This window comes from Plantibacter sp. Leaf1, assembly GCF_001421315.1.
Taxonomy (GTDB): domain Bacteria; phylum Actinomycetota; class Actinomycetes; order Actinomycetales; family Microbacteriaceae; genus Plantibacter.
In genome coordinates, this window is record NZ_LMJX01000002.1 from 1,569,344 (window position 1) to 1,652,834 (window position 83,491).

At 70.5% G+C, this 83,491-nt stretch carries 77 protein-coding genes and 1 pseudogene; 38 read left to right on the plus strand and 40 right to left on the minus strand.

The annotated features are described in order from the left end of the window. The 3 genes from ASE44_RS18680 to ASE44_RS09590 form a co-directional block, all read right to left on the minus strand. The coding region (locus ASE44_RS18680; protein WP_200921039.1) for a hypothetical protein at positions 1 to 210 on the minus strand (210 nt) is incomplete at its 3' end. Then, positions 210 to 758, minus strand: coding sequence for an orotate phosphoribosyltransferase (gene pyrE / locus ASE44_RS09585; RefSeq protein ID WP_056008912.1), 549 nt, complete (start codon positions 756 to 758; stop codon positions 210 to 212). The genes ASE44_RS18680 and pyrE, both read right to left, overlap by 1 nt. A 161-nt stretch (positions 759 to 919) precedes the next feature. Further along, positions 920 to 2,476 (minus strand): amino acid permease, encoded by a 1,557-nt coding sequence (locus ASE44_RS09590; protein WP_056781021.1) that lies wholly within the window; start codon positions 2,474 to 2,476, stop codon positions 920 to 922. A gap of 238 nt (positions 2,477 to 2,714) precedes the next feature. Here ASE44_RS09590 and ASE44_RS09595 point away from each other — a divergent pair, with 238 nt between their 5' ends. The 5 genes from ASE44_RS09595 to ASE44_RS09615 all read left to right on the plus strand — a co-directional run bounded on the left by ASE44_RS09595 (position 2,715) and on the right by ASE44_RS09615 (position 7,992). Continuing rightward, positions 2,715 to 4,082 carry a glutamine synthetase family protein gene (locus tag ASE44_RS09595; protein ID WP_056008918.1) on the plus strand — a complete coding sequence of 456 codons (1,368 nt, stop codon included), beginning with the start codon at positions 2,715 to 2,717 and terminating at the stop codon, positions 4,080 to 4,082. Further along, positions 4,069 to 4,917 carry a gamma-glutamyl-gamma-aminobutyrate hydrolase family protein gene (locus ASE44_RS09600; protein WP_082455928.1) on the plus strand — a complete coding sequence of 283 codons (849 nt, stop codon included), beginning with the start codon at positions 4,069 to 4,071 and terminating at the stop codon, positions 4,915 to 4,917. The genes ASE44_RS09595 and ASE44_RS09600 overlap by 14 nt, the downstream gene beginning before the upstream one ends. After that, the gene (locus tag ASE44_RS09605; RefSeq protein ID WP_056008924.1) at positions 4,914 to 6,269 is read left to right on the plus strand and encodes an aldehyde dehydrogenase; all 1,356 of its coding nucleotides are present in this window, start codon (positions 4,914 to 4,916) and stop codon (positions 6,267 to 6,269) included. The genes ASE44_RS09600 and ASE44_RS09605 overlap by 4 nt, the downstream gene beginning before the upstream one ends. A gap of 117 nt (positions 6,270 to 6,386) precedes the next feature. Continuing rightward, complete coding sequence (locus ASE44_RS09610) at positions 6,387 to 7,175, plus strand: 3-oxoacyl-ACP reductase (protein WP_200921041.1); 789 nt, start codon at positions 6,387 to 6,389, stop codon at positions 7,173 to 7,175. 52 nt (positions 7,176 to 7,227) lie between these two features. Continuing rightward, positions 7,228 to 7,992, plus strand: a complete 765-nt coding sequence (locus ASE44_RS09615; protein WP_056008928.1) for a FadR/GntR family transcriptional regulator — start codon at positions 7,228 to 7,230, stop codon at positions 7,990 to 7,992. 83 nt (positions 7,993 to 8,075) lie between these two features. On the opposite strand, the gene ASE44_RS19045 is transcribed toward ASE44_RS09615, so the two are convergent. Then, complete coding sequence (locus ASE44_RS19045; RefSeq protein ID WP_255353622.1) at positions 8,076 to 8,198, minus strand: hypothetical protein; 123 nt, start codon at positions 8,196 to 8,198, stop codon at positions 8,076 to 8,078. Between the two features lie 71 nt (positions 8,199 to 8,269). Between ASE44_RS19045 and ASE44_RS09620 the strand changes: the two genes are divergently transcribed. After that, the gene (locus tag ASE44_RS09620; protein ID WP_056779253.1) at positions 8,270 to 9,220 is read left to right on the plus strand and encodes a LysR family transcriptional regulator; all 951 of its coding nucleotides are present in this window, start codon (positions 8,270 to 8,272) and stop codon (positions 9,218 to 9,220) included. A 15-nt stretch (positions 9,221 to 9,235) separates the two neighbouring features. On the opposite strand, the gene ASE44_RS09625 is transcribed toward ASE44_RS09620, so the two are convergent. Beyond that, positions 9,236 to 9,934: a DedA family protein gene (locus tag ASE44_RS09625; RefSeq protein ID WP_082455929.1), complete on the minus strand. Its 699-nt coding sequence runs from the start codon at positions 9,932 to 9,934 to the stop codon at positions 9,236 to 9,238. Positions 9,935 to 10,105: 171 nt separating this feature from the next. Between ASE44_RS09625 and ASE44_RS09630 the strand changes: the two genes are divergently transcribed. Further along, positions 10,106 to 10,981 carry an exodeoxyribonuclease III gene (locus tag ASE44_RS09630; RefSeq protein ID WP_056779255.1) on the plus strand — a complete coding sequence of 292 codons (876 nt, stop codon included), beginning with the start codon at positions 10,106 to 10,108 and terminating at the stop codon, positions 10,979 to 10,981. Between the two features lie 34 nt (positions 10,982 to 11,015). Here ASE44_RS09630 and ASE44_RS09635 read toward each other — a convergent pair whose 3' ends face one another. The 3 genes from ASE44_RS09635 to ASE44_RS09645 all read right to left on the minus strand — a co-directional run bounded on the left by ASE44_RS09635 (position 11,016) and on the right by ASE44_RS09645 (position 15,435). Next, positions 11,016 to 12,599, minus strand: coding sequence for a DUF4832 domain-containing protein (locus ASE44_RS09635; RefSeq protein ID WP_157579843.1), 1,584 nt, complete (start codon positions 12,597 to 12,599; stop codon positions 11,016 to 11,018). Between the two features lie 160 nt (positions 12,600 to 12,759). Continuing rightward, entirely contained in the window at positions 12,760 to 14,352 is a 1,593-nt protein-coding gene (locus ASE44_RS09640; protein WP_056008937.1) for an amino acid permease, read from the minus strand. Between the two features lie 162 nt (positions 14,353 to 14,514). Beyond that, positions 14,515 to 15,435: an AEC family transporter gene (locus ASE44_RS09645; RefSeq protein ID WP_056779259.1), complete on the minus strand. Its 921-nt coding sequence runs from the start codon at positions 15,433 to 15,435 to the stop codon at positions 14,515 to 14,517. A gap of 162 nt (positions 15,436 to 15,597) precedes the next feature. Here ASE44_RS09645 and ASE44_RS09650 point away from each other — a divergent pair, with 162 nt between their 5' ends. Then, on the plus strand, positions 15,598 to 16,695 hold the full coding sequence (locus ASE44_RS09650; protein WP_235522582.1) for a Glu/Leu/Phe/Val dehydrogenase family protein: 1,098 nt from the start codon (positions 15,598 to 15,600) through the stop codon (positions 16,693 to 16,695). Positions 16,696 to 16,776: 81 nt separating this feature from the next. Here ASE44_RS09650 and ASE44_RS09655 read toward each other — a convergent pair whose 3' ends face one another. Next, positions 16,777 to 17,790, minus strand: coding sequence for an NADP-dependent oxidoreductase (locus ASE44_RS09655; protein ID WP_056008942.1), 1,014 nt, complete (start codon positions 17,788 to 17,790; stop codon positions 16,777 to 16,779). 103 nt (positions 17,791 to 17,893) lie between these two features. Further along, complete coding sequence (locus tag ASE44_RS09660) at positions 17,894 to 18,280, minus strand: DUF1304 domain-containing protein (protein WP_056779262.1); 387 nt, start codon at positions 18,278 to 18,280, stop codon at positions 17,894 to 17,896. Positions 18,281 to 18,418: 138 nt separating this feature from the next. Here ASE44_RS09660 and ASE44_RS09665 point away from each other — a divergent pair, with 138 nt between their 5' ends. From ASE44_RS09665 to ASE44_RS09685, 5 genes are all read left to right on the plus strand, one after another. Further along, positions 18,419 to 19,000 carry a TetR/AcrR family transcriptional regulator gene (locus ASE44_RS09665; RefSeq protein ID WP_056008947.1) on the plus strand — a complete coding sequence of 194 codons (582 nt, stop codon included), beginning with the start codon at positions 18,419 to 18,421 and terminating at the stop codon, positions 18,998 to 19,000. Positions 19,001 to 19,130: 130 nt separating this feature from the next. Next, positions 19,131 to 20,048 carry an ABC transporter ATP-binding protein gene (locus tag ASE44_RS09670; RefSeq protein ID WP_082455931.1) on the plus strand — a complete coding sequence of 306 codons (918 nt, stop codon included), beginning with the start codon at positions 19,131 to 19,133 and terminating at the stop codon, positions 20,046 to 20,048. Positions 20,049 to 20,108: 60 nt separating this feature from the next. Then, a complete protein-coding gene (locus ASE44_RS09675) occupies positions 20,109 to 21,170 on the plus strand; it encodes an aliphatic sulfonate ABC transporter substrate-binding protein (protein ID WP_200921043.1) in 1,062 nt (353 codons plus the stop codon). 3 nt (positions 21,171 to 21,173) lie between these two features. Next, positions 21,174 to 22,019 (plus strand): ABC transporter permease, encoded by an 846-nt coding sequence (locus tag ASE44_RS09680; protein ID WP_056008951.1) that lies wholly within the window; start codon positions 21,174 to 21,176, stop codon positions 22,017 to 22,019. 155 nt (positions 22,020 to 22,174) lie between these two features. Beyond that, positions 22,175 to 23,608: a DUF6421 family protein gene (locus ASE44_RS09685; protein WP_056914189.1), complete on the plus strand. Its 1,434-nt coding sequence runs from the start codon at positions 22,175 to 22,177 to the stop codon at positions 23,606 to 23,608. A gap of 58 nt (positions 23,609 to 23,666) precedes the next feature. Here ASE44_RS09685 and ASE44_RS09690 read toward each other — a convergent pair whose 3' ends face one another. Together ASE44_RS09690 and ASE44_RS09695 are read right to left on the minus strand one after the other, a co-directional pair. Then, positions 23,667 to 24,434, minus strand: coding sequence for a hypothetical protein (locus ASE44_RS09690; protein ID WP_157579845.1), 768 nt, complete (start codon positions 24,432 to 24,434; stop codon positions 23,667 to 23,669). Then, positions 24,431 to 25,075, minus strand: coding sequence for a SatD family protein (locus tag ASE44_RS09695; RefSeq protein WP_056779266.1), 645 nt, complete (start codon positions 25,073 to 25,075; stop codon positions 24,431 to 24,433). Before ASE44_RS09695 ends, ASE44_RS09690 begins: the two co-directional genes overlap by 4 nt. Before the next feature lie 163 nt (positions 25,076 to 25,238). Between ASE44_RS09695 and ASE44_RS09700 the strand changes: the two genes are divergently transcribed. The 9 genes from ASE44_RS09700 to ASE44_RS09740 all read left to right on the plus strand — a co-directional run bounded on the left by ASE44_RS09700 (position 25,239) and on the right by ASE44_RS09740 (position 34,301). After that, a complete protein-coding gene (locus tag ASE44_RS09700) occupies positions 25,239 to 26,639 on the plus strand; it encodes a sensor histidine kinase (protein WP_082455932.1) in 1,401 nt (466 codons plus the stop codon). Next, entirely contained in the window at positions 26,636 to 27,346 is a 711-nt protein-coding gene (locus ASE44_RS09705; protein ID WP_056008962.1) for a response regulator transcription factor, read from the plus strand. The genes ASE44_RS09700 and ASE44_RS09705 overlap by 4 nt, the downstream gene beginning before the upstream one ends. Before the next feature lie 63 nt (positions 27,347 to 27,409). Beyond that, positions 27,410 to 28,414 (plus strand): aldo/keto reductase family protein, encoded by a 1,005-nt coding sequence (locus ASE44_RS09710; RefSeq protein ID WP_056008965.1) that lies wholly within the window; start codon positions 27,410 to 27,412, stop codon positions 28,412 to 28,414. A 177-nt stretch (positions 28,415 to 28,591) separates the two neighbouring features. After that, positions 28,592 to 29,476: an ABC transporter ATP-binding protein gene (locus tag ASE44_RS09715; protein ID WP_056008968.1), complete on the plus strand. Its 885-nt coding sequence runs from the start codon at positions 28,592 to 28,594 to the stop codon at positions 29,474 to 29,476. Positions 29,477 to 29,583: 107 nt separating this feature from the next. Continuing rightward, complete coding sequence (locus ASE44_RS09720) at positions 29,584 to 30,627, plus strand: ABC transporter permease (protein WP_082456069.1); 1,044 nt, start codon at positions 29,584 to 29,586, stop codon at positions 30,625 to 30,627. Next, a complete protein-coding gene (locus ASE44_RS09725; protein ID WP_056779269.1) occupies positions 30,624 to 31,067 on the plus strand; it encodes a hypothetical protein in 444 nt (147 codons plus the stop codon). Before ASE44_RS09720 ends, ASE44_RS09725 begins: the two co-directional genes overlap by 4 nt. Positions 31,068 to 31,213: 146 nt before the next feature. Continuing rightward, complete coding sequence (locus ASE44_RS09730; RefSeq protein WP_056779272.1) at positions 31,214 to 32,302, plus strand: low specificity L-threonine aldolase; 1,089 nt, start codon at positions 31,214 to 31,216, stop codon at positions 32,300 to 32,302. A gap of 87 nt (positions 32,303 to 32,389) precedes the next feature. Continuing rightward, positions 32,390 to 33,835: a threonine synthase gene (gene thrC / locus ASE44_RS09735; protein WP_056779276.1), complete on the plus strand. Its 1,446-nt coding sequence runs from the start codon at positions 32,390 to 32,392 to the stop codon at positions 33,833 to 33,835. 121 nt (positions 33,836 to 33,956) lie between these two features. Further along, positions 33,957 to 34,301 carry a hypothetical protein gene (locus ASE44_RS09740; protein ID WP_056779278.1) on the plus strand — a complete coding sequence of 115 codons (345 nt, stop codon included), beginning with the start codon at positions 33,957 to 33,959 and terminating at the stop codon, positions 34,299 to 34,301. A gap of 111 nt (positions 34,302 to 34,412) precedes the next feature. Here the strand turns inward: ASE44_RS09740 and ASE44_RS09745 are convergent, their stop codons facing one another. Continuing rightward, on the minus strand, positions 34,413 to 35,369 hold the full coding sequence (locus ASE44_RS09745; RefSeq protein WP_056779280.1) for an NADP-dependent oxidoreductase: 957 nt from the start codon (positions 35,367 to 35,369) through the stop codon (positions 34,413 to 34,415). 173 nt (positions 35,370 to 35,542) lie between these two features. Between ASE44_RS09745 and acs the strand changes: the two genes are divergently transcribed. After that, positions 35,543 to 37,639 carry an acetate--CoA ligase gene (gene acs, locus ASE44_RS09755; RefSeq protein ID WP_056008981.1) on the plus strand — a complete coding sequence of 699 codons (2,097 nt, stop codon included), beginning with the start codon at positions 35,543 to 35,545 and terminating at the stop codon, positions 37,637 to 37,639. A gap of 79 nt (positions 37,640 to 37,718) precedes the next feature. Continuing rightward, a complete protein-coding gene (locus ASE44_RS09760) occupies positions 37,719 to 38,300 on the plus strand; it encodes a nitroreductase family protein (RefSeq protein ID WP_056779287.1) in 582 nt (193 codons plus the stop codon). Positions 38,301 to 38,426: 126 nt separating this feature from the next. Here ASE44_RS09760 and ASE44_RS09765 read toward each other — a convergent pair whose 3' ends face one another. The 5 genes from ASE44_RS09765 to ASE44_RS09785 all read right to left on the minus strand — a co-directional run bounded on the left by ASE44_RS09765 (position 38,427) and on the right by ASE44_RS09785 (position 44,411). After that, complete coding sequence (locus ASE44_RS09765) at positions 38,427 to 39,080, minus strand: DUF1345 domain-containing protein (protein WP_235522583.1); 654 nt, start codon at positions 39,078 to 39,080, stop codon at positions 38,427 to 38,429. A 60-nt stretch (positions 39,081 to 39,140) separates the two neighbouring features. Next, complete coding sequence (locus ASE44_RS09770; protein WP_056008991.1) at positions 39,141 to 39,560, minus strand: hypothetical protein; 420 nt, start codon at positions 39,558 to 39,560, stop codon at positions 39,141 to 39,143. A gap of 93 nt (positions 39,561 to 39,653) precedes the next feature. Beyond that, complete coding sequence (locus ASE44_RS09775) at positions 39,654 to 40,631, minus strand: PrsW family glutamic-type intramembrane protease (protein ID WP_056779293.1); 978 nt, start codon at positions 40,629 to 40,631, stop codon at positions 39,654 to 39,656. Positions 40,632 to 40,744: 113 nt separating this feature from the next. Next, positions 40,745 to 42,907, minus strand: a complete 2,163-nt coding sequence (locus tag ASE44_RS09780) for an ATP-dependent Clp protease ATP-binding subunit (protein WP_082455933.1) — start codon at positions 42,905 to 42,907, stop codon at positions 40,745 to 40,747. A 100-nt stretch (positions 42,908 to 43,007) separates the two neighbouring features. Next, complete coding sequence (locus ASE44_RS09785) at positions 43,008 to 44,411, minus strand: Fic family protein (protein ID WP_056779297.1); 1,404 nt, start codon at positions 44,409 to 44,411, stop codon at positions 43,008 to 43,010. Positions 44,412 to 44,530: 119 nt separating this feature from the next. Between ASE44_RS09785 and ASE44_RS09790 the strand changes: the two genes are divergently transcribed. The 4 genes from ASE44_RS09790 to ASE44_RS09805 are packed head-to-tail and all read left to right on the plus strand — an operon-like array spanning position 44,531 to position 48,401. Further along, on the plus strand, positions 44,531 to 45,481 hold the full coding sequence (locus ASE44_RS09790; protein WP_082455934.1) for a siderophore-interacting protein: 951 nt from the start codon (positions 44,531 to 44,533) through the stop codon (positions 45,479 to 45,481). A gap of 4 nt (positions 45,482 to 45,485) precedes the next feature. Continuing rightward, positions 45,486 to 46,556, plus strand: coding sequence for an iron chelate uptake ABC transporter family permease subunit (locus ASE44_RS09795; RefSeq protein WP_082455935.1), 1,071 nt, complete (start codon positions 45,486 to 45,488; stop codon positions 46,554 to 46,556). After that, positions 46,553 to 47,596 carry an iron chelate uptake ABC transporter family permease subunit gene (locus tag ASE44_RS09800; RefSeq protein ID WP_056779298.1) on the plus strand — a complete coding sequence of 348 codons (1,044 nt, stop codon included), beginning with the start codon at positions 46,553 to 46,555 and terminating at the stop codon, positions 47,594 to 47,596. Before ASE44_RS09795 ends, ASE44_RS09800 begins: the two co-directional genes overlap by 4 nt. Before the next feature lies 1 nt (position 47,597). After that, positions 47,598 to 48,401, plus strand: coding sequence for an ABC transporter ATP-binding protein (locus ASE44_RS09805; RefSeq protein WP_056779299.1), 804 nt, complete (start codon positions 47,598 to 47,600; stop codon positions 48,399 to 48,401). Between the two features lie 226 nt (positions 48,402 to 48,627). On the opposite strand, the gene ASE44_RS09810 is transcribed toward ASE44_RS09805, so the two are convergent. Then, the gene (locus ASE44_RS09810; RefSeq protein WP_056779301.1) at positions 48,628 to 49,467 is read right to left on the minus strand and encodes a hypothetical protein; all 840 of its coding nucleotides are present in this window, start codon (positions 49,465 to 49,467) and stop codon (positions 48,628 to 48,630) included. After that, positions 49,458 to 50,027, minus strand: a complete 570-nt coding sequence (locus ASE44_RS09815) for a hypothetical protein (protein ID WP_157579851.1) — start codon at positions 50,025 to 50,027, stop codon at positions 49,458 to 49,460. The genes ASE44_RS09810 and ASE44_RS09815 overlap by 10 nt, the downstream gene beginning before the upstream one ends. A gap of 290 nt (positions 50,028 to 50,317) precedes the next feature. On the opposite strand from ASE44_RS09815, the gene ASE44_RS09820 reads away from it, so the two are divergent. After that, positions 50,318 to 51,319, plus strand: coding sequence for an iron-siderophore ABC transporter substrate-binding protein (locus ASE44_RS09820; protein WP_162235746.1), 1,002 nt, complete (start codon positions 50,318 to 50,320; stop codon positions 51,317 to 51,319). Between the two features lie 118 nt (positions 51,320 to 51,437). On the opposite strand, the gene ASE44_RS09825 is transcribed toward ASE44_RS09820, so the two are convergent. Beyond that, the gene (locus ASE44_RS09825) at positions 51,438 to 53,177 is read right to left on the minus strand and encodes a hypothetical protein (protein ID WP_056779308.1); all 1,740 of its coding nucleotides are present in this window, start codon (positions 53,175 to 53,177) and stop codon (positions 51,438 to 51,440) included. Then, the gene (locus ASE44_RS09830; protein ID WP_056009017.1) at positions 53,174 to 53,842 is read right to left on the minus strand and encodes an ABC transporter ATP-binding protein; all 669 of its coding nucleotides are present in this window, start codon (positions 53,840 to 53,842) and stop codon (positions 53,174 to 53,176) included. The genes ASE44_RS09825 and ASE44_RS09830 overlap by 4 nt, the downstream gene beginning before the upstream one ends. A gap of 105 nt (positions 53,843 to 53,947) precedes the next feature. Between ASE44_RS09830 and ASE44_RS09835 the strand changes: the two genes are divergently transcribed. Next, positions 53,948 to 56,200, plus strand: a complete 2,253-nt coding sequence (locus tag ASE44_RS09835) for a beta-glucosidase (RefSeq protein WP_056781041.1) — start codon at positions 53,948 to 53,950, stop codon at positions 56,198 to 56,200. Positions 56,201 to 56,219: 19 nt separating this feature from the next. On the opposite strand, the gene ASE44_RS09840 is transcribed toward ASE44_RS09835, so the two are convergent. The 6 genes from ASE44_RS09840 to ASE44_RS09865 form a co-directional block, all read right to left on the minus strand. After that, entirely contained in the window at positions 56,220 to 57,686 is a 1,467-nt protein-coding gene (locus ASE44_RS09840; protein ID WP_056779311.1) for a glycosyltransferase, read from the minus strand. Positions 57,687 to 57,695: 9 nt separating this feature from the next. Then, a complete protein-coding gene (locus ASE44_RS09845; RefSeq protein WP_056781044.1) occupies positions 57,696 to 58,901 on the minus strand; it encodes a glycosyltransferase in 1,206 nt (401 codons plus the stop codon). Between the two features lie 36 nt (positions 58,902 to 58,937). Further along, the gene (locus ASE44_RS09850) at positions 58,938 to 59,504 is read right to left on the minus strand and encodes a DUF2017 family protein (protein WP_056779315.1); all 567 of its coding nucleotides are present in this window, start codon (positions 59,502 to 59,504) and stop codon (positions 58,938 to 58,940) included. Then, on the minus strand, positions 59,501 to 59,785 hold the full coding sequence (gene clpS / locus ASE44_RS18685) for an ATP-dependent Clp protease adapter ClpS (protein ID WP_056779320.1): 285 nt from the start codon (positions 59,783 to 59,785) through the stop codon (positions 59,501 to 59,503). Before clpS ends, ASE44_RS09850 begins: the two co-directional genes overlap by 4 nt. A 52-nt stretch (positions 59,786 to 59,837) precedes the next feature. Further along, positions 59,838 to 61,637, minus strand: coding sequence for a cell wall metabolism sensor histidine kinase WalK (locus ASE44_RS09860; protein WP_056009031.1), 1,800 nt, complete (start codon positions 61,635 to 61,637; stop codon positions 59,838 to 59,840). A gap of 104 nt (positions 61,638 to 61,741) precedes the next feature. Further along, positions 61,742 to 62,659 (minus strand): DUF817 domain-containing protein, encoded by a 918-nt coding sequence (locus tag ASE44_RS09865; protein ID WP_082455937.1) that lies wholly within the window; start codon positions 62,657 to 62,659, stop codon positions 61,742 to 61,744. 90 nt (positions 62,660 to 62,749) lie between these two features. Here ASE44_RS09865 and ASE44_RS09870 point away from each other — a divergent pair, with 90 nt between their 5' ends. Then, the gene (locus ASE44_RS09870; protein WP_056779321.1) at positions 62,750 to 64,219 is read left to right on the plus strand and encodes a hypothetical protein; all 1,470 of its coding nucleotides are present in this window, start codon (positions 62,750 to 62,752) and stop codon (positions 64,217 to 64,219) included. Between the two features lie 16 nt (positions 64,220 to 64,235). Here the strand turns inward: ASE44_RS09870 and ASE44_RS09875 are convergent, their stop codons facing one another. The 7 genes from ASE44_RS09875 to ASE44_RS09905 all read right to left on the minus strand — a co-directional run bounded on the left by ASE44_RS09875 (position 64,236) and on the right by ASE44_RS09905 (position 73,080). Then, positions 64,236 to 65,438, minus strand: a complete 1,203-nt coding sequence (locus tag ASE44_RS09875; protein ID WP_056779324.1) for a methyltransferase — start codon at positions 65,436 to 65,438, stop codon at positions 64,236 to 64,238. Positions 65,439 to 65,469: 31 nt separating this feature from the next. Further along, a complete protein-coding gene (locus ASE44_RS09880; protein ID WP_056779326.1) occupies positions 65,470 to 66,132 on the minus strand; it encodes a hypothetical protein in 663 nt (220 codons plus the stop codon). 47 nt (positions 66,133 to 66,179) lie between these two features. Next, positions 66,180 to 66,596, minus strand: coding sequence for a heat shock protein transcriptional repressor HspR (locus ASE44_RS09885; protein WP_056009042.1), 417 nt, complete (start codon positions 66,594 to 66,596; stop codon positions 66,180 to 66,182). A gap of 24 nt (positions 66,597 to 66,620) precedes the next feature. Next, positions 66,621 to 67,622 (minus strand): DnaJ C-terminal domain-containing protein, encoded by a 1,002-nt coding sequence (locus ASE44_RS09890; protein WP_056779329.1) that lies wholly within the window; start codon positions 67,620 to 67,622, stop codon positions 66,621 to 66,623. A 2-nt stretch (positions 67,623 to 67,624) separates the two neighbouring features. Beyond that, positions 67,625 to 68,299 carry a nucleotide exchange factor GrpE gene (locus ASE44_RS09895; RefSeq protein WP_056779333.1) on the minus strand — a complete coding sequence of 225 codons (675 nt, stop codon included), beginning with the start codon at positions 68,297 to 68,299 and terminating at the stop codon, positions 67,625 to 67,627. A 2-nt stretch (positions 68,300 to 68,301) separates the two neighbouring features. After that, positions 68,302 to 70,164: a molecular chaperone DnaK gene (dnaK, locus tag ASE44_RS09900; protein ID WP_056009052.1), complete on the minus strand. Its 1,863-nt coding sequence runs from the start codon at positions 70,162 to 70,164 to the stop codon at positions 68,302 to 68,304. Positions 70,165 to 70,497: 333 nt separating this feature from the next. Beyond that, positions 70,498 to 73,080 (minus strand): ATP-dependent Clp protease ATP-binding subunit, encoded by a 2,583-nt coding sequence (locus tag ASE44_RS09905; RefSeq protein WP_056779336.1) that lies wholly within the window; start codon positions 73,078 to 73,080, stop codon positions 70,498 to 70,500. 159 nt (positions 73,081 to 73,239) lie between these two features. On the opposite strand from ASE44_RS09905, the gene ASE44_RS09910 reads away from it, so the two are divergent. The 4 genes from ASE44_RS09910 to ASE44_RS09925 all read left to right on the plus strand — a co-directional run bounded on the left by ASE44_RS09910 (position 73,240) and on the right by ASE44_RS09925 (position 76,874). Beyond that, positions 73,240 to 74,706, plus strand: coding sequence for an MFS transporter (locus ASE44_RS09910; RefSeq protein ID WP_082455938.1), 1,467 nt, complete (start codon positions 73,240 to 73,242; stop codon positions 74,704 to 74,706). Positions 74,707 to 74,770: 64 nt separating this feature from the next. Continuing rightward, positions 74,771 to 75,343 carry a hypothetical protein gene (locus ASE44_RS09915; protein WP_056779339.1) on the plus strand — a complete coding sequence of 191 codons (573 nt, stop codon included), beginning with the start codon at positions 74,771 to 74,773 and terminating at the stop codon, positions 75,341 to 75,343. A 26-nt stretch (positions 75,344 to 75,369) separates the two neighbouring features. After that, on the plus strand, positions 75,370 to 76,467 hold the full coding sequence (locus ASE44_RS09920) for a serine hydrolase (protein WP_082455939.1): 1,098 nt from the start codon (positions 75,370 to 75,372) through the stop codon (positions 76,465 to 76,467). Then, entirely contained in the window at positions 76,464 to 76,874 is a 411-nt protein-coding gene (locus ASE44_RS09925) for a hypothetical protein (RefSeq protein ID WP_056779342.1), read from the plus strand. Before ASE44_RS09920 ends, ASE44_RS09925 begins: the two co-directional genes overlap by 4 nt. An 18-nt stretch (positions 76,875 to 76,892) precedes the next feature. On the opposite strand, the gene ASE44_RS09930 is transcribed toward ASE44_RS09925, so the two are convergent. Genes ASE44_RS09930 through ASE44_RS09945 form a run of 4 tightly spaced genes read right to left on the minus strand, consistent with a single transcriptional unit; the run spans position 76,893 to position 80,433 of the window. Then, positions 76,893 to 77,309 carry an RbsD/FucU family protein gene (locus ASE44_RS09930; RefSeq protein WP_056779345.1) on the minus strand — a complete coding sequence of 139 codons (417 nt, stop codon included), beginning with the start codon at positions 77,307 to 77,309 and terminating at the stop codon, positions 76,893 to 76,895. A 49-nt stretch (positions 77,310 to 77,358) separates the two neighbouring features. Then, positions 77,359 to 78,198: an amidohydrolase gene (locus ASE44_RS09935; protein WP_056779348.1), complete on the minus strand. Its 840-nt coding sequence runs from the start codon at positions 78,196 to 78,198 to the stop codon at positions 77,359 to 77,361. Beyond that, entirely contained in the window at positions 78,198 to 79,151 is a 954-nt protein-coding gene (locus tag ASE44_RS09940) for an aldo/keto reductase (RefSeq protein WP_056779350.1), read from the minus strand. The genes ASE44_RS09935 and ASE44_RS09940 overlap by 1 nt, the downstream gene beginning before the upstream one ends. Further along, entirely contained in the window at positions 79,144 to 80,433 is a 1,290-nt protein-coding gene (locus ASE44_RS09945; RefSeq protein WP_056009071.1) for an L-fuconate dehydratase, read from the minus strand. Before ASE44_RS09945 ends, ASE44_RS09940 begins: the two co-directional genes overlap by 8 nt. Positions 80,434 to 80,615: 182 nt before the next feature. Here ASE44_RS09945 and ASE44_RS09950 point away from each other — a divergent pair, with 182 nt between their 5' ends. Together ASE44_RS09950 and ASE44_RS09955 are read left to right on the plus strand one after the other, a co-directional pair. After that, positions 80,616 to 81,527 (plus strand): fumarylacetoacetate hydrolase family protein, encoded by a 912-nt coding sequence (locus tag ASE44_RS09950; RefSeq protein WP_082455940.1) that lies wholly within the window; start codon positions 80,616 to 80,618, stop codon positions 81,525 to 81,527. After that, positions 81,524 to 82,294 carry an SDR family NAD(P)-dependent oxidoreductase gene (locus ASE44_RS09955; RefSeq protein ID WP_056779352.1) on the plus strand — a complete coding sequence of 257 codons (771 nt, stop codon included), beginning with the start codon at positions 81,524 to 81,526 and terminating at the stop codon, positions 82,292 to 82,294. Before ASE44_RS09950 ends, ASE44_RS09955 begins: the two co-directional genes overlap by 4 nt. A 149-nt stretch (positions 82,295 to 82,443) precedes the next feature. On the opposite strand, the gene ASE44_RS09960 is transcribed toward ASE44_RS09955, so the two are convergent. Beyond that, entirely contained in the window at positions 82,444 to 83,109 is a 666-nt protein-coding gene (locus ASE44_RS09960; protein WP_235522584.1) for a MarR family winged helix-turn-helix transcriptional regulator, read from the minus strand. A 53-nt stretch (positions 83,110 to 83,162) separates the two neighbouring features. Here ASE44_RS09960 and ASE44_RS18690 point away from each other — a divergent pair. Continuing rightward, a pseudogene (locus tag ASE44_RS18690) lies at positions 83,163 to 83,491 on the plus strand (hypothetical protein); the annotation flags it as partial.

Consider the following 83,491-nt stretch of genomic DNA (forward strand, 5'->3'; position numbering starts at 1 on the left):
GGCCGACTCGGCCGGTGCGGGCGCTTCGGCCGGCACGGCGGCGGGGTCGGCGACAACGGGGGGCGCGGACGGCCGATCGTCCTCGTCGTCCGGCTGGGTCTCGATCGCCTCCATGTCGTCGGCGTCGAGCTGCGACAGGAGCCAGTCGGTTCCGTCCGCCGAATCGTCCGGCAGGCCGGAGCCGCCGCGATCGGTCCCGTCGCCGGACATCAGGCGAGTCCCAGGTCTTCCAGGCCGATGGCGGCCAGGTACTGGTAGCCGGCGGCCTCGATGATCTCGCGGGCGCCGGTGGCGCGGTCGACGACGACGGCCACCGCGACGACCTCGGCACCGATCTTCTCGAGCGCCTCGGCGGCCTTGAGCGGCGAGCCGCCCGTGGTCGAGGTGTCCTCGAGGACGATCACGCGCTTGCCCTGGAGGTCCGGGCCCTCGACCTGCTTGCCGCGGCCGTGGTCCTTGGGCTCCTTACGGACGACGAACGCGTCGTACGTCAGGCCGCGTGCAGCGCCCTGGTGCAGGATCGCGGCGGCGACGGGGTCGGCTCCCATGGTGAGTCCGCCGACCGCGAAGACGTCGGGGACGTCGGCGATGAGGTCGATCATGACCTGGCCGATGAGCGGCGCGACGCGGTGGTCGAGGCTCACCTTGCGGAGGTCGACGTAGTACGTCGCTTTCTTGCCGCTCGTCAGGGTGAAGTCACCGTGGAACACGGCTTCCGCCGAGATGTGGTCAATGAGCTGAGCTCGTGCGTCCGTCACGCCGACGAGTCTACAAGCTGTGACCCCCCTCGCCGCAGTCGCCCGGATGGGGGCATTCGATGTCCTCGACGCAGGAGAGCCCCGGCGTGTCGGGCTCGACTCGCCGGGGCTCGGTGCGGCCACCCCGCCACCGTCCTGCGATGGTGAGGCGGAGCCGGGGGTCAACGCGCCGGGCCGGACCCCGGCTGCTCAGGTGCATCGGTCGCGAGGAGTCCGGCCTCGGTCGCGCCACCGTAGCCCTCGGTCTCCGGGTCGCCGTGCAGACCACCGGAGACCGCGTACTCCTCCTCCGGCGACATGACGAGGCGGTGGCGCCCCCAGACCGCGAAGGCGACCAGCATCACGACGTAGACCACGACGATGGCGATGATCGCTGGCAGGAACGTCGGGTTGAGGAGGAAGCCGACGAAGATGAGCGCGGCGATGACGGCCGCGATGACCGCGCCGGGCACGCCCCACGGGCTGAGGTAGGGGCGCTTCGCGTTCGGGAACTTCCGCCGGAGCAGCAGGAACGCGATCATCTGCATGAGGTACGCCAGCACGGCGCCCCAGACGGCGATGTTGAGCACGATCGCCCCGGCCACACCGCCCGACCCACCGGCCGCTTCCACGATGAGGAGCGCCACGAACCCGATGAGGGCACCGGCCACGAGCGCGACCCACGGGGTCTGGCGCTTCCCCGTCAGGGAGAGGAAGCGCGGGTAGTACCCGGCGCGGGACAGCGAGTACATGTTGCGCCCGTAGGCGAACATGATGCCCTGCAGCGACGCGAGTAGGCCGATCAGCGCGAACAGCGCAAGCACGGCGGCGGCACCGTCACCGACGATGGCCCGGAAGCCGTCGAGCAACGGTTCGCCCGCGGTCCCCGTCGCCTCGGCGCCGATCACGCCGGTGTTGAGGAACAGGACGAGGAGACCCGTGACGATGAGCGTGCCCCGAGCCCAGAAGCCCGCCTTCGGGATGTCGCGCGCCGGGTTGTGGGACTCCTCCGCAGCGAGCGGCAGCTCCTCGATGCCGAGGAAGAACCACATGGCGAACGGCAGGGCGAAGAGGATCGGGAGCACGCCGTGCGGCAGGAACTCCGTCTGCCCGGGGTCGGGGGCGATGTCGAACAGGTTCGCCCATGCGAACTGTCCGGAGAAGACCGCCATCGCCGAGAAGACGAGGAGGATGCCGATGGAGATGATCGAGACGACGATCGCGAAGCGGAAGGAGATGCTCGCGCCGGCGGAGTTCAACGCGATGAAGGCGATGTAGAGGATCGCCCACCAGACCGGTGACGGCATCGAGAAGCCCAGGAGTTCGCTCGTGATGGCGTCGGCGTAGGAGGCCGAGAAGTACACGATGACCGCGGTCGTCGCGACGTACTCGATCGTCTCGGCGAGTCCGGTGACGAAGCCGCCGAGCGGACCCATCGCCGCTCTCGCGAAGGAGTACGCGCCGCCCGTGTGGGGCATGGCCGCCGCCATCTCCCCGATGGAGAAGATCATGCCGTAGTACATCGCCACGAGGATGATGAAGGCGATGAGCATGCCGCCGAACCCGGCGAAGTCGATGCCGAAGTTCCAGCCGGAGAAGTCGCCGGAGATGACCGCCGCGACGGCGAGGCCCCAGAGCCCCCACACGCCGGCGGATCGTTTCAAGCTGCGTTTCTCGAAGTAGCCCTCACCGGCCGCGGTGTAGGTCACCCCGGAGATCTTGCGCGTTTCGTTGGCCATCGACAGGTCCTGTTCGCTCGGGTTGCGCGCTCGTCGGGCCCGCACAACGTCCTCAGATCGGTTGGCCCGACTATAGGACCTGCAATGGTCGCATGTACATACCTTTGTGACAGATTCAGTCCGCAGAACTCCTTCGCGTCCCGGGGATGCTGTGATGTAATGGTCGAGTTCGCGACCTTTCAGTTCTCCGCCGCTGCAGAACCACCGACGGCGGGTCCCCGACCCACGAGGAGCTCCCATGCACCCACGTTCAGGAAACCTGACGCTCGAGGAGCTCACGACCGCGGTCGCGGCGAAGGAGATCGACACCGTCATCCTCGCCTTCACCGACATGCAGGGGCGGCTCGTCGGCAAGCGCGTCTCGGCACGGCTCTTCGTCGAGGACGTCGCCGAACACGGCGCCGAGTGCTGCAACTACCTCCTCGCCGTCGACGTGGAGATGAACACCGTCGACGGCTACGCGATGTCGAGCTGGGAGCGCGGCTACGGCGACATGGCGATGATCCCCGACTTCTCGACCCTCCGTCACGTGCCCTGGCTCCCGGGTACGGCCCTCGTCACCGCCGATCTGCAGTGGCTCGACGACGCCCCCGTGGTCGCCTCCCCCAGGCAGATCCTCATCGCCCAGCTCGAACGGCTCGCCGAACGCGGACTCGTCCCCTTCGTCGGCACGGAGCTCGAGTTCCTCGTGTTCGACGACACCTTCCGCGAGGCCTGGGCGAAGGACTACACGAAGCTGACCCCGGCGACCGACTACAACATCGACTACGCGATCCTCGCCTCCACCCGCATGGAGCCCCTGCTCCGCGACATCCGCAACGCGATGGACGGCGCGGGGATGTACTGCGAGGGCGTCAAGGGCGAGTGCAACCTCGGCCAGCAGGAGATCGCGTTCCGGTACGACCACGCCCTGGTCACCTGCGACAACCACTCCATCTACAAGAACGGCGCGAAGGAGATCGCGGACGCGCACGGCAAGAGCCTCACGTTCATGGCGAAGTTCGACGAGCGCGAGGGCAACAGCTGCCACATCCACATCAGTCTCCGCGGCGAGGACGGCTCGGCGGTCTTCGCGGACCCCGACGCCCCCGACGGCATGTCGAAGCTGTTCCGGCACTTCCTCGCCGGGCAGATCGCCGCCATGCGCGAACTGACGATGTTCTTCGCGCCCAACATCAACTCCTACAAGCGCTACGTCGACGGCAGCTTCGCCCCCACCGCGGTGGCCTGGGGTCACGACAACCGCACGTGCTCGTTGCGCGTCGTCGGCCGAGGCCTCGGGATGCGCGTCGAGAACCGGGTGCCGGGCGGTGACGTCAACCAGTACCTCGCGGTCGCCGCGCTCATCGCGGCCGGACTGCACGGGATCGAGAACGAACTGGAACTCGAGGAGGCGACGACCGGCAACGCCTACACGGGCGGCGCCCCACGCGTGCCGACGTCGTTGCGGGAGGCGGCGGAGCTGTTCTCCCAGTCGACGATCGCCCGCGAGGCCTTCGGTGACGAGGTCGTCGACCACTACCTCAACTTCGCGAAGGTGGAGCTCGCCGCCTTCGACGCGGCGGTGACGGACTGGGAACGGGTGCGCGGCTTTGAGCGCCTCTGACCAGGACGGCCCCGAGGTGACCGCGGCGGCTTCGGAGGCGCCGGTCTCCAGTGCTCCGCTCATCGGCGTCACCACCTACCTGGAGCAGGCGCAGACCGGCGTGTGGGACGTGCCCGCCTCCTTCCTCCCCAAGGTCTACCTCGACGCGGTGACCGACGCCGGCGGGATCGTCGTCCTCCTCCCGCCCCAACCCGTGAACCGCGCGGTCGCGGCCTCCGTGCTCTCCCGCCTCGACGGGCTGATCGTCTCCGGCGGCGCCGACGTCGACCCCGGTCTGTACGGGCAGGCCGCCCATCCGCGCACCGGTCGACCCCGCACGGATCGGGATGCCTGGGAGGAGGCCCTGCTCACCGCGGCGATCGACGCCGAGCTGCCGTTTCTCGGCATCTGTCGCGGTGCGCAGCTTCTCAACGTCGCCCTCGGTGGAACGCTCATCCAGCACCTGCCCGACGTCGTCGGCGACGACTCCTTCCAGCCCGGCGAAGGCGTCTTCGGACCGAAGACCGTGGCGATCGACGCCGACTCGCGACTCGCCGCCCTGCTCCGCCAGGACGACGACGAGCTCGACGTGCACGTGTACCACCACCAGTCCATCGACCGCGTGGCCGACGGACTCGTCGTGACCGCCCGCACCGAGGAGGGCGTGATCGAGGCCGTCGAGCTGCCGGACGTGCCGTTCGGCCTCGCGGTGCAGTGGCACCCCGAGGAGGAGACCGCCGACCGACGCCTCTTCGCCGGCCTCGTCGACGCCGCCCGACGACACCGCGACGGCACCGACCGCACCCCCAGCACCACCGGCACCACCGGCACCACCGACAGGAGCACCGCCCAGTGAGTCACACGATCCTGAACCCCGCGAACGAGCACGTCGTCACGACCGTCGAGCACCTCGACGTCGCCGAGACCGACGCCGCAATCACCCGCGCGGCCGTCGCCCAGCGCGCATGGGCCGCGCTCGCACCGGTCGACCGGGCGCAGGCCCTCCGCCGGTTCGCCGACGCGGTCGACGCCGACCGCGAGCACCTCGCGAGCCTGGAGGTCGTCAACTCCGGGCACCCGATCACGCAGGCACGGTGGGAAGCCGGTCACGTGCGCGACGTGCTCGAGTACTATTCCGGATCCCCCGAGCGGCTCTTCGGCCAGCAGATCCCCGTCGCGGGCGGGATCGACCTGACCTTCCACGAACCGCTCGGTGTCGTCGGCATCATCACCCCGTGGAACTTCCCCATGACGATCGCCGCCTGGGGCTTCGCACCCGCGCTGGCGGCGGGGAACGCCGTCGTCCTGAAGCCGGCGGAGTGGACCCCTCTCACGAGCATCCGTCTCGGCGAGCTCGCGCTCGAATCCGGGCTCCCCGAGGGCCTGTTCCAGGTGCTCCCCGGCCGCGGATCGGTCGTCGGCGAACGGTTCGTCACGAACGAGACCGTGCGGAAGGTGGTGTTCACCGGCTCGACGGCCGTCGGCAAGCGGATCATGGCGGGCGCCTCCGAGCAGGTGAAGCGGGTCACCCTCGAGCTCGGCGGCAAGAGCGCGAACATCGTGTTCGCCGACGCCGACCTCGAACGAGCAGCGGCGACCGCCCCGTACGGGGTGTTCGAGAACGCCGGCCAGGACTGCTGCGCCCGCAGCCGCATCCTCGTCCAACGGAGCGTCTACGAACGCTTCATGGAGCTGCTCGAACCGGCCGTGCAGGGCGTCGTCGTCGGGGACCCGAACGACCCCGCGACGGAGATGGGCCCGCTCGTCTCGGCGCCGCACCTCGCGTCCGTCCGTTCCTACGTGCCCGACGACGCACCCGTCGCGTTCACGGGAAGCGCTCCGGACGGACCCGGGTACTGGTTCGCACCGACCGTGCTCACGCCCGAGCGCGGTGATCGAACCGTCCGGGAGGAGATCTTCGGGCCGGTCGTCACGGTGCTGCCCTTCGAGGACGAGGCCGACGCGCTCACCCTCGCCAACGACACGGAGTACGGGCTGTCGGGATCGATCTGGACGCGCGACGTCGGACGCGCCCTCCGCGCGGCCCGCGCCGTCGAAGCGGGCAACCTGTCCGTCAACTCGCATTCCTCCGTGCGCTACTCCACCCCGTTCGGCGGGTTCAAGCAGTCCGGCCTCGGGCGGGAGCTCGGACCGGACGCGCCGCTCGCCTTCACCGAGACGAAGAACGTCTTCATCGCCACCGACTGACCCGCACCACCCCGTCCCCCGAGCACCACCCGCTCCCTGAGCACCACCCCCCGGTCCCTGAGCACCAACCCCGGTCCCTGAGCCTGTCGAAGGGCGGGCAGACAGAAAGAGCACCACATGACCATCACCCCCATCGACCTCACGCAGCGGCTCGCCGGGAAGGTCGCCGTCATCACGGGCGGCGCGAGCGGCATCGGCCTCGCCACCGCCAAGCGCTTCGCCGCGGAGGGCGCGGTCGTCGTCATCGGCGACCTCGACCCCACCAGCGGACAGGCGGCCGCCGAGCTCGTCGGCGGGCTCTTCGTCCAGGTCGACGTGACCGACCAGGCGCAGGTCGACCACCTCTTCGACACCGCCGCCGACACCTACGGCTCCGTCGACATCGCCTTCAACAACGCGGGCATCTCGCCGCCGGACGACGACTCCATCGAGACGACCGAGCTGCCGGCCTGGGAACGGGTGCAGGACGTCAACCTGAAGTCGGTCTACCTCTGCTCCCGCGCGGCGATCCGCCACATGGTGCGGCAGGGTAAGGGGTCGATCATCAACACGGCCTCGTTCGTCGCCGTGCTGGGCTCGGCGACCTCGCAGATCTCGTACACCGCCTCCAAGGGTGGCGTCCTCGCGATGAGCCGCGAGCTCGGCGTCCAGTTCGCCAGGCAGGGCATCCGGGTGAACGCGCTCTGCCCCGGCCCCGTGAACACTGCGCTGCTGCAGGAGCTCTTCGCGAAGGACCCGGTCCGCGCGCAACGGCGCCTGGTCCACATCCCGATCGGCCGGTTCGCGGAGCCCGAGGAGCTCGCCGCCTCCGTCGCCTTCCTCGCGAGCGACGACTCCTCCTTCATCACCGGCTCGACCTTCCTCGTCGACGGCGGCATCTCCTCGGCCTACGTCACCCCGGAATGAGCTGACGAGGTGCCCGGGCGGGGCGGCGACTCGCGGGAAATAGACTGATCCGATGAGCGAGACGCGCAAGGGGGACGACGGCACCGAGGTGCTGAGCGCGGAACTCCTCCTGCGCCCGGGCCGGGCCGGCAACGCGTTCGAGGAGACCGTGCAGCGGCTCCTGCAGTCGATCCGCCTCGGGCTCATCGAACCCGGTGGGCGCCTGCCCGCCGAACGCGACCTCGCCGCCATGCAGGGGGTCAGTCGCGACACCGTCCGGGACGCGATCGCCGCGCTCACCGAGGCGGGCTACCTCACCTCGCGCCGTGGACGCTACGGCGGCACCTTCGTCATGGACGAGCTGCCCGACGACGACCCCGTCGGCGGGCGCGGAACCGACGAGGGTGCACGCGTCGCAGTCTCGGCCGCCCGGATCGAGGACACCCTCGTCCTCCGCAGCATCCTCGAGGTCGGCGCCGCCCGCGAGGCGGCGCAGTGCAAGCTCTCGGGGGTCGACCGCGAGCGACTCTGGCAGGCGCTCGGCGAGTGCCGCGACGCCGCCCCGGCCGACTACCGCCGCCACGACTCCCGGCTGCACCTGCTCATCGCCGAGCTCGTCGGTGCACCGAGCCTGCTGCCGCTCGTGGCCGAGTCACGCATGCGCGTCAACGAACTGCTCAACGGGATCCCGCTGTTGGCCGTCAACATCGCCCACTCCGACGAGCAGCACGAGCGCATCGTCAAGGCGATCCTGCGCGGACATCCCGACGAGGCCGCTCAGGCCATGGCCGAGCACGTCGCCGGGTCCGAAGCACTGCTCCGCGGCTTCCTCGCCTGACCGGAGGGCGGACATGGAACGACCTCCCGGCGACGGATCGCGAGGAGGTCGGATGCGCCGGACGTGCCGGCGGGTGCGAGGTCTCAGATGGACTTCGGGTAGGTGCGGGCCGGGATGGCACGGTAGCCGTCGCGCTTGACGACGACGACGGAACCGACGGCTGCACTGGCAGCGAGGAGGGCGATGATGCCGAGGTAGATGGTCATGCTTCTATGAAACGCCCGTTCGTGATGAAGGACAAGCTCACAATACTGCCGATACTCGGTAGCCTCGCTACATGGACGTGCGCCGACTCGATCTCCTCCGTGAACTTGCCGACCGCGGCACCGTGCACGCGGTCGCCGCGGCGACCCACCGGACGCCGTCGGCGGTCTCCCAGCAGCTCAAGGTGCTCGAGCGCGAGGCCGGCCTCCCCCTCACCGAGCGCCGCGGCCGCGGCCTCGTCCTGACCGATGCCGGCCGGGCGCTCGCCGCGAGTGCCACGGATGTCGCCGTCGCGATCGAGCGCGCGACGAGCGTGTGGGACGAATACCGCAACCACCCGACCGGCACGGTCACGCTCGCGACGTTCCCGACCTTCGGGCAGATGGTGGTCCCGGCGGCGCTCCGCGCGCTCGAAGCCGTCCCCGGCCTGCGCGTCGAGGTGAGCGACCGCGACCCGGACCTGGAGGACTTCCCCGACCTCGCCGCCGACTTCGACATCGTCATCGCGCAGGCGATCAGCGGTGAGCGCACCTGGGTGCGACGCGGCCTCCGGATCACGCAGCTGCTCGCCGAGCCACTGGACGTCGTCCTGCCGGTCGGGCACCGGCTCAGCGGCCAGACGGTGCTCACGCCGGCGGACCTCGCGGACGAGTCCTGGATCGGCGTCCCGGTCGGCTATCCGCTCGACCGCCTGCTCCGCAGCATCGAGGCGGAGTCGGGTGCGGAGCTGCGCGTCGTGCAGCGGGTGAGCGACAACCGCATCGCGGAGGCGATGGTGGCGGCTGGACTCGGCATCGGGCTCCTCCCGCGGTTCACGGCGAGTGGTCCGGAGCGGGGCATCGTCCTCCGGCCGCTCGCCGGGCTCGACGCGACCCGGCGGATCGTCGCGCTGTCCCGCCCGGACCGCGCCGAGCGGCTCGCCGTGCGGACGGTCCTCGAGGCGATCCGCACCGAGGCGCGCTCCGTCGCCGCCTCGCACACCGCACCGGAGCCCGAGGAGCTCACCACCCCGCGCTGGGTGTGACCGTCCGCGCTGTCCTCAGTCGTCGGACGACGTTGCGGCGCTCCGCTCCCGGCGGTAGCGCTTCACGCCCTTCCAGATCGTGAAGCCGAGGGCGATGACGACACCGGCGATGACGACCTTCTGCAGGATGCCCGCGTACTCCTCGACGATGTGCCACTGCTCTCCGAGGAAGAACCCGGCGAGCACGAAGATGGTGTTCCAGATGCCACTGCCGGCCAGGGTCAGGAGGGCGAAGCGCAGGACCGGCATCCGTTCGACGCCCGCGGGGATGGAGATGAGGCTCCGGAAGATCGGCAGCATGCGCCCGAAGAACACCGCCTTCGAGCCGTGCTTCTGGAACCAGGCCTCCACCCGGTCGACGTCCTCGACGTGGACGAGGGGGACGCGTGCGACGAGCCGACGCATGCGGTCACGCCCGAGGACGGCGCCGATCGCGTAGAGGGCGAGCGCTCCGACCACCGAGCCCGCGGTCGTCCAGACGAGGACTTCGACGAGGCCGAGTTTGCCCTGGCTGGCGGCGAATCCGGCGAGCGGCAGGATGATCTCGCTCGGCAGCGGGGGGAACAGGTTCTCGAGCGCGATCGCGAGCGCGGCGCCCGGACCGCCGAGGGTCTCCATGAGTCCGACCGCCCATTCGGCGACGCCTCCGAGGGCGCTGTCGCCTCCGGTCGAGGCGGTGGACAGGCTGATCGTGGCGGCGGTGGACGTCGTCATCCCACCGACGCTACGCGACACCTGGTCGCTATCCCTGGGAACCTCCGCTCAATCGCCCACCCGTCGGTTCCACCGGACCGGCCCCTTCTCAGGACCTCGCCGGCGTGGCAGAGCCTGCCGCGAGCGACACGCCAAGGGTCTCCTGAGAAAGGAAACCGATAGCGTTGGGGCATGCGCATCGCCACCTGGAACGTCAACTCGATCCGTACCCGCGTCGGCCGCGTGGTCGACTGGCTCGTCCGCGAGGACGTCGACGTCCTCGCGATGCAGGAGCTCAAGTGCAAGCCCGAGCAGTTCCCGATGGAGGCCTTCACCAAGGCCGGCTACCAGGTGGAGCTGCACGGACTCAGCCAGTGGAACGGCGTCGGCATCGCCAGCCGCCTCCCGATGGAGGACGTGCAGATCGGGTTCCCCGACATGCCCGGCTTCGGCAAGCCACCGGCGAGCCTCGCCCTCGACGGCCCCGGCTTCGACGCCGACGGACTCCCACTCGAAGCCCGCGCGATCGGGGCCACCGTCGACGGCGTCCGCCTCTGGAGTCTGTACGTCCCGAACGGGCGCGCGGTCGGCGATCCCCACTACGACTACAAGCTGCGCTGGCTCGCCGCCCTCGAGGCCGACACCCGCACCTGGCTCGCCGAGAACCCCGAGCTGCCCCTGGCCCTCATGGGCGACTGGAACGTCGCACCGCTCGACTCCGACGTCGGCGACCCGAGCTTCGGGCCGGGCTCCACACACATCTCCGCACCCGAACGGGCCGCCCTCGCCGCCTTCGTCGACGCCGGCCTGCAGGACACCGTTCGGCCGTTCGTCCCCGAGGGGTACACCTTCTGGGACTACAAGCAGCTCCGGTTCCCGCGCAACGAGGGTCTCCGGATCGACTTCATCTACGGCTCGCAGGCCTTCGCAGACCACGTCGTCGAAGCGTCGATCCACCGCAACGAGCGCAAGGGCGACAGCCCGAGCGACCACGTGCCCGTCGTCGTCGACCTCGACTTCTCGCTCACCGACGAGGAGAACGACAACGCACCGATGATCTTCGGCTGAGCCACCCTCGGCTGAGCGACCGCGACCCGACGGGTCAGTCGACCATGACCCGGCGACGCCGGGTGAGGATCAGCGCCAACGCCCCGAGGCCGACCACGCCGGCGCCGAACACCGCCGGCAGCGCCGCGGCGACACCGGTGTCGGGCAACCGGGGCGCAGCACCCGCGGCCGGCTCGGCCATGACGACGCCGTCCGCGACCGTGACCTGACGCTGCAGGCTGTTCAGCCCCGTCGCCGGATCCCAGGTGCCGACGTTCGCCGTCTGCACCGCGTACCGGGAGTCTGCCGCGACCGTCTCGTGCGTGGCCGGGAGGGCGAGGGCGGTGTCGTACCGGCCGGCCGGCACGTCGGCGAGCGACGCCTGCAGCGTCACCGTCTCGCCGGCGGCCCAGGTGCGGGCATCAGAACCGAAGGGCACCTGCACGGTGCGCTCGGCGTTCGACAGGACGAGGTACGCGGGACGGCTGTTGTAGGGCGCGGCCCAACCGTCGTTGCGGATCGTGAGCGACAGGGTGCCCTCGGCGACCGAACTCCCCGTCATGACGAACCGGTACCCGAGGCGCTTCGCGGTCGTGTCGAGGTTCTCCTGGCCCCACGACTGCAGGACGTCCTGCAGGTAGTCCCAGTTGAGGTAACTGAAGTTGTACCGCTCCATCTCCGCCGAGGCGGTCTCCCACTCGGAGCGCGGCGGGTTCACGTTGCAGGTCTCGCCGCCGACGGGCACCCAGTCGCTCTCCTGGGCGAGGTAGTCCTGGTCGAGGGTCAGCGGGTCGGAGAGGTAGGTGCCCCAGTCGTCGGGCGCGGCGAGGAAGCAGTCGTTGTGGTGACCGATGCGCGCGATGGCGCTGCCGTCGAACGCCTGCGCCTCGGTGATCGCCCCCTCGGTGCCGCTCGGGACCCCCAGGATGTTCTGTTTCATGCTCATCGTCCGCACCTGGATGGACCGGTCGGCCGGAACCGCCTCGAGCAGTGCGTCGACGACGGCACGCCGCTTCGCCCAGTCCTCGGCCGTGAGGACGCCCGGGTTCGCCGGATCGGCCGCGAAGTGGTCGGTGTAGTAGCCCTCACCCCAGAGCCCGACGAAGCCGGCCTGGACGACGGAGATGACGTCGGCGTTGTCCTGGAAGATCGGCGTCAGCTGCTCGATGTGCCCGAGCACGATGTCGAGCGGTGCGTCACCGTAGGGCGGCGTGTAGGGCCAGTCCCCGCCGGCCAGGTAGGCGAAGCGCGGGATGATCGAGATGCCCGCCTCGCGGGCGGCGTCGAAGTCCGCCTGGACGAGCGCGAGCCAGGCCGGGTCGAGCGTCGGCTCGGCGACGAACCGCTCCAGGTAGAACACGCGGACGAGCTCGGTGATGCCCTCCTCGCGGTAGGCGGCGAGCGTCGGGACGTCGAGCGGCGTGTAGCCCGGGCCGCCCGCCGTCCCCTCCGGGTAGTAGTGGGTGTTGTTCGTGTGGTCGAAGCCGCGCTCCGGGTTCGCGATGATCGCGTCACTCGGCTCGTAGACGACGGTGTCGGCGGGTGTCGGGGCGGGTGCCTGCGCCGCTGCACTCAGCGGGGTGGCCACGGCGAGCCCGCAGGCGGCGAGGACGGCGAGGAGACGGAGACGACGGTTCACAGGAACTCCAACGGGATCCGGTGGTGCACGGAAGAGGTTGCCCACATCCTGCAGAACCGGATCCCGTCGTGCAAGGGAATGCTCGGAACCGGCTCCAAGTGATCACTATCGCTTAGCGATTCACCTCGGATCGCCGACCGACCCTCGCTCGTGCGTGCCCCTAGGAGCGTGGTGCGCCACCGCGCTTCCGCTTGTTGGCGTCGATCGCAGGCCGCTCGGCGACCACGGGCCAGGTGCCCGTGTGCCCCTCCCGGGCCTTCGCCGCCGCCAGGATCCTCGGCTTCGCGGCGAACCACCCGACGATGAGCATCGGGATGAGGATGATGAGGGAGGCGAGCACCCACCGCCCGGTCTCCGAGAAGCCCATCGTGACGAGGACGAACGCCAGGAAGGCCAACGTCAGGTAGGACGTGAACGGCGCGCCGAACAAGCGGAACGACGGCCGCTCGACCTTGCCCTGCTTCGCCCACCGCTGCAACTGGATCTGGCAGAGGATGATCGTCGCCCAGCCGCCGATGATGCCGATGGCCGAGATCTCGAGCACGATCTCGAACGCCTTCGACGGGTACAGGGCGTTCAGGAGGACGCCGAGCAGCGTGAGCGCCGCCGTCAGCAGGATGCCGCCGAACGGTACGCCGTTCTTGCTCATCTTCCCGGTGAACGCGGGCGCCGAACCGTTGACGGCCATCGAGCGGAGGATACGACCGGTGGAGTAGAGACCGGCGTTGAGGCTCGACAGGGCCGCCGTGAGGACGACGAAGTTCATGACCGAGGCCGAGATCGCGCCGGCCTGCTCGGAACCGATGTGCGAGAAGAAGGTGACGAACGGGCTCTCACCGGCCTGGTAGGCGGTGTACGGCAGGAGGAGCGACAGCAGCAGGACGGATCCGACGTAGAAGATCGCGATGCGGAAGATGACCGTGTTGACGGCCTTCGGCATGATCTTCTTCGGCTCGGCCGTCTCGCCCGCGGCGGTCCCGACGAGCTCGATCGCGGCGTACGCGAACACGACCCCGGAGATCGCGATCATCGGCGCGAACGCCCCGACGGGGAAGAGCCCGCCGTTGTCGCCGATCACCGAGAACCCGACGGCACCGATGTCGGTGCGACCGCCGAAGACGATGAAGCAGACGCCCACGATGAGGAAGACGACGAGCGCCGACACCTTGATGAGCGCGAACCAGAACTCCATCTCACCGAACAGCTTCACGGAGACGAGGTTGAGCGCGAGCACGATGACGAGGGCTCCGAGCGCGAAGACCCACTGTGGGAAGTCCTCGAGCTCCTTCCACCCGAAGAGCTTGCCGAAGGTCTTGATGTAGAGCGCGGCGGCGGTGACGTCGACGATCGAGGTCATGGCCCAGTTGAGGAAGTACAACCAGCCGGCGCCGAACGCCATCTTCTCGCCGTAGAACTCCCGGGCGTAGGAGATGAACGAGCCGGACGACGGGCGGTGCAGGACGAGCTCACCGAGCGCGCGCAGGATGAGGAACGCGAAGAAGCCGCAGAGTGCGTAGACGAGGATGAGCGCGGGGCCCGAGCTGTTCAGCCGACCACCGGCTCCGAGGAAGAGTCCCGTACCGATCGCACCACCGATGGCGATCATCTGGATCTGGCGCGGCTTGAGCGTCTTGTGGTACCCCTGCTCCTCGCTCGAGAAGTCCTGGACGGCGAGCATCTCGTCGCCGATCGTCTCGCGGGATTCGGCCCGATCGCCTGCGCGTTCGTGCCTGGGTGTCGTGCCGTCGGTCATGTCGTTCTCCTCGAATCACGGGCCGTTCGGGCTGCCGCCCATCGAGACGTCGGCTGGTATATCTCGAAGGCGCCCGCCCCACGTTAGTCGGGAACGTTCGCTTTTTTCGGCCACAGGTGTCCGTTCTTCTGAGGACATCGGATGGCGCGCGACGCCGCTCGATCAGGCGAGGAGGGCCGCCACGACGACGAGGACCGGGACCGAGAGGATGGTCGTCAACAGCACCGTGTCGCGGGCGAGCGCGACCCCCTGCTCGTACCGACTGGCGAAGTTGTAGACGTTCTGAGCGGCCGGCAACGCGGCGAGCACGACCGAGGCGAACAGCGGCGTGCCGCTCAGCCCGAAGCCGAAGTGGGCGATGAGGTACGCGAACCCGGGCATCACGACGGCCTTGATCGCCGTCGCCACGAAGATCTCCCGGCGCCCACTGCCCGCCTGGAGCGGACGCATGCCGTGCAAGGACATGCCGAAGGCCATGAGGATGAGCGGGACGGCGGCACCACCGACGAGCTCGAACGGCGCGAGGACCGGCTCGGGGAGCCGCACCCCGAACAGGTTGAGCACCACCCCGATGATCGACGCGATGATCATCGGGTTGCGGAAGGGTTGCGTGACGATGCCGCGGAAGGACACCGAACCGCGCTGTCTGACGTCGAGGATCGTGAGGGCGATCGGCGCGAAGACGAGGAGTTGCAGCAGGATGACCGGCGCGACGTACCCGGCCTCGCCGAGGACGTAGACCGCGACCGGGATGCCGATGTTGTTGGCGTTCACGTAGCCCGAACCGAGCGCGCCGATGGTCGCGACCGAGAGGTCCTTCCGGAGCCACACCGCGTTGAGCAGGAGGAAGAGGCCGGCGGCCGCGAGCGCACTGGCGAGCGCGACCCAGATGAAGCTGCTGAACACCTCGCGCAGATCGGCCGAGACGAGGACGGTGAACAGCAGCGCGGGGTTGGTGACGAAGAACGCGACCCGGTTGAGGACATGCCCCGTGGTCGGGCCTCCGACGCCGAAACGTCCCGCGAGGTAGCCGACGAGGATGACGGTGCCGATGATCGCGAACCCCGTCAACACTCCACCCATGCCTCCCAGCCTAGGCGCAGGGTGGCATCCCGCCCGGTGAGGCGACGGTTGTGGGCGGGCCTCCGGCCGTGGAGAATCTGGACAGGAGCCGCGACACCACCACGGCCCCACCGAACGCTCCCACCAGGAGCCCGCACCAATCACCCACGAGGAGATCCGACGATGACGTCATTCGACCCTGCCGCGTCCGGCGACGCGATGCACAGCACCACCCTCCCCCATGAACGGCTGTCGATCACGCACGGTCCGCGTTCCGGCCTCACGATCAGCGTCGCCCTCCACTCCACCGCGCTCGGTCCGGCACTCGGCGGCGCGCGGCTCTGGCGGTATCCGAGCTGGGTCGACGCCGTGGACGACTCGCTCCGACTCGCGGCCGGGATGACGATGAAGAACGCGGCGGCCGGTCTCGCCCACGGCGGCGGCAAGTCGGTGATCCACCTCCCACCGGGCCGCACCCTGGACGCCGAGGAACGACGCGACGCGATGCTCGACCTCGGCGACGCGGTCGAAGCCCTCGACGGGCGGTACCGGACCGCCGAGGACGTCGGCACGACGGCGGAGGACATGGCGGTCGTCTCGGAGCGGACCGCCCACGTGAGCGGCCTGCCGGCGGACCGGGGCGGCGTCGGAGAACCGAGCGAGGCGACCGCGGCCGGGGTGCACGCGGCCATCACCGCGACGCTCGAGACGGTCTTCGGCACGCCGCTCGTGGCCGGGCACCGGGCGACGATCTCCGGCCTCGGCCAGGTCGGCGGTCGGCTGGCACGTCGGCTCGCGGCGGAGGGTGCGCGGCTCATCGTCACCGACGTCGACCCGCGCAAACGCGCGCTCGCGGAGGAGATCGGCGCCAGCTGGATCGAACCGGGTGACGAGCACCTCGTCGAGACCGATCTGTTCGTCCCCTGCGGCGTGGGCGGCGCCCTCAGTGCGCGGGTCATCGGTCAGCTGCGCTGCCGCGCCGTCGTCGGGGCGGCCAACAACCAGCTCGCCACGAGGGCCGACGCGCTCGCCCTGGAGGAGCGCGGGATCCTCTGGGCTCCGGACTTCGTCGCCAACGCCGGCGGCGTGATCTACCTCGCGATGGCGTCGGAGCCGGGTGCCGACGCGGCGGCGATCGAGCAGCGGGTGTCGGCGATCGGCCGGACGGTGCAGGCGGTCTACCGCGATGCCGCCGCCACGGGCGTCACCACGCTCGTCGCCGCCGAACGGCTGGCGATGTCGCGGATCGACGCGGCCACCGGGGCCCTCGCGGCGGTGTGACCACGGACCGCGGCCCGCTCACCCGATGAGGAGTGAGCGGGCCGCGGATCGCCCAGCGAGGGGCGGTGGCACCGGGGTGCGTCAGAGCTTGACGACCATCTTCCCCGTGTTCGCGCCGCGCATGAGCGCCAGGAACGCGTCGAGCGTGTGGTCGAGGCCCTCGTAGACGGTCTCGTCGAAGACGACCTCGCCGCGCTGCAGCCATCCGGCCATCTCGGCGGAGAACGCCGGGAAGTGCTGCGTGTAGTTGCCGACCGTGAAGCCGGTGAGGGTGAGGCCGCGGGTGACGATGTTCGCCAGGTTGCGGGGGCCCTCGGGACGGTCGGTCTCGTTGATCTGCGAGATGACTCCGCAGAGCGCGGCGCGTCCACCGTCGCTGAAGGCGTCGATCGCCGCTTCGAGGTGCTCGCCACCCACGTTGTCGAAGTAGACGTCGATGCCCTCGGGTGCGGCGGCGGCCAGCTGCTCCGTGACCGGACCGTCCTTGTAGTTGAAGGCCGCGTCGTAGCCGTACTTCTCGGTGAGCAGGGCGACCTTCTCGGCCGTGCCTGCGGAACCGATCACGCGCTTCGCGCCCTTCAGGCGGGCGATCTGACCGACCATGGTGCCGACGGCGCCGGCCGCACCGGAGACGAACACGGTGTCGCCCTCGCGGAACTTCGCCACCTCGAGGAGGCCGACGTAGGCGGTGAGGGCGGTCATCCCGAGGACACCGAGGTAGGCGGACAGCGGGACGCCCGGCAGCTCGGGGACGACGCGGAAGCCGCTCGCGTCCTCCTGGACGAGGTCGCGCCACCCGAACTGGTGCAGGACGACGTCACCCGCGGAGAACCCCTCGGCGGCGGACTCGACGACGCGGCCGATGGCTCCGCCCGTCATGGTCTCGCCGAGCTGGTACGGCGCGACGTAGGAGCGGGCGTCGTTCATGCGGCCGCGCATGTAGGGGTCGACCGACAGGAACAGGTTCTGGACCCGCAGCTGGCCCGGCGCGAGCTCGGGGAACTCGACGGAGACGGTGCGGAAGTCGGACTCGGTCGGCCAGCCCTCCGGTCGTGAGACGAGCTGGATCTGGGTGCTGAGCGCGGAGGTGTTCACGTGGTGCCTTTCCTTGGTGCGGTGATTCGGTTGGAGCTCGCAGCACGACGTCGGGTTGCGGACGGGGTGTCGCCGATGGGCGACGCGGTCGGTCGGACCGGGGTCAGAGGGCGAGGGCGATGCCGAGCGCGATGAGCCCGAGCAGCGGGGGCAGGCCCTGGACGACGGCCGGACGGGCCTTCGTGCGGTCGGAGGTGATGAGGACGAGCGAGGCCAGCAGCATCGAACCGGCGGAGGCGAGGACGAGGGCGGCGCCGATCCCGGTCGAGCCGGTGATGAGGAACACGATGCCGACGATCGTGCCGATGGCGAGGAAGAGGTTGTAGAAGCCCTGGTTGTAGGCCATCCCCCGCGTCGTCTCGGCCTCCAGCTCGGAGGTGCCGAAGGTCTTGCGGGTGGAGGGCTCGGTCCAGCGCAGGGACTCGAGGACGAAGATGTAGACGTGCACGAGCGCGGCGATGCCGACGAGGACGAGACTGACGACGAGCATGGACGGGCCTTCCGAGAGATCGGGATCGAGTCACTCGGAGTGAGGGACTTCTGTACCGATAGGTCTACTATAATAGTAGAACGCTCGGTCCACAACCCCGCCCACATCGTGGACGGCCGAGCCATGAGGAGGCCGTCCATGGGACGCACGCAGGAGTTCGACACCGTCGCCGTCGTGCAGGCGGCGCGTGACGTGTTCTGGGATCACGGCTTCGAGGCGACCTCCCTCGCCGATCTCGAGGCCGCCACCGGACTGCGTCGATCGAGCCTGTACCACGCCTTCGAGAGCAAGCGCGGTCTCTTCGACGCCGCCGTCCAGGACTACCTCGACACGGTCATCCGACCTCGGCTCGCCGTCCTCGCCCGGGCGGACGACGGGCGCGCCGGACTGGCCGCCTACTTCTCCGGGGTGCAGCACGTGATCGCGACCCTGCCGGACGACTCCCCCCGCCGCGGCTGCCTCCTCCTCAACAGCGCGGCGGGCCTCGCCGCCCACGACGACGCCCTGCGCGAAGTCGTCGACGGCTACCGGGCCGAGCTCACCGCGGCGGTCTCGGACGCGCTCGCCCTCGCCCGGCCCGACGCGGATGCGGCCGAACTCGCCGCCGAGGCACGCCAGCTCACCTCGCTCTCGGTCAGCGCCCTCCTGCTCGCGAGGGTCAACCGCGACGAGGCCGTCGCGATCCTCGACGTCGCGGTCTCGCAGGTCGCGCGCTGGTAGCGGGCGCCGACACCGGGCGGTCCAGGGTGTCACGGGCGTGCACGAATGTGACGCCCTGTTGCAGCGGGCGGGAGCGGCCGGACGGGCTCCCGTAGCATGGCGGGCACCCCACCCCTGGAGCCATCGACCCATGACGAACGCCGCCCGCAGCCCGCTCGCCGGGAGCAGCTCCACCGCCGCCCGCGCGGCGGGATCCGGAGCCGCAGCCGTGGAGACCCGCGCCTCCGCGGTCGCCTTCGAGGCCGTGGGACGAGCCTTCGCGAACGGCCCCGGCACCTCCTCCGCCGACCCACGTCCGGTGCTCCGCGACGTCACCATCACGGCCGAAGCCGGCGAGGTCGTCGCCATCCTCGGGACGAGCGGCTGCGGCAAGTCGACCCTGCTGCGGATCGCCGCCGGTCTCGACCACCCCACCTCCGGCTCCGTGCTCATCGACGGCACCCCCGTCGCCGGCATCGACCCCCGCATGGCGTTCGGCTTCCAGGAGCCGCGACTCCTCCCCTGGCGCACCATCGCGGCCAACGTCGCCCTCGGACTCCCGAAGCGGACACCCACGGCGGAGGGGCGCGAGCGCGTGGCCGGTCTCTTGGAGCTCGTCGGCCTCGCCGACTTCGCCGAGCACCGTCCCCGCGAGGTGTCCGGCGGCATGGCCCAACGCGCCTCCCTCGCCCGAGCGCTCGCCCGGCGACCCGGCGTCCTCCTCCTCGACGAGCCGTTCGGCGCCCTCGACGCCCTCACCCGGCTGAAGATGCAGGACCTGCTGCTCTCGATCCACCTCGCAGCACCCACCACGATCCTCCTCGTGACGCACGACGTCGACGAGGCCCTCCAGCTCGCCGACCGGGTCATCCTCCTCGGACGTGAGCCGGGGAAACCCGGTTCGACCATCGCGCAGACCGTGACCGTCCCCGGTGGCCGACCACGCGACCGCGGCTCGGCCGAACTCGCCGAACTGCGCGGACGCCTCCTCGACGGGCTCGGCATCGACCGCCACGGCCTGGCCCGCGGCGACCAACGACTGCCGTCCATCCCGCACTTCCCGTACTGACCCGGGGAGCACCCACCCGGCACCACCCATCGCGCACCGATCCACAGCAAGGACCAACGCATGCCCATTCGACGTCGCTTCACCACCTCCCGAGCCGGACGCATCGCGCTCGTCGCCGCCACCGCGACGGCCGCGCTCCTCCTGAGCGGCTGCGTCGCCGGCGAGAACGCCCCGGCAGCCGGCGGCGACAGCACCGCCGGCACCACCGAGGGCGGCACCCTGAACATCGACTTCGCGACCTACAACCCGCTCTCGCTCATCATCAAGGACCAGGGCTGGCTCGAGGATGCGCTCGACGACCAGGACATCACCGTCAACTGGGTGCAGTCGGCCGGTTCGAACAAGGCCAACGAGGCTCTCAGAGCGGACGCGATCGACGTCGGCTCCACGGCTGGTTCGGCGGCGCTCCTGAACCGCGCGAACGGCTCCGCCATCCGGGCGATCGACGTGTTCTCCCAGCCCGAGTGGTCCGCGATCGTCGTCGGCGCCGGCTCCCCCATCACCGACGTCTCCGAGCTCAAGGGCAAGAAGGTCGCCGCCACGAAGGGCACCGACCCGTACTTCTTCCTCCTCCAGGCCCTCGAGGAGGCCGGACTCTCGGCCTCCGACGTCACGATCGAGAACCTCCAGCACGCCGACGGCTGGGCGGCCCTGCAGAACGGCTCCGTCGACGCGTGGGCGGGGCTCGACCCGATCATGGCCGGTGCCGAGGAGGCGGGTGCGAAGCTCATCTACCGCAACGTCGACTTCAACAGCTACGGCATCCTCGCCGCGACGGAGTCCTTCATCGACGAGCGACCCGACGTCGCCCAGACCGTCGTGAACGCCTACGAGCACGCCCGCGAGTGGGCCACGTCGAACCCCGACGAGACGGCGCAGATCCTCGCCGACGCCGCCGGCCTCGACCTCGCGGTCGCGACGAAGGTGATCACGGAGCGCTCCAACCTCGACGTCGACCCGACCCCGGGGAAGGCGCAGGAGCAGGTGCTGTCGATCATCGGGCCGATCTTCGTGGAATCCGGCGACGTCTCCTCGCAGGACAAGGTGGACGACGCCCTGGCGGACCTCTTCGACCCGAGCTTCGTCAAGGACGCCGACCCGTCCGCCATCGGCGCGAAGTAGCCCGTGAGCGACCGACCCGGCCTCGGCACCCCGACCGCAGCGCTCGCGGGCGCCCAGGCCACCCGGTCCGGCCGCGAGGCGCGCGCCGTCCTCGGGTCCCGCAGGATCGTCGTCGTCCTCGGCGGCCTCCTGGTCCCGGTCCTCATCCTCGTGGCCTGGCAGCTCGTCACGGCATTCGGTCTCGTGCCCGCCTCGCAGCTGCCGGCGCCCGCCGAGGTGTGGGCTGCGGGTGTCGACCTCGCGCAACGCGGTTGGCTGCAACAGGACGTCGCCATCTCGGTGCAGCGGGTCCTCATCGGCTTCCTCATCGGCGCCGTGCTCGGCCTCGTCCTCGGCGCGGTCGTCGGGCTCTCCCGCCTGGGCGACATCCTGCTGTCGACGACGTTCGCCGCGATCCGTGCCGTCCCGTCGCTCGCCTGGGTGCCGCTGCTCATCCTGTGGCTGAAGATCGGCGAGGAGTCGAAGATCACCCTCATCGCGATCGGCGCCTTCTTCCCGGTCTACACGACCGTGTCGGCCGCCCTCCGGCACGTCGACCGGCAGCTGGTCGAGGCGGGCCGCGCGTTCGGGCTGAACGGGGTCGCACTCTTCCGGACGGTCCAGCTGCCGGCGGTGACCCCCTCCGTGGTCTCCGGCCTGCGTCTCGCGCTCGCGCAGTCGTGGCTGTTCCTCGTGGCCGCGGAGCTCATCGCTTCGTCGATGGGCCTCGGCTTCCGGCTGGTCGACTCGCAGAACAACGGCCGCGTCGACCGGATCTTCTTCGTCATCATCGTGCTCGCCCTGCTCGGTGCCCTCACCGACGCCCTGGTGGGTGTGTTCGACCGCTGGATCAAGCGCCGCTGGGGATAACCGACGCCTGCCGCACGTCCGCGGCGCGAATGCCCGGATGTTGCAGCGAAGTCGCTCTCGACGCAAGAAACCACCGCCTGCTCCGCCCGTACGCTCGAAGGGATCGCCTCCCACCCCGTGAGGCGGCATCTTGCACAGCGGTCAGGAGGTTCACCATGTCGAACGTCGCCACCACCAACACGAAGAGCATCGTCGGAGAGCCGGAGGTCGTCGAAGACGGCGCAGCACTCGCCGCGGACCCGGCCTGGGTGGAGCTCAAGACCGCCGCGACCGCCGTGCAGACCGTCCAGGTGAAGGACGGATCCATCCCCGAGGTGGGCGACCACGCCGCGGCCGCAGCGCACGTCGCGACGATCGTCGCGAGCGTCACGACCCTGGCCCCGCGCTTCCCCCACGACGCCGAGTACCTCGAGGCCCTCGTCACCGACCTGGAGCGCTGGGCACGAGACGGGTTCGGCGTCCCGGACTTCCTCGACTCCCTGGTCGCCTTCCACCCGGAGCAGCACCGGGTCGACGGCCTCCGTCATCTCGTCGTGTTCCCGATGGTCACGCAGAACGGCTCCCCGGACCGCCACCTCGAGGCGGTGCTCGTCGAGGTCATCTGGCCGGAGTTCATCGCCGCGCTCGAAGCGGGTGACTACACGAACGCGCTGTTCGTCCCCATCCGGTTCCTCGACTTCACCCCCGGCTACGACACGAACTCCGCGGTCCTGTTCCCCGAGACGGTCGCCATGCGCGCGATCCCCCCGTTCACCTGGGGCGCGATCTTCCAGGACCGCGAGGCGGCACGCTACCGACGCGTCGTCCGTGCCGCAGCCGAGATCACCAAGCTCGACCTCCCGGCCGACGCCGCCTCCCTCCTCGACGACCAGCAGTTGGCCGAGGAGACCTTCGTCATGTGGGACCTCATCCACGACCGCACGCACATGCGCGGCGACCTGCCCTTCGACCCGTTCATGATCAAGCAGCGGATGCCGTTCTTCCTCTACTCCCTCGAGGAACTGCGCTGCGACCTCACGGCCTTCCGCGAGTCCGTGCAGCTGGAGCGGTCCCTGACGCTCCGCTCCGAGACGGAGACACTCGACGCAGCCGACGCGGCCATCCTCGGGCACGCGAAGCTCGTCCAGTACGCGATCATCTTCGACCGCATCTTCCGGTTCGCGATCACCGGCTCTCGGGTCCGCAATTACGACGGGGTGGGCGGGCAGCTGCTCTTCGCCTGGATGCACCAGCACGGCGTGCTGCACTGGACCGACACCCGCCTGACCATCGACTGGGATGAGGTGCCCGACGTGGTCGTCCAGCTCGGGGAGAGCATCGACGAGCTGTACTGGCGCTCGATCGACCGCCCGAAGACGGCCCACTGGCTCGCGGCGTACGACCTCGTCCGGACCACACTGACCCCGCATCCCGCGTCGAACTGGGCGCGCGGATTGTCCGACGAGATCCTCAGTGGCCCGCCGCGTGGGCTGACCGACGCGGTCCTCGACGACGAGTTCCCGCTGTCGATGTTCTACGAGGCGCTCGGCAAGAAGATGACCGACGTCATCTCGTCGACCGCCGGGATCACGGGGCGTTCCGCGGCCTGACCCGACCATGCCGCGGAGGAGCCCGGAGCAGCCCGCACCCTGCGTGCCGCTCCGGGCTTCAGGCTGTGCCCAGGCCGGCGAGCGCCACCGCTCCGCCGACGAGCGCCCAGCTGGCGAGGCTGCCGACGATGAAGAACTCGGCCTTGGATCCTCCGGCGGAGTCCTTCGAGATCTCCGGGAAGCGGATGATGCCCTTCGCCGCGACGACCGCCCCGATCGCCGTGAACTGTCCGGCCAGGGCGAGCGCGAGGATGAGGATGCGCTCCAGCGGTCCGATGAGTCGCCCGCCGGGCAGGGGGAGTTCGAGGACGTCGTCGGGACTGCGGAACAGGACGGCGCCGTCGCCGGTGCGCCGTTCCTCCGCCGTCTCCTTCGCGGTGAGCGGCGCCAGCGCCAGTCGGACGACCACGTTCGCCGATTCGATGAGGAAGAGGGTGGAGGCGGCGACGATGGCCGCGACCTCCGGTGGCACGGCCGTGAGGCCCGCGTACGGCAGCGCGTCGTACCAGGTGACCAACAGCCCCTCCGGCGACGGCTGCGCCGAGCCGAGGGCCAGGACGGCGACGACGAGGAGACCGAGCAGACCGACGACGGCCGCCGCCGCGCGGTGCCGTCCGGGCCGGGTGGCGAGTTGCCAGACGGGGACGAACAGCAGCACGGCCGCCCAGGCGCCGATCCCGACGCCCAGGGCGACGATCGTCCCGAGCACGAGACCGACGGCGGTGCCGAGCAGTCGATCCCGGCGCCAGCCGAGCGCCGCGCCCAGCACGAGCCGCGCGACGTCCGAGACACCGACGGCGATCAACAGGGTGGCGACCACCATCATCCGAGTACCTCCGTCATCAACCGCTGTCCTTCGAAGACGGCCAGCACCCCCTGCGCCCGCACGGTCTGTGAGACCGCGGAGGCTGACACGCCTTCACGCTCGGCCAGCTCCCGTTGCGTCCGTCCCGACAGCTTGCCGAGCAGGAGCCTACGACCGCGGTCCGACATCGTCCCCACGAGGTGATCGCGCCCGAGGAGGTAGGCGTTGACCAGCGCCTCGTCCGGGGCGTCGTCGCGGGTGCCGCCGACGGCGAACCAGGTCCGGAGTTCGGGCAGTCTGGCGTACTCGTGGGCGCGGGCCCGGTCGATCGCCGCTCGCGCCGCCCACCATCCGGGACCGTCCTGCAGCGGGACGTTCGGCCCGGCGCCGATCTCCCTGACCGCTCCGAATCCCAGGCCGAAGCGACAGTCCACGCCGGCGGGCAGTTCGAGGCGCACCAGCAACGACGCGAGGAGTGCGGCGGGGAGGTCGGAGAAGACCGCTTGGAACTCGTCGCCGACGGTCGGGACGAACGGTTGTCTGGCCGCGACCCGCTCACCCGCCTGCGCGAGCGCGTGTTCGACGGTCCGCTGCAGGGCGACGCGGTCCTCGTGCTCCTTCGACCTCGAGATGTCGACGATCACGGCGATGGAGGCGTTCATGAGTGAAGCCTATCTCTTCACTCAGTCAAAATGAAGCGTGAGACTTCAGTCTTGCGAAGTGAAGCCAGGAGCTTCAGGACGATCGTGGGAGTCCGGACCCGCCGCCGCGCGCTCCTCCGCACGACGGATGTCCGCGCGAGGGCTCCGCGCTAGCGTTGACGGCATGAGCGACTCCGCCGCCGAGCAGCACGAGGAACGCCCGGTCGACCCGTACGACGCCGAATGGCGACGACCACCGGCCACCGCCGCGGAGCTGCGATCCGACGTCGTCCTCGCCATCGCGCTCGGCGTCGGCACCCTCCTGAGTCTCACGCTCTACACGATCGCCGGCTTCTACGCCGAGCCCGCCCCGATGTGGGCCTCGGTGCTCTGGGCGATCGGTATCACCGCTCCCCTCGCGTTCCGTCGCCGCGCCCCCTGCACCGTGTCGGTCATCGTCGGGGTCATGTTCATCATCGGCGGCACGGTGCTCGTCCCCGAGGTGCTGTTCACCAACATCGCCCTGTTCATGGCCATCTACACGGTCGGCGCCTGGGTGTCGGACCGACGTCGTGCCGTGCTCGTCCGGGTGCTCATCATCTTCGCCATGTTCGCCTGGCTGCTCGTCTACATGTTCATCCAGGCCACCGACCCCTACGCCCTCCCGAACCTCTCCAGGGTCGGCCTCTTCTCGCCGCTCGTCGCGTTCATCCTCATCCAGATCCTCACAAACATCCTGTACTTCGGCGGCGCCTACTTCTTCGGCGAGCGCGCGTACCAGTCCGCGAGGGAGCGGGCGGTGCTCGAAGCGCGGACGATCGAGCTCGAGCAGGAGCGCGCGCGGTCTGCCCGGCAGGCGGTCGCGCTCGAACGGGTGCGGATCGCCCGTGAACTGCACGACGTCGTCGCCCACCACGTCTCGGTGATGGGCGTGCAGGCGGGGGCGGCGCGCACCGTGCTCGATGCGAACCCCGCTGCCGCGCGCGACGCCCTCACGAACGTGGAACTCGGCGCCCGGAGCGCGATCGACGAACTGCGGAAGATGCTCGGCACCCTGCGGGCGGACGGCGACACGAACCCGGAGGACGGACCCTCGACGGTGGGCGTCGGCCGGCTCGGGCAGCTCGCCGACGAGTCGAGCGCGAACGGCCTGCCGACCCGGTTCGAGCGCATCGGTGCTCCGGTCCCCATCCCCGCGGTGGTCTCCTTCAACCTGTACCGGATCGCGCAGGAGGCGTTGACGAACGCCCGGAAGTACGGCGGCACCCACGCGACGGCGGAGCTCCGGCTCCGCTACCTGACCGACGCCGTGGAGCTCGAGGTGACCAACACGGGCACCGTCCCCGCGTCGGCCAGACCTGGCGGGCTCGGGCTCATCGGCATGCGCGAGCGGGTCGCATCCTCCGGCGGTGTCCTGGAGGTCGGTGCGCGCACCCGTGGTGGCTTCCTCGTCCGCGCGGCCATCCCGCTCGGGCGATCCGGCGACCAGGCGATGGAACCGGTCGGCCCCGCACGGGACGACACCAGGGCGCTGTCGTCCGCAGCAGCCCACCCCTCGACCCCGATGACGGAGGACCCCGCATGACCGAGCACCCCACCCGCATCCTCCTCGTCGACGACCAGGAACTCCTCCGCGCGGGGTTCCGCATCATCCTCGGCTCACAACCGGGCGTCGAGATCGTCGGCGAGGCGTCGAACGGTTCCGAGGCGGTGGCACTCGCGACGACGCTCGCGCCCGACGTCATCTGCATGGACGTGCAGATGCCCGGCATGGACGGCCTCGAGGCCACCCGTCGGATCGTGGCCGACCCCGAGGTGCACGCCGCGGTCCTCATCCTCACCACCTTCGATCGCGACGACTACCTGGCCGAAGCGCTCCTGGCCGGCGCGAGCGGCTTCCTGCTGAAGAACTCGTCCCCGGAGGAGCTCGTGGCGGCGGTGCGGGTGATCGCCGACGGTGAGGCGCTGCTGTCCCCCGCGGTCACCCGTCGGGTCATCGAGGGCTTCACCCGGCAGAACGCGGCGGCCACCGATCCCGCTGCCGGCCAGACACCGACCCCGACCGTCCGCACGACCGGCTCCGACTACGAGCAGCTGACGGAGCGCGAGCGCGAGGTCCTGCACCTGGTGGCCCAGGGGCTGTCGAACCAGGAGATCGCGACGACCCTCTTCGTCGGCGAGGCGACCGTGAAGTCGCACGTCTCGAAGGTGTTGCAGAAACTCGCCCTCCGCGACCGCATCCAGGCGGTCATCTACACCTACGAGCACGGGCTCGCCGCACCGCGCAGCTGAGGGTTCGCTCCGCCTCGGCGCAACCCCGTCCCCCGAACCGGCGGGAGGAGTACCGTGACGACCATGGAATTTCGATACCTCGGCAACAGCGGACTCAAGATCTCAGAGATCATCTTCGGCAACTGGCTGACCCACGCCTCACAGGTGGAGAACGACGTCGCGACGGCGAGCGTCCGGGCCGCCCTCGACGCGGGCATCACCACCTTCGACACCGCGGACGCGTACGCGAACACGGCGGCGGAGCAGGTGCTCGGCGACGCTCTCAAGGACGAACGACGCGCGAGCCTGGAGATCTTCACGAAGGTCTACTGGCCCACCGGCCCCAAGGGACACAACGACGTGGGCCTCTCCCGCAAGCACATCATGGAGTCGATCGACGGGTCGCTCACGCGCCTCGGCACCGACTACGTCGACCTCTACCAGGCGCACCGCTACGACAGCGAGACGCCGCTCGAGGAGACGATGCAGGCTTTCGCCGACGTCGTGCGTGCCGGTAAGGCCCTCTACATCGGCGTCAGCGAGTGGAACGCGGAGCAGCTCCGCGCCGGTCACGCGCTCTCGAAGGAGCTCGGCTTCCAGCTCATCTCGAACCAGCCGCAGTACTCGATGCTGTGGCGCGTCATCGAGGAGGAGGTCGTCCCGACCTCCCGCGAGCTCGGCATCTCGCAGATCGTCTGGTCGCCGGTGGCGCAGGGCGTCCTCAGCGGCAAGTACCTCCCGGGTGCCGAGCTGCCGCAGGGCAGCCGCGCGACGGACGAGAAGGGTGGCGCCGACACGATCAAGCGCTTCCTCGACGACGAGGTGCTGACCGCCGTGCAGCAGCTCAAGCCGATCGCCGAGGAGCTCGACCTCACGATGGCGCAGCTGGCGCTCGCGTGGGTGCTCCACAACGACAACATCGCGGGTGCCATCGTCGGCGCCTCCCGCCCGGAGCAGGTCACGGCCAACGCGGCCGCGGCCGGCGTGAAGCTCGACGACTCGGTGATCGCCCGGATCGACGAGGCCGTCGCGTCCGTCGCCGAGACCGACCCGGCGAAGACCGTCTCCCCGGAGTCGCGTCCCGCCTGATCAGGCCACACGAGACGCCCGGCCTCCCCCGTCAGACGGACGGGGGACGCCGGGCGTCGTCGCGTCAACCCGCCCCGCGGGGGATGCCGGTGCACGCGAGACGGCCGTAGCGTGATGAGCAGACGGGGAGACCCCCGCCCCGGCCCCCGCCGGACACACGCTCACTGGAGGCGGCCGATGCTCGAACTCAGCCACATCGACAAGTCGTACGGCGAACGGAAGGTGCTCGACGACGTCAGCTTCCAGGTCGCTCCCGGACGCATGACGGGCTTCGTCGGCGGCAACGGGGCCGGCAAGACGACGACCATGCGCATCCTCCTCGGGGTCCTCACCGCCAACGCCGGAACCGTGACCCTCGACGGCACCGCCCTGACCCCCGAGGACCGCCGCCGGTTCGGGTACATGCCGGAGGAGCGCGGCCTGTACCCGAAGATGCGGGTCGAGGAGCAGCTCGTGTACCTCGCGCGGCTGCACGGCTTCACTGCGCACGCCGCGAAGCGGAACGCCGGCGAACTGCTCGAGCGTCTCGGCCTCGGCGAACGCCGGAACGACACCCTCGAGAGCCTGTCGCTCGGCAACCAGCAGCGCGCCCAGATCGCGGCGGCGCTCGTGCACGACCCCGAGGTCCTCGTCCTCGACGAGCCGTTCTCGGGCCTCGACCCGATGGCGGTCGACGTGGTCGTCGGCGTGCTCAGCGAGGTCGCGTCGGGTGGAGCGCCCGTGCTGTTCTCGAGCCACCAGCTCGACATCGTCGAGCGACTCTGCGACGACCTCGTGATCATCGCGTCCGGCACCATCCGGGCTTCCGGCTCGCGCGACACCCTCCGTGAGGCGCACGCCGGCAACCGCTACGAACTCCTCACCACGGCGGACACCGGCTGGCTCCGTGAACGGCCGGGCATCACGGTCGTCGACTTCGACGGCGGCTACGCGCTCTTCGACGCCGACGACGCCGCGGCCGCCCAGGCCGTCCTGCGCGAGGCGCTCGCCCACGGCGACGTCACGAGCTTCGCGCCCCTCCGTCCCACCCTCGCCCAGATCTTCAAGGAGGTCATCCAGTGAGCACCGCAACGCACACGCCGACCCAGTCGGGCGGACGCCGTCACTCCGGCCCCGCCACTCCCAGCCTCGTCCAGAGCATCGGCCTCGTCGCCGAGCGCGAGGTCAAGATGCGCCTCCGGAGCAAGACCTTCCTCATCTCGACGGGCATCCTGCTGCTCGTGATCCTCGCCGGCATCGTCGTCGGCGGGTTCATGGCCAAGAACACGGCGTCGGAGGCGACGAAGGTCGCGGTCGTGGGGAGCCCGGGCGGTGGACTCACCGAGGGCGCCGCCGGGAAGTTCGACATCACGGGCGCACCGGACGTCGCCACCGCCGAGCAGCTCGTGAAGGACGGTGACGTCGAAGCGGCGGTCGTCCCGAGCGACAGCAACGCGACCGGCTTCGAACTGATCTTCGCGACCGAGGCGGACCCGGCGCTCGTCTCCCAGATGAGCGTCCAACCCCAGGTCACGATCCTCGACCCCGACAGCGACGGGTCGGCGGGCTTCCTGCTCTACATCGTGTCGCTGGGCTTCGGGCTCGTGTTCTTCGTGTCGGCCACGACCTTCGGTGCGTCGATCGCGCAGAGCGTCGTGGAGGAGAAGCAGACGCGTGTCGTCGAGATCCTCATGTCCGCGATCCCGGTGAAGGCCCTCCTGGCCGGCAAGGTGCTCGGCAACAGCATCCTGGCGTTCGGTCAGATCCTCGCGATCGCGGCGTTGTCGGTCATTGGCCTGACGGTGACGGGTCAGAGCGAGCTGCTCGCCGGTCTCGGGACCCCGGTCGTCTGGTTCGTGGTGTTCTTCATCCTCGGCTTCATCCTGCTGGCGGCACTGTTCGCCGCCGCCGGATCGCTCGTCTCGCGGCAGGAGGACATCGGATCGACCACCACGCCGATTACGATGCTCATCATGATCCCGTACTTCGCCGTCATCCTCTTCAATGACAATCCGCTGATCATGACGATCATGTCCTACGTGCCGTTCTCGGCCGCCGTCGGCATGCCCGTCCGCCTGTTCGTGGGCTCGGCGCAGTGGTGGGAGCCGATCCTGTCGCTCCTCATCCTCGCGGTCTCCGCGGCGCTCGTCATCCTCGTCGGCTCGCGCATCTACGAGAACTCGCTCCTCAAAATGGGTGGGCGCGTCAAGATCTCGGAAGCGCTCAAGGCATGAGCGGGCTCGGCGGGATCGACGAGGTCTTCAACCCCGGTGCCTTCGAGGCGAAGCAGTTCCTCGATGCTGAGCAGCGCCTCCCCGCGCCCGCCCCGCTCGCCGGCGACCCGGTCGGCGACATCTACGGCGACGAGCCCATCGTGCTCGACCTCGTGGACGAGGACGAGGAGGACCAGGACGCACACCTGACGCCCGAGCAGGCCGCCGCGAACGCCGCCGCGAACGCGAACGCGACCCCGACCGTGGGTGACGACGACGAGCAGGTCGCGGTCGCGTCCTCGATCGCCGTGCACGCCCTCGCGTACGAGCACGCGCTCGCGCAGGAGACGCCGGACGCCGAACCCGAGCCGGGTGCGCACGCCGACGTCGACGCCGCGGTCGACGCGGTGTCGGAGGAGGTCGCGCCCTCCTCCGACGGCCCGCGTCACGCCGCCGACTGACCCTGCGTTCCCGTTCTCAGGACACCTCCGGCGCGTCGCCCACCCGTGACCCCGGCGCGCCGAAGGTCTCCTGAGAACGGTCATCACTGCAAGAAGTCGGAGTCGGACGCAAGGAAGCTGCGGGGAGCATACGACAGGATGGTCTGGTGACCTCTCTGCATGACTCCTCCATCCGCGGCTTCGCCTCCGACAACTACTCCGGGGTCCACCCCGAGATCCTCGAAGCCCTCGCGGCGGCCAACGGCGGCCATCAGATCGCGTACGGCGAGGACGACTACACCCGCCGCCTCCACGAGGTGTTCACCGACCACTTCGGTCGCGACGTCGCCGTGTTCCCCGTCTTCAACGGCACGGGCGCGAACGTCGTCGGTCTGCAGTCCATGCTCCCGCGCTGGGGGGCCGTCATCTCGGCGACGACCGCGCACATCAACTCCGACGAGGGCGGCGCCCCCGAGCGGGTCGGTGGCATCAAGCTCCTGACGGTCGAGGCTCCCGACGGCAAGCTCACCCCGGAGCTGATCGACCGCGAGGCCTGGGGCTGGGGCGACGAGCACCGCGCGCAGCCACTCGTGGTCTCGATCACCCAGACGAGCGAGCTCGGCACGCTGTACACGCCCGAGGAGATCCGCGCCATCGCCGACCACGCCCACGGGCACGGCATGAAGCTGCACCTCGACGGCGCCCGCATCGCCAACGCCGCGGCCGCGCTCGGGGTCCCGCTGCGCGCGTTCACCACCGACGCCGGCGTCGACGTGCTGTCGTTCGGCGGAACGAAGAACGGACTCATGTTCGGCGAGGCCATCGTCGTCCTCGAGCCCTCGGCGTCGGAGGGCCTGATCTACCTGCGCAAGCTCAACATGCAGTTGGCGTCGAAGATGCGGTTCGGGGCCGCGCAGCTCATCGCCCTGCTCGAACCCGCGGCCGACGGCGGCGACGGTCTGTGGCTGCGCTCCGCCTCCCACGCGAACGCGATGGCCGCTCGCCTCCGCTCCTCGCTCGAGGCCCTCATCGCAGCCGGCGAGGCGCCCGGTCTCGGGTTCAGCCAGCCGACGCAGGCGAACGCGGTCTTCGCGACCCTGCCGGCCGGGGTTCCGGACCGCCTGCGCGAGCGGTTCCGGTTCTACGACTGGGACGCCGCGAAGGGCGAGGTGCGGTGGATGTGCTCCTTCGACACCACCGAAGCGGACATCGACGCGTTCGTCGCCGCGATCCGCGAGGAACTCGCGCGCGGCTAGCTCCTGCGTGACGACCCACCCACGCGAGCCCAACCCCGATGTGGCAAGGTTGGTGGTCGGGCTTCCATCCGGATGAGAGAGACGGTCATGCACTATCAGTCGACGCGGGGACACGACCTGCCCCAGCACTTCTCGGACATCCTCCTCGGCGGGCTCGCACCCGACGGCGGGCTCTACCTGCCGGCGGAGTACCCGCAGCTGACGGCCGAGGAGCTCGAGTCGTGGCGCGAGCTCTCCTACGCCGACCTCGCCTTCGCGGTGCTGTCGAAGTTCGCGGACGACATCCCGGCCGCCGACCTCCAGGACATCACGCGCCGCACCTACACCGCCGAGGTCTACTCGAACGGTCGCCAGGGCGACGACGCGTCGCTCATCACCCCGCTGCGCACCCTCGGTGAGGAGGGCGGCACCGAACTCCGGCTCCTCGGCCTGTCGAACGGCCCGACGCTCGCCTTCAAGGACATGGCGATGCAGCTCCTCGGCAACCTCTTCGAGTACACGCTCGCGAAGAGCGGCGACGAGCTGAACATCCTCGGCGCGACCTCGGGCGACACGGGCAGCGCGGCCGAGCACGCCATGCGTGGCAAGACGGGCATCCGGGTCATCATGCTGAGCCCGCACGGCCGCATGAGCAGCTTCCAGCGCGCGCAGATGTTCAGCCTCCAGGACGACAACATCGTGAACCTCGCCGTCGAGGGCAACTTCGACGACTGCCAGGACATCGTGAAGGCCGTCTCGAAGGACGCGCCGTTCAAGGCGCTCCACGCCGTCGGCACCGTCAACTCGATCAACTGGGCCCGCGTGGTCGCCCAGGTCGTCTACTACGTGCACGGCTGGCTGCTCGCCACCGACGGTCCTGGCCAGAAGGTGTCGTTCTCGGTGCCGTCCGGCAACTTCGGGAACGTCTGCGCCGGCCACATCGCGCGCTCGATGGGGCTGCCGATCGACCAGCTCGTCGTCGCCACCAACGAGAACGACGTGCTCGACGAGTTCTTCCGGACCGGCGTGTACCGCCCGCGGTCAGCGGCCGAGACGCACCACACCTCCAGCCCGAGCATGGACATCTCGAAGGCGTCGAACTTCGAGCGCTTCCTCTACGACCTCGTCGGCCAGGACGCCTCGCGACTCGGTGAGCTGTTCCGTGCGCTCGACGAGGAGGGCGGGTTCGACCTCTCCGGCACGCCCGAGTTCGAGCGCATCAGCGAGTTCGGGTTCGTCTCCGGCCGCAGCACGCACACCGACCGGGTCGCGACGATCCGCGACGTGCACGAGCGCTACGGGGTCACGATCGACCCGCACACCGCCGACGGCGTCACCGTCGCGCGGCGCCACCTGCGGGAGGGCATCCCGATGCTCGTCCTGGAGACCGCGTTGCCCGCGAAGTTCGCCGAGATCGTCCGCGAAGCGCTCGGCGAGGAGCCGGAGCGCCCGGTGGCGTTCGAGGGCATCGAGGGCCTGGAGCAGCGGTTCGAGATCGTGCCGGCCGACGTCGACCGCATCAAGGCGATCATCGCGGAGCACAGCGGCCGCTGAGCCCTGGGCGTCGAGCCGTTGGCGTTCCGCGGGCCGCTCGGCGAGCAGCGCGGAGGATAGGCGTCCGAACGCCGTCGGCCAAGCCCGAGCGGCACGGGTCGAGGGTGCCTACGCTGCTCACATGACCGATCCCATGGATGCAGCAGCAGCAGATGCGCAGCGCGACGCCCTCGCGCACGGTGGCCCCGGTGCTCAGGCACACGTTCCGGGTGAGGACGCGACCGACAGTTCCGTCGGCGGTGTCGTCCCCGACGGCGACACGTTCGACCGCTCGGCCGACGACGCGGCACCCGGTGACGGCGGCCTGAGCAACGCCGGCGACGGCGTCGGCGGGGACGACGTGGTCGGCGACGCCGGACTCGACGGGGCCGACGACACCGAGGACTCGCTCGAGGACCTCGACGACGCCGACGACCTCGCCGACCACGCGCCGGTGGGCGACGACAACGGCGAGGGCCCCGAGTAGGAGGTCGCCGACCTCGGCTCCCCGACGGCGCTCACCGAGCCCGTCGGGGAGTCGCGGTCCCATCATCGACCCGGTCCCCGAGCCTGTCGAGGGGCAGCCGTCAGCTCGTCGTCAGGGGACGAGGATCAGCTTCCCGCTGGGGTGCCCCGACTCGCTCTCGCGGTGCGCCTCGGCGGCCTCGGCCAGCGGCCGGATCGTGCCGAGCTCGAAACTGAACCCGGGACGCCCCTCGGGCCCGGCGGTCGCAAGCGCGGCGACGGCGGGGATCGCCTCGGCACGCCACGCCTGCTCCTGGTCGGTGAGCGGGAGCGGGTTGCCGCCGGACCACGCCTGGATCCCGAGCTCGGCCGCCCTCCCGCCGACCACGATCGTCCCGATGTTCCGGCGGTCGTCGACGAGCTCGAAGGAGGCGTCGAGCGCCTCGTCGGTCCCGACGGCGTCCAGCACGCGGTCGACGCCCTGCGGTGCGACCTCGCGGACGCGCTCCACCAGGCCCGGTCCGTACACGACCGGAACGGCTCCGAGCTCGCGCAGCCGCTCATGGTTCCGCTCGCTGGCCGTCGCGACGACCGTCGCGCCCCACGCCACGGCGAACTGCACGGCCGCGTGCCCGACCGCGCCCGAGCCGCCGTGGATGAGCAGGGTCGTCCCCTCGGTCACCCCGAGCGAGCGCAGGGCCTGATACGCCGTGCTCACCGGGATGCCGATCGCCGCCGCCTCCTCGAAGGAGACGTTCGACGGCTTGGCGATGATCTGCTGCGGCGTCACGACGACGTGCGTCGCGTACGTCCCTGCGGCGTTCGTGATGACGACCTCGTCGCCCACCGACCAGCCCTCGACCCCTTCGCCGACCTCGGCGACCACGCCGGAACCGTCGCTCCCGACCCGGCGCGTCCCGGTCAGTTCACCGCCTCGGATGCCGCTCCGGAGCTTCCAGTCGATGGGGTTCACCCCGGCGGCGCGGACCTCCACGACGAGCTCGCCCGGACCGGCGTGCGGGGTCGGGACCTCGACGGTCTCGAGGACGTCTGCGGACCCGAGTTCCCGGTACTGGATGACGGTGGCCATGTCGTTCCCTTCTCGTGACGCGGCGGTGCGCCGCTCGTCGACGGTCGCCGCGCAGGGAGGCGGCGTTCCGAGGCTACTCCCGACCCTCCTCCACAGCGCCCGGGGGTGGGCGAGCATGACGCCCGATGACCGCGGGATGGCACGGGCCGGCACCGCCCCCGTAGCGTTGGAGCATGCCTCCCACTGATGGATCGACGTCCGCCGCGGCCTCCGCGACCATCGCGAACCTGCTCGCCGAGACCCGCAGCTACGCGCCGCCCGCCGACATCGCGCGCAAGGCGAACGTCGGGCCGGGCGAGTGGGCGCGCGCCGCTGCCGACCCCGTCGCGTTCTGGGAGGAACAGGCGCGCCGACTCGACTGGGTCACCCCCTGGGAGACGGCGCACACCTGGGAGCCTGCGCGGCCGGTCGATGGTTCCGATCCCGACGACCCCTCGCCGGAGCTCACCGTCCCCGCCGCGACCTGGTTCGCCGGGGGCACGCTCAACGTCGCGGTCAACTGCGTCGACCGGCACGTCGACGCCGGGCGAGGCGACAAGGTCGCCCTGCACTTCGAGGGCGAGCCCGGCGACCGCCGCTCGATCACCTACGCCGAGTTGCAGCGCGAGGTCTCGAAGGCGGCGAACGCTCTGACCGCACTCGGCATCGGGCAGGGCGACCGCGTCGTCATCTACCTCCCCGTCATCCCGGAGACGGTCATCGCGACGCTCGCGGTCGCCCGCATCGGCGCCATCCACTCGCTCGTCTTCGGCGGCTTCTCGGCGGAGGCACTGCGGTTCCGCGTCGAGGACACGGAGGCGAAGCTCCTCATCACCACCGACGGCCAGTACCGCCGCGGCTCCGCGGTGCCGGTCAAGCAGAACGCCGACGCCGCCGTCGACGGCGTCCCCTCCGTGGAGCACGTCCTCGTGGTGGCGCGGACGGGCGAGGAGACCCCGAACGTGCCGTGGACGCCCGGGCGCGACGTCTGGTGGCACGACACGGTCGGCGTCGCCCCCGACACCCATGAGGCCCAGGCCTTCGACGCCGAGACCCCGCTGTTCATCATCTACACGAGCGGCACGACGGGGAAGCCGAAGGGCCTCGTCCACACCTCCGGCGGCTATCTCACGCAGGCGTCCTGGACCCACTGGGCGGTCTTCGACGCCAAGGACGACGACGTCCACTGGTGCACGGCCGACCTCGCCTGGGTCACGGCCCACACCTACGAGATCTACGGGCCGCTCTCCAACGGCCTCACCCAGGTCATCTACGAGGGCACGCCGAACACCCCGCACCAGGCGAGGCACTTCGAGATCATCGAACGCTACGGGGTGACGACGTACTACACGGCGCCCACGCTCATCCGGACACTCATGACCTGGTTCCCGGAGGGCCCGCCTCCCGAGCACGACCTCTCGAGCATCCGGCTGCTCGGTACCGTCGGCGAGGCGATCAACCCCGAGGCCTGGATGTGGTTCCGCGAGCGCATCGGGCGCGGTGAGGCCCCCATCATCGACACCTGGTGGCAGTCGGAGACGGGGTCGGCCGTCATCGCGCCGCTGCCCGGCGCGACCACGATCAAGCCGGGCTCCGGGAGCCGGGCCCTGCCCGGCCTCGAAGCGCTCGTCGTCGACGAAGCGGGCGAGACGGTGCCCTACGGTTCCGGCGGGTACCTCGTCGTCAGCCGGTTCGGGCCCTCGATCGCGCGCACCGTCTGGGGCAACCCGGAGCGATACCGCGACTCCTACTGGGCGACGTACTGGAAACAGGGCTACTTCTTCTCCGGCGACGGCGCCAAGTGGGACGCCGACGGCGACATCTGGGTGCTCGGCCGCGTCGACGACGTCATCAACGTGTCGGGTCACCGCCTGTCGACCATCGAGATCGAGTCGGCCCTCGTCTCGCACCCGCACGTCGGGGAGGCCGGCGTGGTCGGGGTGCACGACCCGATCACCGGGAGCGCGATCGCGGCCTTCGTCATCCCGTCCTCGCGCTCGCACGGGCCCGAGGCCGACGATGAGGCCTACTGGCTGGAGCGGTCCGCGAGCCTGGAGGCGGCGCTCCGCGCGCATGTGGCGAACGAGATCGGGCCGATCGCCAAGCCCCGCGACGTCTTCGTCGTCCCCGACCTCCCGAAGACGAGGTCGGGCAAGATCATGCGGCGCCTCCTCGGCGACATCGTCGACCGCCGTCCGCTCGGCGACACCACGTCACTGCAGGACGAGTCCGCGCCCCACCGGATCGCCGAGATCGTGGCCGCCGCTCGAATCGCGCAGGCCGGGGAATAGCCCGCAGATGCATGCAGTTGCATCCATCGTCAATGGAGACGCCGACCCTGTCCCGTTCCCCGTCCCCCTTTGGAGATCCATGTCCATCGTGACCCGCACCGCTCAGACCGATGCCCCCATCCTCGACGTCCTCGCCGACCGCTGGAGCCCCCGCGCCTTCGCGAGCGAGCCCGTCGACGCGGCGAAGATGACGTCCGCACTCGAAGCCGCACGGTGGTCGCCGAGCGCCAACAACAGCCAGCCCTGGCGCTTCATCGTCGGCACGAAGGGCACGGCGACGTTCGACACCATCGCCGAGCAGCTGGTGCCGTTCAACCGCGGCTGGGCCGCTCAGGCCGGCGCGCTCATCGTCGCCGTCGCCGAGACGATCGACGACGAGGGCAAGGAGCGCCCCTGGGCGATCTACGACCTCGGCCAGGCCATGGCGCACCTCAGCGTCCAGGCCCACAGCGACGGACTCTTCGCGCACCAGATGGCCGGATTCTCCGCCGACGGCATCCGCGAGGCCTTCTCGCTGCCGGACGGTCTGCTGCCCTTCACCGTCACGGCCCTCGGCGAACTCGGCGAGCCCGAGCTGCTGCCGGAAGGCATGCTCCGCGACCGCGAGAGCGCTCCGCGCGAGCGTCGCCCCATCGCCGACCTCGTGATCGTCCAGGAGTAGTCCGCTCGCTCCACCCTGCTGCTCGCTGCTGCGCAGTCCGGTCCGCCGGGCTGCGCAGTCGTCGTTCGTCGGACCCTGTCCCGGCCTTTCAACAGGCTCAGGGACCACCTGTCGACGGGCGAGGCGCTAGAGCCCGGCGACGAGGTTGATCACGGTCGCGAGGATCACGGAACCGAAGAGGTACGACAGGAGCGTGTGCTTCAGCACCGTGCGCCGCAGCTCGCTCGTTCGGAGCGTCGTGTCAGAGACCTGGTACGTCATCCCGAGGTCGAAGGCGAGGTAGGCGAAGTCGCTGTACTGCGGGGCCTCCTCCTGGTTGAAGTCGATCCCACCCTCCGGTGCCGCGAAGTACATGCGCGCGTACCGGAGCGTGTAGATCGTGTGGATGAGCGCCCAGGAGAGCGCCACGCTCAGCACGGCGAAGCCCGCGAGCACGCCCTGCTCGACGCCGGTCGACGCGCGCGCCTGGAGGATGACCACGCTCAGCGCGACGAGGCTCCCGACGCTCGCGAGGACGATCAGCACCTCGCTCGTCGTCCGCCCCGGTTCCTCGGACGTCGCGTGCTCGCGCGTCCGTTCGGGACCCATCCGCCAGATCCGCACCCAGAGCGATCCGACGAAGACCACGCAGGTGGCGCCCCAACCGGCGAGGATCGCGCCCGCCCAGAACCACTGCAGCCCGGCGACCACGCCGACGACGAGGCCGATGCAGGCGGAGACGGACAGCCGGAGTTTCGCGCCGTGCCGCACCATGATCGGTCCTGGGGTCGATGAGCTCACGAGCTGATCGTGGCACCGTCCGCCGGGCTCACGGTGCAGGCTCGCGGCCCACGCCGCAGCTCACGCCGGTACGACGAACAGCTCCTCCAGCTCGGCGAAGACCCCGACGGCGAGGCGTTCGAACGGTTCGGCACCCAGCCGGATCGTCTCGCCGGGGACGAGGCCGGTGAACGAGCCCTCCACCGCGTACGTCAGGACGGTTCCCACCGTGAACACCCGCTCGTGTCCGATGATCGACTCGACGATGAGTTCCAGCTCGTTGAGGGCGCTCGGCCCGCGCCCGATCACCGACCGCACCCGGTGGACGAAGGGCCGGTCGAGCACGAGGGTCAGGCCGGTGAAGAACTCGGGGTCGACCACGGCCACCGCGGCGGGGTCGGCTCCCGCCTCGGCGAGGGTCACCCGTCCGGCGACGAGCGCGGCGATCATCGCCTTCGCCTGGTCGACCTCGCGCTGTTCGAAGGTCTTGCGTCCCAGCATGGGCGTCTCCTCGGGTGACTCGGATCGGGTGCGCCTCACGCTACTCCCCCGCGCGCCCGACGCCCAGTGGGCGCGGTGCAGGAGGCGTGGCGGTCAGGCCTTCGTCCGCCGGCGACGCGGAACGTGGAGCGACACCACCCCGGCCTCGCGGTTGATCCGACGAGCCCAGGCCCGCCACACCAGGGCGAAGACGACGACGAGGACCACGAGGGTGGGCAGGCTGAGGACACCGAGGGCCGGCATGTCGGGGAAGAGCAGTCCCCAGACCACGGCGTTCCCGTCCCACAGCCCGTGCATGAGCGCGACGCCCAGGTAGGCGAGCACGACGCCGACGGTGAGGCGGAAGCGCCCGTTGCGGGCGGCGGCGAACACCGCGGCGGCCAGGAGCGCCGTCCACAGCGGGTGACCGACGGGATCGAAGATCGTCCTCCCGACGGCCGCTCGAGCCGCCTCGAACGACGGGTGGGCGATGATCGTCTCGATCGGAGTCGCGCCGGCGGCCAGCTTCTGCGTGTCCTCGACGCCCTGCGCCCAGCCCTGCCCGATGTACCAGAGGTTCTCGAGGACCGCGAACCCGATGCCGACGGCCCCGCCGACGAAGAGTCCGCCGCGAGCGGTCTTGCGCGGCACGCGCCAGGCGAGGATGACGACCGCGATGATCTTCGCGAGCTCCTCAGCGACCCCGGCGAAGAACAGACCGACGTCGCGCGGGTTGTCGTGCAGATCGGTCGCGGCCACGCCGATGAGGGAGTCGAAGGTGCTGCCGAGCGAGATCGCGACGAATCCGCCGACGAGCACCGCCCACAGCAGGACGGGGATGGTGACTCCGTCGCCCGGCTGGAGGCGCCGCACCATCACGAGGAGCAGCGTCGCCGCGGCCAGGCCGGAGCCGAGGAGGATCCAGGCGGGGATGACCGCCGGGTTCCCGAGGAGCACGTGGGGCACGAGGAGGAGGAACGCCCAGAGGCCCAGCCCGCCGAAGAAGAACCAGGTGGTCGCGTGGCGGCGTCGCCAGATCGGGGCTGGCGGTTCGATCGCCTCAGGGGTCGTGCTCGGGGCTGCGTGTGACATCGGGTCCTCTCAGGGCGCGCCGATCGGGCCCATCGCGAGGATCACGCTAGTGCGCGTCGCCAGCTGCACGACAGGGGGTTCCTCCCCCATTCGGGGGTGGTGGCCAGGCAACGCTAGGCCGGGACCTCCGCGCGCTCGACCGTCAGGCCGTCGCCGTCGAGCGCCAGCCCGACGTGGACCGTGTCGCCGTCACGGATCGAGCCGTCGAGGATCGACCGTGCCAGGCGGTCGTCGATCTCCCGCTGCATCAGTCGACGCAGCGGACGGGCGCCGTACATCGGGTCGTACCCGCGCTCCGCGAGCCAGGCCCGGGCATCGGGGGTCACGGCCAGGTGCAGTCGACGTTCACCGAGGCGGCGCTGCAGGCGGTCGATGTAGAGCTCGACGATCTGGCCGAGCTCCTCCTCGCTGAGCGGCTGGAACACGACGATGTCGTCGAGCCGGTTCACGAACTCCGGCTTGAACGCCTGGCGCACCAGCTGCTGGACGGCCTCCTCCTTCTGCTCGAGGGAGAGCGAGGCGTCCATCAGGTACTGCGAGCCGAGGTTCGACGTCAGCACGAGGATCACGTTCCGGAAGTCGACCGTGCGGCCCTGACCGTCGGTCAGTCGCCCGTCGTCGAGCACCTGGAGCAGGATGTCGAACACCTCCGGGTGCGCCTTCTCCACCTCATCGAGCAGCACCACCGAGTACGGGCGCCGACGCACGGCCTCGGTCAGCTGACCGCCCTGCTCGTAGCCGACGTACCCGGGAGGGGCTCCGACGAGTCGGGAGACCGAGTGCTTCTCTCCGTACTCGGACATGTCGATCCGGACCATGGCCTTCTCGTCGTCGAAGAGGAACTCGGCGAGCGCCTTCGCGAGCTCCGTCTTGCCGACGCCGGTGGGGCCGAGGAACATGAAGGACCCGGTCGGGCGGTCGGGGTCGGAGATGCCGGCCCTGGTGCGGCGGACCGCGTCGGACACGGCGGCGACCGCGCGGTGCTGACCGATGAGTCGGCGGGAGAGCTCCTGCTCGAGGTGCAGCAGTTTCTCGGTCTCGCCCTGCAGGAGCCGGCCGACGGGGATGCCGGTCCAGGCGGCGATCACGGCCGCGATGTCTTCGGCGGTCACCTGGTCGTTGACCATCCGCGGCTCGCCGTCGGCGTCCTGCTCGGCGGACTCCGCCATCGCCAATTCGCGTTCGAGCTGCGGGATGTCGGCGTAGAGGAGCTTCGAGGCCTGCTCGAGCTTGCCCTCGCGCTGTGCGCGTTCGGCCTTGCTGCGGGCGGCGTCGAGCTGCTTCTTGAGGTCACCGACCCGGTTGAGGCTCGCGCGTTCCTTCTCCCACCGTGCCTGCAGCTCACCGAGTGCCTGCTGTCGTGTGGCGAGGTCCTCCCGCAGGCGGGCGAGGCGTTCCTTCGAGGCGTCGTCCTTCTCCCGTTTCAGCGCGAGCTCCTCGAGCTTGAGGCGGTCGACGCTGCGTCGGAGTTCGTCGATCTCGACGGGGGCGGAGTCGATCTCCATGCGGAGCCGGCTGGCCGCTTCGTCGATGAGGTCGATGGCCTTGTCCGGGAGCTGACGGGAGGTGATGTACCGGTTGGAGAGGGACGCGGCGGCGACGAGCGCGTTGTCAGCGATGGCCACCTTGTGGTGGGCCTCGTAGCGTTCCTTCAACCCGCGGAGGATGGCGATGGTGTCCTCGACGCTCGGCTCGCCGACGAAGACCTGCTGGAACCGCCGTTCCATGGCGGCGTCCTTCTCGACGAACTCGCGGTACTCGTCGAGGGTGGTCGCGCCGATGAGGCGCAGTTCGCCGCGGGCGAGCATGGGCTTCAGCATGTTCGCCGCGGCGACGGAGCCTTCACCGCCGCCGGCGCCCATGAGGACGTGCAGCTCGTCGATGAAGGTGATGATCTGGCCGTCGGACTCGTCGATCTCCTTGAGGACGGCCTTCAGTCGCTCCTCGAACTGCCCGCGGTACATGGCGCCTGCCACGAGGGCGGAGAGGTCGAGCGACACGAGCTGCTTGCCCTTGAGGCTGTCGGCGACGTCGCCCGCGACGATCCGCTGGGCGAGGCCCTCCACGACGGCGGTCTTGCCGACCCCGGGTTCGCCGATGAGGACGGGGTTGTTCTTGGTGCGCCTGGTGAGCACCTGGCTCACGCGACGGATCTCGGCGTCGCGGCCGATGACCGGGTCGAGTTTGCCCGACGCGGCGATCTCGGTCAGGTTGACGCCGTACTGCTCGAGCGCGCTGCGCTGATCCTCCTGCTGAGGCGTCTGGCCTGCTGGCATGGGTACGGTCTCCTGTTCAAACTTGAGTGAATCTGACTCAAGTTTACCACCGTGCCGACCGGTAGATCCAGACCCTGCAGAAGCGGTTCCCCACTACTTATTAGGACTCCAGGTATCCGAGCCTCACGAGGGCATTGTGAGCTTGATCAGTCACCTCATCGAGGAGTGAAGCGATCTCGCGCTTCGCCGCCGAGCTGAGCCTGTACTGGAGCGCGGCTGAGATGGTCGGATGCACTTCTCGCACAAGGACCTCCAGTACGGTCCGCTGGTCATCACTCCGGATGAGGAAGTCGGGGCCGTCGGTCGCTGGCCGTGCGATGTAAACCAGGTAATGGTGGCGGGCCGATCCTGCCGCCGGTGCGGCACTAGTGACAGTGAGCGACCTGGCATAGCTGGATGAAACCACTCTGTAGCCGCTGAGCTCGGCCGGGTAGGCAGTCTCGGCGCCCACGGATGCTGACAGCGGAGCCTCAAACGCTTCTGCGGCAACCCCGGACACCAACGCTTCCGCCACCGTGTCCGACAGCCTAATCGCAAGGGCATCGAGCTCCTCGTGCGCAATGCCAGCGCGGCCCGTCATGAGGGCCTGGAGCGCCGCAACCTTCGCCTGCGAGTCCCCAGCGACGCCCGCATTCACGTCCTGTCGAACCATGTTCATGGTATCGACGGCTCTCTCGGACACGAAGTTGATAAAGGATCCGTAATCACCGCTATCCGCCGCTTCAAGAGCATCGAGGTACTGCGGTTTCTCATCGACGAAGATGACCAGCGGCACGCCGGGGCTGCGATACAGGAACACGGAGGCCAATGCCCGCGAGACACGGCCATTACCATCTGCGAATGGATGGACACCGACGAACGCGTAGTGAGCATAAGACGCCTGCAGAACTGGATGTGCAGCAGCGAACTCATCGCTCCTGAGTTCACTGACGAGCCGCGCCATCTCCGGGCGCGTGTCCATCGGTGGCGCGTAACTATGAATCTCATTCTTCGCATAGTTCAGAGGACTGTTGGACTCTGTCTTGTATTCGCCATGCGGGAAGGGGCGCTCCTGCGGACCGACCTGAGTGAAGACCTGGTAAGTCTCCTGCGACCGACAGATCATCTGGTGGAGCTCTCGTATCCACATCTCGGTAATCGGGACGGATTGCGTAGCCGCGTCCAGCACGAACTCGTAAGCGTTCAACGCGTCGGATACGGCTCGTGCAACAGACTCGCCTTTCGCGTGCTTGATCGCGTCAAGTACCGACGCACCGACGGCAACCGACATCGTGAACCCACGATCGACGTCGTAGAGCCCTTCGATCGCTCCCGTATCAATCGCAGCCCAGCGAGTCGCCGTGGCGACGACGCTCTTCAGCGAGTCAGGTGTCGCCGCAAGTTTGGCCTCGTCGAAGAGTGCCTGGAATCGCTCAAACGTCGAGAACTCCGCCCCTGCCGCCTGCCATTCCGCGAAGGATGGAAACGGCTCATACGGCCGCACGGTCGGTTCAATATCGGACATGGCGCCCCTCAGCTCAATTGTCAGTCGAAGCCTACTTGGCACCCCCGACGAGCAGCGAGGCGGAACAACACCACACGACAGGTGCCCTCCAGCTCGTCGAAGGGTAGGCTTACCTATCGATGCCTCGCCTCAGTGAACAGACCCCCGACTCGATCTTCATCCTCCTCGCAGCCGTCGTCCGGCGGATCGAGCAGGTGAGCCCGAGCTATCGGCGGTTCACGTTCACGGGCCCCGAGGTCCAGCACATCGCGGACAACCGCCACGATCAGCGCATCAAACTGCTCTTCCCGCTGCCCGACACCGGGTTCGACGAGCTACCCATGCACGACGACTGGTACCAGGCCTGGCGGATGCTGCCCAACGACAAGCGTCACCCGATGCGGACCTACACGATCCGCGAGGTCCGGCCGGAGCTCGCGGAGTTCGACGTCGACATCGCCATCCACGGTCGCGTCGGACCGGCCTCCTCCTGGGCGATGGACGCCGAGGTGGGCGACGAGCTCATCGTCAACGTCCCGAACGCGCGGTCCGCCGTGGCGGCGGGCGGCATCGACTGGCACGCCCCCGCGACGGTCGATCAGGTCCTCCTCGCCGGTGACGAGACGGCACTCCCGGCGATCGCCGGCATCCTCGAGAGCCTGCCGGACACCGCCCGCGGGATCGCCGTCGTCGAACTCCCCCACGCCGACGACGTCGCCGCCCTCTCCACGAAGCCCGACGGCGTCGAGCTCATCGTCCTCCCCCGCGGGACCCAGCCCGTCGGCACCCTCCTCATCCCCGAGGTCGAGCGGATCGCCGGGCGTCTCGCACCGTCGGTCGACACCGCGACGATCGCCACGCAGCCCGCCCTCGAGGACGTCGACGTCGACACCCAGCTGCTCTGGGAGGCGCCCGTCAACGCGACCGGAGGGCCGGTCCTCGAGAGTGCGCCGCTCTACGCCTGGCTGGCGGGGGAAGCGTCCGCCATCAAGACGCTGCGCAGGCACCTCGTCTCCGGATGCGGCGTCGACCGCAAGTCGGTCGCGTTCATGGGCTACTGGCGCCACGGCAGGGCCGAAGACAACCGATGAGCCGGTGAGCGCCGACCTCGACAGCCTGCGGCTCCCGACCGCGGCGGCCCGCGCCCGCGAGGCCTCGACGGGGATCGCCCGGACGACGACCGCGCGCTGGCTCCTGCTCGTCGCGGCGATCCTCCTCCTCGCGGTCATCGCCGCCGCGAGCCTCTTCATCGGTTCGGGCACCATCAGCGTGTCGGAGGTGTGGCGGGCGCTCACCCAGGGCGGCGGCGACACGAACGCGATCCTCGTGACCGGGTTCCGCGTGCCACGCATGCTCCTCGCGATCGGCGTCGGTGCGGCGCTCGGTCTCGCCGGGGCGATGATGCAGGCGGTCACCCGCAACCCGCTCGCCGACCCCGGCATCCTCGGCGTCAACGCGGGGGCGTACCTGGCGGTCGTCCTGGCCGTCGCCATCGCCGGGACGGCGGACCTCGGCTCCTATGTCTGGTGGTCGTTCGCCGGTGCGGGTGTCGCGTCCGTCGTGGTCTACGTGATCGGCTCGCGTGGGCGGGCGGGCGCCACCCCGGTGCGCCTCGTCCTGGCCGGAGTCGCCCTCTCCGCAACGCTGCAGGGCGTCACCTTCGCCATCACCATCCGGAACCCCGACATCTTCGACAAGATCCGCTTCTGGCAGGCCGGCTCCCTGCAGAACCGTCAGCTGGACGTGTTCCTGGGGGTGCTGCCGTTCCTCGTCGTCGGCGCTCTGCTCGCGCTCGTCGTCTCCCGGTCGCTCAACGCCGTCGCCCTCGGGGACGACCTCGCGACCTCGCTCGGCACGAAGGTCCTCCGGACGCGTGTGCTGTCGGTCGTCGCGATCACCCTGTTGTGCGGTTCGGCCACCGCGGCGGCCGGGCCGATCGCGTTCCTCGGGCTCATGTCGCCCTACCTCGCCCGGGCCGTCGTCGGCCCGGACCAGCGCTGGACGCTGCCGTTCACGATGGTGTTCGCCCCGATCATCTTCCTGCTGTCCGACCTCCTCGGGCGGGTGGCCGTGCAGGGTGAGATGCCCGTCGGGATCGTGACCGCGTTCATCGGGGCGCCCGTGCTCATCGTGCTGATCCGCCGGTCGAAGGCGCAGGGGCTGTGACGGCGTTCGCCGAGCCGGGGCGCCGCACCGTGCGCCTCGGTCCGATCAGCTGGGTGGTGCATCGGCGCGAGCTCGTCGTCGTCGCGATCCTGTCCGTGATCGTCCTGGCCGTCGGGGCGTTCGCGCTCACCCAGGGCGAGTACCGCATCCCCCTCGACAAGCTCCTCGCGGCGTTCGCGGGTGACGGTTCGGAGAGCGTGCTGCGGATCGTGCTGGAGTGGCGGCTGCCCCGGGTGGTGATCGCGGTGGTCGGCGGGATCGCCCTCGGGCTGTCCGGGGCGATCTTCCAGTCGATCACCCGCAACCCGCTCGGCAGCCCGGACATCATCGGCTTCAACTCCGGCGCCTTCACAGGTGCACTGATCGTCACCCTCGTCGTCGGCGGTGGCTATGCCGCGACGGTCACGGGCGCACTGGTCGGCGGGCTCGCGACCGCCCTCGTCGTGTACGTCCTCGCCTGGTCGCGGGGCGTCCAGGGGTTCCGGCTCATCGTGATCGGCATCGCGATCAGCGCCGTCCTCAACGCCTTCAACGACTACCTGCAGCTGCGCGCCGACCTCAACGCGGCGATCGCGGCGGCGAGCTGGGGCATGGGTTCCTTAGCCGACCTCGGCTGGGCGGACGTCGTCCCGGTGACGATCGCGGTCGCCGTCCTGGTGCCGATGCTCGGACTCCTGTCGCGTCGGCTCGGCATGCTCGAACTCGGCGACGACATCGCGAAGGCACTCGGCATCCCGGTCGAGCGCACGCGACTGCTGCTGCTCGTCGTCGGGGTCGCCCTGACCGCGACCGTGACCGCGGTCGCCGGTCCGATCGTCTTCGTCGCCCTCGCCGCACCGCAACTCGCGCGACGGTTGACGAAGTCGGCCGGCATCACCCTCGTCCCCTCGGCCGCCATGGGCGCGGCGTTGCTCCTCGTGAGCGACGTCGTGGCCCAGCGGATCATCGCCCCGGCCGCGCTGCCGGTCGGTGCGGTGACCGTGACCCTCGGTGGCATCTACCTCATCGCCCTGCTCATCACGCAGGCGGGAAAGCGCTGACATGAAGACCGAATCCCCCACCCCGAGACTCGCCGGCTCCGGCCTCCGCGTCGGCTACGACCAGCGGACGATCATCCACGAGCTCGACCTCGCGATCCCCGACGACTCGTTCACCGTCATCGTCGGCCCGAACGCCTGCGGCAAGTCGACGCTCCTCCGTGCCCTGGCCCGATTGCTCAAGCCGACGCAGGGGCACGTGCTGCTCGACGGTCAGGAGATCACGCGGTACCCGTCGAAGGAGGTCGCGAAGCGCATCGGTCTGCTGCCGCAGACGTCGATCGCCCCTGACGGCATCTCGGTGATCGACCTCGTGTCGCGCGGGCGGTACCCGCATCAGTCGATCCTCAAGCGCTGGTCGGCGGCTGACGAGGCGGCGGTGATCGCGGCGATGGAGGCGACGAACGTCACCGAGCTGTCCGGTCGGCTCGTCGACGAGCTGTCGGGTGGCCAGCGTCAACGGGTGTGGGTCGCGATGGCGCTCGCCCAGGACACCCCGTTGCTGCTGCTGGACGAGCCGACGACGTTCCTCGACATCACCCACCAGGTGGAGCTCCTCGACCTGTTCACCCGCCTCAACCAGGAGGGTGGCCGCACGCTCGTCGCGGTGCTGCACGATCTGAACCAGGCGGCCAGGTACGCGACGCACCTGATCGCGATGCGCGACGGTCGTGTGGTCGCCCAGGGGGCGCCGGCCGACATCGTGACCGCAGACCTCGTGGAGGAGGTCTTCGGGCTCCGCTGCCGCATCATCGACGACCCCGAGTCGCACACGCCGCTGGTCATCCCCCTCATGGGCGCGCACTGACCCGACCCGTCTTCGTTGCGGGCGGGTGGTGCCGGCGCGGTGCGCTGACGCGAGCGCGGTGGTGCGGGCGCGGTGCGCTGACGCGAGCGCGGTGGTGTCGGCGCGGTGCGCTGGCGTGAGGGTGGTGCTGCGGGCGCGGGCGCGCCCCGGTGACGTGGGCGCGGGCCTCTGGAGGGGTGCGCTCACGCCGCCGGGGCGCGCTCACGGCGGTGAACGGGTGCGGGGTTCAGCAGCCGATGGTGGGTGTACCGGGTCGGCAGGGTTGGTCGACGCCGACGGTCGCGTTGCGGACGATCTGGATGGGGTGCGGAGTGTCGGTCGGGATGGTCAGCGTTCCGACGACAGGGAGCCAACCGCTGTCGCCGACGCGGTACTCGGCCGCGTACTCGACCTCCACGGTGATCGTCTTGGTCCCGACGGTCGTGTAGCGATGACTGGTGGGCGTTTTGGAGAACTCGGGGAGTCCGAGAGACGCCCAGGTGGCTCCGCCGGTGCTGCTGGTGGCGGTGGTGCCGTCGCCGTAGTCGATGGTGAACCCGACGGGGATGAAGTTCACCTCCGCCGTCTGACCGAGGAGGGTCCCGGAGCGGGTGTGGCCTGATGCACCGGCGATGACGTTGGTGTGCAGCCCGCGCACACCCCAGCTCCCTGGTTCGGTGGTGACGGTGGGGGCGGCGGGCGCGAAGCTGATGAGGTCCCGGATCGTGACCGGTTGTGCGGCGGGTGTGGGTTCGAAGCCGGGGATCAGTTCGCCGGGGGTGATCGTGTAGCAGTCGTCGGGACGCACGAGACTGCACACGGTCCGTTCGCCGTTGGGTCCGTCGGTGACGCCGGGCGGGAGTTCGGTCGAGCCGCCACCGCTGTCACCACCGCCTGAGCCACCGGAGCCCCCACCACCGGAGCCGGGCCGCTCGACGCTGCCACCGATGTCGACCGAGCCGCTCCCGGGACAAGCCCAGATCGCATCTGCGGAACCACAGCTCGCGGCGAAGACCGCGCTGGGCGAGCCGAGTGCGATCGCCATGCTGACGACCGCTGCGACGACGACGATGTTCTTTAAACGCATGCGGATGCACCTTCCTCTGCCTCTTTCGAGAGAATGATGAATTCGGAACCGTCCTTCGGACCGAGGCCGAGGGAGACGTCGAAGCCGACTGCCGGTGCTCGACCAGGCTGCGAAATCGGCTGGTCGGATGCATCGACAACTTCCACCGAGCTGATCACCTCGCAAGCGAACGCCCGCGCAACGACACCGAGGGCATCTGGATGGCTGTAGAACTCGCGCAGTTGAACATCGGCAAGCGTGATGTCGCCGACCGATCGGTACCCGTTGTCTCGCATTCGGCCATAGGCCTCAAGCTCGACCTCAGCGACTTCCGGAGCCATGATCGCGCTGATGCGCTCGGGGGCCGAACCACCCTCATGCAGGATCAGATTCGCTGTGTCGAGAAACTGCTGGTACGTCTCCGTCACGGCCGCTAGCGCCTCCTCCTCGTTCGCGAACACCGGCGGCGGTGAGCTCCTCGTCGGGGGTGTCGGATCCGAGCCGGTGCACGCTGTCAGCGCAAGGATCGACGCCACGAGGGCGAGGGCGGGGATGGGGCGACGGAGTTGGGTGACTGGCATCCATCGACGCTATGGGCGCTCTCCCGCCCTCATGGGGTTATCCACAGAGCAGATATGCCTACATCGACATATGCCGCGCAACTGGCCCTTTCGCCAGCGCGGTGCGCTGACGTGAGCGCGCCCCATGGAGGTGAGCGCGGGTCTCCGGAGGGGCGCGCTCGGCTCAGAGACCCGCGCTCGCGTCAGCGCACCGCGCTGGCCGAACCACCAGTCGTTACCGGGACGTGACCCGGGAAGCTTAGGCTTACCTCATCCCCCGCACTCTCTACGGAAAGCAGAACATGCGCCGCATGCCCCGCACCCTCACCGCCGTCGCCGCGCTCGCGGTCGCCGGCCTCGCCCTCGCCGGCTGCACCGCCGGGTCCTCCACCGACGACGCGTCCACGGGCACGCTCGGCACCGTCGACACGATGTTCGGTGAGGTGACGGTCCCCGAACCCGCCGGCGACCTCACCGTCGTCGCACTCGGCTGGTCGGACGCGGAGATGGCGCTCTCTCTCGGCGTCGTACCCGTCGGCGTCTACGACTGGCAGTCCCTCGGAGCCGACAACAAGGGCGTCGGCCCGTGGGCGACGGAGCTCTTCGGCGACGTCACCCCGGAGATCATCGAGGACAGCGGCGACACCGTCAACTACGAACAGATCCAGGCTCTCGAGCCCGACCTCATCCTCAACACGCGTTCCGCGGGCGACGAGAAGCAGTACGAGCGACTCTCCAAGATCGCCCCGACGGTCTTCGCACCGAAGGGTACGGCCGCGTTCGCGACCCCGTGGGACGTCCAGCTCGAGCAGGTCGCCGCTGCGCTCGGCAAGACCCAGGAGGGCGACGCGCTCGTGTCCGCAACGAAGCAGTCCATCAACGAAGCCGCAGACCTCCACCAGGAGTTCGCCGGCCTCACCGCGGTCGCAGCGACGAAGTTCGGCGACGCCTACGGGGCCTACCTCGAGGGCGACGGGCGCTTCGACATCCTCGCCGACCTCGGCTTCCGACAGAACCCGGCCGTCCTCGACCTCGAGACGGCCGGCTTCTACGCAGCCGTGTCGGCGGAGCAGGTCTCCGCCTTCGACGCCGACATCGCCGTCATGCTCCCGATCGGCTTCACCGCCGCCGAGACGACCGCTGACCCCCTCCTTGCGAGCCTCCCCGTCGTGCAGGACGGCCGCGCCATCGTCCTCGACCCGACCGACGAGCTCACGCAGGCCTACAGCGCCGCATCGGTGCTGAGCATCCCCGTCGTCCTCGAGCAGCTCGTCCCGAAGCTCGCCGAGGCCGCCGCCAAGGTCGCGAAGTAGGCACAGCGGCACCCCGCAGGAGGCTGCACCCGAGAGCCGGACGGAACCGCGTGTTCCCTCCGGCTCTCGTGCGCTCCGGCGGCGAAGCAGCGCGTCAGACGGGTCAGGCCGGCGTCGCTCAGGCCGGCCGCACCAGCGTCCGCATCCGCATCGCGCCCAGCAACCCGACGAGCAGCAGGGCGGCGAGGAGCAGCGCGACGGCCACCCCTGCAGACACCGGGAAGAGCACCGTCAGCCCTCCACCGACGAGGAACGCCAACAGGACGGCGTCCGACTGCCAGATGAGGACGTTCAAGGACGAGACGTCACCGACCGGCGTCGGGATCGGCATGAGCAGGCCGATCGGCAGCGGCCCCTTCGCGGCGTCGAAGACCCGCAGCACGACGAGCCAAAGCCCGAGCAGCAGCCACCACCCCAGCGGTTGCAGGAGCAGGGTCCCACCGGACGTCGCGACCACCAGGAGGCCGAGCGCGGCGCCGACGCCGCCGAACCCGAGCACGGCGATGAGGGGCGCGACGGCACCGGCGAGGACGAGCGCACGCGGGCTCCGACCGTAGAGGGTGGGAGCTCCGGCACTGTCGATCCCGTGCCGGACGGCATCGCACCACACGCCGACCGCGAGATAGGCGCCGAACACGGCCGGGAGGGCGAGCATCCACCGAACGCCGTCCGGGAGACCGAGCGCGACGACGGCCGCGGCTCCCGACGCGACGAGCACTGATGAGCCGAGCAGCATCCGTCCCGGCGTGCGGCGCGCGCCGACGACCGATCGGCGGAGGACGACGAGCCAGAACGGACCACTCATCCGGAGCGGGATCCGACGGCCCCGCGTCGGCGATGCGCGCAGTCCGCCGACGGCACCGGAGGCGTCGCCGCTCTGCACCATCATCCCGACGCGCTGCCACCGCAACGCCTGCTCGAGCAGGGGCCCGCTCCGGAGGCGGTCCAGTTCGCGCGGGACGAGCAGGAGCGCGAGGAGTCCGAGGAGGACCAGGGCCACCGCCGGCCACCACACGACCGGCACGCCGACCACCGCGAACGAGCCGCCGCCACCCCAGGTGAACAGTGCCGCCCAGTCACCGGTCGCGAGGGCGCTCCCGAGCACGAGGCTCTCGACGCCGCCCACGACGGGCGACCAGAGCAGTCCCAACCACCCCCACGGGGAGAGGAGCAGCCCACCGGGGACGAGGAGCCCGAGGATCCCTGCACCACCGGCGACGGAGGCGACGACCGCGACGGTGCGCCGTGACCCCTGCTGGCCCACCAGCCAGGCCACCGAGAGGAGGAGCGCGAACCCGACGGCACCGATGAGGAGGGCGACGACGGCGGCGGCTGAGGTCGGGCCGGAGACGGCGATCAGCGAAGCGCTCTCGGCTGTCGCCCCGACGGAGACGGCGGCGGGCTCCCCCGACACCAGGAGGCGCGACAGGCCGACCACCCCGGCCGCCAGGACCGAGAGCCCCGTCAGCGCGAGGACGGAGCCGACGAAGGGCCGGCGCAGGGTCAGTCGCCTGGGGAGCGGCGAGTCCGCGAGGAACTGCACGGACATCGGGCGGGGCACGACCGGGCCACGCGACCGCGCGCCGAGCACGACGACGATCGTCGTGACCGCCGCGATCAGCGCGACCACCCCGGGGCGGACGGCCGACACGACGCCGGCGGCATCGGGTTCGATCAGTCCGAGCACCGCGAACCGGACGAGCGGCGCACCCGCGATGAGGGCGGTCAGCAGCCCGGCGTAGAGGACGAACGCGATGTCGGTGGCCCGTGGGCGACCGTCGCGCGCGGCGAGGACCGCGCGGCTCGCGCTGAAGACGCGACGGTCCTCGCGCGCCGTGCCGACGTCGGGGGTGGTCACGGGGCTTCGACCGTGATCGCCTCGTCGGCGATCCGCTCGATGAGTCCGGGGTCGTGGCTCGCGAAGACGACGGCCGCTCCGCGTTCCTTCGCGAGGACGATGCGATCGGCGACCAGTGCCCGCCGCTCGGCGTCGAGGCGCTGCTCGGGTTCGTCGAGGATGAGTACGTCGAAGGGCCGCACCAGTGCCGTCGCGAGGGCGAACATCTGCGACTGGCCCGAGGACAGTTCGGTCGTGAACCGTCGCGCGAGCGCGTCGATGCGCAGCTCGGCGAGCAGCTCGTCGGCGGCATCGTCGGCCGCGCCCCCGGTGACACCCCAGGTGGTGGAGATGTAGCGCAGGTGTTCGCGGAGCGTCAGGTCGGGAGCGTAGGCGGGCGTGCCCACGAGCGCGGACACCGATCGTCGGACCGTGCGGTCGCGATCGTCGATCGTCCGGCCGCCGATCGTCGCGGTGCCGCTCGACGGGCGCATCCGGCCGCTGAGGATCCGGAGCAGGGTCGTCTTGCCGGAGCCGTTGCGTCCTCGGACGGCGAGCGCCATCCCCCGCTCGACCCGGATGTCCGTCGGCGCCAGCAGGGTCTCGCCGTCGATCACGGCGCTGACCTCGTCGGCCTCGATCAGCGGCTGCGTCTCGGCAGCCGGTCCCCCCACGTGTTCCGACATCGTTCCATCCTGTCAGGCGGGTGCCCGGGTGTCCTCCGCCGCGCGACGGATCCGAGTGATCGCGCTCGCGCCGCGTGGGTCCGACGAGGGTGCAGAATGCAGAGCATGGGAATCGTCACCGGGCGTCGGAACGCCCGTCCGCCGAGACAGCGCCGCGCAGGCGGATCACCCGACCCGGACGCCTACGACGAGCTCGTCCGGCAGATCCGCGACGGACGGATCGACGCCGACGCCGGTGCCGATCGCCTCATCGCACGGCTGACCGACCGGGAACTCCTCGGGCTGCTCGACGGCGACTCCCCGCGGCGGTTGCTGCCCCTCATCCCCCTCCTGCTCCACCGTCGGCCGTTCGTGGCAGGCGCTGTCCCCCGCCTCGGGATCCCAGGGATCCGCTTCAGCGACGGTGCCCGCGGTGTGGTCCTCGGCTCGTCCACGGCCTTCCCCGTCACGATGGCGCGCGCGGCCACCTGGGATCCGGAGTTGGAGGAGCAGGTCGGGACGGCCATCGGCGCGGAGACCCGCGTGCGCGGCGCGAACTACTCCGCCTCCGTCTGCGTCAACCTGCTCCGGCATCCCGCCTGGGGGCGCGCGCAGGAGTGCTACGGCGAGGATCCGGTGCTGACGGGACGGATGGGCTCGGCGATGACCCGAGGTGTCCGAGTGCACACGATGGCCTGCGTGAAGCACTTCGCCCTCAACTCGATGGAGGACGAACGCTTCGAGGTCGACGTCTCGGTCGACGACCACGCCCTGCACGAGGTCTACCTCCCCCACTTCAAGGCCGTGGTCGACGCCGGAGCCGACTCGGTCATGAGCGCCTACAACCGGGTGCGGGGCGAGTACATGGACGTCAACCGTCCGCTGCTCACCGGGGTCCTCCGCGAGGAGTGGGGGTTCACCGGGTTCGTGACGAGCGACTGGGTCTTCGGCACCCACGACGCCGTCGGGAGCCTCGAGGCCGGGATGGACGTGGAGATGCCGCTCCGACTGCGACGGGCGCACGAACTGCCCGCCGCCCTGCGGGCAGGCACCCTGGATCGCGCCACCGTGCTGCAGTCAGCGCGACGCATCCTGCGCACCACCCTCCTGCACGCCGCGACCCGCGCCCCGGCGGAACCGCCGGCGGACATCGTGGCGGGGTCGGCGCACCGGGCGCTCGCGAGGCACGTCGCCGAGGAGTCGATCGTCCTCCTCGCCAACGCCCCGGTCGACGGCACACCGCTCCTCCCGCTGCCGGCGACGACGCGTCGGATCGCCGTGCTCGGTCGTCTCGCCGACCAGGAGAACCTCGGCGACCACGGCTCCTCGCGCGTCCGCCCGCCCTCCACGGTCTCGCCACTGCAGGGCTTGCGGGCGGCCCTGCCCGAGGTGGAGGTCACGACCGCGCCGGCGCGGGACGTGCGGGCTGCCGTCTCGGCGGCTGCGGCGGCCGAGACGGCGATCGTCGTCGTCGGCTTCGACCAGCACGACGAGGGCGAGTCGGTCGTCACCGGCGGCGTCGATGTGGGTGTGCTGGGGGCAGCCCTCGACTCCGGTCGACTGCGTGGCGCCATCACCGCGGTGGCCCATCTGGCGTCGCGCTTCGTGCGCGGCGGCGACCGCACCTCGCTCCGGCTCCGCCCCTCGGACGAGCGGCTCATCCTCGCCGTGACGGCCGCGAACCCGCGGACGGTCGTCGTCCTCGTCGGCGGGAGCGCGATCCTCACCGAGAGCTGGCGCCACCGCGTCCCGGCCCTCGTCCTCGCCTGGTACGGCGGGATGGAGGGCGGTCGAGCGCTGGCCGACGTCCTCACCGGCGTGGTCGAACCCGGCGGGCGGCTGCCGTTCGTGATCCCGACCGACCCCGCGCACCTCCCACCGTTCGACCGCACGGCCAAGGCCGTCGTGTACGACGACCGCTGGGGCCAACGCCGGCTGGACGACGAGGGCCGGACGCCCGCCTTCCCGTTCGGGTTCGGGCTCGGCTACACGACCATCGCCCACCGTCTGCTCGGCCACCGCTTCGACGCCTCGGGTGGGACCGCCGAGGTCCGCGTGACGAACACCGGCGAGCGTGAGGGGTCCACGGTCGTCCAGCTCTACGCCGCGGACGCGGCCAGGGCGCGACCCGTCTCCGAGCTGCTGGGGTTCCGGAAGGTGACCCTGCAGGCGGGCGAGGAGCGGATCGTCCGCGTCACCCTCGACCCCACGCCGACGCTCGAACGGGACCCGGTCACCCGGCGCTGGTCGGCCCGTCCGGGCGACTGGATGCTCCAGGCCGCGCAGCACAGCCCGGACGACTGGTCGTCGGCCGTGGCACTGCGGCACGATGACGCCACAGCCGAGGACGACGTTGCGACCGAGGGTGCGGCCGGCTGAACCGCGGCGGTCGGTCGGCTCAGCGCGGCGACGTCCGCGACTCGGAATCCGCGAGCCCGTCCACCCGCACGGCCAGCTCGTCATCATGGCCGAGCACGGCGCGTAGGAGTCGCTGCGTGTCGCGGCGGACCGACAGGACCGCGTCGTCCCGCCGGAGGACGAGCGTGCCGTCCGGGCCGGTGTAGCGCTGCTCCAGCTCGTCCAGTTCGCGAGCGCGGAGTAGGGCGACCGTGCTCTCGGCGATCGGGTCGACGAGGCGGACGAGTGCCGCCTCCCCGCTCAACTCGCTCGCGACGACGCGACGGGCGCTCGCGTCGAAGATCGTCTTCTGCGCCGCCCTGGTCACGACGAACGGCCGTGACGGTCCGTCGAGCAACCGTCCGACGACGTCGCGCGCGGCGTCCGGGCGGCCGATGCGCCGCGCGGCCGCCTGCATGCGCTGCAGCCGCCCCGGTTCGCGGAGGATCTCGTCGATCTTCCAGCCGATCGTCGTCGCGGTGTTGCACCGGACCGCAGCGCCCTGCTCCATGAGGTAGTCGCCGTTGCGCACCTCCTGCCCGGGGATGGGGTTCACGAGCACCATCGGGAGCCCGGCCGCCATGCACTCCGACGCCGACAGGCCTCCCGGCTTGCCGACGAAGAGGTCTGCCCGGTGGAGCAGCTGCGGCATCTCGTCCGTGAAGCCGAGCACCGTGTACCGGTCGTCCGTGGGCGCGATGAGCTCCTCGATGCGGTGCCGGAGCGCGTCGTTCCGGCCGCACACGATCGTCGCCGTGAACGGCGAGCGCAGGTGCAGCGTCTGTCGGACGACCGCGAGCGCGTAGTCGCCGCCCGAGGCCCCCGCGGAGACGAGCAGCGCGGGTGGAGCACTCGGATCACGTTCGGCCGGGGTGCTCGGCTGGGCGGCGATCGGGATGCCGGTGGCGGCGACCCGGTCGGGCGGGAGACCGAGGGCGGTCAGTTGCACACGCCCCTCCTCCCGCGCGAGCGACAGCGAGTGGAAGGCGCTCGTCAACCACAGGCCCTGGAAGTCGTAGTCCGTGGTCACGACGGCGGTCCGCGCGTCCACGGTGCCGCGCAGGATGAGCGACGCGAGCAGCTGGGCCGGGAGGAAGTGGGTGCAGACGATGGCCGTCGGCTTGAACCGCTTGATCGCCGCGACCACGGGCATGGCGTTCGCCCGGGTCCACGGGTCGAGCGGGCCGCGACGCCGGAACGGGGCGTCGCTGATGTCGTAGCCCCACTCCACCAGCCACGGCGTCTCCTCGACGAGCACGAAGTAGCCCTTGCCGAGGACGTCGCGGTACAGCGAGGTGCTCGCCTGCAGCACGTCGAGGACCTGGACCTCGCCGACGTCCGCGCGCCCGAGGCAGGCCTGCTCCACGGCGGCGGCCGCGCTGTTGTGGCCGGAACCGACCCCCGCCGACAGGATCAGGACGCGCTCGTGGCCGCCCGTGGCGGGGTCCCGTGTCGTCGTCCGCTGCATGAGGCGATGCTAGCGCGCCGCCCCACCAGCCGCCGCAGCCTCGTAGAGCGCGATGAGTCGGACGGTCTGGGTCGACTGACGGAGGGTGCGCGCGAGTTCCGACGGGACGACGGGTGCCGTGCCGGCGTCGATGTCGGCGACCGCGCGGCGGATCGCTGCCGCGAGCGCCTCGACGCCGCCGTCCGCGGGCTGCCACATCGTGCCGGCGGGCAGTTCGGCGGCGATGTTCGGATCGCTGATGATCGAGGGCGTGCCGAGGGCGGCGGCCTCGAACACGGTCATACCCTGTGTCTCGAACCCGATCGAGGTCTGCACGAGCGCATCGGCGTCGGCGATGGCGCGGAGCGAGTCCGGGTAGGACACACGCCCGGCGAAGACGACGTGGTCGGCGAGGTCGTGCTCCGCGACGAACGCCTGCGCCTTCGACAGCAGGAGGCCCGCCCCGTACAGGCGGAACACCGCGTCGACCTCGGCCAGCCGGACGGCCTCGAGGAACTCCATGAGCCGCTTCTCCTGGCTGAACCGACCGATCCACACGAAGGACGGCAGCCGGTGCGGCACCTGGAGCGTCGTGGCACGTTCGTCGAGGATCTCGTCGAGGACCGCGTCGTCGACACCCGTCGAGAGCACCTCGGCGCCCGCGGTGACGCCCTGCTCACGGAGGACCCGGGCGAAGTGATGGGACGGCGCGATGACGACGGCCGCGCGCTTCGCGAACTCCTGCAGGTAGGCCCACACGCCGGTGGGCAGGGTCGAGAGACGGGGACGGAGCACCCGGCGCTGCCACCACGAGAGGGCACCGACGACGAGCCCGGGGGCCGGCATCGTCTGCTCGATCCCGACGTCCATCCGGTTGTGCATCGTGTGCACGGCCGGGATCCCGTGCCGCTCGGCGTACCGGTAGGCGGTGAGCGCCTGCCAGAAGTCGGCCTGCACATGCACGACGTCGACCGGCGGCAGCGCGGCCAGACGGGCGTCGAGCCACCGGTCGGTGAGGCGACCGGGCACGGTCATGGAGTACTCGCGGTCGAGCGTGATGGGGATCGACGGGGTGTCGAGGTAGTGCGGGTCGTCGTCATGGGTCTGGTGCATCCGCGGTGCACAGACCGTCACGGTGTGACCGGCCGCCTCCAGGAAGCGCCGCTGCAGGCGGATCGAGACCTGGGCCCCGCCGGACGACTCGGGATGCTGGTCGCTGAAGACGAGGATGTGCATGGTCCCCAAGGCTACCCGTGGCGCTCGCGCAGCCGCTCAGGCTTCGTCGAGCACCGCGACGATCGACTCCTGCAGGTAGCCGAGCCAGGAGTAGATGGCGAGCATGAGCTGCGGGTCCTGCTCGTCGTCCGCCTCGGGCGTCGGTGGCTCGAAGCCCTCGGCGTCGTCCTCCTCGATCCCGAGCCGGGCGGCGATGGTGAGTCGGGTGTCGTTGAGGAACCGCAACCACGTCCAAGCCGTCTCGCCCTCGAGCGTGACCGCTGCGCCGTCCTCGGCTCCGGTCGACGCACCGGACACCGAGGGGTCACCGTCGTCCGTCGTGAGCGCGGCCAGCACGGTCCGGGCGGCGTCCACCTTCCCGCCGACGAGGTCGTCGGCGGTGAAGCGACGGAACTCGGCGGCCGCCTCCGGATCGTCGCGGTAGCCCTCCGGCACCAGACGGGCCATCGCGGGATCGAGTTCGACGGCGTTCGCGAGACCGGCACGGGTCGCGTCCTCGAGCATCTCGACGAGCTGCCCGGCCAGCTGGCCGAGGATCGAGGTCTCCTGCTCGTCGAGCCGCAGCACGACGGGCCCGGCCGGGGGCCGGACGAAGGCGCTCACGCGTCGGCCTTCGCGAGGGAGGCCCAGAGCCCGTAGCCGTGCATGGCTTCGACGTGGCGCTCCATCTCCTCGCGGTTGCCGGTCGCGACGACGGCGCGGCCCTCGTGGTGCACGGCGAGCATGAGTCGTTCGGCCTCCTCGTGCGTGTAGCCGAAGTAGCTGCGGAACACGAGCGAGACGTAGGACATGAGGTTCACCGGATCGTTCCACACGATGGCGACCCACGGTTGCATGGTGAGGGTCGCCTCGTCGACGATCGGCTGGTCGAGGATCTGCGCCATCCTCCAAGCCTCCCACGATGCGTGCGGCTGTGCCTCCCCGCGGGCGACCGATTCAGGCGGTGGCGGGGGTGCCGGCGCGCGGCTGGCGCAGTGGCAGGGTCACGGTGAAGGTGGAGCCACGGCCCGGACGGCTCGACACGGTGATCCACCCGTGATGCGCCTCGGTGATGGACTTCACGATCGACAGGCCGAGGCCCACACCCGGCTGCGCCTCGTCGCGGACCTCCCTGGCCCGGAAGAAGCGGTCGAAGAGCTGGCGCTGGTCGTCCGGCGAGATGCCGATGCCGGTGTCCGCGACGGTGACGGTCGAGGTGTCGTCGTCCGCGGAGACGGTCAGCACGACGCGCCCACCCCGCGGGGTGTACTTCACCGCGTTCGAGAGCAGGTTGTCGAGGACCTGTCGCAGCCTCGACCCGTCGCCCTCCAGTTCGACGTGCGGTGGGACCTCGGCGCGGACGGCGACCCCGGCCTCGGAGGCACGCGGCAGGATCGCCGCCACGCTCTCCCTGGCGATGTCGCCGAGGTCGGTGAGCGCGATGCGCACCCGCATCTCCGCGTCGCCGGCCGCGAGGAGGTCGCCGATGATCGCGTACAGCTGCTCGGCGTTGCGCTGGATTGTCGCGACCTCGCGCTCGAGGCCGAGTCCCTTGAGGTCGTGCCCCTCGGTGAGGAGGTCGAGGTAGCCGATGATCGAGGTCAGCGGGGTGCGGAGCTCGTGGGAGACGTCGATGAGGAACGCCTCCCGCAACGCGACCGCGTTGGCGAGGTCGGTGACGTCGTGGCCGACGGTGATCGTGCCGATGAAGGTGCCGTCCTCGGTGTGCACCTGTCGCGCGTTCCCGATGATGGCGCGCTGGTCGCCCGGTTCCCCCACCCAGTAGAGCTCGCCGCGGAAGCTCTCCCCGCGCAGCGCCCGGTTGATGACCTGTTGTTCGGGCCGGAGCTTCGTCGTCCGATCCGCCCCGTACACGTGGACGCCCGACCGGGTCTTCGGGTCGAACCCCGCCAGCGCGGCCTGTTCGTACGTCGCCTGGTTGCGGAGCGCGGCCGAACCGTCGGGGCGGAAGAAGACCACCGCGGCGTCGACGGACTCCGAGACCGTCGTCGCGACCGCCGCCGCCTCGGTCGCCGCGGCGAGCGCGATCCGGGCGCGCCCCTCATGGGCGCGGAGCTGCCGTGCGGCCAGATGCACCGTGACGGTCATGATGAGGACGAGCGCCGGCAGGATGCACAGCGCACCCCAGCCGCCGGGCGTCGTCGGCCAGGATCCGGCACGCGCGACGGGGACGAGGGAGACGAAGATCGCCCCGAACACCGGTACGGGCAGGGCGGAGACCCCGAACCCGCCGGCCAGCCAGAGGACGGGGATCACCAGCAGGAGACCGGACGTCGGCAGGTTCGGCAGGGTGTCGCGGAAGAACGCCACGGCGAGCATGTCGATGGTCGGCACGAGCACGAGCAGGCCGCGGAGGGCGCCCGCCGGCGGCACGGCGAAGAGCAGCGAGGTCGCCGCGGCCGTGAGGGAGAGCCCTATGAGGAAGTCGGGTGCCAGGAGCGTCCACGTCGAGGTCAGGCCGATGTAGACCCCGAGCATCACGATCGAGGTGATGAACGCGAACTGCGCGCCGGCGAAGAGGTGGTTCGTCCGGGGCAGGGGCGCGGCGGCCGCAGCGGGGACGGTGATGCCGACGGCCGGCGTCGCGGACGGACGGGCGGCATCCGGCCGAGCAGCAGCCGGCTGCGACGGCTGCGGCCGAGCGGGGCCCGGCCGCGCTGCATGCGCCTGAACGGGACGTGGCTGGGCGCCGGCACGTTCGCGGAACCGTGGGTCCTGGGGCTGACGCTGGGCCATGGCTGCTCTCCGGAGTGGACGAGCGGGGCACCGGGATCGGGCCGCTCACTTCGGAACCCTACCGGGTACGGGGACACGCCCGACAATCCCCGGTCCGCGGTCGTTCAGGCCGGGCGGGGGTCCGGCCGCTTCGGCGGGTAGACCCAGGTCACCATCACGACGGAGATCATCATGAGCAGGAACCACGACACGAGCTTCGTGAGCGGCACGAGCTGCCACCCGTCCTCCTGGTTCGGGTAGAGCCAGGCACCGGTGACGGTCCCGATGTTCTCGGCGATCCAGATGAAGCCGGCGACGAGGAGGAAAGCGAGCAGCACCGGCATCCGGTACGTCCGCCGGAAGACGCGGAAGTGCATGATCGTCCGGGCGAACACGACGAGGACGGCCGCGAGCAGCACCCACCGCAGGTCGACGACGTAGTGCTGGCTGAAGAAGTTGACGTAGATGCCCGCGGCGATCAGGGTGGTCAGCCAGACGCTCGGGTACCGGTCGAACCGGAGGTCGAACAGCCGGTACACGCGCACGAGGTACGAGCCGACCGCCGCGTACATGAACCCCGTGTACAGCGGGACGGCTCCGAGATGGAGGACCCCGCCGCCGTCGTACTCCCAGGACCCGACACCCGTCTTGAAGAGCTCCATGCCCGTCCCGACGAGGTGGAACAGGACGATCACCCACAGCTCGCGGCCGGTCTCCAGCCGGGTGGCGATCATGACCACCTGGATCACGACGGCGGCGACGACGAGGGCGTCGTTCCGTGCGAGCCAGACGTCGTCCGGGTACCAGAGCCGGGCGGCGACGATGACGAGGAGCATCGCGGCACCGAAGACGCACGCCCAGGCCTGCTTCGCGCCGAACACGAGGAACTCGACGAGCCGTGCACGCCCGCCGCCGCCGGGGGCGTCCCGCAGGAGCCGGTTCGCGCGGTCGTCGATCCACCGCTCGACCGCGGTGAGTTCGTGCCGGCCCGTCCGACGGGAACCGCGACCAGCTGCGTCTGCTGGCGTGGGCGGCTCGGACATCGGGCCAGCATACGGGCCCGGCCCGCACCCGGGCTGGGACCCGGGACGCCCCCGACGCGGGGCCCGGCGGCGACTGCTTAGGGTGGGTGCATGCCTCGACACCGGACGATCAGGATCGCCGCCGCTGCACTGGTCGCCACGGCCGCCGCCGCCGGCCTCACCGGGTGCGGGGACGTGGACGCGGGCTCGGCCGCCGCCAGCGCGTTCGAGGAACTCCTCGACGGCGTCCCCGACGTGGTCGACGTGGACGCGAGCGGCAGCAACGACCTCCCCTGGAGCGGAACGGCGTCCGCATCGGTCCTCATCGACGACGCCGTCACCGCCGACCACCTGGGCGAGATCGTGGACCGCATCGGCGGCTTCCTCAGCGAGCAGTCGAAGCGGAGCGGCGGGGCCACCTGGGAGGGCGTCGACGTCTCCGTCCGCGGTTTCACCGTCGCCGTCCTCGACCGGCGCGAGGACAACGCGACCCAGCTGGAGCTGCTCGCATCGCTCGAGGCCGAAGGCGTCCCGGGCGGTGAGCTGCACCTCTTCCCGGTCGGAGCCGACGGCGGACGCGCCTCGTCGCTCACCCTGGAGGCGCGACCCGGCGAGGACTTCCTCGACGCCTACGACCTGGCCGGCGAGACGGCCGAGGCGACCCCCGCCTACGCCGACGCGGTCCTCACCGGTCGAAGCGACGACGGCGACCCGATCGGGTCCGGCGCGGACGAGGCGACGAACGCGACCCCCGGGTCCCCCGAGCAGGGCGAGGCCGCTCGCTTCTCCATCTCCTCCGGTGACGACGACGACCCGACCGCCAGCGGGGATCCGAACGGGAGTCGAGCCGCCTACCTGGCCGTCGCCGAACAGTTCGCGGTGATCGGGGCGACCCTGACTCCGGACACCCTCGACCTCCGCATCGCGAACGTCGACGACGTCGCCGCCGCGAGCGCGCTCGCGACGGGGTCGCTGCCGACGGACGTCTCGGTGGAGATCCAGGGCGGCATCGTCACCTGGGACGACGGCGTCGAATCGCCGGAGATGCTGCCGGTCGTCCAGGCCGTCGGCGCGGTACCCGGCGTCACCGCCATCGACGCGTCGAGCGACAGCCTCAGACTCACCGTGTCCGACCCGGCGGCAGGACGTGCCGCGCTCGACACCCTCGACACCCTGCCGGCGGCGTCGGTCGTCGCATCGCTCCGGATCGACGGGCCCGTCGCAGCCGGCGCCCCGGACACCTTCGCGGTGGGCGGCTCGCGTGCCGAAGCGGCCGCCCAGTTCGCCCTGGTCGAGCAGGGACTCGCTTCGGGCTCGCTGGTCTCCTTCGAGGGCAGTGCCGACCGCCTGCAGCTCGAGTTCCGGAACGGCGACGACACGATGCTCGGGGCGGCGATCGGGCTCGTCAAGGCCGGCGTCGCACCGGGGACGTGGACGAGCATCGAGATCGAGGGCGAACCGGGGACGTGGTGGTTCGACGCCGCTGACACCGTCACGATCGACGCGTCCGCATACAGCGACGAGACCCCGGAGGAGACCGCGAACCGGGAGCGCATCGAGCGACTCTGGAACGCCGCCTGACGCGAACGCTCCGAGCTCAGGCGGTGGTGCCGCCGGTGGCCCGGGGGTGCGAGAGCGTCACCGTGAACTTCTGGTTCCGCGCGAGCTGCGTGGTCGGGCCGACGAGCCGTTCGAGCGCCGCCCGGTAACCGAGATGCGAGTTCCACACGACGGCGAGGGTGCCGCCTGGTCGCAGCACGCGAGCGGCCTCGGCGAACAGCTCGTGGGCGACGCCGGTGTGGACGGTGGTGCCGCTGTGGAACGGCGGATTCAGGACGATGAGGTCGGCTGACGCGTCCGGTTGCATCGACAGGCCGTCGTCGCGGACGACCGTGATGCGCTCGGCCAACCGGCGATCCGCGTCGTCGTTGGCGGCGATGGTCGCGGTGGTCGACGTGACCGCGGCGGCCGACTGGTCGGTCGCGATGACCGCGAGCTCGGGCCTCGCGATGGCGAGCGACACGGCGAGGACGCCCGTGCCGCAGCCGAGGTCGATGGCCGTCCGTGCCGCCGGTGCGATGTCCGGCAGCAGCTCGAGCAGGAACCGGGTGCCGATGTCGAGCTTCGTGCCGGCGAACGCGGTGCCGGTGGCGCCGATGGTCAGGCCGATGTCGGCGTGGTGCTCGGTGCGCACCGTCGTCGCGGTCGTGGTGTCGGCGTCGGCAGGCCGGCCCTCGGCGTGGGCGGCGACCACCGGTCCGCTCGCTCGGAGCACCCGCGACTTCTGGCGGGCCAGGCTCGCGGCGACGGTCGAGAAGCTCCGCCCCAGGACGTCGTTCATCGCGGGCGTCAGGTGCTTCACCCGCCCGCCGGCCAGGAGACGCACGTCGGCCGTGCTCCAGCGGGCCACGGCGGCGGCGATCTCGTGCAGCGCTTCGAGGTGCTTCGGGAGCTGGAGGAGGACGAGCGATGCGCCGGTGAACAGCTCCTCGCCGAGCGGCAGGTTGCGGAAGCCGCCGTCACTGCCGAGCCGTTCGGCGTTCGCCGCGAGGGCGCGCTCACCGACCGCGGCGTCCTGGTGGACCCGGACGTCCGTCGCTCCGAGGAGGGCGATCGCGCCGAGCGTCAGTGCACCGTGGGTGTCGCCGACGACGACGATCTCACCGGCGACGGGGACCCGCCCGTCGAGGGCTGCGGCCGCTTCGTCGAGCAGCAACCGGTCGGTCGCATCGACGGCGAAGAGGTTCGGTGCCTCGTGATCGGGGAACCGGCGCAGTGCGTCGAAGGAGAACTCGGGCATCCCCTCAGCGTACCGGCGGGGCTTCGCGGGCTCAGCCGCGGCGGCGCGACCGCTTCCCGGGCTGCTGCGCCTTCGCGGGTTTCTCCGCCTTCACGGCACGGAGGACGGCGGGGAAGATGAGGACGCCGAGGCCGGCGGAGACGATCAGGTTCACACCCGTCGCGATGGCGATCCCCTGGCCGAAGGCTCGCACGGTCTCGACACCGGTGGCGTCCTCGGCCCGGATGGAGGCGATCGCTCCGAACACGACGAGGAGGCTGATGACGGCGAAGACGAGCTGCAGCGGCACCGTCGCCCACATGCCCCAGTGCGTCACGGCTCCGGCACGGCGCACGCCGTGGCTGCGCAGGATCCGCAGGCTGAGGGCGATACCGCCGAGGAAGGCGACGACGCCGAGGGCGACGTAGCCCCACACCCACGCGCCGAACGGCGGCGTCAGGAAGAGCAGGATGAACCCGAACGCGCGGGAGAAGCCGTCGACCCACTCCGCCTCGCCGGCGCCGAAGAGGACGCCGAACAGGATCGGCGCGCCGATCACGACGAGGGTGACGAGCGGAAGGACCCCGGCGATGACGCCGAAGTACATGAGCGGATAGGCCGAGAGTCCCGTCAGCCGCGCGCCGCGACGCCGGCGTGCGGTCGCCGGAGCGGTCTGTGCCGGGTCCGGCTTCGTCACCACGGGCTGCGCGCTCATGCCCCAACCCTACGCGGCGCGCGCGTCCGGCCGGGGTGGTCGTCGGACTACTCGGAGAGCGACGGCCGCCAGACGACGACCTCGGTGCGCCGACGCGTGCGGGTGCCGCTCCGCATCGGCACGACGCTGCCCTCCATGCCGGCGGCGAACACCCGGTTCCCCGGGGACCGCAGCAGGGCGTTGGCGAGGGCGTGCTCCAGCTCGCGCACCCGACCCTGGAGCGAGGTGACCTCGTTCTCCAGGGTCAGGATGCGGGAGATGCCCTCCAGGCTGACGCCCTCGGCGCTCAGCCGGGAGACCTCCCGGAGCTGGGCGATGTCGCGCATCGAATACCGGCGCGACTTGCCGGCCGTTCTCGTGGGTGACACGAGGCCGAGCCGGTCGTACTGCCGGAGGGTCTGCGGGTGCATGCCGGCGAGCTCAGCAGCCATCGCGATCGCGAAGACCGGCGAGTTCTCGTCCATGCGCCCAATCCCTTCCGGTGGTGCCTAGCCCCGCGCGCGGGCGATGAGCTCGTCGCGGGGGTTGTCCTTCGGTTCCAGCTCGTGGAACCGTTCGAGTGCTTCCTTCGCCTCCCCGCCGAGGTGGGCGGGGACGACGATCTGCACGACGGCGAGCAGGTCACCCGTGCCCTTCGTCGTCGCGACGCCCCGACCCTTGACGCGGAGCACGCGTCCGCTCGGCGTACCGGGCGCGACCCGCAGCTTGACGGGCTCACCGCCGAGCGTCGGAACCTCGATCGTCGCGCCGAGCGCGGCCTCCACGAAGGTGACCGGCACGGTGACGCGCAGGTTCAGGCCGTCGCGTTCGAACACGGGATGCTTGCGGACACTCACGGTGACCACGATATCGCCGGCCTCGCCGCCGTCCGGACTCGGCTGCCCCTTGCCGCGCAGTCGGATCTTCTGGCCGTCGGACACCCCTGCCGGGATCTTCACCTTGATGGTGCGTCCCTCGGAGGTCTGCAGGGAGATGGTGTCTCCCTGGGTGGCCGTGATGAAGTCGATCGTCGTGTGCGCGGTGATGTCGCGTCCGGGCGTCGGTCCGCCGTAGCCGCGGAACCCGCCGCTCGTCTGGCCGAAGCCACCCTGGCCGAACATGCCGCCCAGGATGTCCTCGTAGCCCGGAGGGGCCTGCTGGTAGCTGTAGCTCTGGCGTCCGCCACCGCCACCGCCCCCACCGAACATCGATCCGAAGACGTCCTCGAAGCCGCCCTGACCGCCACCGGCGCCCGGAGCGGTGAAGCGTGCTCCACCGCCCATCGCGCGCACGGCGTCGTACTCCTTGCGCTGCTCGGGGTCGCCGAGCACGGAGTGGGCCTCGCTGATCTCCTTGAACTTCGCCTCGGCCTTCGCATCGCCCGGGTTGGAGTCCGGGTGATACTGCCTGGCGAGCTTCCGGTAGACCTTCTTCAGCTCCGCCGGCGTCACGTCCTTCGAGACGCCGAGGACCTTGTAGAAGTCCTTGTCGAACCAGTCTTGACTCGCCATGGCTAGCTCGCCGGGACCGCGACGACCACCTTCGCGGCGCGCAGCAGCGTGGAGCCCAGGGTGTATCCGGTCTCCACGACGTCGAGGACGGTCTCGCCCTCGGCGCCCGGGGTGGGCTGCTGGAAGATGGCCTCGTGCACGTTGGGGTCGAAGGTCTCCCCGACCGTACCGAAGGGCTTCAGACCGAGTCGCTCGGCGGAGCTGCGCAGCTTCGCCGCGATCTGCGCGAACGGGGAGTCGCCCTCGAGGTCGCCGTGCTTCTGGGCACGGTCGAGGTCGTCGAGCACCGGCAGCAGGACCTTCGCGACCTCGCCGGTGGTGCGCTCGCGCTCCACCTCGCGGCCGGACTCGGTGCGCTTGCGGTAGTTCGCGTACTCGGCCGTGACGCGCTGCAGGTCACCGAGGCGTTCTGCGGCGAGCTGCTCGGCGGGCGAGAGGTCGCCTGCCTGCACGGGCTCCTCGGGAGCGGCGTTGAGGATGTCCTCGACGGTCAGCTCGTCCTCGGCACCCGACGCGGCGGCGTCGGCGGATTCGGCAGGTGCGCCCGAGGGGGCCGACGCGTCGGCGTCAGCCCCCTCGGTGCCAGGCTGACGAACCTCGCCGGTCTCCGGGTCGATCCGACGCTTGTCGCGAATGATGGGATCGTCCTGGTTCTGGTTCTGGTTCTCGTCAGTCATGGTTACTTCTTGTCCTTGTCGTCTTCGTCCTCGACGACCTCGGCGTCGACGACGTCCTCATCGGAGGTCGCCTCCTCAGCCGGGGCCTCGGTTCCTGCGGCGGACTCGGAGGCCTGCGCCTGGGCGTAGATGGCCTCACCGAGCTTGACCTGGCTCTCGTTGAGCTTGTCGAACGCGGTCTTCACCGCGTCCTCGTCCTCACCGGCGAGCGCGCTCTTCAGGGCGTCGACATCGCCCTGGACGTCGGTCTTGACGTCCTCGGGGAGCTTGTCGTCGTTCTCCTTGATGAGCTTGTCGATCGAGTAGGCGAGCTGCTCGGCGCTGTTGCGGACCTCGGCCTGCTCGCGGCGGGCCTTGTCGTCCGCTGCGTGCTCCTCGGCCTCGCGGACCATGCGCTCGATGTCCTCCTTGCCGAGGGACGAGCCACCGGTGATGGTCATCGACTGCTCCTTGCCGGTGCCCTTGTCCTTCGCGGACACGTGCACGATGCCGTTGGCGTCGATGTCGAAGGTGACCTCGACCTGCGGCACACCGCGCGGAGCCGGAGCGATACCGGTCAGCTCGAAGGTGCCGAGGTTCTTGTTGTCGCGGGTGAACTCGCGCTCGCCCTGGAACACCTGGATCGCGACGGACGGCTGGTTGTCGTCGGCCGTGGTGAAGGTCTCGCTCCGCTTGGTGGGGATCGCGGTGTTGCGCTCGATGAGCTTCGTCATGATGCCACCCTTGGTCTCGATACCGAGCGACAGGGGGGTGACGTCGATGAGCAGCACGTCCTTGCGCTCACCCTTCAGCACGCCGGCCTGGAGGGCTGCGCCGACGGCGACGACCTCGTCAGGGTTGACGCCCTTGTTGGGCTCCTGACCACCGGTGAGCTTCTTGACGAGCTCCGCGACGGCGGGCATGCGGGTCGATCCACCGACGAGCACGACGTGCGCGATGTCGGAGACCTTCACGCCGGCCTCGGCGATGACGTCGTTGAACGGCTTGCGGGTGCGCTCGAGGAGGTCGTTGGTGAGCTCCTCGAACTTCGCACGGCTGAGCGTCTCGTCGAGGTTCGCCGGGCCGTTCTCCGTGAGGGAGAGGTACGGGAGCTGGATCGAGGTCGACATCGAGGAGCTGAGCTCCTTCTTCGCCTGCTCGGCAGCTTCCTTGAGGCGCTGCTTCGCGATCTTGTCGCCCGAGACGTCGACACCGGTCGAGTCCTTGAAGCGCTTGATCAGGTAATCGACGACGCGCTGGTCCCAGTCGTCGCCACCGAGGCGGTTGTCACCGGAGGTGGAGCGCACCTGGATGGTGGAGAAGTCGTCGTCCTTGCCCACTTCGAGCAGCGAGACGTCGAAGGTACCGCCACCGAGGTCGAAGACGAGGATGAGCTCGTCCTCCTTGCCGCGGTCGAGGCCGTACGCGAGGGCGGCGGCGGTCGGCTCGTTGATGATGCGGAGCACGTTGAGGCCTGCGACCTCACCGGCCTCCTTCGTGGCCTGACGCTCGGCATCGTTGAAGTAGGCGGGGACGGTGATGACCGCGTCGGTCACGGTGTCGCCCAGGTACTGCTCGGCGTCGCGCTTGAGCTTGGCCAGGATGCGGGCCGACAGCTCCTGCGGGGTGTACTTCTTGCCGTCGACGTCGAACTTCCAGTCGGTGCCCATGTGGCGCTTGACGCTCGCGATGGTGCGGTCGACGTTGGTGACGGCCTGGCGCTTCGCGGTCTCGCCGACGAGCACCTCGCCGTCCTTCGTGAATGCGACGACGGAGGGGGTGGTGCGGAAGCCCTCGGCGTTGGCGATGACGGTGGGTTCTCCACCTTCGAGGACGGCGACCACCGAGTTGGTGGTACCGAGGTCGATGCCTACTGCACGTGCCATGTGTTGGTTCTCCTTGTGTTGACTGCCGGTTCAGAACTCGTCGACCCGGACGGCATGCTTGCCGCTTCCGGCCGACTCGACGAGCTCGGCACCGAGCTGATTGGATGGGTGTTGCCGATGATGCACGAGACTTGAGCCCCGATGACTCAATGTTAGCGAAGGCCCGTTTCGTCGTCAAGAAAGTTGAGTCCTGCTGGCTCAACTCCCAGCGGATGGCCAGGGTGCCCTTCGACAGGCTCAGGACAGCCCTTCGACAGGCGGGGACCGGGGCCGGAGACGCCGACAGGCCCAGGGCCGGAGGTCCGGTCCCTGAGCCTGTCGAAGGGGTGATCCCTACGCTGCGTCGGCCAACACCGCGGCCTGCTCGGTGACGACGATCGCCCCGTCGGCCGCGCCGACGTGGATGCGGGAGCCCGCAGCGACCCCACCGGCGACGACGAGTTCGGCGATCCGGTCGTCGACCTCGCGCTGGATCAGGCGCCGCAGCGGACGGGCTCCGTACTCCGGCTCGTACCCGAGCTCGGCGAGGAGCGCGAGTGCCGCAGGCGTCGTCTCGAGGGACGCCCCGCGAGCGGCGAGGCGCTCGCTGGTGCGGCCGAGCATGAGCCCGACGATCTCCTGCAGTTGCGCCTGGTCGAGCTTCCGGAACAGGACGATCTCGTCGATCCGGTTCAGGAACTCGGGCCGCATCGCCTCACGCAGCTTGCCCATGACCCGGGCACGGAGCGCCTCCTCCGAGCCGAAGCCCGTCGGGTCGTCCGCACCACCGGCGACGAACCCCATCGCTCCCGACCGGGAGGCGAGGAACTCGGAACCGAGGTTCGAGGTCATGACGACGACCGTGTTGCGGAAGTCGATCGTCCGACCCTGGCCATCGGTGAGGCGTCCGTCGTCGAGCACCTGCAGGAGCAGGTTGAAGACGTCCGGGTGGGCCTTCTCGATCTCGTCGAACAGCACGATCGAGTACGGGTTGCGTCGCACGCGCTCCGTGAGCTGGCCGGCCTCGTCGAAGCCGACGTACCCGGGAGGGGCACCGACGAGTCGCGACACCGTGTGGCGTTCGCCGAACTCACTCATGTCGAAGCGGATCACCGAGGTGTCGTCGGCGAACAGGGATCCGGCAAGCGCCTTCGCGAGTTCCGTCTTCCCCACGCCGGTCGGGCCGAGGAAGAGGAAGCTGCCGACGGGGCGGTTCGCGTCGCCCATGCCGGTCCGGTTGCGGCGCACGGCCTTCGAGACCGCGGCGACCGCGTCGTGCTGACCGATGACGCGCGCGTGGAGTTCGTCCTCGAGGCCGGCGAGGCGTTCCCGCTCGCCCTCGGTGAGGCGGTTGACGGGGATGCCGGTCGCGCGGGAGACGACGCCGGCGATCTGCGTCTCGTCGACCACGGCCGCGCTGTCCGTCCGGGCACCGGGGCCGTTGGACGCGGCGTCGAGCTTGGCCTGCACCGCGGTGATCTCGTCGCGGATGCGCGAGGCCTCCTCGTAGTGCTCGGCTGAGACCGCAGCGTTCTTCGAGGCCTCGAGGGTCGCGAGCTCCTCGACGAGGGCGCTGACGTCCACCGTCGTGCCGAGCCGCAGTCGGAGCCTGGCGCCGGCCTGGTCGATGAGGTCGATGGCCTTGTCCGGCAGGACGCGGTCGGGCAGGTAGCGGGCTGAGAGCTCCACGGCGGCGCGGAGGGCGTCGTCGGTGAAGCGGACGTCGTGGTGCTCCTCGTACGCGGGACGGAGGCCGCCCAGGATGAGGACGGCGTCCTCGATCGAGGGCTCACCGACGCGCACGGGCTGGAACCGACGCTCGAGCGCGGGGTCCTTCTCGATGCCGCGGTACTCGCGGAGCGTGGTCGCTCCGATGAGGTGCAGCTCACCGCGCGCGAGACGTGGCTTCAGGATGTTGCCGGCGTCCATGCCGCCCTCGCCGGACCCGCCGGCGCCGACGACCGTGTGCACCTCGTCGATGAAGACGATGAGCTCGGAGCGGTTCGCCGCGATCTCGTCGAGGAGGCCGGTGAGGCGCTCCTCGAAGTCGCCGCGGTAGCGGGTTCCGGCGACCATGGCGGGCAGGTCGAGCGAGACGACGCGCTTACCGCGCAGCTGCTCGGGCACGCCGCCGTCGACGATCGCCTGCGCGAGGCCTTCGACGACGGCGGTCTTGCCAACGCCGGCCTCACCGACGAGCACCGGGTTGTTCTTGGTGCGGCGCGAGAGGATCTCGATGGTCTGCTCGATCTCGTCGGCACGGCCGATCACGGGGTCGAGCGAGCCGCCGGCCGCGAGGGCCGTGAGGTCGGTGCCGAAGCGGTCGAGCATCGGGGTGTCGGAATCGAGGTCGTCGGCGTCGTCGTCACTCCGGTCCTCGGTCGCGACGCCGGGGTCGCCGACGGTCTGGCGCATCCCCTGCGTGAGCGCGTCGGCCGTGACACCGGCGCGTGCGAGCACCTCACCGGAGGGCGAGTCCTGGTTGATGACGAGGGCGAAGAAGAGGTGCTCCGGGTCGACGTAGGTGGAGCCTGCGGCACGGGCGACCTGGTAGGCGTGGAACAGGGCCCGCTGCGCGGACGGCGTGATCGCCGGGTCCTTGACGCTCGGCGACGACGCCTGCGGGAGTCGCTGTTCGGCGGCGCGGGCGATGGTCCTGGGGTCGACGCCGAGGCGCGCGACGGCGTCCTTCGCGGGCTCCTCGCTGACGATGACGCGCAGGATGTGGAGCGCGTCGAGCTCGTTCTGGCCGCGTTCGAGTGCGAACCGGCCGGCGCGCTGCAGGATCTCCTGCGTCCGCGAGGTGAGGAAGCGGCTGAGGTCGATGGTGCGCGCCGAACGCGCCCGCTCGCCCTCGAGGTATCGGGCGAGGAAGTCGTCGAACGACGACGAACCGCCGTCTGCTGCTGCGCCGCCCTGGGTGAAGTCTTCGGGCACGTGAACCTCCTGGATTCAAACTTGAGTGTCGTACGCTCAAGTCCAACGCGGGACCGTCCCGGCTATTCCCGGGCCCGATCCGCGTCCCAGTGAACCCCCAGCAATGGCGCGAAGGCCGTGCGCTACCGGCCGTTCACCGCGGAGCACTAGCCTCGGTGCATGAGCACGACACCCCCAGGTGGCACCGACGACACCGGCAAGCGGAGCGGCACCGGCGACGACACGCCACGCCTCGGATCCCGCCCCCGCAACTTCCCGCCCCCACCGCTCGTCGACCCGGACGCCGCGGCGGCCACCGTCGACCTCGACACCTCACAGGTCGCCGCCGTGAAGGCGCAGTCGGGCCGCAAGGGACGCATCTTCGCGTGGAGCCTCTGGGACTGGGGTTCCGCCTCCTTCAACGCCGTCGTCACCACCTTCGTATTCACCGTCTACCTGACGAGCGACGCCTTCGGTGACGAGGCCGCGGTGTCCGCCTCGCTCGGATGGGCGCTCGCCGCCGCCGGCCTGCTGATCGCGATCCTCGCGCCGGTCGTCGGCCAGCGCTCCGACTCGGCCGGCCGACGGAAGTTCTGGCTCGGCTTCAACACCTACGTCGTCGTCGCGATCACCGCGCTCCTGGTCTTCGTCGCCCCCGATCCGGACTTCCTCTGGCTGGGGCTTGTCCTCCTCGCGGTCGGCAACATCGTGTTCGAGTTCGCCGGCGTCAACTACAACGCGATGCTCGCGCAGGTCTCGACGCCGTCGTCCATCGGCAAGGTCTCGGGCCTCGGCTGGGGCATGGGGTACATCGGCGGCATCGTGTTGCTGCTCGTCGTGTACTTCGGCTTCATCTCCCCCGAGGTCGGCCTGTTCGGCGTGACGGGCGACGACGGCATGGACGTCCGGGTCGCGATGCTCGTCTCGGCCGCCTGGTTCGGGATCTTCGCCCTCCCGGTGCTGTTCGCGGTGCCCGAGTACCACGCACCCCAGGCCGTCGCCCGGCCGCACGTCGGGTTCTTCGCCTCCTACGGCGTCCTCGCGAAGAGCATCGCGGAGCTCTGGCGCGACAGCCGGCAGACGCTGTACTTCCTCCTCGCGAGCGCCGTGTTCCGCGACGGCCTCGCGGGCGTCTTCACCTTCGGTGGCGTCCTGGCCGCAGGCACCTTCGGCTTCTCGCCCGGCGAGGTCATCATCTTCGCCATCGCCGCCAACGTCGTCGCCGGCATCGCGACCATCACGATCGGTCTGCTCGACGACAAGGTCGGCCCGAAGCCGGTCATCGTCGCGTCGCTCATCGGCCTCGTGATCGCCGGCAGCGCGGTCTTCCTCCTGCACGAGGGCGGTGCGACGATCTTCTGGATCTTCGGGCTCATGCTCTGCCTCTTCGTCGGCCCGGCGCAGTCCGCGAGCCGCTCGTTCCTGGCACGCATCATCCCGGAGGGCCGCGAGGGCGAGGTCTTCGGCCTCTACGCCACGACCGGCCGCGCCGTCTCCTTCCTCGCACCGACCGCCTTCGCCCTGTTCGTCACCCTCGGCGGCGAACAGTTCTGGGGGATCCTCGGCATCGTGCTCGTGCTCCTGGTGGGCCTCGGACTCCTCCTCCCGGTCCACGCGAAGCAGGGCAGGCTCGCCGCCCGCCGGTGATCCAAGGCGGGCGACACCAGCCCGCCTCTTGATTTCGTAATTACGTTATTTGTACACTTGGGGCATGACGACCGTCGACCCTGGTGATCACGAGGCACGCCTCCGTCGGCTCGAGGCCGCGGTCTTCGGTGGCACGGCCGGCGACGATGAGGCCGCGGAGGACTCCGACGACGTCCTGCCGAAGGCCACCTCCGACGACACGTTCTGGGCGCTCCGCGGACTCGAACAACGCACCGCATCGCTCGAACACGGCGCCATCCTCTTCACCGGATCCGTCGTCGCGGGCGGGGCACCGGTCCAGTGGCAGTACGCCAGGGCGACCGACGACCTCCTCGCCCTCGGCGACGACGCCGGTTCCGCCGACGCCGCGGCATCCGTCCCGCTCGCGACGACCGCTGCGCGGCTCGCGGCCATCGGGTCGCCCGTACGCCTCCGGCTACTCCTCGCGGTCGCGAACGGCACGACGGCCCTCACCGAGCTCGGCGAGCTCGACGGCATCGGCACCACCGGCCAGATCTACCACCACGTCCGCGTGCTCACCGCGGCGGGGTGGCTGCAGGCAGCCGGACGAGGACGCGTCGCCGTCCCGGCCACGCGGCTGGTGCCGCTGCTCGTCGCCGTCGCCGCCATGGAATGACCACCGAACCACGGAGAGGACTCAGCATGACCACCACTGCACGCCGCACGTCCCGATCCAGACGGGTCTGGATCATCGCAGCGGCCAGCACGGCCGTCGCCCTCGCGATCGGCCTCGCCGTCCGGCCGGGCCCGTCCACCCTCCCGGCCGAAGCGACGGGTGACGCGGAGCTCGCGGCGACCGTCCGCGAGCTCGCCGGTTCGGACCACCGGGCCCTCCTGGCCGTCGTCGTCACCCCGGACGGCACCCGCACCACGACGATCGGCGCCCAGCCGGACACCCGGTTCGAGATCGGTTCGGTCAGCAAGGCCTTCACCGGGCTGTTGCTCGCCGACGCGATCGAGCGCGGCGAGGTCGCCCCGGACACCACGCTCGGCGAACTCCTCGAACTCGGCGACGCACCCGCCGCCGCCGTGACCCTCGAGCAACTCGCGACCCACAGCTCCGGGCTGCCGCGGCTCCCGATCGATCTCTCGACCATCCTCTCCTCGAGCTGGTTCGCGCTCACGACGGCGAACCCTTACGGCGAAGACCTCGACCAGCTCCTCGAGCAGGCCCGGTCCGCTGCCCTGGACACCCCGAAGGGCACCTACTCCAACCTCGGCTTCGAGCTCCTCGGCGCCGCGCTCGGAGCGGCCGCCTGCACCAGCTATGCCGAACTGCTCGAGGAACGGATCACGGGTCCGATGGGGCTCGACTCGACGGCCCCGGTGGACGATGCGGCCGAGCTCGGCGATCGCGACCTCCTCGGTGAGACCGCCGGCGGACGGACCGCCGCAGCATGGACCGGCACGGCGATCGGGCCTGCCGGCGGCATCCGCTCGGACACCGAGGATCTCGCCCGCTTCGCGGAACGGCTGGCCGACGGCAGCGCACCGGGCATCGAGGCGCTCGACCCGAAGTCGGCGTTCGGCGATCGTGAGATCGGATGGGCCTGGATCGTCGACCGCGAGGCCATCGACGGCGACGACCTCGTGTGGCACAACGGCGCTACGGGCGGGTTCGCGTCCTTCGTCGGCGTCGTCCCGGCGACCGGCACCACGGTCGTGCTCGTCTCGGCCACCCAGCAGTCGGTCGACGCGGCAGGCGTCGCCCTCCTCGAACAGATCGGAGCAGGACGATGATCGAGCTCCTCATCCCCGTGGTCGTGTCACTCGTCATCGCGTGGTTCGTCGCCCTCCAGGTCGTCCACGCGTGGTCGACGGGTCGGTGGGCCGCGACCGATCGCCATCGACTGGTCGTCGACGCGGTCGACAGCATCGCGATCCTCGCCCTCGTCCGTGCGCTCGCCTCGCCGGTCGGCGTCTGGTCGTGGGTGTGGGTGCTCGCGGTCGCGATCACCGGATTCGGGCTGGCCGGCGCAGCCCTGCGCTGGCGCTCACTCCCCTGGCACGCCCCCAAGCCGAAGCGCTCGCTCGATGAACACGGGGCGACCGTCGAGACCGCCGGCGAGCCGCGCACCCGCCGTCAGCAGGTCACAGCGGGGATCTACGCGGCCGTGGGCATCGCGATCGTCGCCCTCTGCTGGTGAGCACGATGCGGGGCGGGCTCAAGCGCCAGGCGTCACGAGCCCCTTCCGCAGGGTGACGTTCCCGTACTTCCGGGTCTCACCGGTGCGGATGATGAGGAACGCCGTCGCAGCCTCATCGTAGTAGGCGAAGCGGTCGACGAACCGCACCGCGTCCTCGGTCGTGCCGGCTGCGGCGATGAGTTCGCACTGCACCTCGAGCACCGTCCCGTCGGCGCTCGTCATGAGGTCGAGCACCGGCTCGTCGTCGAGCGGGATGACCGTCCGCACCGCGCGCAGCACCTCCGGTGTGGACAGCGTCGGTAGGACGACGACGCGTGCGCCGAGCCGTGCCGCCGGGAAGTGCGCGTCCGCGATCACCACCGCGTCCGAATGTCCCATCGCGTCCAGGTGCAGCAGCAGCTCGCCGCTCAGCGTCGGATCGATCCCTGTCAACATGGTGACCTCCTCGTCGGTGTTTCGATCATGTCAGGCTGTCCGTCCACGATCACGCCACGTCGTCCAGTCGGTACACCCGTGCGGCCGTCCCACCGAGCAGCATCGCCCGTTCGGCGGGTGAGAGCGTGCCGAACAGTTCGGTCAGCGCCGCCCAGACGGGCGCATACCCGCCACTCGTGAGGGTGATCGGCCAGTCGCCGCCGACCATGAGCCGATCGGGACCGAATCCGTCGAGTGCGACATCCCACGCCCGCCGGGCATCGTCGGCAGCGAACCGACGGCCGGCCGTACTGAGCCCCGACACCTTCGCGACGGTGTTCGGCAGCGCGGCGATCGCCGTCAGCTGCGCAGACCAGACGTCGAACCCCGCAGGGTCGGTCGGTGGTTTCGCGAGGTGGTCGACGACGATCGTCAGGTCCGTCACCGCTGCGGCGAGCGCCGTGGCGTCGCCGAGCAGCCGCGGGAAGGCGTTGGGCACGTCGAGCACGAGGTCGCGCTCGGCGAGCATGACGGCCAGCCGACGCGCGTCCGGTGCGGCCAACAGGCCGTCGCGCGGGTCGTCGTGGAGGAGCTGACGCACCCCGCGGAGCACGCGTCGATCCGCCCAGTGGTCGAGCAGGCGCTCCGCGCGCGTGGCGTCGTCGATCGGCACCCAGCCCACGACGCCGCCGATCCAGTCGTACGCCTCGGCCGTGTCGAGCAGGAACTCGGTGTCGGCCTCCGTGTCGTCCGCCTGGACGAGGACCGCCGTGTCGACACCGGCCGCACGCAGCTCGGCCCCGGCCTCCTCCGCCGTGACGTCCCGACGCAGGACCTCGTCGGCACCGTCGAGCCAGCGGTACCCGTCGGCGCGGTTCCACAGGTGCAGGTGCGCGTCGACCGTGCGCATCAGCCGAGGAGTCCGCTGGCCTGGAGCTCCGCCCAGAACGTCTCGGGGATGGGCGCCTCGAAGCGCTCGATGTTCTGCACCATCTGCTCGGGTCGGGAGGCGCCGACCGCGACCGTCCGCACGGCTGGATGCCGCAGCGGGAACTGGAGCGCTGCGGCGGGCAGCTCGACGTCGAACCGGCGACAGACCTCGGCGATGGCGACCGCGCGGTCGAAGACCTCGGAGGGGACGGCGCCGTACTCGTACCGACCGTCCGGATCCGGCACCGAGCGCGCGAGCAGCCCGGAGTTGAACACCGAGGCGGCCACCACCCCCACTCCGTGGTCGAGGCAGGCCGGGAGCACCTCCGCCGCGGCGGGCTGCTCGGCGAGCGTGAACCGGCCGGCGATCATGATGAGGTCGGTCAGCCCGGTGCGGACGGCGGCGAGGAGCGCCTCGACGTCCATCGAGCCGATGCCGACGGCGCCGACGAGACCTTCGTCGCGCAGGGCGGCGAGCGCCGGGATGCCCTCCGCGATCCCGGACTCCGGGTCGTTGCGTTCCGGGTCGTGGAGGTAGAGCACGTCGACGTGGTCGATTCCCAGACGTTCGAGGGATTCGTCGAGGGAGCGACGCACACCCGACTCGCTCGCGTCCCATTCGCGTCGCAGGGTCGCCGGGACGACAAAGTCGTTGTCGGTGTCGAGCGTGCCCGCGCCGTCCGGGTTCGGGACGAGCAACCGGCCCACCTTGGTGGACAGCACGTACTCGTCGCGCGGCTTCGTGCGGAGGAAGGCGCCGAGTCGACGCTCGGACAGGCCGAGCCCGTAGTGCGGTGCGGTGTCGTAGAACCGGACCCCGTGCTCCCAAGCCGTGTCGAGGATCGCCCAGGCCTCGTCGTCACCGAGCTCCCGGTAGAGGTTGCCGAGGTTGGCGGCGCCGTAGGCGAGGCGGGGGACGAGCAGCTCAGGCATCGGCACCCTGGAACGTGAACTCGGCGATCGAGGTCGCGAGCATCTCGGATCCCCCACCGGGCGCGAGGGGCGCGCGGTACCGGCCGGCGACGATCTCCACCGGCTCCACGAAGTGCTCGTGGAGGTGGTCGACGAACTCGATCATGCGTCCATCCTCGCTGCCGGAGACGGCGATGAAGTCGAACATCGAGAGGTGTTGCACCGCTTCGCAGAGGCCGACGCCGCCGGCGTGCGGGCACACGGGGACGCCGAACTTCGCCGCCAGCAGGAGGATCGTGATGTTCTCGTTGACCCCGGCCACGCGGGTCGAGTCGATCTGGAGGACCTGGAGGGCGTCCGCCTGCAGGAACTGCTTGAACATGATGCGGTTGGCCATGTGCTCGCCGGTCGCGACCGGGATCGGCGCGACGCCGCGAGCGATGGCCGCATGGCCGAGGATGTCGTCGGGGCTCGTCGGCTCCTCGATCCAGGCGATGTCGTACGGAGCGAGTCGCGCCATCCAGTCGATCGCCTCGGCGACGTCCCAGCGCTGGTTCGCGTCGACCGCGATGCGGATGTCGGGGCCGACGGCATTCCGGGCGATGGCGAGGCGACGGACATCGTCCTCCACGGCACCACCGACCTTGAGTTTCACCTGCGCAAAGCCGTCCGCGACGGCCTCCCGGCAGAGGCGGTCGAGCTTCTCGTCGGAGTATCCGAGCCACCCGGGCGTCGTCGTGTAGGCGGGGTAGCCGGCGGCGAGGAGCGCTTCCGTGCGGGCAGCGCGACCCGGTTCCGCGTCACGGAGGATCTCGAGGGCGTCCTCGCGGGTGAGCACGTCGCTCAGGTAGCGGAAGTCGACGAGTTCCACGAGCTGCTCAGGTGTCATGGTGGACAGCAGCTGCCAGAGCGGCAGGCCCGCGCGTTTCGCCTTGAGGTCCCAGAGGGCGTTGACGACGGCGCCGATCGCCATGTGCATGACGCCCTTCTCCGGGCCGAGCCAGCGGAGCTGGGAGTCGTAGACGAGCTCACGCCAGAAGGCACCCATGGTGTCGAGGATCGGCTCGACCTCGCGCCCGAGGAGGTGCTCGCGGAGGGCGTGGATGGCGGCGACCTCGACGTCGTTGCCGCGGCCGATCGTGAAGACGAAGCCGTGACCTTCGTGCCCGTCGTCCGCGTCGGTGACGAGACGCAGGTACGCGGCCGAGTAGTCGGGGTCCGGGTTCATGGCGTCTGAACCGTCGAGGGTGGTCGAGGTCGGGAAACGGACGTCATGCGTCTCGAATCCGATGATGCTACTCACGGCGGTGTGCTCCTTCGGCTGGTGCCCCCGAGCATAAACATCCGATGTCTGTGCTGTCAATGCTGGGATCAACCCGCGAATCCACCCCTGGCGACGACATCCTCGGGGTAGAGTTCAGACGTTATCGGCTAGGAGGCCGGGTCCCTCGCCTGCGGACACCCGGCGGAACCGGAAGGATCAGCATGCGCTTCGCCAGACTCGGCCCCGTGGACGAGGAGATCCCCGTCGTGTATTCGGGCGACACCGCCCACGACCTCCGATCGATCACCGCCGACGTGGACGGGGCGTTCCTCGCCGGCGGCGGTGTCGAACGGGCTCGCGCCGCACTCGAATCGGGCGCCCTTCCCGTGCTCGACGACGCGGCATCCCGCCGGATCGGCGCGCCGATCGCGAGACCGAGCGCGGTCGTCTGCATCGGGATGAACTACGCCGAGCACGCCGCCGAATCGGGATCCGCGCCGCCCGAGATCCCCATCATGTTCCTCAAGACGCCGAACACGGTCGTCGGTCCGAACGACGACGTCCGCATCCCCCGCGGCAGCACGAAGACCGACTGGGAGGTCGAGTTGGGCGTCGTCATCGGCGAGCGCACCTCCTACCTCGACAGCCCGGACGAGGCCCTCGGCCGCATCGCCGGCTTCGTCACCGCGAACGACGTGTCGGAGCGGGACTTCCAGATGGCGGTGAGCGGCGGGCAGTGGTCGAAGGGCAAGAGCGCCCCCGGGTTCAACCCGACCGGCCCCTGGCTCGTGACCCCGGACGAGGTCGACGCGGGCTCGCTCCGCCTGCGGAGCTGGGTCAACGGCGAACCACGTCAGGACTCCACCACGGCCGACCTGATCTTCGACGTCGCGACCGTGATCTGGCACCTCAGCCAGTACCTGCAGCTCGAACCGGGCGACCTCGTCCTGACCGGCACGCCGGAGGGGGTCGCCCTGTCGGGTCGCTTCCCCTACCTCTCGGCCGGCGACGTGTGCGAGATCGAGATCGAGGGACTCGGCCGACAGCGGCAGCGCTTCGTCGAGCCGGTTCCCGGAGTCGCACCGGCTGCGAAGCCCGCGGAAGCCCTCGCAGCGATGGAGGCGGGACGATGAGCGACTCGGAGACGGGCGTGTTCACCGGACTCGTGGCCGTCGTGACCGGCGGAGCCTCCGGCATCGGGGCGGCGATCGTGGACCGCTTGGCCGCGGACGGCGCGAAGGTCGCGATCCTCGACCTCAACCCCGCAGTGGACGGTGATTCCGAGAACCGACTCTCGGTGCGCACGAACGTCGCCGACGACGCCTCCGTGCGAGCGGCCGTCGACGCCATCGTCGCCCGGTTCGGTCGCCTCGACATCGTCGTGAACAACGCCGGGATCGGCGCGCAGGGCAGCGTGGAGGACAACGACGACGAGGAGTGGCACCGCGTCTTCGACATCAACGTCGTCGGCATGGCCAGGGTCGCCCGGGCGGCGCTCCCCCACCTGCGCGAGTCGCCCGCCGCATCGATCGTCAACACCGCTTCGATCGCGGCGACCGCCGGACTCCCGCAGCGCGCGCTCTACTCCGCGACCAAGGGTGCGGTCCTCTCGCTCACCCGGGCGATGGCCGCCGACCACCTGCGTGAGGGCGTGCGGGTGAACTGCGTCAACCCCGGCACGGCCGACACCCCGTGGGTCGGCCGCCTGCTCGACAGCGCCGCGGACCCGGCCGCCGAACGCGCGGCCCTCGAGGCGCGACAGCCGCACGGCCGTCTGGTCTCAGCGACCGAGGTCGCCGACGCCGTCGCCTACCTCGCGAGTCCGCGGTCCGGCTCCACGACCGGCACCTCGATCGCCGTCGACGGCGGCATGCAGGAGCTGCGCCTGCGTCCCCAGTAGCGCGAGCCGAGTCTCGATGCCTCCTGCACGGTTCACCATTCAGGAGCGTCCCGGCGCGTCTGCCGTGAGGCTGCCGTTACCGGACCGACACGCCTGACTCGTCCTGAGTTGTGGACCGCTCAGACCGGACGGGTCGCGTGGTCCACAACTCAGGCGGGCGGATCCGCGACGTCGGGGCGCGGCCACGCCGCGACGAAACGTTCCAGGAAGGCGGCGAACTGCGCCGCCTCCTCGGGAGTGAAGTCCGCAAGAGCCGTGGTCACCGCTTCACGCCGGCCCCGATGCGCCTCCTGGAGGACCGCGCGACCGGCGGCGCTCAGCTGCACGACACTCCGTCGTCCGTCGTTCGGGTCGACCGCCCGGGCGACCTCGCCCCGCTTCGTCGCCTCGGCCACGAGTCGGCTCGCCCGCGGCTGGTCGACCCCGATCGCCTCCGCGAGCGCGCTGATACCCATGCCGCCGGACGCCCCATCGCGAGCAAGCGCGTCCAGCATCCGGAACCGGGCCGCCTGAGCGATCGCCTGCTCACGCGGATGACGGCCTCCCCCGCCGGCGGACCATGGCCCTCCGAGGCCGGGTCCGAAGCCCGGCCCACGACCGCGTCCGTGCTCGTCCCCGCCGCCGCCGTGGGCGTCGTGGTGATGGTCTCCTCCGTGCTCATCGTGATGACGATGCCCGGGGCCACCACGCCCGCCGCGTCCGCCGAAGCGACGACCCGACTGGTCCCTCCGGATCTGGACGAGCGCCTGCTCGATCAGCTCCACCGGGTCGGTTGCTGTGGGTTCGCTGGGCTGCGCTTGACGATCGTCAGACATACATGTCATTATACATTTACATGTAACAGAGCATGCAAATAAGGAGACCATCCATGAACACCCCAATGACTTCCCCAGAGCAGTCCACCAGCCCGTCCGACGAGCGTCCGCTCGGCTTCTGGCTCCGCAGTGTCGACCATGCGATCAAGCACTCCATGCACGAGGTGCTCGCCGAAGCCGGCCTCGGTCGCCGAAGCTGCCGCACCCTCGAGCTCATCGCAGGCGGCGCGACGAGCGTCGACGAGATCGATGCGTCCTTCCCGCCGCACCGCCGTGGACCGCGCGGCCCCGAACGATTCGCCCGACGCGGCGGGTTCGGCCCCGGTCGTGGCTTCGGCCGTCCTGAGCACACCGCCGAGACGGCGACCGACACCGACGCGGC

Coding starts and splice junctions, on each gene's coding strand:
- ASE44_RS09590 (WP_056781021.1), bottom strand. CDS start 2,476: ATGGCCAACGAAACGCGCAAGATCTCCGGGGTGACCTACACCGCGGCC.
- ASE44_RS09595 (WP_056008918.1), top strand. CDS start 2,715: ATGCACCCACGTTCAGGAAACCTGACGCTCGAGGAGCTCACGACCGCG.
- ASE44_RS09610 (WP_200921041.1), top strand. CDS start 6,387: ATGACCATCACCCCCATCGACCTCACGCAGCGGCTCGCCGGGAAGGTC.
- ASE44_RS09615 (WP_056008928.1), top strand. CDS start 7,228: ATGAGCGAGACGCGCAAGGGGGACGACGGCACCGAGGTGCTGAGCGCG.
- ASE44_RS19045 (WP_255353622.1), bottom strand. CDS start 8,198: ATGACCATCTACCTCGGCATCATCGCCCTCCTCGCTGCCAGTGCAGCC.
- ASE44_RS09620 (WP_056779253.1), top strand. CDS start 8,270: ATGGACGTGCGCCGACTCGATCTCCTCCGTGAACTTGCCGACCGCGGC.
- ASE44_RS09625 (WP_082455929.1), bottom strand. CDS start 9,934: ATGACGACGTCCACCGCCGCCACGATCAGCCTGTCCACCGCCTCGACC.
- ASE44_RS09630 (WP_056779255.1), top strand. CDS start 10,106: ATGCGCATCGCCACCTGGAACGTCAACTCGATCCGTACCCGCGTCGGC.
- ASE44_RS09640 (WP_056008937.1), bottom strand. CDS start 14,352: ATGACCGACGGCACGACACCCAGGCACGAACGCGCAGGCGATCGGGCC.
- ASE44_RS09645 (WP_056779259.1), bottom strand. CDS start 15,435: ATGGGTGGAGTGTTGACGGGGTTCGCGATCATCGGCACCGTCATCCTC.
- ASE44_RS09650 (WP_235522582.1), top strand. CDS start 15,598: ATGACGTCATTCGACCCTGCCGCGTCCGGCGACGCGATGCACAGCACC.
- ASE44_RS09660 (WP_056779262.1), bottom strand. CDS start 18,280: ATGCTCGTCGTCAGTCTCGTCCTCGTCGGCATCGCCGCGCTCGTGCAC.
- ASE44_RS09665 (WP_056008947.1), top strand. CDS start 18,419: ATGGGACGCACGCAGGAGTTCGACACCGTCGCCGTCGTGCAGGCGGCG.
- ASE44_RS09670 (WP_082455931.1), top strand. CDS start 19,131: ATGACGAACGCCGCCCGCAGCCCGCTCGCCGGGAGCAGCTCCACCGCC.
- ASE44_RS09675 (WP_200921043.1), top strand. CDS start 20,109: ATGCCCATTCGACGTCGCTTCACCACCTCCCGAGCCGGACGCATCGCG.
- ASE44_RS09685 (WP_056914189.1), top strand. CDS start 22,175: ATGTCGAACGTCGCCACCACCAACACGAAGAGCATCGTCGGAGAGCCG.
- ASE44_RS09690 (WP_157579845.1), bottom strand. CDS start 24,434: ATGATGGTGGTCGCCACCCTGTTGATCGCCGTCGGTGTCTCGGACGTC.
- ASE44_RS09695 (WP_056779266.1), bottom strand. CDS start 25,075: ATGAACGCCTCCATCGCCGTGATCGTCGACATCTCGAGGTCGAAGGAG.
- ASE44_RS09700 (WP_082455932.1), top strand. CDS start 25,239: ATGAGCGACTCCGCCGCCGAGCAGCACGAGGAACGCCCGGTCGACCCG.
- ASE44_RS09705 (WP_056008962.1), top strand. CDS start 26,636: ATGACCGAGCACCCCACCCGCATCCTCCTCGTCGACGACCAGGAACTC.
- ASE44_RS09710 (WP_056008965.1), top strand. CDS start 27,410: ATGGAATTTCGATACCTCGGCAACAGCGGACTCAAGATCTCAGAGATC.
- ASE44_RS09715 (WP_056008968.1), top strand. CDS start 28,592: ATGCTCGAACTCAGCCACATCGACAAGTCGTACGGCGAACGGAAGGTG.
- ASE44_RS09720 (WP_082456069.1), top strand. CDS start 29,584: ATGCGCCTCCGGAGCAAGACCTTCCTCATCTCGACGGGCATCCTGCTG.
- ASE44_RS09725 (WP_056779269.1), top strand. CDS start 30,624: ATGAGCGGGCTCGGCGGGATCGACGAGGTCTTCAACCCCGGTGCCTTC.
- thrC (WP_056779276.1), top strand. CDS start 32,390: ATGCACTATCAGTCGACGCGGGGACACGACCTGCCCCAGCACTTCTCG.
- ASE44_RS09740 (WP_056779278.1), top strand. CDS start 33,957: ATGACCGATCCCATGGATGCAGCAGCAGCAGATGCGCAGCGCGACGCC.
- ASE44_RS09745 (WP_056779280.1), bottom strand. CDS start 35,369: ATGGCCACCGTCATCCAGTACCGGGAACTCGGGTCCGCAGACGTCCTC.
- acs (WP_056008981.1), top strand. CDS start 35,543: ATGCCTCCCACTGATGGATCGACGTCCGCCGCGGCCTCCGCGACCATC.
- ASE44_RS09760 (WP_056779287.1), top strand. CDS start 37,719: ATGTCCATCGTGACCCGCACCGCTCAGACCGATGCCCCCATCCTCGAC.
- ASE44_RS09770 (WP_056008991.1), bottom strand. CDS start 39,560: ATGCTGGGACGCAAGACCTTCGAACAGCGCGAGGTCGACCAGGCGAAG.
- ASE44_RS09775 (WP_056779293.1), bottom strand. CDS start 40,631: ATGTCACACGCAGCCCCGAGCACGACCCCTGAGGCGATCGAACCGCCA.
- ASE44_RS09780 (WP_082455933.1), bottom strand. CDS start 42,907: ATGCCAGCAGGCCAGACGCCTCAGCAGGAGGATCAGCGCAGCGCGCTC.
- ASE44_RS09785 (WP_056779297.1), bottom strand. CDS start 44,411: ATGTCCGATATTGAACCGACCGTGCGGCCGTATGAGCCGTTTCCATCC.
- ASE44_RS09790 (WP_082455934.1), top strand. CDS start 44,531: ATGCCTCGCCTCAGTGAACAGACCCCCGACTCGATCTTCATCCTCCTC.
- ASE44_RS09805 (WP_056779299.1), top strand. CDS start 47,598: ATGAAGACCGAATCCCCCACCCCGAGACTCGCCGGCTCCGGCCTCCGC.
- ASE44_RS09810 (WP_056779301.1), bottom strand. CDS start 49,467: ATGCGTTTAAAGAACATCGTCGTCGTCGCAGCGGTCGTCAGCATGGCG.
- ASE44_RS09815 (WP_157579851.1), bottom strand. CDS start 50,027: ATGCCAGTCACCCAACTCCGTCGCCCCATCCCCGCCCTCGCCCTCGTG.
- ASE44_RS09820 (WP_162235746.1), top strand. CDS start 50,318: ATGCCCCGCACCCTCACCGCCGTCGCCGCGCTCGCGGTCGCCGGCCTC.
- ASE44_RS09830 (WP_056009017.1), bottom strand. CDS start 53,842: ATGTCGGAACACGTGGGGGGACCGGCTGCCGAGACGCAGCCGCTGATC.
- ASE44_RS09835 (WP_056781041.1), top strand. CDS start 53,948: ATGGGAATCGTCACCGGGCGTCGGAACGCCCGTCCGCCGAGACAGCGC.
- ASE44_RS09840 (WP_056779311.1), bottom strand. CDS start 57,686: ATGCAGCGGACGACGACACGGGACCCCGCCACGGGCGGCCACGAGCGC.
- ASE44_RS09845 (WP_056781044.1), bottom strand. CDS start 58,901: ATGCACATCCTCGTCTTCAGCGACCAGCATCCCGAGTCGTCCGGCGGG.
- clpS (WP_056779320.1), bottom strand. CDS start 59,785: ATGGCGCAGATCCTCGACCAGCCGATCGTCGACGAGGCGACCCTCACC.
- ASE44_RS09860 (WP_056009031.1), bottom strand. CDS start 61,637: ATGGCCCAGCGTCAGCCCCAGGACCCACGGTTCCGCGAACGTGCCGGC.
- ASE44_RS09865 (WP_082455937.1), bottom strand. CDS start 62,659: ATGTCCGAGCCGCCCACGCCAGCAGACGCAGCTGGTCGCGGTTCCCGT.
- ASE44_RS09870 (WP_056779321.1), top strand. CDS start 62,750: ATGCCTCGACACCGGACGATCAGGATCGCCGCCGCTGCACTGGTCGCC.
- ASE44_RS09875 (WP_056779324.1), bottom strand. CDS start 65,438: ATGCCCGAGTTCTCCTTCGACGCACTGCGCCGGTTCCCCGATCACGAG.
- ASE44_RS09880 (WP_056779326.1), bottom strand. CDS start 66,132: ATGAGCGCGCAGCCCGTGGTGACGAAGCCGGACCCGGCACAGACCGCT.
- ASE44_RS09885 (WP_056009042.1), bottom strand. CDS start 66,596: ATGGACGAGAACTCGCCGGTCTTCGCGATCGCGATGGCTGCTGAGCTC.
- ASE44_RS09890 (WP_056779329.1), bottom strand. CDS start 67,622: ATGGCGAGTCAAGACTGGTTCGACAAGGACTTCTACAAGGTCCTCGGC.
- ASE44_RS09895 (WP_056779333.1), bottom strand. CDS start 68,299: ATGACTGACGAGAACCAGAACCAGAACCAGGACGATCCCATCATTCGC.
- dnaK (WP_056009052.1), bottom strand. CDS start 70,164: ATGGCACGTGCAGTAGGCATCGACCTCGGTACCACCAACTCGGTGGTC.
- ASE44_RS09910 (WP_082455938.1), top strand. CDS start 73,240: ATGAGCACGACACCCCCAGGTGGCACCGACGACACCGGCAAGCGGAGC.
- ASE44_RS09915 (WP_056779339.1), top strand. CDS start 74,771: ATGACGACCGTCGACCCTGGTGATCACGAGGCACGCCTCCGTCGGCTC.
- ASE44_RS09920 (WP_082455939.1), top strand. CDS start 75,370: ATGACCACCACTGCACGCCGCACGTCCCGATCCAGACGGGTCTGGATC.
- ASE44_RS09925 (WP_056779342.1), top strand. CDS start 76,464: ATGATCGAGCTCCTCATCCCCGTGGTCGTGTCACTCGTCATCGCGTGG.
- ASE44_RS09930 (WP_056779345.1), bottom strand. CDS start 77,309: ATGTTGACAGGGATCGATCCGACGCTGAGCGGCGAGCTGCTGCTGCAC.
- ASE44_RS09935 (WP_056779348.1), bottom strand. CDS start 78,198: ATGCGCACGGTCGACGCGCACCTGCACCTGTGGAACCGCGCCGACGGG.
- ASE44_RS09940 (WP_056779350.1), bottom strand. CDS start 79,151: ATGCCTGAGCTGCTCGTCCCCCGCCTCGCCTACGGCGCCGCCAACCTC.
- ASE44_RS09950 (WP_082455940.1), top strand. CDS start 80,616: ATGCGCTTCGCCAGACTCGGCCCCGTGGACGAGGAGATCCCCGTCGTG.
- ASE44_RS09955 (WP_056779352.1), top strand. CDS start 81,524: ATGAGCGACTCGGAGACGGGCGTGTTCACCGGACTCGTGGCCGTCGTG.
- ASE44_RS09960 (WP_235522584.1), bottom strand. CDS start 83,109: ATGTCTGACGATCGTCAAGCGCAGCCCAGCGAACCCACAGCAACCGAC.